Raw genomic sequence first — 113,754 nt, 5'->3', positions numbered from 1 at the left:
GGAGATCAGCAATATCCTGCTCGAATTTATGGGCCTGGACGGCGGAGAGGTGATCAAGTTCCTGGTTCGTGGTGACCGCAATGTGCAGTTGCGTTGCGCTGCTGCGGCTTTTGAAGTGAACAAAGGCCTGATGACCACCAAAACGATTGTGCTGGATACGGCAGATACGGTCATCAACGGCCGCGGCACGATCAACCTTGCCGATGAGACCTTGGACCTTGTCCTGGATCCGGCGCCCAAAGACCGCAGCATACTGAGCTTGCGGTCCCCCCTGAAGATTGGCGGTACCTTCGCCTCCCCATCGGCTGGCCCTGACAAGGGAGCCCTCGCGGGACGTGCAGCCGTTGCCATCGGACTGGGTGTGATCAATCCCTTGCTGGCATTGGCTGCTACCATTGAAACCGGACCGGGCCAGGATGAAAACTGTGCAGCGATTCTTGCGAAGGCCGCAGCGTCTGCTGCCGGTTCGCGGATGCCGGCATCGGCCACCAGATAAGTTTTCCCGCGGCCTTTCGGCCGGATTCTTTCAGGGAATTTTTTTGGCCCCACCGCCGCAGACTGCGCATGCCGCATGGGGCGCAATTTTCATTTCGCTCCATTCCATGTGTTTGCCGTCCAGCATCAACAGCCGTCCGGTCAACGACCCGCTGATGCCGCAGATCAGCTTCAGGGCTTCGGCCGCCTGCGTGCTGCCTATGATGCCAACCATCGGTGCGAAAACGCCCATCGTCGCGCAAAGGGCTTCCTCCAGCTGGTCTGATTCGGGAAACACGCAGGCATAGCACGGCGAATCTTCGCGCCTCGAATCGTAGACGGCGATCTGGCCGTCAAAGCGGATGGCTGCACCCGATACCAATGGTTTGCGGTGTTTGACGCAAGCGCGGTTGATGGCATGGCGCGTGGAGAAGTTGTCCGTACAGTCCAGCACAACATCGGCGTCCCGGACCAGCTGATCGAGCAGCGCGCCCTCTGCGCGCCGGGTAACCGGAGTGACCACGACGTCGGGGTTGATGGCCGCGATGGACTGGGCAACGGATTCTGCCTTGAACGTTCCGATGCGAGACAGGTTGTGGGCGATTTGCCGCTGCAGGTTGGTGGCGTCCACCCGGTCATGGTCAGCGATGGTGATGCGGCCGACACCGGCGCTGCCCAGATAAAGCGCGACGGGCGAGCCCAGCCCGCCCGCACCGACGATCAGCACATGCGACTGGAGGATTTTTTCCTGGCCTTCGATACCGATCTCGTCGAGCAGGATGTGCCGCGAGTAACGAAGCAGCTGTTCGTCGTTCATGAGGGGAAACCGTTCAGGCTGCAGGACTGGCTGGCCCGGAAGGGGCAGGGCGGGATCCGGCGCAAGCCGGCTCCGCTCCCCGTCTCGGCTTAGTTGTCTTTTTTCTCGTTTTTCGGTTCGACCACGGCGGTCTTGCTGACCAGCACGGGACGTCCCTTGAGCTTGTTGATCGCCTGAGCCAGCTGGAAGTCCTTGTCGCTGCCCAGTTCAGGCGGGCGACGCTGCTCAGGTGTCTTCTTGGCTTCTTCTTCAAGGCGCTTCAGGGCCTCCTCGCGAGCCTTCTCGCGGCCGGCGTCTTTCACTTCAGCGCCCTGGCCGCTGTTGAGGTGTTTCTCAAGATCGGCTTCGCGGGTGCGCAAAGCGGCAAAAGGACTGCCTTCAGCGGTTTCATCGACCATGACGTCGGGCACGATGCCGCGCGCCTGGATCGATTTCCCGCTGGGCGTGAAGTAGCGCGCCGTGGTGAGCTTCAGGCCCGTATCTGGCCCCAGGGGTCGGACGGTTTGCACTGATCCCTTGCCGAAAGTCTGGTTGCCCATGATGGTGGCACGCTTGTGGTCCTGCAGAGCACCCGCGACGATTTCGCTGGCAGAGGCTGAGCCTTCATTGACCAGCACCACCAGCGGTACGTTCTTGAGGGCAGCCGGCAGGCGCTTGAGCGGGTCGGCGCCGTTGCGTCGCTGGTAAAACTCCGGCGCAGCCTTGTAGGTGAATTTGCTTTCGGCCAGCTGGCCGTTGGTGGACACCACGGTGACGTTTTCAGGCAGGAAAGCCGACGAGACGGCGACTGCCGCATCCAGCAGGCCGCCCGGGTCATTGCGCAGGTCGAGCACCAGACCCTTGAGGTTGGGCTCCTGCTTGTAAATCTGCTCAAGCTTGGTCACGAAGTCGTCGACCGTGCGTTCCTGGAACTGGCTCAGGCGAATCCACGCGTAGCCGGGCTCCACCACTTTGCTGCGAACCGACTGGGTGCGGATTTCTTCGCGCGTGATGGTGACCGGGAAGGTGCGGTTTTCGTCCTTGCGGAAGATGGTCAGCAGCACCTTGGTCTTGGGTTCGCCGCGCATTTTCTTGACCGCATCGTTGAGGCTCAGGCCCTTGACCGCTGTGTCATCGATACGTGTGATCAGGTCGTTCGGCTTGAGGCCGGCACGGTCCGCAGGGGAGCCCTCGATGGGAGACACCACCTTGACAAGGCCGTCTTCCTGGCTGATTTCAATGCCGACACCGACAAAACGGCCTGTGGTGCCTTCCCGGAATTCCTTGAACGACTTTTTGTCGAAGTAAACCGAGTGAGGATCAAGACTGGCCACCATGCCGGAAATGGCGTCGGTGATGAGTTTTTTCTCGTCCACCGGTTCGACATAGTCGGTCTTGACCATGCCAAAGACGGCTGCGAGCTGCTGCAGTTCTTCCAGGGGAAGGGGTGCCAGACCGGCACGGGCCACGGCTTGCAGCTGCACGGTGGTGAGGGCTCCAGCCACGGCACCAATTGAAATCCACCCTGCTATCTTGAGCTTCTGACCCATAGAAAATACCTTCGTAAACCTGTTGAAGAGCCCCTGCTCCCCCTATGTGAAGCAATATACACCTTGGAGAAAGGCCGGTCGCCACAGTTCCGCCATTCATGCGGCCTGGCGCCGCAAAAGAGCCAAATCAGCCAGCTTTTACAGGACTTTTACAAGAATGGCTCCCGCAGGACTGCCGGGAGCCATTGAATTGCCCCTCAAGCCTTGCCTTGCGCACCCACGGCCGCCGCCGCCTTGGCCGCGGCCTCACTGTCGCCGAGGTAGTAATGGCGCAGGGGCCGCAGTTCGGCGTCCAGCTCATAGACCAGCGGGATGCCGTTGGGAATGTTGAGACCCACGATGTCGCTGTCGGAAATGTTGTCCAGGTACTTCACTAGGGCGCGGATGGAATTGCCGTGGGCGGCCACCACAATGCGCTTGCCCGCCCTGATGGCCGGCGCCATGGACTCATTCCAGAACGGCAGGACGCGGTCTACCGTGTCCTTGAGGCATTCGGTCAGCGGCACCTGGCCGGGCTGCAGCTTCGCGTAGCGCGGGTCGTTCCGTTCGCTGCGCTCGTCGGCGGCATCAAGCGCCGGGGGCGGCGTGTCATAGCTGCGGCGCCAGATCAGCACCTGCTCGTCGCCGAACTTTTTCGCTGTTTCGGCCTTGTTCAGTCCCTGCAGATCGCCGTAATGCCGCTCGTTGAGACGCCAGCTGTGCACCACGGGCAGCCAGGTGCGGTCCATTTCGTCCAGCGTGTGCCAGAGCGTGCGAGTCGCGCGCTTGAGCACGCTGGTGTAGGCCACGTCAAAGTCATAACCTTCGCTTTTGAGCAGTTTGCCGGCGTTTTTGGCCTGTTCGATGCCGGTTTCGGTGAGGTCAACGTCGGCCCAGCCGGTGAAGCGGTTTTCAAGGTTCCAGGTCGATTCGCCGTGGCGGATAAGCACGAGTTTGTACATGATGGGAAGGATAGGGAGTGGAAAAAGGGGAATAAGGAGGACGGCCGGCAGGGCGTTTTCTCCCTCCATTCTAAAATCATGGGTTCGCTGAAAAAGCGCTCCAAGACACACAAAGGGTACAACGTGAAATTTTTGATCGATAACTGGATGCTGATTTCGATAGCGGTCGCCTCGGGCGGCATGCTGGTTTGGCCCATGATTTCCGGCGCCATGAACGCCGGCGCGCTCACGGCCAGCGGCGCCGTACAGCTGATCAACCGCGAAAAAGCGGTGGTGGTGGACGTCAGCGAGGCCGAAGAATTCGCTGCCGGCCACGTCACGGGCGCCAAAAACGTGCCCTTCAGCGAGCTGGAAGGAAAACTCCCCGCCACCGTCAAAAACAAGGCTTTGCCGCTGATTTTGGTGTGCGCCAGCGGTGCACGCGCCGGCCGCGCTGTCGCCGTCGCCAAAAAGCTCGGCTACGAGCAGGCCCAATCACTGGGCGGCGGACTGAAAGCGTGGAAAGAAGCTAACCTGCCACTAGAGAAGGCCTGATCAGTTCAGTTCTGATCAGTTTCCTGATCCGGTTTTTGGCAGGCACGAAAGCTGCAACGCCATGGCTACCGGGCTTTGGCCCGGCTTTCACCCTGGCCATCCATTTTTCCTGCGCTGCGCGTAGACCAGCTCTTCCGGAGGAACCATGCAAACCGTCAAAATTTACACCACGGGTACCTGCCCTTATTGCATCCAGGCCAAGCAGATATTGAAGCAGCGGGGCGTCACCGAGCTTGACGAAATTCGTGTGGACATGGTGCCCGGTGAACGCCAGAAAATGATGGACATCACCGGCCGGCGCACCGTGCCGCAGATTTTTATCGGCGAAACCCACGTAGGCGGCTGCGACGACCTGATGGCCCTCGACAGCCGCGGCGGCCTGATGCCTCTATTGAATCCCGCCGCCTGATCTCTCTTCGCCAGCATGAGCCCCGGAACCGGCTTTGCCGGGCCGGAGGGCGGGCGGCCCCCTCGGGGGGCAGGGAGCTACACGAAGTGAGCGACCGTGGGGGCCATACCTACGGGTCCATATAATCATTCGCTGGTCGCCGGCTTGCCGCGCATCTGAACCTCAACTTTCCCCCGTACCCGAAAGAGCACCATGGCTGAAGCCAATCTTGACCCCGTATTCCAGATCCAGCGCGTTTACCTCAAGGACGTGTCGCTGGAGCAGCCCAACTCGCCCGAAATCCTGCTGAGCCCGGAGCAGCCTGCGGTGGACATCCAGCTGGGCGTGGGTGCCACCCCTGTGGCAGACGGCCTTTTTGAGGTTTCCGTGACGGCCACCGTGCAGACGAAAATCGGCGACAAAACCGTGTTTCTGGTGGAGGCCAAGCAGGCCGGCATCTTTGAAATCCGCAATGTGCCCGAAGACCAGATGGGCGCCATCCTGGGCATTGCCTGCCCGCAAATCGTCTATCCCTATCTGCGCGGCAATGTCGCTGACGTGATCCAGCGCGGCGGCTTCCCGCCTGTGCACATGGCTGAAATCAACTTCCAGGCCATGTACGAACAGCAGCAAGTCCAGGCCGCTGCCGAATCGGCCGCTCCCCAGATCATCGTTTGACGGCTTGCCGGGGCTTCCCGGCGGCTGTCTTCCTGCCCATCCACGCATGAAAATCCTGGTCATCGGTGCCGGCGCCTGGGGCACGGCTGTGGCCGTGAGCAGCGCCGCCAGGCACGACGTCACCCTGTGGGCGCGCGATGCTGCGCTGGCCAAAGACTTGCAGGCCAGCCGTACCAATGCCCGCTATTTGCCTGGCGTTCCCCTGCCTGCCGGCCTGCAGTTGCAAGGCGGCGATGTACCCCTGGCAGAGGCGATTCAAGGGCAGGACCTCATCATCCTGGCAACGCCTGTTTCAGCGGCGCGCGGCATGCTGCAGTCCCTGCAGCACGCCAGCGTTCCCGTGGCCTGGCTGAGCAAAGGTTTTGAGGCGCCTCTTGCCTCTGCCCCGCCTTCAGCATCATTTGGCCTGATGGTCCATGAAATACGGGCGCAAGCTGCTATCAATTTAAGAGCGGGCGTGCTCAGCGGGCCCAGCTTCGCCCTCGAAGTCGCCCGCGGCCAGCCGACCGCGCTGGTGGCCGCCAGTGAACATCCCGAAGTACGTGAAGCGCTGGTGGCCGCCTTTCACAGCACCACCCTGCGTGTTTACGCCAATGACGATGTCGTGGGTGTGGAAGTGGGCGGCGCCGTCAAAAACGTGCTGGCCATCGCCACGGGGCTTTGTGACGGGTTGCAGCTGGGGCTGAACGCCCGCGCTGCGCTGATCACCCGCGGCCTGGCCGAAATGACACGGCTGGGCGTGGCGCTGGGCGCACGGGCCGAAACCTTCACCGGCCTTTCCGGTCTGGGCGACCTGGTGCTGACAGCCACCGGCGACCTGAGCCGCAACCGCAAGGTGGGCCTGCTGCTGGCCGAGGGCAAGACGCTGGCGCAAGCGGTGGATTCGCTGGGGCATGTGGCCGAGGGCGTGTATTGCGCCCGCACCGTGGTGCAGCGCGCTGCCGGTTTGGGCATCGAGATGCCGATTGCACAAAGCGTGGTGGCCTTGCTGGACGGCAAGCTCAGGCCGGCCGAGGCCGTGGCGGCACTGATGGGCCGCGATCCGACAGCCGAACTGGCCTGACCGCACGGTTGATTTTTTCCGGCTCCCGTTTTTGCTATCGAATTAATAGCTGGTGGCGCACAGTCTTATTGGGCCTGAGCCCTGAAATACCATTAAACGGCTGCTCCATCGGCGGGTGGAGCCCTACTTTCGCAAATGCAGCGTCACCAGCAGCGATGCATCCTGCACCGCGGTCAGGCCGTGTTCCACGCCGCCCGCCAGCCACAGCAGCTGGCCTGCCTTCATGCGCTGGGTTTGCCCCTCTGCCGTGAAGGCCACTTCGCCCTCCAGGCATTGCACGGTGATTTCGCCCTTGACCCGGTGCGAGGGCACCAGCTTGCCGGCCGGCACGATGAGGCGCATGACTTCCAGCTCATCGCTTTTGAACAGCGCGACGGTGCGGGCCTCCAGGAGCTTGCCTGCCAGCGGCTGGACGTCGATGAGTTGCCCGGAGGCGGCGTGGGGAATGGCCATGGTGAAACTCCTGCAAAGGTGGCGGCATGTGCCTGAACCAGCTGAAAGCGTTATACCCCAAGGCCCGCCCGGGCCCTAGACCACCTTGTTGTACGCCAGGAAGATGTCGTCGCGAACCCAACCCAGGGACTCATACAGCGCCTGCGCGGTGTGGTTGGTCCTGGCGGTGGTCAGGTCCAGCCGCGCAAAGCCGTGCTGTTTTGCATGCGCGTGGGCGGCCTGCATCAGCGCGCGACCGGCGCCGCTCTTGCGTGAAGCGGGTGCCACGTACAGGTCATACAGCGTGTAGATGGGCTGGGCGATCACCGAGCAGAAGCCGGGATACAGCTGGCAGAAGCCGGCGAGGGGGCCGGCACCGGGCGCACCTTCCGGCTCGGCCACCAGGATGACCGATTCGCGGTTTCGCATCCGGTTGCCGATGAAGTCCAGCGCCAGCGCGGTATCGGCGGGCTGTTCGTAAAACTGGCGGTAGGCGTCAAACAGCGCGGCCACGGCAGGCTGGTCGTCCAAAGTGGCAAGGCGTACGGAAGGGGTGTTCATATTGAGCTGTAAAAAAAAGCCAAAAGATCCGCCATCAGGTGGCGAACCGGTTTGTTAGAGAAAAATGGCTGCAGCCCAGGCGGCGCGAGCGCAGGCAGCTATCAAAAATGGAGCAACGTGGCGGCCCGCCGGGTTGCCTCCGGCGGTGGCCGGGATTGGCCGGGGTTGGGCCCGTGCCTAGATTTCCAGGTTGTCAATCAGCCGGGTGCTGCCCAGCTTGGCTGCGCCCAGCACCACCAGCGGCACATCGGCCAGCGGGCCCTGCGGTGCCAGCAGGTCGGCGCGGCGGCGCACGGTCAGGTAGTCGGGCTTCCAGCCGCGGCGGGCCAGCGCCTGCATGGCCTGCGCTTCCAGGGCTGGCAGGTCGGGCGTGCCGCTGGCGCGGGCGGCTTCGCCCAGTGCGCGTATGGCCTTGGACAGTTCCACCGCTTCGGCGCGCTGGGTGGCGTTCAGGTAGCCGTTGCGTGACGACAGCGCCAGGCCGTCTTCGGCGCGCTGGGTTTCACCGGCCAGAATCTCGATCGGCAACGCGAACTGCTGCACCATGCGGCGCACCACCATCACCTGCTGGTAATCCTTCTTGCCGAAAGCCGCCACGCCCGTGGGCATGCCGGCAAACACGCAGGAAAAGAGCTTGAGCACCACGGTGCTCACACCGATGAAAAAACCGGGCCTGAAGTGGCCTTCAAGGATGTCGCTCAAGTCGGTGGCCGGATGCACCTTGTAGCTTTGCGGCTCGGGGTAAAGGTGTTTTTCCAGCGGGGCAAACAGCACGTTGCAGCCGGCCTCTTTCAGGCGCTCCGCGTCGGCGTCCAGCGTGCGCGGGTAGCTGTCGAAGTCTTCATGCGGCGCGAACTGCAGGCGGTTCACGAAGATGCTGGAGACGCTCACGTCGCCCAGCGGCTTGGCCTGCCTGACGAGGGCGATGTGGCCGTCGTGCAGGTTGCCCATGGTGGGCACGAAGGAAGGGCGCTTGAACGGGCTGAGGGCCTCGCGCAGCTCCGGGATGGTGTGGACGATCTGCATCTTGTCTCCTGAATGGGGCGGGTGGTGCTACCAGGCGTGGGTGGCGTTCACCGGAAAGCTGCCGTCTTTCACGGCGCGCACATAGGCTTCCATGGCGCCGCGCACACTGGCGGTCTTGTTGTCCGGGCCTTCCATGAAGTTGCGCACAAACTTCGGCATCTTGCCCAGGTTCATGCCCAGCATGTCGTGCAGCACCAGCACCTGGCCGGCAGTGCCGTTGCCCGCACCAATGCCGATGGTGGCGCAATGGGTGAGTTCTTGCGTGAGCGTGGCCGACAGGGCCGCAGGCACCATCTCCAGCACCATCATCGCAGCGCCTGCGTCCTGCAGCTCGCGAGCGTGGCGCGTCATCGTGGCAGCGGCTTCGTCGCCCTTGCCCTGCACGCGGTAGCCGCCCAGCGCATGCACGGTTTGCGGCGTCAGCCCCAGGTGGGCGCAGACCGGGATGCCGCGCTCGACCAGGAAGCGCGTCGTCTCGGCCGTCCAGCCGCCGCCTTCGAGCTTGACCATGTGGGCGCCGGCCTGCATCAGCACCGCGGCACTGCGCAGCGCCTGCTCTTTGGACTCGTGGTAACTGCCAAACGGCAAATCGCCGATCAGCCAGGCCGTGGCCTGCGAGCGGCGCAGGCCGTTGGCCACGCATTCGGTGTGGTGGCGCATGGTCTCCAGCGTCACGCCGACGGTGCTGGTCAGGCCCTGGCAGACCATGCCCAGCGAGTCGCCCACCAGGATGCATTCCACGCCGGCCGCATCGGCCACGGCGGCAAACGTCGCGTCATAGGCAGTCAGCATGGTGATTTTTTCGCCATGCGCCTGCATTTCGCGCAGGCGCGGCAGGCTGACCGGCTTGCGCGCGGGCGGCGTGGCAGGCGTAGACGAAGGCGGCAGCGTGCCGTAAGGCGTGACGGAAGTATTGGCAGGTGTCGTCATGGGGCAGGTCCGGAATTTAGCGAGAGTCTAACCAGCTTCTCCGTGCTTTTTTGCTTGCGTTTTAGAGAGTCCAGACAAGGGGTGCGGCTTAACGAGCCTCAGGCGCGGACCGGCTCATGCCCAGGCGCTCAAGCAGCTTCACATCGGCCTCGGTGTCGGGGTTACCGGTGGTCAGCAGCTTGTCGCCGTAAAAGATCGAATTGGCGCCGGCCAGGAAGCACAGCGCCTGCACGCCGTCGCCCATTTGCTGACGGCCGGCCGACAGGCGCACGCGCGCCGTCGGCATGGTGATGCGCGCCACGGCAATCGTGCGAACAAACTCAAACGGGTCCAGGTCGGCCTGATTGGCCAGTGGCGTGCCTTCAATTTTCACCAGATTGTTGATGGGCACCGATTCGGGGTAGGGCGTGAGGTTGGCGAGCTCGGCCACCAGGCCGGCGCGCTGGCGGCGCGTTTCACCCATGCCGACGATACCGCCGCAGCAGACCTTGACGCCGGCGCTGCGCACGCGCGCCAGTGTGTCCAGCCGGTCCTGGTAGTCGCGCGTGGTGATGATGTCGCCGTAAAAATCAGGCGCGCTGTCGAGGTTGTGGTTGTAGTAGTCCAGGCCCGCGCTTTGCAAAGTTTGCGCGTGGCCGTCTTCCAGCATGCCCAGCGTGGCGCAGGTTTCCAGGCCCAGCGCTTTCACGGTGCGTACCAGCTCGGCGACTTTTTCAATGTCGCGGTCTTTGGGTGAGCGCCACGCGGCGCCCATGCAAAACCGTGTGGCGCCCGCGGCCTGCGCGCGCTGGGCGGCGGCCAGTACTTCGGCCGGCTCCATCAGCTTGCTGGCTTCCACGCCGGTGTCGTAGCGCGCGGCCTGCGGGCAGTAACCGCAGTCTTCGGCGCAGCCGCCGGTCTTGACCGACAGCAGCGTGGCGAATTCGATGTGCGTAGGGTCGAAGTTTTCGCGGTGCACCGTTTGGGCGCGGTGCATCAATTCCGGAAAAGGCAGGTTGAACAGCGCTTCGATGGCGTCTACGCTCCAGCGCTCGGCGCCGGCCTTTTCAGCTGGCGATGGCTGAGGGCGCGGGCGGTGGAGCGTGATGGTTTGTTCTGCTACGTGGGACATGGTTCTCTTTCCTTTCGGGGACAGGGTTTTTGAGTCTATCTGATGCGTTTTTTAGTAGCCTGCTTCAGCCTGGCAGCGAATGCTTTGCCAGGGCCGTCAGGGCTTCGACCAGCAGGTCGATATCGGCTTCGGTGTGCGCGGCCGACAGCGCAATGCGAAGGCGTGCCGTGCCATCGGGCACGGTGGGCGGGCGAATCGCCGGCACCCAGATGCCGCGTGCGCGCAAGCCCTCCATCACGGCCAGGGCTTCGTCGTTGCGGCCGATCAGCAGCGGCTGGATGGCGGTCTGCGAGGGCGGCAACTGCCAGTGGCTGCCTTTCAGGCCCGCCAGCAAGCCGCTGCGCAAGCGCGCAATGAGTTGCTGCAAATGCGTGCGGCGCCATTCATCCTGTTCAATCAGTGCGAGGCTGGCACGCAGCGCGCTGGCCAGCAGCGCCGGCGCGGCAGTCGCAAAAATATAACTTCGGGTTTTTTGCAGCAGCCATTCAACCAGGGCCTCGTCGCCCGCCACAAACGCGCCCGCCACACCAGCCGCCTTGCCCAGCGTGGCCATGTAGAGCACGCGGCGCGAGGCCTTGGCGCCATACAACCCCGCTGCGGCCAGGCTGCCGCGCCCTTGCGGGCCCAGCACGCCAAAGCCATGTGCATCGTCCAGCAGCAGCAGGGCGTCATGGCGCTCACACAGCGCCAGCAGGGCGGGAATGTCGGCGCTATCGCCATCCATGCTGAACACCGCATCGCTGATGACCAGCTTGCGCGGTGCGTCGCTTTGCGCGAGCTCTCGCGCCAGCGCGTCCAGGTCGGTGTGTGCGTAGCGGTGGATTTTTGCGCGCGACAGCCTTGCGCCGTCGATCAGGCAGGCGTGATTCAGCGCATCCGAAAAAATCGCGTCACCGGCACCCACCAGCGCCGGCACGATGCCGATGTTGGTGGCGTAGCCCGCGTAAAAATACAACGCGCGCGGCAGGCCCACGAAGGCCGCGAGTTCGCGTTCCAGCGCCTCGTTGGCGGCGCTGTGGCCGCTGACCAGCGGCGATGCGCCCGACCCGACACCGTAGGCTTGTGCGCCGGTGCAAGCCGCCTGCACCAGGGCCGGGTGTGTGGCCAGGCCGAGGTAGTCGTTGCTGCAAAAGGCCAGCATGCTTTGCCCGTTAACCGAAAGGCGTGCGCCGCTTTCAGGCATGACCACGCGGCGCTGGCGGCGCAGGTGCGTGCGGTCCAGTTCGGCCACGCGTGCCGGAAATTCGTCGAGCCAGGAGGAGGTGATGTTCATTGCCATTCAGTGGGGAGGTTGATGGTGACGTGGCGCGCGTCTATGCCCGGCTGCCAGGCGATGCTGGCCAGCAGGGGCGCTTGCAGTCGTTGCTGCAGAAATTCGATGTTGTCCTCTTGCGCCAGCATGTTTGGGTCAATGTGGTTGGCCACCCAGCCGGCCAGCGTGAGGCCGCGCGTGCGGATGGCTTCTGCAGTGAGCAGCGCATGGTTCAGGCAACCCAGCCGCAGGCCCACCACCAGCACTACGGGCAGGCCCAGCGCCTGGGCCAGGTCGGCACCGGTCTCTGTGGGCGAGAGCGGCACATGAAAGCCGCCCGCGCCTTCCACCACCACGGCATCGGCCTGCAGCGCGAGCTGGCGGTGGCAGGCCACCAGGTGGGCAATGTCAATGCGCGCGCCGGCGCGGGCGGCTGCGATGTGGGGTGACACCGGGTCGGGCAGCAGCACCGGATTGTCGAGTTCGGGTGGTACGCGGCAACTGGAAGCTGCGCGCAGGGCGAGCACGTCTTCGTTGGCATCGACACCGTCAACCGGCACCGTGCCTGCCGCCACCGGCTTCATGCCCACCACACGAAGGTGCCGGCGGGCCAGCGCATGCAACAGCGCAGCGCTGACCAGCGTTTTGCCCACGCCGGTGTCGGTGCCGGTCACAAACAGCGAAACCGTTTTGTGCGCCGCTTCAGCCATGCGCACCGCCTTCTTCAGCCAGCGTGGCATTCAGTGCCGCCAGCGCGCCGCGTGCCAGGTGGTCCACCGCTTCTTCGTCCATCACATAGGGCGGCATGGCGTAGACCGTGTGGCCGATTGGGCGCAGCAGCACGCCGTGGGCCATGACGTGCTGCGTGTAGCGGCGTGCGAAGTGGGGCGCCGTCGTGGGCTCGATGTCCCAAGCCCAGATCATGCCCAGCTTGCGTGCGTTCCGTACCGCAGGGTGCTGAGTCAGCGGCGCGAAGGCCAGGTCCAGCGTGTTGGCCAGGACTGCGTTGTCTGCCAGCACATCGGTTTGCTCGAACAGCTCCAGCGTGGCCAGCGCGGCGCGGCAGGCCAGCGGGTTGCCGGTGTAGGAATGCGAATGTAAAAAGCCGCGCGCCACGTCGTCGTCGTAAAACGCTTCGTAGACGGTATCGGTGGTCAGCACGGCCGACAGCGGCAGCGTGCCGCCCGTGAGGCCTTTCGATAGACAGATGAAGTCAGGCCGTATGCCTGCCTGCTGATGCGCGAACATGGTGCCGGTGCGGCCAAATCCGGTGGCGATTTCATCGGCAATCAAATGCACTTCATAGCGGTCGCACAGTGCGCGCGCTTCGCGCAGGTAGGCTGCATCGTGCATGGCCATGCCGGCCGCGCACTGCACCATGGGCTCCAGGATGAGCGCGGCGGTTTGCGCATGGTGCTGCTCCAGCCAGCTTTGCAGATCTGCGGCCGCGTGACGTGCTACGTCCGCAGCGCTTTCACTGGGCTGCGCGCCGCGCGCATCGGGGCTGGGCACGGTGGCGGCCAGCCGCACCAGTGGTGCATAGGCTTCACGGAAAATGGCAATGTCCGTCACGGCCAGTGCGCCCACGGTCTCGCCGTGGTAACCGCCTGCCAGTCCGATGAAGCGGCACTTTTCAGGCTTTCCGGTGTTGCGCCAGTAATGCGCGCTCATCTTCAGCGCGATCTCTGTGGCGCTGGCGCCGTCGCTGCCGTAAAAAGCGTGGCCGAGTCCGGTTAGTGCGCCCAGCCGCTCAGACAGCTCCACCACCGGCTGGTGCGTGAAACCGGCCAGCATGACGTGATCAAGCCGATCCAGCTGGTCGCGCAGCGCCGCCTTGATGTGCGGATGGCCGTGGCCGAACAGGTTGACCCACCACGAGCTTATGCCGTCCAGGTAGCGCTTTCCTTCAAAGTCGTACAGCCACACGCCTTCGGCCCTGGCGATGGGTACCGGGGGATGCGCCTCGTGCAGCTTCATCTGCGTGCAGGGGTGCCACACATGGCGCAGGCTGCGCTGGATCATTGAGAGGTTGTCCATGAAGGCCCGTGGTGAGGAAAAGAGGGCGAAAGCTCAGGCGTGCGCTGCAAGCCGGGGCTAAAGCACGAGTCGGGCGCGGGTCAGGGCTTCTGCACCGGAATGGTCGAGCGCTCTTCCTTGATGCGGTTGTCCGGATTGACGAACACCAGCTTGGGGCTGAAGCCCGCGACATGCTCTTCATGCACCTGCGCAAACGCCGCAATGATGACCAGGTCGCCCACGGCGGCGCGGCGCGCGGCGGAACCGTTGACCGAAATGATGCGGCTGCCGCGCTCGGCACGAATGGCGTAGGTGATGAAGCGCTCACCGTTGTTGATGTTCCAGATGTGCACCTGCTCGTTCTCTGCCAGGTTGGCGGCATCCAGCAGGTCTTCGTCGATGGCGCAGGAGCCTTCGTAGTTGAGTTCGCAGTGGGTTACCGCAGCGCGGTGAATCTTGGACTTGAGCAGTGTTCTGAACATGGGGTGTGGAGGGTGTACTCAGGCAAAAGGAAAACGCCGGGGTGGGCGAAAGGGGGCCGGCGGCGGGCAGCGGCAGGTGGCGCTGTAACATTCGCGGCAGTTTTGAGGTCTACTCAATAGTTTAGTGCAGGGTACTGCGCGGTTTCTTTCTTAGATTACTTATGAAAAAGTCATTTGATTTCACGACTGAAGCGCTGGGCGCCCTGGCCCGGGCGGATGCGGCACGCGCGCTGGCCGAGGACATTGGCAGCGGCGACCTGACCGCCGCACTGATTGACCCGGCCCGCCAGGCACGGGCGCAGGTGGTGGCGCGTGAAAGCGCTGTGGTGTGTGGCAGCGCCTGGGTCGAGGCCACGATGCGGCAGCTGGATCCGGATGCCCAACTGGTCTGGCATGTGCTGGATGGCGAGCGTTGCGAAGCCGGCCAGGTGGTGTTTGAAGTGCGCGGGCTTGCCCGTGCCCTGCTGTCGGCTGAACGCACGGCCCTCAATTTTTTACAGCTGTTAAGCGCCGTTGCGAGTAAAACGGCCGTTTATGTCGACATCGTGAAAGGTACGCGGGCTGCTATTGTGGACACACGCAAGACCCTTCCCGGCCTGCGGCTGGCGCAGAAATACGCGGTTGCCGCGGGCGGCGGAACCAACCACCGGGTGGGTTTGTATGACGCCGTGCTCATCAAGGAAAACCACATCGCGGCCGCAGGGGGAATCGCGCAGGTGCTGGCACGCGCTGCGGACGTCGCCGCGCAGGCTGATTTTGTGGAAATCGAAGTCGAGAACCTGGACGAGCTGGCCCAGGCGCTGAACGCCGGTGCGCGCATGGTGCTGCTCGACAACATGAGCCTGCCCGACCTCAAAGAGGCTGTACGCATCAACAATGGGCGAGCCATCCTTGAAATTTCGGGCGGGGTCACCCTGGAGGGCCTGCGCACCCTGGCCGAAACCGGCGTGGACCGGATTTCCATCGGCACCCTGACCAAAGACGTGCGGGCGATTGATTTTTCCATGCGCTTCGACGCCGAGAGCACGGTGGCGGCATGAGCGTGGTTTTGCCCGTCATCCGTGTGGACTACGAGCAGCCCGAGGGCGCGGCTTGCAGCACGCATCAGGCTTGGGCCCGTGTGCCGGCCGAGCCCACGCAGGCCGAGCGCACCGTGCTGAAGGCCCGCATCCGCGAACTGCTCAAGGCCCGCAACGCCGTCATGGTGTCGCACTACTACGTGCATCCCGACCTGCAGGACCTGGCCGAAGAGACCGGCGGCCTGGTGTCGGACTCGCTGGAGATGGCGCGCTTTGGCCGCGACCATGCGGCACAGACGCTGGTGGTGTCGGGTGTGCGCTTTATGGGCGAGACGGCAAAGATTCTTTCGCCTGAAAAACGCGTGCTGATGCCTGACCCCGACGCGACCTGTTCGCTTGATTTGGGTTGCCCGGTGGATGAATTCAGCGCGTTCTGCGATGCCCACCCGGACCGCGCGGTGGTGGTGTATGCCAACACCAGCGCCGCCGTGAAGGCGCGGGCGGACTGGGTGGTGACCTCCAGCTGCGCGCTCGACATCGTGCGTGCGCTCAAAGACCAGGGCCAGAAAATCCTCTGGGCGCCCGACCGGCACCTGGGCAGTTACATCCAGCGCGAGACCGGTGCCGACATGGTCTTCTGGAATGGCGCCTGCATCGTGCACGACGAATTCAAGGCCTTTGAACTGCAGGCCCTGAAAAAAGAGCACCCTGGCGCCAAAGTGCTGGTGCACCCCGAGTCACCCGCCGACGTGGTGGCGCTGGCCGATGCCGTGGGCTCGACGTCAGGCATTTTGAAGGCGGCACGCGAGATGGACGCGCGCGAATTCATTGTGGCAACCGACAACGGCATGCTGCACAAGCTGCGCACGCTCAACCCCGGTAAAGTGTTTATTGAAGCCCCCACCGCCGGCAACAGCGCCACCTGCAAAAGCTGCGCGCACTGCCCATGGATGGCCATGAATGGCTTGGCCGGTTTGGCCCATGTGTTGGAAACCGGTGCGCATGAAGTGAAGATAGACCCCGCACTGGGCCTGCGTGCCCGGCTGCCGATAGACCGCATGCTGGCTTTCACCGCCGCGCTGAAAAACGGCCAGCCCACGGCGGGGCTGGTGCCGCATATCGGTGCGGCTTGAGTCCGGATCCGGGTACGGTAGATGCTCCTGTTTTGATAGCTGTTTGCGCTTGGTCTATATGAGCTGGAGGCCGATATGAGCCCTATAACGGCCTGTATTGACTTCTCGGACCCGCACGACAATACAGCGCCACGCCTGCGCCGTGCTTTCGGCACGCCGCGCGCGGTGCTGGTGGCGCGCACGCTCGACGAGGTGCGGCAGGTGCTGGATGCCGTGCAGGCGGCTTCCACGCAGGGCGCCTGGTGTGTGGGTTACCTGCGTTATGAAGCCGCACCGGCTTTTGATGCCGCCCTGAGGGTGCACGAAGCCGACGGGCCGCTCGCCTGGTTTGCGGTGCATGACGAAGCGTTGCCCTGGCCGAAAACCAGTCCGAAGATCGCGCCGCACGCAGGTGTAGAGGTGCAGTGGCAACCGGGGCTGGATCGCCCGGCTTTTGACGAGGCGCTCGACACGTTGCAACAGGCGATTGCCAACGGCGCGTACTACCAGGTCAATTTCACGGCCCAGATGACAGGCCGGTTGCTGCCGGGCCAGCATGCCGCGCCGGCCCATGCCTTGTTTGGCGCCCTGCAGCGCGCGCAGCCCGGCGGTTATGCGGCTTTCCTGGATACCGGTGATGAGCAGATCTTGTCGGTGTCGCCCGAGCTGTTTTTTGACTGGCGCGACGGTCAGCTCCTGACACGGCCGATGAAAGGCACAGCGCCGCGCGGTACGACCCCCGAGAGTGATGCAGCCCAGGCCGAAACGCTGCGCACGTCAGTCAAGGAGCGTGCCGAGAACGTGATGATCGTGGACCTGCTGCGCAATGATCTGTCGCGCATCGCCGAGCCCTTCAGCGTGCACGTGCCGCGTCTGTTTCACACCGAGGCGCTGCCCGCAGTCTGGCAAATGACTTCTGACGTCGAGGCGCGCACGCGGCCCGGCTGTAGGCTGGCCGATGTGTTTGCCGCGCTGTTCCCCTGCGGTTCGATCACCGGCGCACCCAAGGTGCACGCCATGCAGGCCATTCATTCACTGGAAGCCGGGCCGCGCGGTGTTTACTGTGGGGCGATTGGTGTGGTGCAACCCGGCGGCGCGGCGACTTTCAACGTGCCAATCCGCACTGTCAGCCTGCGTGGCGCCCAAGCCCGCTGTGGCATCGGCAGCGGCATTACCTCGGGCTCTGTGGCTGAAGGGGAATGGCAGGAGTGGCGCCACAAGCAGGCTTTTCTGGCGCGCGCCAGCATGCCCTTCGACATTCTGGAAACCCTGGCGCTGGAGGCGGGCCACTTGCGTCATAGGGACGACCACCTGACGCGTATGGCGGCTTCGGCTGCGCACTTTGGCCACCGATGGGATGCCGTGCAGGCCCATGCGTGTCTGCAGGCATTGGCGCAGGCGCACCCACAGGGCCTCTGGCGAGTGCGCCTGTTGCTCAGTGCCAGCGGAAAATTCACCGCTCAGGCTTATGCCATGGAACCGTCACCGCCCCAGGTGCGCCTGCAGCTGGCCGACAGGCCGCTGGACGCGACGCACGGCGAATTTGTGCGCTTCAAAACGACGCGACGCGCGCATTACGATGCTTTCACGCCGACCGCCCCCGGTGTGTTCGACAGCGTGCTGTGGAACGCGCAGGGTGAGATCACCGAATGCACACGCGGCAATATCGCCATGCGGGTGGACGGCCGCTGGGTTACGCCGCCGCTGGCCTGCGGGCTGTTGCCGGGCGTGGGCCGCGCGCTGGCGCTGCAGGCGGGCCGGCTGGCCGAACGCGTCGTGCGGGTGGAGGATTTGCCGCGCGTTGAGGCGCTGGCATTTGTGAACAGCCTGCGCGGCTGGATAGATGCGACCCTTGTCTGAGGCCGGTTCGCGTTAAAGCTTTTCCTTGACGTAGGACGCGCGGTCCATGTCCACCATCTCCACGCTCAGCTGCACCATCACGCCTGCGGGCCGCGGGGTCAGGCGGCGCAGCACGCTGGCGATGCGCTCACCCAGGTCCTTCTTGGCTTCCGGCGTGCGGCCCGACAGCAGGCGCAGCTGGGCATGCACAAAAGCGCGTGAGGCCGGCGCCGTGCCGATTTCAAAATCGTCCAGCGCGACCAGCCGGGTTTTCAGGTCGGACTCATCCTGTATTTCAGGGCTGGCGGCGACGGCCTGGTTCAACGCCTGAAGCGCTTCGGCCTTGGGAAAGCCGGCCAGATTGCTGGAGTATTCAACGGTCAGGTGGGGCATGTGGGTTCCGAATTAAAAGTGGCAAAATTTTTTCAGGGAAGATCAATTTTCGGGCGGTACCAGCACGGTAGGAACAGCCTGTCCAGCGGTGCCTGGGAAGTCGCGGCTGAAATGCAGGCCACGGCTTTCGTGCCGGCCATGTGCGGAGCGGACGATCAGGTCCGCCACCTGCACCAGGTTGCGCAGCTCCAGCAAGTCGCGCGTGACGCGAAAGTTGGCATAGAACTCCTGGATCTCCGCGTTGAGCAGAGCAATGCGGTGTGCTGCGCGTTCGAGGCGCTTGGTGGTGCGCACTATGCCCACGTAGTTCCACATGAAGCGGCGCAGCTCGTCCCAGTTGTGCGAGATCACCACGGCTTCGTCGGCATCGGTAACCTGGCTCTCGTCCCAGGCGGGCAGGGCGGGGACTGCGGCCGGCGCCAGGGCATCAATCGCCTGGGCCGTGGCGCGTGCGAGCACCACGCATTCGACCAGCGAGTTGCTGGCCAGGCGGTTGGCGCCGTGCAGGCCGGTGCAGGCGGTTTCGCCCACGGCATAAAGGCCCGCCACATCGGTGCGTCCGGCCAGGTCGGTTACCACGCCACCGCAGGTGTAGTGCGCGGCCGGCACCACCGGGATGGGCTGGCGCGTGATGTCGATACCGAGCTCGAGGCAGCGCTTGAGGATGTTGGGGAAGTGCTCCTGCAGAAAAGCCGGGCTCTGGTGCGAGATGTCCAGGTAGACACAGTCGAGGCCGTGCTTTTTCATCTCAAAGTCGATGGCGCGGGCCACCACGTCGCGCGGCGCGAGTTCGGCCCGCGCGTCGTGCGCCGGCATGAAGCGCCCGCCGCCGGCCGAGGGCGGCAGCAGCAGCTTGCCGCCTTCGCCGCGCACGGCTTCCGTGATCAAAAACGATTTCGCGTCCGGGTGGTAGAGGCAGGTCGGGTGGAACTGGATGAACTCCATGTTGCCCACGCGGCAGCCGGCCCGCCAGGCCGCGGCAATGCCGTCGCCGGTAGCGGTGTCGGGGTTGGTGGAATAGAGATACACCTTGCCCGCGCCGCCGGTGGCCAGGATCGTGTGGCCGGCGCTGAAGGTCAGCACCTCGCCGCTGGCGGTGTCGAGCACATAGGCACCATAGCAGCGGTTACCAGCTTGTTTGAGATGCCGGTCGGTGATGACGTCGATCAGCATGTGGTGCTCATAGAGCGTGATGCCGGGCGTCTGGCGGACCTGCTCCATCAGCGTGCGTTGCACGGCGGCGCCGGTGGCGTCGGCCGCGTGCACGATGCGGCGCTGGCTGTGGCCGCCCTCGCGGGTCAGGTGCAGCTCTCCCGGGTGGCCGGCGTCTTCGGAAAAGGCCACGCCCAGCGCACGCAGCCAGGCAATGGCTTCGGGCGCACCCTCGACCACAGCGCGCGTGGCAGGCAGGTCACAGAGACCCGCACCTGCGACCAGCGTGTCGCTCACATGCTGCTCCAGCGAGTCGCCCTCGGCCAGCACGGCCGCCATGCCGCCCTGCGCCCAGCCGCTGGCCCCATCGCCAAGCGCACGTTTGGTCACTACCGCCACACGCCGGCCCGGCGCCAGCAGCAGCGCGGCAGACAGGCCCGCCAGGCCGCTGCCGATGATGAGGACGTCGAAGTTGTGTGAACCCAGGCTGTCGGAGGTCATTGATAAGTCACTCACCGTTGAGATGGAAACCAGGTTTGTTCACGATGCGCAGAATGCTCTTATGCAAGCAGGGGCCGCGGGACTGGCTTCGCCAGACCGCAGGCGCAGCGGCCCCCTCGGGGGGCAGCGCATTACACGAAGTGAAAAGCGTGGGGGCAATATTTAAGCGGGCGTGTATGCCAGCCGCACATAGATAGGCGCAAAAGCCTCCGCCTGCGTCACTTCCAGCAGGCCTTCTTTAGAGAGCTCGAGCAGCGCGATGAAAGTCACCACCAGCACCGGCATGCCGCGCGTGGCGTCGAATAAATCTTCGAACTCGAGGAACTTGCGGCCCTGCAGCTTGCGCAGCACGATGCTCATGTGCTCGCGCACCGAGAGCTCTTCGCGGCTGATGACGTGGTGCTGGATCAGGCGCGCGCGCTTGACAATGTCGCGCCAGGCGTCCTGCAGGTCCACGATGTGCACATCCGGAAAGCGCGGCTGCAGCGATTGCTCGACATACACCTGCGCACGCAGGAAGTCGCGGCCGAATTGCGGCACTTCGTTGAGCTTGTGGGCGGCCAGCTTGATCTGCTCGTACTCGAGCAGGCGACGCACCAGCTCGGCGCGCGGGTCTTCGGGCTCCTGGCCCTCGGCGACCTTTTTGGGCGGCAGCAGCATGCGCGACTTGATCTCGATCAGCATGGCCGCCATCAGCAGGTATTCGGCCGCCAGTTCCAGGTTGGTGGAGCGGATCTCATCGACATAGGTGAGGTACTGGCGCGTCACAGCCGCCATCGGGATGTCGAGGATGTTGAAGTTCTGCTTGCGGATCAGGTACAGCAGCAAGTCCAGCGGTCCCTCAAACGCCTCCAGGAAGACCTGCAGCGCATCCGGCGGGATGTACAGGTCGTGCGGCATGGCAAACAGCGGCTCGCCATAGAGGCGCGCCAGCGCCACCTGGTCGATCACGGCGGGCATGTCCGGGCTCAGGGCTGCGGACAGCTCCTGCCCGGCGGCCGGCGGCAGCTCCTGGGGGGACGGTGAAAAAGGGATTTGGGACATGAAAGAGGCCGAAGCGGTGAATGCGCCAAAGATTTGCTATGAAAAATATAGCTGCTTGCGCTCGTCCTGCAAGGGCTTAAGGCCTGTTTGTCTTCTTATTTTCCGTTCGGGTGGCTGCTGGTGCCGTAGACGTAAGGCTGCTGGGGCACCTTGGCCTCGCCGTATTCCGCCTGCTCGGTGCGGTTCAGGTTTTTGTCCCACAACAGCGCGCGCCCGGCGCGTTGCTCGGCTTCCAGGGTGGGCTTGTTGGCCTTCAGCTGGTCGATGAACTGCGTCGTATCAGAGGTGTAGTCGGAGCGGCGGAAGAAGTTGAGGAGGGACATGGGTCTAAACTGCCTGAATCGTATAGTTGGCTGATTTTACCGGGGTCTGCCTTGCGCTCCTTGTTACCACCTTTCCCACCCTCCTTTGCACCGGCCCGAACGGGCTTTTCGGCACTTTTTTCCGTCAGGACGTTCATCTGTATGGGTCTGCTCTCATTTGTTCTGGGTCTGGTGGCGTGCGACGCGCAGCGCATTGCCGAACTGGAAGAAGGCGTGGCCACGGAAGCCGATGTACGCGCCCGCTTTGGCGAGCCCGAGAAGGTGTGGGAAGCGGCCGACATGGCCGAAACGCCGCAGCCCGGCTCTGCGGCGGCGCCGGGCGCCCGCACCTTCGAATACAACCGCCAGCCGGAGGGCAAGGTCAACTACATGATCACGATAGGCGCGGACGGCAAGATGAGCGCGCTGCGGCAGGTGCTGACGCCGCAAAATTTTGCCAAGGTGCAGCCCGGCATGCGCATGGAGCAGGTGCGCAAAATGCTGGGCAAGCCGATGAAGGTCACCACGTACGCGCTGAAGCAGGAAACCCATTACGACTGGCGTTATATGGAGCCCCCGTCGGCGGCACGCATCTTTACCGTGGTGTTTGACCGGGACCTGAAAGTGGTCAGCACGGGCTCGGTGGACGATGAAAGCGCGAGCTCCTCAGGCGGCAATCGCTGACGTGCCGGGTTTTATATACAAAAAGTGGCTGCAGCCCAATAGGTACGGGCGCAAGCAGCTCCTGTTTTTATAGCGTTTCAATTTTCTCCAGGAAGCCCGAGCGCAGCATCACGGCCCGCGGCTGGGCATTGAGCCCTGCCATGACCAACCGGCCGCCGCGCAGCACGATGGCCTTGTGCAGCTGCTCCAGCACATCGAGCCCGGAGGTGTCCAGCGACTGCAGCGACTGCACGTCCAGCCGCACCACCAGGCCTTTGGGCGAGCTTTCCACCACGTTCAGGATGGGGTCGAGCTTGGCGACCGCGCCAAAAAACAGCGAGCCGTACAGCTGGAAGCTGGCGCCGTCCGCACTGCGCGAGACCTCCACCACCTGAAACAGGGTGCTCATGCGCCGTACAAACAGCACACAGGCCAGGATCAAGCCGACCTGCAGGGCTACCGTCAGGTCAAAGACCACGGTCAGCAAAAACGTTCCCAGCATGATGAGCCGGTAATGGCTGCTGGCCTGGCGCAGGTGGGCGAATTCGCGCCACTCGCCCATGTTCCAGGCCACATACAGCAGGATGCCGGCCAGCACCGCCAGCGGCACATGCACGGCCAGCGGGGCGGCTACCAGCACCACGACCGCCAGCGTGAGGGCATGCACCACGCCGGAGACGGGGGATGTGGCGCCCGAGCGCACGTTGGTCACCGTGCGGGCGATGGTGCCGGTGGCGGGCATGCCGCCAAAAAAAGGCACCACAAAGTTGGCCACGCCCTGGGCCATCAGCTCCTGGTTGGGGTCGTGGCGCGGCAGGCCGGAAATCTGGTCGGACACGCGCGCGCAGAGCAGCGACTCCACCGCACCCAGCAGCGCAATGGTGATGGTGGGGGCCACCAGCAGCCGTACTGTTTCCCAGGAGAAATCGGGCAGGGCAAACACCGGCAGCGCCCGCGGGATGCCGCCAAACCGGGTACCGATGGTTTCCACGGGCAGGCTCAGCAGATAAGCAAAGGCGGTGAGTGTTACGAGCGCCACAATCGGCCCCGGCATGCGCGACGCCATGCGCGTGGCCCGCTTGAGCTGCACGCCTTCGACCGCCTGCATCAGCCTGATCAGGCGCGTGGTGAAACCGCCGGCGCTTCGCGTGTGTGCGGCAAACAGCTTGGGCCACACAAAGAGGCCAAGCAGGCAGGCCAGCCCCAGCCCCAGCGCGTAAGGGTTGAAGCTGTCCAGGTGTTCGCCGATCACACGCAGCTGCGAGAAAAAATCGGCCGGCATCTTGGGCACCACCAAGCCCAGCAGGTCCCTGACCTGCGACAGCACGATCAGCACTGCGATGCCGTTGGTAAAACCCACCACGATGCTCACCGGCACGTAACGCACCAGCGTGCCCATTTTGAAAAAGCCCAGCAGAAAGAGCAGCACACCGGCGCAAGCGGTGGAGATCAGCAGGTTGGCCAGGCCGTAGCGTTCAAGAATGCCGTAGACAATGACGATAAAGGCGCCGGCCGGGCCGCCTATCTGCACCGCCGAGCCGCCCAGCGCAGAGATCAATGCGCCTGCGATGATCGCCGTCCAGATGCCTGCCTCGGGCTTGAGGCCGGAAGCGATGGCAAAAGCCATGGCCAGGGGCAAAGCCACAATACCCACCGTGACGCCGGCCCCGGCATCCTTGAAAAACCGTTCGCGGGTGTAGCCGGCAAGCGCTGAAAACAGGCGAGGGCGAAATGGGGCGAGATAGGCCGGTAAATGCATCATGCGGCTGGCGTGTGGTGCGGGATTTGCGTGGCTGGTGGTGCGGATGATGGCCCGGACGACAGCGCAGATAACCGCGCAGGCGAGAATGCGGAGATTGCGCGTCCCGTATGACTTTTTTCCATTGTTCGAAGCCTCAACATTCGGTACATTAGAAGGTTTTGTTAGGTAGAAATAGTTACTTTTCGTGTGATTTCAGGGCCGAATCATCAGTGTCGTCCCGTTTTGATCATCTGCGTATGGTTTTTTGGGGAAGTGATTGTTTGGCCTTTTAAGTTTTTTGTCTGCAATGCCGCCGCGCCTTTCTGCCTGCCTGGCGGCCTTGCTGTTGGCCCACGCTGCGGCTGTTGCACAGGAAACGGCCGTCCCGCCTTCCCCCGTCGCGGCTGTTGTTGCACAAAGCGTGCCGTCCGCGGGCTACGACGTGGTTGGCCAGGGGCTGGTGCTGGTCGACAGTACCGGTTCGCTGACGTTTGAGCAGGTTCACAGCCGTTTTGAAGCCGGTGAAGGCGAGCCGGCCAGGCCGGAACAGATCATGCCGACCGGCGACGGGCGTGCCTTGTGGTACCGGTTGACGCTGCCTGAGGTGAGCCAGCCCACCCGGGTCATGCTCACGACACCGCATCCCAACATGGACAGTGTCTCGCTGTACCGCCCCTCGCAAGACCCCCTCACTGCGGAGCAATGGCAAATCAGGCGCTCAGGTGATTCCATCCCCGTAGCCGAGTGGCCGGTGCGCCACCTGACACCGGCGTTCGAGATGCTCCTGCGCCCCGGTGAGACGCGGCCCACTTACCTTCGGGTCACCCACAACTATCCGATCAGCATGCACTGGGTCCTGTCCGATCCGGGCAGTTTTCACGAGCAGTCCAAGCAATGGCACCTCCTGCTGGGGGTGTACATCGGCCTGGTGCTGCTGATGGCGCTGATGAGCGCTTTCCACGCGGTCTCGTGGCGTGATTCCATCCACCTGTTGTATGCCGGTTATGTGCTGGTCGTGGCGCTTGGCCAGTTGTCGCTGACTGGCCTGGCGGGAGAATTTTTCTGGCCTCGCAATGCCTGGTGGAACGACTGCGCGCCCGTGGGGCTGTCGCTGGCCACTGCCGCATTGCTGCATCTTGTGCTGCGCCAGATGGTGGTTGACCGCGATGTGCCCTGGCTTTCCCGCGGGCTGCTGGCCATGACCGTTCTGGGCTTTGCGATCGTGCTGGCCTTCCTGGCTCTGGGGAACAAGTCGTCTTTCAACCTGGCCACGCCTTACTACATCGGAAGCATCGCCGTTTACCTTTTTGTTTCCGCCTGGTACACCTGGCGCCGGCCGGCCGTGGGTATCTGGGTCATGGCCGCGATGGTGTGCCTTACGGTTGGCTCGATCTTCCCCATCCTGCGCACGCAGGGCATGATGTCTCTGGGCACGGCCACGCAATTCGGCGCGCAAATCGGTGCCGCCCTGGAAATCCTTTTCCTGATGATGGCCCTGTACCTGCGCAGCCGCGAAAAGCGCGACAACCAGGTGCGCGTCGGTGCGCTGACACGCGTCGACCCGTTGACCGGCCTGGGCAATCACCGTGTGCTGCTTCAGCGGCTCGATGCCCTGCTGATTCGCCAACAGCGCGACCCCGGCGCGGGCGCGGTGGTTCGCATCCGGCTGGGCAATTCCATTGATATCCGGCAGGACTACGGCATGGAAGCGGCGCAAAGCGCGGTAGTCCAGGCCGGCGCCTGCGTGACCAGCGTTGCGCAGGAAGGCGATACGGTTGCCCGCCACCGCGATGGAGACTTTGTGCTGATCCTGCAGGGGCACCTGACACGCGGGGCGCTCACCGACATCGGCCAGCGGTTGATTGCCCGCGGACTGGCCGACAGCCCCAGCCTGCCGCCCAACACCGTGCTGCAGTTCAAGGTCGCGGTGGCCGAAGCGCCCTTCAGGGAAGGCGATGCAACGCAATTGCTGCACTCGCTGGGCCTCGTGCTTGGCGAGCTTTCCAGCCGTTCGGGGACCGGCCTGCGCTTTGCGGCCGGGGCGGCGGATGCCAGGAATTCGGCACCGGCCTGACGCAGGCGGCGTTGCGCAGCAAACTCAGTGAATGCGCATGCCCGGTGTAGCGCCCGGCAAGGGTTCCAGCACATAGATGCCGGGTTGGGCTTTTTCGTCCGCGTGGCTGGCGGCCAGCACCATGCCTTCGCTGATGCCGAACTTCATTTTTCGCGGCGCCAGGTTGGCGACCAGCACCGTGAGTTTGCCGACCAGGTCTTCGGGCTTGTAGGCTGAAGCGATACCGCTGAACACGTTGCGCATGCGGCCTTCGCCGGCATCCAGCGTCAGGCGCAACAGCTTGGTCGAGCCTTCTACGGGTTCGCAGTTGACGATCTTTGCGATGCGCAAATCGACCTTGGCGAAATCGTCAATGGTGATGACAGGCGCGATGGCCTCGCCGCCGGGCACAGTGGCTTCTGCTATCAAATCAGTAGCTGCTTGCGCCGGTTCTGCCTGGGCTGGGGACTCAAACAGTGCTTCAAGTTGCTTGATGTCGACGCGTTGCATGAGGTGCTTGTAGTCGCCGATCAGGTGGTCGTTACCTAGGCTGGAGACGGCATCCGCAAACGTCAGCGGTTTGACTTTCAGGAACTCTTCCACCTGCGCCGCCAGGGCGGGCAGCACAGGCTTCAGGTAGACCGTGAGCAGGCGGAAGGCCTCGATACATACCGTGCAGACATCCTGCAGGCGCGTGTCCATGCCTTGCTGCTTGGCCAGCTCCCACGGCTTGTTCTGGTCCACATAGGCATTCACGCGGTCTGTCAGCAGCATGGTTTCGCGCAGGGCTTTGGCAAACTCGCGGCTTTCATACAGCGGCTCTATCGTTTCCTTTGCGGCGCGCAGGGCGTCCAGCAATGCCGTGCCATCGGCAGACACTTCGCCCAGCTTGCCGGCAAAGCGCTTGGCGACAAAGCCCGCAGCGCGGCTGGCGATGTTGATGTACTTGCCCACCAGATCGCTGTTGACCCGCGCCATGAAGTCGTCGGCATTGAAGTCGATGTCTTCGTTCTTCGCATTGAGCTTGGCAGCCAGGTAGTAACGCAGCCATTCGGGGTTCATGCCCAGGCTCAGGTACTTGAGCGGGTCCAGGCCGGTACCGCGGCTTTTGCTCATCTTCTCGCCGTTGTTCACCGTGAGGAAACCGTGCACAAACACGTTGTCGGGCGTCTTGCGGCCGCTGAAGTGCAGCATCGCCGGCCAGAACAGCGTGTGAAAGGTGACGATGTCCTTGCCGATGAAGTGGTACTGCTCCAGCCCCGGCGTCGCCATGTAGGCGTCGTAGTTTTCGCCGCGTTTTTCCAGCAGGTTTTTCAGTGAGGCGAGGTAGCCGACCGGCGCGTCCAGCCAGACATAAAAGTACTTGCCCGGCGCGTCCGGGATTTCAATGCCGAAGTAGGGCGCATCGCGGCTGATGTCCCAGTCGCCCAGGCCTTCGCTTTGAGTGCCGTCGGGGTTGGTGCGGACGCTGAACCACTCCTTGACCTTGTTGGCGACTTCAGGCTGGAGCTTGCCGTCCTGCGTCCACTTCTCCAGAAAGTCCACGCAGCGCTGGTCGGACAGCTTGAAGAAAAAATGCTCCGAGTTTTTGAGCACCGGCGTTGCGCCCGACAAGGCTGAATACGGGTTGATCAAGTCCGTGGGGGCGTACACCGCACCGCAGTTTTCGCAGTTGTCGCCGTATTGGTCTTTGGTCCCGCACTTGGGGCAGGTTCCCTTGATGTAGCGGTCCGGCAGGAACATGTTCTTTTCAGGGTCAAAGAACTGCTCGATCGTTTTGGTCTCAATCAGCCCGGCCTTTTTGAGGTCCAGGTAGATCTGCTGCGCCAGCTGGTGGTTTTCCGGCCCGTCGGTCGAATGCCAGTTGTCAAAGCTGATGTGAAAACCGTCCAGGTAGGGCTTGCGGCCCGCGGCGATGTCGGCCACAAACTGTTGCGGCGTTTTGCCGGCTTTTTCGGCGGCAATCATGATGGGTGCGCCGTGGGCGTCGTCGGCGCCCACAAAGTTCACCGCATGGCCCTGCATGCGCTGGAACCGCACCCAGATGTCGGCCTGGATGTATTCCATGATGTGGCCGATATGGAAATTGCCATTGGCATAGGGCAGGGCGGTGGTGACAAACAGGCGGCGCTGGGACATAAGGGGCTTTATGGCTAGGGGAGAGGTAACCCGCGATTTTAAGTCGCCCAGCCTCGAGCCTGCCCCGGCAAGCCCCCATGACCCCAGGGCTGGCGGCGCGGCGTTAGACTTCACGCCAACCCCTGCCGCCGGTTACCGTCCTCAAAGCGCCCGGCCCGCCAGTCAGATTCACTGAGTTTCAACGGAGTATTTCCCCATGTCCCTGGACCAACAGGCCGTCTTGAACGCCGTGCAAACCGTGCTGGACCCCAACACCGGCAAAGATTTCGTCACCACCAAGGCCCTGAAAAACCTGCAGCTCAGCGGCGACGACGTGTCGTTTGATGTTGAACTGGGCTACCCGGCCAAAAGCCAGATCGCCGGCCTGCGCAAAGGCCTGATCGCCGCCGTCAAGGGCGTGCCGGGTGTCGGCAATGTCTCCGTCAACGTCAGCTTCAAGATCGCCAGCCACAGCGTGCAGCGCGGCGTGCAGCTGCTGCCCAACGTCAAGAACATCATCGCCGTGGCTTCCGGCAAGGGCGGTGTCGGCAAAAGCACCACCGCCGTCAACCTGGCCCTGGCCCTGGCGGCTGAAGGCGCCAGCGTCGGCCTGCTCGACGCCGACATCTACGGCCCCAGCCAGCCCATGATGATGGGCATCGAAGGCCGGCCCGAGAGCGTGGACGGCAAGAACATGGAGCCGATGGAGAACTACGGCATCCAGGTCATGTCCATCGGTTTCCTGGTCGCGCAGGACGAAGCCATGATCTGGCGCGGCCCCATGGCCACCCAGGCGCTTGAGCAGTTGTTGCGCCAGACCAACTGGAAAGACCTGGACTATTTAATCGTCGACATGCCGCCTGGCACCGGCGACATCCAGCTCACGCTGTCGCAGCGCGTGCCCATGACAGGTGCCGTCATCGTCACCACGCCGCAGGACATCGCGCTGCTGGATGCCAAAAAAGGCATCAAGATGTTTGAGAAAGTCGGCGTGCCCATTCTGGGCATTGTCGAAAACATGGCGGTGCACATCTGCAGCAACTGCGGCCATGCCGAGCACATCTTTGGCGAAGGCGGCGGCAAGAAGATGGCGGCCGACTACAAGATGGACTACCTGGGCGCCTTGCCGCTGGACATCCAGATCCGTCTGCAGGCCGACAACGGCCGTCCCACCGTGGTGGCCGATCCCGACGGCGAAGTCGCCGGCATCTACAAGGCCGTGGCGCGCAAGATGGCCGTCACCGTGGCCGCGAAAGCCAAAGATTTCTCTGCCAAGTTTCCGACCATCACGATCTCCAAAAATACCTGAAGACACCTGAAAACCACCTGAGGTTGTCACGCCATGAACCTGCTGGCCTCCCTGCGTTACCTGGCCGCGCTTGACGAGCACAAGCACTTCGGCCGCGCGGCGCAGGCCTGCAACATCACGCAGCCCGCCTTGTCCAATGCCCTGCGCGCGTTGGAAGACGAGTTCGGCGCCGCTATCGTGGTTCGCGGGCGTGCATTCGTCGGGTTTACGGAAGAGGGCGAACGCGTGCTCGCCAGCGCCAGGCGCATGCTGCATGAGCGCGAGATCCTCAAGCAGCAACTCGACAGCTCGGTGGACAGCCCGCGTGGCCATTTGACGATTGGCGTGGTTCCCACGGCGGTTTCCATTGCCGCACGCTTTGCCGCCATGCTGCACGCCCGGCACCCAGGTATTACGCCCGTGGTGCTGTCGCTGAATTCGCATGACATCGAAACCCGGCTCGAAAACCTGTCGCTGGACATGGCGCTGGGCTACACCGAGCGCCTGAGCGCGCGCAACACACGGCTGACCACCTTGCCGCAATACACCGAGCGTTATTTCCTGGTGCGCCGCGCTGCCAAACCCAGCCCCGATGTGTTGCGTTTTGGCCCACCCATGACCTGGGCCGATGCCGCGAAGTTGCCGCTGTGCCTGCTGACCCCCGACATGCACAGCCGCACGCGGGTGGATGCCGCGTTTGCGGCCGCCGGCGTCACGGTCAAGCCCGTGATGGAAACCAACTCCATGCTGACGCTCGCCCTGACCGTCGTCGTCGGCGAGGTTTGCAGCGTGCTGGCAGGCGCGCTGGTATGCGCAGTGCAGGGTTACCGCGAACTCGAAGCCCTGCCCCTGACGCCGGATGTGGAGACGCCTGTCGGCTTCATGATGCAGGCCAGCGACCGGCCCTCGCGCACGCTGGAGGCGGCCATGGCGCTGGCTGCCGAGCCCGCCTGGCTGCGCCACGCGGCTGACTACAGCGCGCACCCAGAGAGCATGGGAAACAAGCCAACCTAGGCAAGCGTTTGCATACATTCAATCCGTGAATAGGGCAGTGTCCCGATTCAATTGGACGTAGCCCCTGTCCCTTGCACATACTTTGTGCATAGACAGAGATAGGGGTCCACACGATGAATGAAGTTGCAAGCCAGGCCGTCGAACGCGTCATTGCGTCGACCAGGCACATGCCCGGCGCCTTGATGCCGATACTGCACGGCATTCAGGACGCGCTCGGCTACATCCCGCCTGACGCTGTTCCACCCATCGCCGAAGCCCTGAACCTGTCCAGGGCTGAGGTTCATGGCGTGGTGACGTACTACCACTACTTCCGCTCCGAACCGCCCGGCCGCCATGTGGTGCAAATCTGCCGCGCCGAGAGCTGCAAAGCCATGGGCTCAGACGCCCTCTGGTCACATGCCTGCTCCCATCTGGGCAGCGACGGCCACGGCCCCACCAAAGACGGCGCTTTCACGGTCGAGCCGGTGTACTGCCTGGGACTGTGCGCACAGTCCCCCGCGATGACGCTGGACGACAAGGTCCATGCCCGCGTCGGGATCGAAAAATTCGACCGCCTGGTGGCGCAAGCCGGGAGCGCCGCATGAGCATCAAGATTTACGTGCCCCGTGACTCCGCTGCGCTGGCGGCGGGCGCTGACGAGGTCGCAGCAGCCATCACCGCCGAGGCTTCAAAGCGTGGTATCGGCATTGAGCTGGTGCGCAATGGCTCCCGTGGCCTGTTCTGGCTGGAGCCCATGGTCGAAGTGCAGACCGGCGCAGGCCGCATCGCCTACGGGCCGGTGGAAGTTGAAGACGTGGCCGGCCTTTTTGATGCCGGTTTTCAGGTGGGCGGTGTCCACGTGTTGCAACTGGGCCTCACCGAAGAGATTCCGTATCTGAAAAGGCAGGAGCGCCTGACCTTTGCCCGCATGGGCATAACGGACCCGCTGTCGCTGGCAGACTACGAAGCGCATGAAGGCTATGCCGGCTTGCGCCGTGCGCTGGAGATTCCCGCCACAGAGATCGTGCAGCAGGTGCTCGACGCCGGCCTGCGCGGGCGTGGCGGTGCGGCCTTTCCGGCAGGCATCAAATGGAAAACCGTGGCGGGCCTGAAAGCCACGCAAAAGTATGTGGTCTGCAACGCGGACGAGGGCGATTCAGGCACTTACTCCGACCGCATGACGATGGAGGGTGACCCCTTCATGCTGATTGAAGGCATGACGATTGCCGCTGTCGCCTCCGGCGCGACGCAAGGCTATGTTTACATCCGTTCCGAATACCCCCACGCCGTGGAAACCATGCGCGAAGCCATCAAGGTGGCCGAGGCTGGCGGTTTTCTGGGTGACAACATCCTCGGCTCGGGCCACAGCTTTCACCTGCACGTGCGCAAGGCAGCGGGCGCCTATGTCTGCGGCGAAGAAACCGCCATGCTGGAAAGCATCGAAGGCAAACGCGGCATCGTCCGCGCCAAGCCGCCCATCCCCGCCATCCAGGGCTTGTTTGGCAAGCCGAGCGTGATCAACAACGTGATCACCTTTGCTTCCGTGCCCATCATCCTGTCGCGGGGCGCAACCTTCTACAAGGACTACGGCGTGGGCCGCTCCAGGGGGACCTTGCCCATCCAGCTGGCGGGCAACATCAAGTTTGGCGGGTTGGTGGAAAAAGCCTTCGGCGTGACCTTGCGCGAGCTGATGTACGACTACGGCGGTGGCTCGGCCTCCGGCCGGCCCATCAAGGCCGTGCAGGTCGGCGGTCCGTTGGGCGCCTATGTGCCTGAATCGCAGTGGGACACGCCGCTGGACTACGAAGCCTATGCGGCCGTGGGCGCGGTGGTGGGCCACGGCGGCATCGTGGTGCATGACGACACGGCCGACATGGCCAGCCTGGCGCGCTACGCCATGGAGTTCTGCGCGATCGAGTCCTGCGGCAAATGCACACCGTGCCGCATCGGCTCCACACGCGGTGTGGAAGTGATTGACCGCATCGCCAACGGCCCGGGCGAGCAGCGCCCGCAGCAGATCAAGCTGCTGCGCGACCTCTGCGACACCATGGTTCACGGCTCGCTGTGCGCCATGGGCGGCATGACGCCTTTCCCGGTGCTCTCGGCACTGGACCATTTCCCGCAGGACTTTGGCATGACCGTGCCGGACCGCAAAGCAGCCTGAATCGACAGAAACGGCAGCACCCCCACAAGACGGACAGGAGACCCCATGCTCGAACACCTCAAAGAAATCGACTACGGCACCCCCAAACGCGAGTCCACGCAGGAAGTCACGCTGGAGATCGACGGCGAAAGCGTCACGGTTCCCGCGGGCACTTCGCTCATGCGTGCGGCGGTCGATGCAGGCATCCAGGTGCCCAAGCTCTGCGCCACCGACAGCCTGGAGCCTTTTGGTTCCTGCCGCCTGTGCATGGTGGAAATTGATGGCCGCAAGGGCTTCCCCGCATCCTGCACCACACCGGCCGAAGCCGGCATGAAGGTACGCACCCAGTCGCCCCGCCTGCAAGAGCTGCGCAAGGGCGTGATGGAGCTTTACATCTCCGACCACCCGCTGGACTGCCTGACCTGTTCGGCCAACGGCAACTGCGAACTGCAGGACATGGCCGGTGTGACCGGTCTGCGCGAAGTGCGCTACGGCATGGAGGGCGCCAACCATTTCCGCAATGAAAGCAAACCGGCGATCGATAACTCGAATCCGTATTTCAGCTACGACGCCTCCAAGTGCATCGTGTGCAACCGCTGCGTGCGTGCCTGCGAAGAGACCCAGGGCACGTTTGCGCTCACTATTCAAGGAAGAGGCTTTGAGTCGCGCGTGTCGCCGGGGCAAAACCAGCCCTTCATGGAATCCGAATGCGTGAGCTGCGGTGCCTGCGTCGAGGCCTGCCCCACTGCCACGCTGCAGGAGAAAACCGTGATTATGCTGGGCCAGCCCGAGCACAACAAGATCACCACCTGCGCCTATTGCGGCGTGGGCTGCGCCTTCAAGGCCGAGATGAAGGGCAATGAAGTGGTCCGCATGGTGCCGTGGAAAGACGGCAAGGCCAACGAAGGCCATGCCTGCGTGAAGGGCCGCTTTGCCTGGGGCTACGCCACTCACAAAGACCGCATCACCAAGCCCATGATCCGCAAGAACATCAGCGACCCCTGGCAGGAAGTGAGCTGGGACGAAGCCATCAACTACGCCGCCAGCGAGTTCCACCGCATCCAGGCCAAGCACGGCAAGGATTCGATTGGCGGCATCACCTCGTCGCGTTGCACGAATGAAGAAACCTACCTGGTGCAAAAGCTGGTGCGCGCCGCCTTTGGCAACAACAACGTTGACACGTGCGCCCGCGTCTGCCATTCGCCCACCGGTTACGGACTGAGCCAGACCTACGGTACATCCGCCGGTACGCAGACCTTCAAGTCGGTCGAAAAAGCCGATGTCATCCTCATCATCGGCGCCAACCCGACCGACGGCCACCCGGTGTTTGCCTCGCGCATGAAAAAGCGCCTGCGTGAAGGCGCCCGCCTGATCGTGGTCGACCCGCGCCAGATCGACATCGTGCGCTCCCCGCATGTGGAAGCTGAATTTCACCTGCAGCTGCGCCCCGGCACCAACGTGGCCATGATCTCATCGCTGGCCCACGTGGTGGTGACGGAAGGCCTGCTGGCCGACGACTACATCGCCGAGCGCTGCGACGAAAAATCCTTCCGCGAATGGCGCGAGTTCGTCGCCCGCCCCGACAATTCCCCTGAAGCCATGGAAGCCGTCACCGGCGTGCCGGCCGCAGACGTTCGCGCAGCCGCACGCCTCTACGCCACCGGCGGCAATGCCGCCATTTATTACGGCCTGGGCGTGACGGAGCATGCACAAGGCTCGACCATGGTCATGGGTATTGCCAACCTGGCCATGGCCACCGGCAATGTCGGCCGTGAAGGCGTGGGTGTGAACCCGCTGCGCGGCCAGAACAATGTGCAGGGCGCCTGCGACATGGGTTCCTTCCCGCATGAACTACCGGGCTACCGCCATGTGTCCGACAGCACGGTGCGCGCCGAATTCGAAACAGCCTGGGGCGTGACGCTGAACGAAGAGCCCGGCCTGCGCATCCCGAACATGTTTGACGCGGCCGTGGCGGGCAGCTTCCTGGGCCTGTACTGCCAGGGCGAAGACATTGTGCAGTCCGACCCGGACACCCAGCACGTGGCCAAGGCGCTTACGTCGATGGAATGCATCGTGGTGCAAGACATCTTCCTGAATGAAACCGCCAAGTACGCACACGTGTTCCTGCCTGGTTCTTCTTTCCTGGAGAAAGACGGCACCTTCACCAATGCCGAGCGGCGTATCTCGCGCGTGCGCAAGGTCATGCCACCCAAGGCAGGGCTGGCCGACTGGGAAGTCACCGTCAAGCTGTCCAATGCGCTGGGCTACCCCATGAGCTATGTGCATCCGCGCGACATCATGGCGGAGATCGCGGCGCTGACGCCGACCTTCCGGGGGGTAACTTTCGCCAAGATCGAAAAGCACGGCAGCGTGCAGTGGCCGTGCAATGAAGACACGGCAGAGCTCGGCACCGAGTTCATGCACAAGGATGGTTTTGTGCGCGGCAAGGGCCGCTTCATCATCACGCAGTACGTGGCCACCGACGAGAAGGTCACGCGCAAATTCCCGCTGTTGCTCACCACCGGCCGCATCCTGTCGCAATACAACGTGGGTGCCCAGACGCGCCGCACCGACAACAACCAGTGGCACAGCGAAGACCGGCTGGAGATCCATCCGCACGACGCGGAAGACCGGGGCATCAAGCCTGACGACTGGGTGGGCATTGAAAGCCGCGCCGGCCAGACCGTGCTGCGCGCGGTGGTCACCGAACGCATGCAGCCGGGCGTGGTCTACACCACCTTCCACTTCCCCGAATCGGGCGCCAACGTCATCACCACCGACAGCTCCGACTGGGCCACCAACTGCCCGGAATACAAGGTCACGGCGGTGCAGGTGATGCCGGTGGCGCAACCGTCCGAATGGCAAAAATCCTACTCGCGCTTCAACAAGCAGCAACTGCAGTTGCTGGATGCAGCGTCACAACCGGCGGGCAGCTCTGCAGCGGAGGCCGCTCATGCAGGTAGTTGAAGGTTGCCGTGAAGCCCCTGTGACGGGGGTGCGGGCGCATCGCGCGTTCGACCGCTCGGACTGGGTGGCTGAAGAGGTGCCTGTGGCGCTGGAGTACAACGGCATCTCGCATGCCGTGATGCTGGCCAGCCCCTCGGACCTGGAGGACTTTGCCTTCGGCTTTTCCGTCACCGAAGGTATCGTGGACGATTACACCCAGATTCACGACATTGAACAGTCCAGCAGCGAGCAGGGGGAGACACTGCACCTGACCATCGCGGCATCGTCCTTTGCACGGCTGAAAGACCGGCGCCGCAGCATGACGGGCCGCACCGGTTGCGGCCTGTGCGGTACGGAAAGCCTGGCGCATGCAGTGCGGCTGCCGCCGCGCCTGCAAGGCGGCGCTGAGTTTGAAGCGAGCGCCATCACCCGCGCCTTGGTCAACCTGCGCGAGCAGCAATTGCTGCTCAGCGCCACCGGCGCCACCCATGCGGCCGCGTGGTGCAATGCGGACGGCGACATCGTGGTGCTGCGTGAAGACGTCGGCAGGCACAACGCGCTGGACAAATTGATAGGCGCGCTGCAGCGCCGCCGTGTGAAAGCCAACGAAGGTTTTATCGTCGTCACCAGCCGCGCCAGCTATGAGATGGTGCACAAAACCGCCATGGCCGGCGTGACACTGCTGGCGGCTGTATCTGGCGTGACCGGCCTGGCGATTGATGTGGCGCAAACCGCCGGCGTGGCGCTTCTGGGCTTTGTGCGCGGGGAAGATCTTTCCGTGTACAGCCACAAAGAGCGCGTCAACCTGGAGTACATCCTGTGAACAACGACAACCTGATCCGCATGGTCAACCAGATCGGCGCATTCTTTGAAACCATGCCTGACCGCACGGAAGCCCTGCAGGAACTGGCCATGCACCTCAAGAAATTCTGGGACCCTCGCATGCGCAAGGCACTGCTGGAGTTGATAGAAGGTAACGGCGGCGACGGGATCAGCGACGTGGTGCGTCGTGCCGCCCTGGAACACCGGTCCTTGCTGGTCTAGAGGTTTATTGGGGACAGGGTTATTGCGAACGGTCCGCTTTTGCCCGCCGTACACTGCGGGCATGTCGGATTTCCTGCTGCAGTCCCCTGAAACAGATGCCACGCTGCACCGGGCGTGCACCGCCGTGGCCGTTGTCATGCGCCGCGAGCGCATCGACAACCGCTGGCAGCCCTGGCGCTGGTCGCTCGATGAAATCGTGCCGCACGAAGACGGTTTTGGCGCCGCGCCGCGCCTGCTGCTCAAAGACGAGCGCGAAGAGCGCTGGTTGCACCCCGGCTTCAAGGTCGAGCTGTTCACCGACGACGGTGAAGGCTACTACCTCAACGTCACCACCGCGCAGCCCTGCTTCTGGGTGGTCTGGCGCATGGAAGAAGAAGCCCTGCTGGCTGATGAACCTATCGCGATTCCGCAGATCGTCACCTTGAGTTACCACGACGCCGGCCGCTGGCTGGATGCGCAGGAAACGGTAGAGCAGGTGCCCGCGCCGCCGCAGGTCGTGCAGTGGCTCCAGCAGTTTGTGGAGCAGCATTACGTGCCCGAGGTCAAGCGCCGGCAACGCCCGCAAAGCTTCAAGACCTTGACGGACCGCTTTGGTAACCCGGCGCGGGTGAGCACCGAAAAGAAAACAGGCGGAGGCCAGCATGGCTGACGAGCCCACAGGTTTTCTGGGGCGGTGGTCCCGCCGCAAGGTTGACATCGCGCAGGGAAAACCGCTGGAAGAGCCGGTGGCGCACGCCCCGCCGCCAGCGGATGCCAAGGCACCCGCTGCACAAAGCCAGGCACAACAGGAACCCGTGGAGCCGCCACCGGAAAAGAAGGCGCTCACACTGGCAGACGCCAAACTGCTGACCAAGGATTCCGACTTCAAGCCTTTCATGGCCGGCGGTGTGACACCTGATGTGCGCAACGCGGCCATGAAGCAGCTCTTTACCGACCCGCATTTCAATGTGATGGACGGACTGGATATCTATATCGACGACTACTCCAAGTCCGACCCCATCCCCGAGTCCATGCTGCGGCAGATGACCAGTGCGAAGTTTCTCAACCTCTTTGATGACGACGAGGACAAAGGGAAAGAAAAAGACAACGACAAGCAGGCTGAAGGCTCAATCACCGGCCCGCAAGACGACCCCGCCTACCTGCCACGGGAAAGCGCCAATAACCCCACGGGCGAAACCGTGGCACAGTCCTATGAAAATACGGACATAGCCCCGTCGCAAGCGCCAGGCGCTTTATCAACCAGCCAATCCCAGCCCGACCCGGCCGGTGCCAGCCAAGAAGACCATGCCCACACTGATTTGCGACTGCAACCAGACCATGCCGCTCCAGCCCCAGGCGCTGGGCGCGGCACTTAACGAAACCCTGACGCTGCATTCGGCGCTGTGCCGCCGCGAGGTGGGCGCCTTCCAGAAGGCGGCGCAGTCCGGCGACGATGTCGTTGTGGCCTGCACCCAGGAAAAGCGGCTGTTTGGCGAAGTCGGCGAGCAGACCCAGGGCGTCACCTCCGTGGTGAAGTTCGTCAATATCCGCGAGACCGGCGGCTGGAGCAAAGACGCTGTCAGCGCCACGCCAAAAATCGCGGCTCTGCTGGCCGCGGCCCATTTACCAGACGCAGAGCCGGTGTCCACCGTCACCTACAAAAGTGCCGGGCGCCTGCTCATCGTGGGTGCGATCGACCAGGCCGAGCAGGTGGCGGCCCTTGTGGCCGACACGCTGGACGTGACCATCTTCGCCCAGGGCGTTTCGTCCCAGGCGCAGACCGGGTTTCCCTCGCAAGAACGCAAATATCCTGTGATCAGCGGTGAGCGGCTCGCGCTCAAAGGCTGGCTGGGTGCGTTTGAGGCGAGCTGGGACAAGACCAACGCTATCGACCTGGACCTTTGCACACGATGCAATGCCTGCGTCGCCGTGTGCCCCGAAGGCGCCATCGACCTGAGCTACCAGGTTGACGCGGCCAAATGCACATCCCACCGTGATTGTGTGGCCGTGTGCAAGGTGGCCGGTGCCATTGACTTCAACCGCTCGCCGCAAACACTCACGGAAGCATTTGACCTGGTGCTCGACCTCGGCGCCAAACCGCTGGTCGCGCTGCATGCGCCACCGCAAGGCTACTTCGCCCTGAATGCCTCCGCCGGCCTCGCCTCACCCGGCTTGCTGGCCACCGTGGTCAAGCTGCGCGACATGGTGGGCGAGTTTGAAAAGCCCAAATTTTTTGCCTATAAACAAAAACTCTGCGCCCACAGCCGCAACGAAACCGTGGGTTGCAACGCCTGCATCGACATCTGCTCGGCCGGCGCCGTCAGCAGCGAGAAAAAGCGCCAGCAGATCGTCGTCAATCCCAATCTCTGCGTAGGCTGTGGCGCCTGCACCACCGTCTGCCCGACGGGTGCGCTCACTTATGCCTACCCGCGCGCTAGCGAGCAGGGCGTACGCATCAAGACCCTGCTGTCGGCGTATGCCAAAGCCGGCGGCACCCAGCCGGTGCTGCTGTTTCACAGCCAGGACAGCGGCCAGCAAGCCGTCGAGGCCCTGGGCCGCGCCGCGCGGCTGCAGAAAACCGTGCGGGGCGTGCCGGCCAATGTGATCCCGCAGGCGCTGTGGCACACGGCCAGTATGGGCCTGGATTTGTGGCTCAGCGCCATCGCCTTCGGCGCGTCGCAAGTGGCGGTACTGGTAACGCGTGAAGAAGCGCCGGCATACCTTGAAGGCCTGGCTGAGCAGATGCGCGTGGCGCAAACCCTGCTCAATGGCCTGGGCTACGCGGGCGTTCACTTTCATCTGGTGCAGGCCGGGGAGGGCCCTGATGCCATCGCCGGGCTGGACGCCAGCCTGCAGTCACTGGCGCGCGGCCGTCCCACAGTGCCCGCCACTGCGGCGCGCTTTGCCGTGGCGCAAGAAAAGCGCAGCACGCTCGACATGGCGCTGGACCACCTCATGAGCCAGGCGCCCGCCGCCCTGCCCGAAGCGATTGCGCTGCCCGCCAAAGGCTCGCCCTTCGGCAGCCTGACCGTCAACGCAGACACCTGCACGCTGTGCCTGAGCTGTGTGAGCGCCTGCCCCGCCAGCGCGCTGCAAGACAACCCGGACCGCCCGCAGCTCAAGTTCATCGAGAAAAACTGTGTGCAGTGCGGCCTGTGCGCCACCACCTGCCCTGAGGACGCCATCACGCTGCAACCGCGCCTGTTGCTCACACCGCAGCGCAAAGAGGCGCGCGTGCTCAATGAAAGCCTGCCTTACCAGTGCATACGCTGCAGCAAACCCTTCGGCACGCTCAAGGCCATCGAGTCCATGCTGGGCAAGCTTGCGGGCCATGCGATGTTCCAGGGCGCGGCCGCTGACCGCCTGAAGATGTGCGGTGACTGCCGGGTCATCGACATCTACTCCGCTGAAAACGAACTCAAGATCACCGACATCCGGTAAGCCCATAAAACCAGACGCACCATGACGCAAGCCCAACTCACCGCCTCCACCCTGGACGAAGAAACCGCGCGGGCCGAAGTCTATGGCTTGCTGGCCGCGCTTTACTACGCCGCGCCTTCGGCGGAGCTGCATGAAAACCTTCGCATTGCAGTAACGGAGGCACCCGCCGCCGGCGGGCTGCTTGAAAGTTCGTGGAGCGAACTCGTGGCCGCCGCCCGCACGCAGAGCCTTGCAGATATCACGCGGGAGCACGACGCCCTGTTCGGCGGCGTTGGCAAACCTGAGGTGTACCTCTTTGGTTCGCACTACCTCAGCGGTTTCCTCAATGAGAAGCCTTTGGCGGCCTTGCGCACCGACATTGCCGCGCTGGGCCTGGCGCGTGACGAGGCCATGCCCGAAACCGAAGACCACGTGGCCTACCTGTGCGAAGTCATGCGCTACCTGATTGCCGGTGACGACATGGAGGTCGCCAATCTCACGCGGCAGCGCGAATTTTTCGCGCGCCATGTTCAGCCCTGGGTGCCGCTGATGTGCGAAGCCATTACCGCACACCCCAAGGCCCGGTTTTATGCGGCGCTGGCGGCCTTCACGCAGACCTTCGTCAGTGTTGAAGCGCAGGGCTTCGACATGCTGGCCTGAGAGGGGCGCATGAACTTTTTTTCTCAAAATGAGACAGCTTTTGAATGGCCAATCGGCCAGATCCGCCGGGCCGACAATAAGATCGCCTATCGTTTTCCCTAGACTTGAGTGTTGCGCGGCGCTAACCATTGTGGTGCCCAGCGCTCTGCCTTACAGTACTATGCAAACGGTTACATAGCCAGCAAGCCTTCCCCTGGAGATTACTCATGCAGGACAGCCAGCCAAAACCCTCACGCAGGGGATTCTTTTTCGGCGCAGCCGCCACCGGCGCGGCCGCTGCGGCCATCGTCGCTTTGCCCGGCGCACCGGCACTGCAGCAAGCCGAACTTCCAGAGCCCAAGCCGGCCCCTGAAAAAGGCGGCGGCTACAGCCTCTCGGAACACGTCAAGCGCTACTACAAGACCACCCGCATCTAGGTAGCCCTGGCTTCCAGTTCAGCCCGACCGGCCCCCGATTTCACCTTCTACGGAGAGCTTCATGCTGCTCACGAAAAAATCTTCTGATGTCCATCCCGTGCACCGCACGGGTTCCGCGCGCTTTGTACAAAGCCTGTCGCGGGGCCTGTCCAATGCCTTGCCCACCATGGACCGCCGCGCCTTCCTGCGGCGCTCCGGCCTGGGGGTCGGCGTCGGCCTGGCTGCCACGCAATTAACCCTGGTCAAAAAGGCCAAGGCCGCCACACCGGGCGCCGGCGACGGCACAGGAAAGATCGAAGTCAAGCGCACCGTCTGCACCCACTGCTCGGTGGGCTGCGCTGTCGATGCGGTCGTTGAAAACGGCGTCTGGGTCCGCCAGGAGCCGGTGTTTGACTCCCCCATTAACCTGGGTGCCCACTGCGCCAAGGGCGCCGCGCTGCGCGAACACGGCCATGGCGAGTACCGCCTGCGTTACCCGATGAAGCTGGTCAACGGCAAGTACGAGCGCATCAGCTGGGATACCGCGCTCAATGAAATCAGCGCCAGGCTGCTGGAGCTGCGCAAGGAAAGTGGCCCTGATTCGGTGTACTGGGTGGGTTCCTCCAAGCACAACAACGAGCAGGCCTACCTGATGCGCAAGTTCGTGAGCTTCTGGGGAAGCAACAACTGCGACCACCAGGCCCGCATCTGCCACTCGACCACGGTGGCCGGCGTTGCCAACACCTGGGGCTACGGCGCCATGACCAATTCGTACAACGACATGCAAAACAGCAAGTGCGCGTTGTACATCGGCTCCAACGCCGCTGAAGCCCACCCGGTCAGCCTGCTGCACATGCTGCACTCCAAGGAGGCCGGCTGCAAGATGATCGTGGTCGACCCGCGCTTTACCCGCACGGCGGCCAAGGCCGACGAGTACGTCCGCATCCGCTCCGGTTCCGACATCCCCTTTCTTTTCGGTGTGCTGTATCACATCTTCAAGAACGGCTGGGAAGACAAGAAATACATCAACGACCGTGTCTACGGCATGGACAAGGTCAAGGCCGACGTAATGGCCAAGTGGACGCCGGACAAGGTGCTGGAGGCTTGCGGCGTGGACGAGGCCACCACGCTCAAGGTGGCCACCATGATGAGCCAGAACCGTCCCAGCACCGTCGTCTGGTGCATGGGCCAGACGCAGCACACCACCGGCAATGCGGTCGTGCGCGCCTCCTGCATCCTGCAGCTGGCGCTGGGCAACATCGGCGTGTCCGGCGGTGGCGCCAATATTTTCCGCGGCCATGACAACGTGCAGGGCGCCACCGACGTCGGCCCCAACCCGGATTCGCTGCCCGGCTACTACGGCCTGGCAGAAGGTTCGTGGAAGCACTTTGCCAAGACCTGGGGTGTGGACTTCGACTGGATCAAGGGGCGCTACGCATCGGCCGCCATGATGGGCAAGCCCGGCATCACGGTCTCGCGCTGGATCGACGGCGTGATGGAGAAAAACGAACTCATCGACCAGGACTCCAACCTGCGCGGCGTCTTCTTCTGGGGCCATGCGCCAAACTCGCAAACGCGCGGCCTCGAGATGAAGCGGGCGATGGACATGCTGGACTTGCTGGTGGTGGTGGACCCGTACCCGTCGGCCACCGCCGCCATGGCGGCCATGCCCGGCAAGGCGGAAGACCTGAATCCAAAACGCGCGGTTTACCTCTTGCCTGCCGCCACCCAGTTTGAAACCAGCGGCTCGGTGACAGCTTCCAACCGGTCCCTCCAGTGGCGCGAAAAAGTGATCGAGCCGCTCTGGGAGAGCCGCACCGACCACATGATCATGCATCAGTTCGCCGAAAAACTCGGCTTCGCCAAGGAGCTGTCGAAGAACTACAAGATGCAAAAGGTCAAGGGCATGGACGAGCCCGTGCCGGACGACATCCTGCGCGAGATCAACAAGTGCGTATGGACCATCGGCTACACCGGCCAGAGCCCGGAGCGCCTGCAGGCCCACATGCGCAACATGCACCTGTTCGACGTCAAGACCCTCAAGTCCAAAGGCGGCAAGGACAAGGCCACCGGCTACGACACAACCGGTGACTACTTCGGTCTGCCCTGGCCTTGCTGGGGCAACCCCGAGCTCAAGCACCCCGGTTCACCCAACCTGTACGACACCTCCAAGCATGTGATGGACGGCGGCGGTAATTTCCGTGCCAACTTCGGCGTTGAAAAAGACGGCGTCAACCTGCTGGCCGAAGACGGCTCCTATTCGCAGGGCGCCGACATCACGACAGGCTATCCCGAGTTCGACCACCTGTTGCTCAAGAAGCTGGGCTGGTGGGCCGACCTGACCGACGCCGAAAAAACCGCGGCCGAAGGCAAGAACTGGAAGACCGATTCATCAGGCGGCATCATCCGCGTCACCATGAAGGTCCACGGCTGCCACGTGTTCGGCAATGCCAAGGCGCGTGCCGTGGTGTGGAACTTCCCTGATGCCATCCCGCAGCACCGCGAGCCGCTCTACGGCACCCGGGCCGACCTGATGGCCAAGTATCCGACACACGACGACAAGAAAGCGTTCTGGCGCCTGCCCACCCTCTACAAGACGATCCAGCAGAAGAACATCGCGGACAAGGTCGGCGAAAAGTACCCGCTCATCCTGACCTCAGGCCGGCTGGTCGAGTACGAAGGCGGCGGCGAAGAAACCCGCTCCAACCCCTGGCTGGCCGAGCTGCAGCAGGAAGCCTTCGTCGAAATCAATCCGAAGACCGCATCCGACCGGGGCATTCGCAACGGCGAGCGCGTCTGGCTGAACAGCCCCACCGGTGCACGCCTCAATGTCCAGGCGATGGTGACCGAGCGCGTCGGCCCCGACACGGTGTGGATGCCGTTCCACTTCTCGGGTCGCTGGCAAGGCGCCGACATGCTGGCCTACTACCCCAGCGGTGCGGCGCCAGTGGTGCGCGGCGAGGCGGTCAACACGGCAACAACGTACGGCTACGACAGCGTGACGATGATGCAAGAAACAAAAACGACGATCTGTAACGTCGAAAGGGCTTAACCATGGCACGCATGAAATTTGTTTGTGACGCGGAGCGCTGCATCGAATGCAACGGCTGCGTCACCGCCTGCAAAAACGAAAACGAAGTCCCGTGGGGTGTCAACCGCCGACGCGTGGTCACGCTCAACGACGGTGTGCCCGGCGAGAAATCCATCTCGGTGGCCTGCATGCATTGCAGCGACGCACCCTGCATGGCTGTCTGCCCCGTCAACTGCTTTTACCGCACGGAAGAGGGTGTAGTGCTGCATGACAAGGACGTCTGCATCGGCTGCGGCTACTGCTCATACGCTTGCCCCTTCGGCGCGCCGCAGTTCCCGGCTGCCGGCACCTTTGGCGTGCGCGGCAAGATGGACAAATGCACCTTCTGCGCCGGCGGCCCCGAAGTCAACGGCAGCCAGGCCGAGTTTGAGAAGTACGGCCGCAACCGCCTGGCCGAAGGCAAGCTGCCGGCCTGCGCCGAAATGTGTTCGACCAAGGCGCTGCTCGCCGGCGACGGTGATGTGGTCGCCGACATCTTCCGCAACCGTGTGGTGCAACGCGGCAAGGGCGCCGAAGTCTGGGGCTGGGGCACGGCCTACGGATCCAAACAGGCCGGCCAGCCGCCCGCAGGAGCCAAATCATGATGCGTGTTCTTGTCTTGACCCTCACCGTGACTGCCTTGTCGGCCTGCGGTGAAAAGCCGCAAACCCTGGGCAGCGGCGTGAAAAGCGACGGCGCCGCCTATCAGGGCGTGCAGAACCAGTTTGCGGCGCCGGGCTGGAAGGCCGGCGACAAGACCAGCTGGGAGCAAGGCCTCAAGGCCCGCGCGCAGAACAGCCAGAACGAGTACAACAAGATCGGTAGCTCGAAAAAGTGACCGGAGGCCTTATGTATCGTGCGCGAACAGCTATATTTTTCATAGCGGCCAGCCTGGCGGGACTTGCCTGTGCGCAAGCGCCTGCGGCCCAGCCGGCCACCGCCGCGCCGGCCACCGCTCCCGCCGCCACCGGTGGCATCCAGGGCCAGAACATCTTTGAGGTCAAGCCCGAGGCCAGCGCTGACCCCAACTACGCCAAGCAGACCAATGGCGAACGCGCCAAGGTGCAACCGGGCAACAACGCGCCCATGTGGCGCCAGGTGGGCGAGGGCGTCACCGGCTACAGCAGCCTGCCCAAGAGCGAAGCGCCCGAGGCCGGCAACCTGATCCAGCCCTTTGTGCAGTACCCCGGCTCGCGCCTGACCAACGCCGGCGAAGCCTGGCGACAGGTGCGCAACAACTGGATCATTCCTTATGGGGGCTCGCTGTTCCTGATCGTGCTGTTGGCCATCGCGATTTTTTACTTCAGCAAGGGTTCGATCAAAACCCACGGCGTCGACACCGGCCGCAAGATCGAACGATTCACGCCTTTCGAGCGTGCCGCGCATTGGTCCAACGCGATTGCGTTCTGCATCCTGGCCGTCTCAGGCTTGGTCATGGCATTCGGCAAATTCTTCCTGCTGCCCGTCATTGGTGGAGCGCTCTTCGGTTGGCTGACCTGGACTCTCAAGACCATGCACAACTTTGCCGGCCCGCTGTTCGCGGTGTCGCTGGTGATCGTGTTCCTGACCTTCCTGCGCGACAACTGGCCGCAAAAGGGCGATCTGCACTGGCTGGCCAAAGGCGGTGGCCTGATCACTGGCGGCGAAGAACCGCCTTCGAACCGTTTCAACGCCGGCGAAAAACTCATCTTCTGGGGCGGTGTGTTCTTCCTGGGCATCGTGGTGGTTTCTTCGGGCTTTGTGCTCGACAAGCTGCTACCCGGCCTGATCTATGAGCGCTCGACGATGCAGGTCGCACACATGGTGCACGCCGTGGCCACCGTGCTCATGATGTGTTTGTTCCTTGGCCACATTTACCTCGGCACCATCGGCATGCAGGGCGCCTACAAGGCGATGCGGACCGGCTATGTCGACGAGACCTGGGCTCGTGAGCACCACGAATACTGGTACGACGAAGTCAAGGCCGGCAACATCCCGGCCCAGCGCAGCAAACCTGTTGACCCGCCCGGCCAGACGGTGCAGGCATAAGCCACAAGAGTTGTAGTGAGGAATCCCATGAAAAAAATTCTGATCATGAGCTTGCTGGCCGCCGCATCGGCCGCGTCGCTGGCCAAGCTGCCCGCCCTGAGCGACGAAGCCAAGGCCAAGGCCGCTGAAGCCGCCGCCAAGACCGCCTGGAGCGGCAAGGTCGATGCTTACCAGTTGTGCAAGTCGCAGGACAAGGTCGCCGCCAGCTATTACAAAACGGCCAAGGCCGCCGGCAAAGAGACGAAGCCGCCTGCTGCAGCGCCCGCTTGTGCCGATCCCGGCGCTTTCGTCTACACCCCGCCTGAAGCCAAGCCGATCGAAGCGGCCGGCGCGCATTCACCCGCAGGCACGGCCACCAGCCCGCCCAGCACCAAACAGCCCGATGCGGTCGTTAATCCCGCCAAGAAGTCCTGACCCACTCCCGGACGTATTCGCTTTCCCAAAAGCCGACTCCGCAAGGGGCCGGCTTTTTTGTTGTAGTCTTCCCTCATGACCGCCTCGACACCGACCCTTCCCCGTCTCCCGCGCCTCACCATGGCCCAGGCGCCCCTGACGTGCGAGGTCGACGCCGTCAACGAATACGGTGAAGCGCAAAAAGTCGCCATCCCCGCCGAGCGCGCACTCACTGTGTATGTCGACAAGCGCGAGCTCGTCACGCTCATGACCCTGGGTGCCCATCCCGAGTTGCTGGTACTCGGCTACCTGCGCAACCAGCGGCTCGTCAAGGACGTCGCCGATATCGAATCCATCACCGTCGACTGGGATGTGGGCGCAGCCGCTGTCAAGACACACCGCGGTATTGAAGACATTGAGGAGAAGACTTCGCGCCGCGTGGTCACCACGGGTTGTGGGCAGGGCAGTGTGTTCGGCGGCCTGATGGACGAGGTCGATGGCATCGTGCTGCCCGCAGATGCGTACATCACCCAGGCCCAGCTGTATTCCCTCGTCAACACCATACGGCTCAAGGAAACGACGTACAAGTCCGCCGGCTCGGTGCATGCGTGTGCATTGTTTGCGATGACGGCGGGCGACCCTGAAATGCTTTTATTTGTTGAAGACGTTGGCCGCCACAACGCGATAGACACCATAGCGGGTTGGATGGCAATGCAAGACAGCCCATCTGTAAACGAAGCAAGCAAAGTCTTCTACACCACCGGCCGCCTCACCAGCGAAATGGTCATCAAATCTGCCCAGATGAGTGTGCCCATTGTGGTTTCGCGCAGCGGCATCACGCAGATGGGTCACCAGGTCGCGCAGACAGTGGGCCTGTGCGCCATCGGCCGCGCCACCAACAAGCGCTTTGTCTGCTATGCCAACCCACAGCGGCTCAAGCTGCAGCCCGAACTGGCTGGCCCCCACCCTCGCATGGTGGGCGCTGAGTCCTGAATCTGTCATGGCATGATGCCGCCATGCACGACGCCCACGTTCAACACACCTCGCCTGGCATCCCGGCACCCATGCTGAGCCAGGCGGACCGCGATCGTCCTGATACCTCCGGCTGGCTGAGCACATCACGCTGGATAGCAGAGGGGCTCCGTGCTGCGTTTTTCCTCCCCGTCCGCGTGGCGGGGAAAACGCCGACGCCCTTGCAAGTGTTGGGCATTGCGGTTCTGGTCTCAGCAACGGAAGTTGCATTGATGCGGCTGGAAGTTGCAGGTCCTGCGGTTTTTAACCTGCAGGCCTGGTTGTCGACATGGTGGACCATCGGGTTGGGGATTGGCCTGGCGTGGTGGGCTTTTCCTGCTTCGCCAGTTGTGCCTGCGCCTGACGCGGGGGAGCCGATTCCTGATGATCAACCGCCTCGCGGCGTGGCGGCCTTTATCGCGCTGTGGCTGGCGTCAGCGCTGCCCAACGTGTTCGTCGCCCAGGGCGTGGTTGCTGCGATTGCGCACGGCTGGATCAAAGCGGCGATGTTTTCCGCTCCCTGGTTTTACTGGGCGTTCTATTCGGCGGTGACGGCCTGGGCGCTTGGCGTGAGCCTTTTCCTCTTCGTGCGTTTCGCCGGATGGACCTGGCGGACTGCCGTATTTGCGCTGGTCTTCCTGGCAACCACAGGCGTGTCCGCCTGGCAATTCGAGGCGCGTACTTGGGGGGTGGACTACGCGAGCCAGGCCACCGAAGACAGCCGGCCCCGCCTGCAGCTGAGCCAGCAGGTTTTTGAAGAGCAGCAGGCGCTGATGGAAAAGACGATGGCCGCCATCGAGCCGCAGCGCCGCGGTATCACCGACGTCTACGGCCTGGTGTTTGCCCCTTATGCCGCGGAAGATGTGTTCCTGCGGGAAAGCACCATGGTCAGCCGCGTGCTTGCCGAGCGCTTCGATGCCGAAGGCCGCGTGATGCACCTGGTCAACCATGCCAGCACCTTGAAAACCCATCCCTGGGCCACCACGCTGAATTTGCAGCGCGCCATCGACGCGCTGGCCCAGCGCATGGATCGCGACAACGACGTGCTGGTGGTCTACATGACGTCGCACGGCGCCAGCGACTTCAAGCTGGCCGCCTCCCACTGGCCGCTGCAGGTACCGCCGCTCAGTCCCGGCGAGCTGCGCGAGGCGCTCGACAACGCCGGTATCCGCCACCGCGTTATCGCCATATCGGCCTGCTATTCAGGCGGCTGGATCGAGTCGCTGGCCGGTGACACCACCCTGGTCATGACGGCGGCCGACGCCACCCACACTTCTTTCGGTTGTGGGCGCCTGTCTGAGCTCACGTTCTTCGGCCGCGCCATGTTTGACGAGCAGTTGCGCAAGACACATTCTTTTGAGCAGGCTTTTTCCCGTGCCGTTCCGGTGATCAAGCAGCGCGAAATCGACGCCGGCAAGGACGACGGCTTTTCCAACCCGCAGATCCAGGCGGGTACCGGCATCGGGCCGGTGCTGCGCGCGCTGGAGCAGCGGCTGGATGCCTTGCCGGGCGCTCCGGTTTCGGCCCCAGCCCCGGTGGTGGTGGCGCCTGGCTTCAAAGCGTCCCCGTAACCCTTCGCTAAACCCCCTCACTAAACCCCTTGCAAAGTCCGGCCATGATGCCGGGATGCGGAGTTTGCGTTATGGTCTGCGCATGAACACCCTTTTCCTCAAGCTCGGCTGGAAAACCCTGTTGCGTGACCTGCGCGCCGGCGAGCTGCGCCTCCTGATCGTCGCGGTGACCCTGGCGGTTGCCGCGCTCACCGCGGTCGGTTTTTTTGCCGATCGCCTCAAGGGCGGCCTGCAACGCGATGCCCGTCAGCTGCTGGGCGGCGACGCCGTGATCCGCAGCGACGGCATCACGCCCGAAGCCTTCATTGCCAAGGCGCAGGCGCTGGGGCTGAAGGCGATTTCCACCGTCACCTTTCCCACCATGGGCCGCGCAACCGACGCTGACGGCGGCGCCAGCAAGCTGGTGGCTTTCAAGGGGGTGCCGGAAGGCTATCCGCTGCGCGGCAGCATGAAAATCGCCGACAGCCTGGACGGCCCCGGCGAGGACACGCGGGAGGTGCCGGCCCCCGGCACGGCCTGGGCCGACGCCTCGCTGCTCGACGCACTGGGCCTCAAGCTCGGTCAGGCCCTGTTGATGGGCGACGCCAGCTTCAAGGTCACCCGCGTCATCGTGCAGGAGCCCGACCGCGGCGCCGGGTTCATCAGCTTTTCTCCCCGCGTGATGATCAATCAGGCCGACGTGGCCGCCACCAACCTGATCCAGCCCGCCAGCCGCACCAACTACCGCTTTGCTGTGGCCGGCGACGACAAGGCCGTCAAGGCCTATGTGAAATGGGCCGCAGACGAGATCAAGAAACCCGGTGCAGAGTCCGGCATCCGCGGCGTGCGGCTGGAGTCGCTCGAATCGGGCAGCCCCGAGATGCGGCAGACGCTGGACCGCGCCGAGAAATTCCTCAACCTGGTGGCCTTGCTGGCGGCCCTGCTGAGCGCGGTGGCGGTGGCCATCGTCGCGCGCGGTTTCGCCACCAAGCACCTGGACGACTGCGCCATGCTGCGCGTGCTGGGCCAGCCCCAGCGTACCATTGCGCTGGCCTACACCTTTGAGTTTGTCGTGGCCGGCATGCTGGCCAGCGCGCTTGGCGTGGCGCTGGGTTTCGCCGTGCATTACGCCTTTGTGCTGCTGCTGGCCGGGCTGGTTGAAACCGCGTTGCCGGCGGCCACCTGGTGGCCCGTCGTGTTCGGCATGGGCATGGGCCTGACGCTGCTGCTGGCCTTTGGCCTGCCGCCCGTGTTGCAGCTGGCACAGGTGCCGCCGCTGCGCGTCATTCGCCGCGACGTCGGCAACCTCAAACCCGCGTCAATGGCGGTGTTGGGCGTGGGTGTGGCCGGCTTTGCGGCCCTGCTGGTCGCCGCCAGCAGTGATTTGAAACTGGGCCTGATCGCGGTCGGCGGTTTTGCCGGCGCGGTGCTGGTGTTTGCCGTGGCCAGTTTTGCCGCTGTCAAGCTGCTGCGCGCCAGCGTCAACGAAGTCACGGCCCCGCGCTGGCTGGTACTGGCCACGCGGCAGCTGTCTGCCAGGCCCATGTATGCCGTGGTGCAGACCAGCGCCCTTGCGGTCGGCTTGCTGGCCCTGATGCTGCTCGTGCTGCTGCGCACCGACCTCATCAGCAGCTGGCGCAAGGCGACGCCGCCCGATGCGCCCAACCGTTTTGTCATCAACGTGCAGCCGGAGCAGGGCGAGGCTTTCCAGAAAGCACTGCGCGACGGCGGTGTGAAGAAGTTCGACTGGTACCCCATGATCCGCGGCCGCCTGGTGGCGGTCAACGGCAAGGCCGTCACGCCCGACGACTTTGAAGACGACCGCGCCAAGCGCCTGGTGGACCGCGAGTTCAATCTTTCCAACAGTGCCGACATGCCCGGTCACAACCAGGTCACCGGCGGGCGCTGGACGGGCGGCGAAAAAGACGCCGTGAGCGTGGAAGACGGCCTGGCCAAAACGCTGGGTCTCAAGCTCGGCGACTCATTGCGCTTTGACATCGGCGGCCAGCTCAGTGAAGCGAAGATCACCAGCCTGCGCAAGGTCGACTGGGGTTCCATGCGCGTCAATTTCTTTGTGATGTACCCGGTGGCGCAATTGCCTGCCGATGTCCCGGTGTCCTTCATCAGCGCGTTCCGTGCCCCCGAAGCCCCCGCTGTGGCGCCAGGCCAGCCGCAGCCCCAGAGTTTTGACAACACGCTGGTCAGGGCGTTTCCCAACATTACCAATGTCGACATGAGCAGCACGCTGGCGCAGGTGCAGCGCGTGCTCGACCAGGTGATACGCGCGGTGGAATTTTTGTTCGGCTTTACCCTGGCCGCAGGTTTGGTCGTGCTCTTCGCCGCCATCACCGCCACGCGCGAAGAGCGCGCCCGCGAGTTCGCCATCATGCGGGCTGTGGGTGCGCGTGCTTCGCTGCTGCGGCAGGTGCAGCGGGCTGAACTGGCTGGGGTTGGTTTGCTTGCCGGGTTTTTGGCGTCTGTTGTTGCGCTTGCGGTGGGCTGGGGCTTGGCGAGGTTTGTGTTTGACTTCAACTGGACCGGGTCGTGGACGGTGCCTTTGGTGGGCAGCCTGGCGGGGGCTTTGCTGGCGCTGGCGGCGGGGTGGTGGGGGTTGAGGTCGGTTTTGAATACGCCAGTGGTGGAGACGCTGCGGAAGGCTCAGTAACGGCTCTTCCAATTCCCCTCTTTGCTGAGGCTGGGTTGGTTTTTATGGGCGTGGTCTTTGCCGAGGGGTGCTGGCCGGGGGTAGCCCGGCGGCTACTCACTTTTCTTTTGCTTCGCCAAAAGAAAAGTAAGCAAAAGAAAAGGCGACCCTGCTGTCTGCGACCCTACGCTTCGCTCCGGGCAACCTGCGGTGCTCGGTCCAGGCGGGGTCTCGCTCGAACTCGCTTCGCTCAGACAAWCGCGATCCCTGATCCGCCTGGACCTGCGCTCCTCGGCGCATACAGAAGGGGTGGGGAGAAGAAATACCCAACAGCCGAAGACAGAACCCGGAATACCAGAAGAAACCAGGACTCGCCGTGGCGAGTCCTGGTTGGTATTGGATTTGGTTTTTTGTATTTGTCCCCGCTCCCGATTGGCCCTTGTGGATGCGCCGAGGAGCGGAGGTCCAGACGGATCAGGGCAAAAACTTGTTTGAGCGAAGCGAGTTGTTTTTGACCCCGGCTGGACCGAGCACCACAGGTTGCCCCGGAGCGAAGCGCAGGGGACGCAGGAACCAGGGTCGCCTTTTCTTTGGTGACTTTCTTTTGGCGAAGCAAAAGAAAGTTACTTGCATGCCGGGCAACCCCCGGCCAGCCGCCCTCAGCAATGACCACGCCCATCGAATCACCAACAACCCAAAAAGCCCTTCTCAATCAAGCCCCAACCCCAACATTCGATAATCCAAAGATGCAGATAGAAGAAAAGCCCCCAGGAAACCCTCCCTTCGAAACCCCCTACGCCTGGATAGGTGGCGAGGAGCGCGTCAAGGCATTGGTGGAGCGCTTCTACGACCTGATGGACCTGGAGCCCGGTTACACAGCCCTGCGCGCCGCGCACGGCAGCACCCTGGACAACGCCCGCCAGCGCCTCTTCTGGTTTTTATGCGGCTGGCTGGGCGGGCCGCAGTACTACACCGACCGCTTCGGCCATCCGCGCCTGCGCATGCGCCACATGCCGCAGCAAACCGGCGGGGGCTCGATCGGCATTGCCGAGCGCGACCAGTGGCTGGCGTGCATGGACCAGGCCATGCGTGAAACCGGTGTCGATGAAGCGCTGCGTACACGGCTCAATGCGTCGTTCTTCCAGACGGCGGACTGGATGCGCAACAGGGGCGAGTGATGATGCAGCGCCCCGTTGCAATGCCGGGTCACCGAATGCTATGAAAAATATAGCTGCTCGCGCCCGGCTGAAAAGGGCTGTGGCCGGTATTGATACTCGCTAGAGGGCGTATCGGCGCCGGCCGTGAGGCAGCACGTTGTGAAGCCACATGCGCTCACGAATGTGCGCCCGTAGCGAGTTGGCCGACAAATCATCCGGATGATCCTCACCGCGATTGCGCGGGGCTTCAGCTGCCTTGGCGGGTTCGGGTTGCCTGTCTTTCTGGATGAAGTTGGTTTCCCTGAGTACATGGCCGCGCACAAAATCTCCCTGCCCGTCAATTTCGTCATACCAGTACACCGACGTCACGTGGGTTTCACTGGCTTCCACCTTGATGTCCCTCTGGACGATCCGATTGCCATCTTCAATGCCAAGTTTTTTCCTGTGCAGCGCGTTCATCCAGATAACTCCTCTTTGTTTTTAGTAGGGCGACTCTAACGGCATGTGACGCATTGCGCGGATGCCCCTGGCAACTAAAGAAGAGGTCGGCGCCATATTCCACGCGCCAGTGGTCTGAGGCCAACGGAAATGAGCATTCGTTCACATCCATGGCGGCTCGCTCCGGATCGCCAGGCTCGAGAATCGGGCGTTTGTGCAGACCCTCATCTCCCGATGTAGTCCGCCAACTCCTCCGGTGATCCGTTGGGAAAGGCTTCCTTCAGGCAGTCCAGGAAAGCGGATACGCGGGCGCTCAGCAGGCGGCGTGATGGATAGAGCGCCCAGAGGGCAATCTCAGGCCCCTTCACGTCACCCCAATGGACCAGGGTTCCGGCTGCGAGATCGTGGGAGATCAGCGAAAGGGGAATACGCGCCGCCCCGACATTTGCCCGGACTGCATCACGGACCATGAACAGCGATGACAGGCGCAGGACGGGGTCCACGGCAAACCGTTGGTCACCGCCTGGCCCTGTCATTTCCCAAGGCTCATTCGGGTTTCCTGCCCCGCCTGCCCGCATCACGACTGGAACAGGCGCCTTGCCTGTGGGTGGGCTGAGTTGGGGGCTTGCCACCACCACCAGGCGATCCCTCAGGAAGATCCGCCCCACCAGGTTTTCGTCCGGGTCGGGGTTGACGCGGATCACCAGGTCGTAGCCCTCTTCCACCATATCGACCGGGCGATCTTCAGGGATGACCTCGAGCCGGACCTCGCGATGCTTCAGCGCGAACCGGGCGGCGAGCTTGCCCATGGCGGCTTGCGAGAAGAGCAGGGGCGCACTCACCCTCAATGTGCCTCGCGGCGTCTCACCGCCAGAGGTAATCGTGGCAACCGTCTCGTCGAGTTCGGCCAGCAAAACGGAGGTCTTTTCGTACAGCGAGCGTCCCTCCTCGGTGAGCTTGAGGGCCCGCGCTCCCCGCTCGAAGAGACGCAGGTTGAGGCCGCTCTCCAGGTCGGCCACCCTGCGTGACAGGGTCGCCTTGGGGCGCCCTGATTCGCGGGCAGCCCGCCCAAACCCGCCATGCCGGGCCACGAGGTTGAAGTCTGCAAGGGCAAGCAAGTCCATATGTTCCACCAGTGAGACGAAGTGTCTAAATATAACGGCTATCGGATACTGGGTGGATCAATCAAGATTGAGGCTCCTTCAACACACAACGGAGTAATTTCATGACCATCCTCATTACTGGCGCAACTGGCAACGTCGGCCGCCAGGTTATCCAGCAGCTCGTCCAGCGTGGCGCCAAAGTGCGCGCACTGGTCCGCGATCCGGCAAAGGCGAACTTCCCGGCCGGCGTCGAAGTCATTCCAGGCGACCTGCTCGACGTCGCCGCCTTGCGGCGCGCCTTCGAAGGCGTGTCCACGCTGTTCCTGCTCAACGCCGTGGTCCCCGACGAGTTCACCCAGGCCCTGATCACGCTCAATCTGGCGCGTGAAGCCGGCGTCGAGCGCGTCGTCTATCTCTCCGTGATCCACAGCGACCGCTACCTGAACGTTCCCCACTTCGCGGGCAAATTCGGTGTCGAGCGGATGCTCGAAGAGATGGGCTTTGCCGCCACCATCCTGCGCCCCGCCTACTTCATGAACAACGACCTCACCGTCAAGGACGTGGTCACCGGTTACGGCGTCTATCCGATGCCGATTGGCAGCAAGGGCCTGGCCATGATCGACGCGCGCGACATCGGCGAGATCGCGGCCATCGAGCTGCTGCGCCGCGAGCAGGCTTCGAAGCCGCTTCCGCTGGAGCGCATCAACCTCGTCGGCCCCGACACGCTGACAGGCGAGGACGTTGCCGCCATCTGGTCAACTGTGCTGGACCGCCCCATCACCTATGGCGGCGACGACACCGCCGGCTTTGAGAAGAACCTGCTGAATTTCATGCCGCCCTGGATGGCGTACGACATGCGCCTCATGAGCGAGCGTTTCCTCACGGTGGGGATGGTTCCCGAATCGGGTGATGTCAAGCGGCTGACGACGCTGCTCGGGCGCCCGCTGCGGTCCTACCGCGAGTTCGCTACCGAAATCTCCGCATCCGCATCGGCATAAGAGCCAGCGGTATAGCAAGCCACACGAAAAGGAATACCACCATGATTTATTCAACCGCTACAGTGCCCGTCAATCCGCAAGGCGAAGTGAAGCTCACACGCGCCCAGGCATGGGCCGGCCTGGTTCTCAAGGCGCGTGACGCGCGCCGCTTCCTGCCGCCAGCGCTTTGCACGCGCTGCGAAGTCGTCGAGGAAAGCGCGACGCACATCGTCCGCGAAGCCACCATCGCCGGCGCCGACCTGCGCGAGATCATCGCGTTCGAGCCCGAAAGCAAGGTGACCTTCTTCCAGGCCACCGGCCCGCGCGAAGGCGCGATCGTCAACGAGTTGTTCGAAGACGAAGCCGGAGAGCTCCAGCTGCGCTTCTACGGTTATCTCGGCCTTCGCGGCAAGACGCCGGGCGGCCCCGAAGAGCAGGCCGAGCAAGCCTGGATGGACGGCGAGCAAGGCTACAAAACCGCGCTCGTCTCGACACTCAAGCGCACCCGTGAACTGCTCGCGCAGGGCGAACTTTAAAGGCCAGACCATGAACACACTGAACACTGCCGGCATCTCGCCGGCTCGCCCGAAGATTCTGGTTCTTGGCGCTACCGGCGGCACGGGCCGGCTGATCGTCAGGGAAGCGCTTGCACGGGGATTCGACGTTCGCGCGCTCGTGCGCTCCCCGCAGAAGGCGAGCGGCCTCAAGGGCGCTGAGATCATCATCGGAGATGCCCTTGACGAAAGTGCGCTGCGTGATGCCCTGCGAGGCCGCGACGCCGTCGTGAGTGCCCTGGGCACACCGGTCAGCCCGCTGCGCGAGGTGACCGTTCTCTCCTCGGCGACGCGGGCACTCGTGAGCGCCATGAAAGCGGAGCAGGTCTCGCGCCTTGTCTGCATCACGGGCATGGGCGCAGGCGACAGCGCCGGCCATGGCGGGTTCCTGTTCGACCGGCTGATCCATCCCGTTCTGTTGCGCAAGGTCTACGCCGACAAGAACCGGCAGGAGGCTGCCGTCCGCGCCAGCGGGCTGGACTGGGTTCTGGTGCGCCCTTCCGTGCTGAACGACAAGCCAGCGCGGCACGAGATGCGCACCCTGACAGACCTGTCCGGTTTTCACGGAGGAACCATTGCGAGGCAGGACGTTGCGGACTTTGTCCTGGACCAGGTGCAGGCGGATACCTGGCTGCACCGGTCGCCTCTGATATCTTGGTGACTCCGGCTCTGGGATAACGACTGCAAACGCTGGCGACAGCGGCCGCCCCGGACTCACCATAGGCATCGGGGTGGCAGGCATAGGAGAATCGGGCCTGCTATCCCTCCACGCCACAAAAAACATGCAACACGGCTTCCCCCTGGTGATCAATGCGCATCGCCCGCTTCCCCTATATGCGCGCTGCAAGGCCGCGGCATGAAGCCGGTCTACCTGGCCCTTTCGGGCGGCGGCACGCGCGCCATGGTGTTTCACTGCGGCGTGCTGAGCTTCCTGGCGGAACACCAGGCGCTGGAGCGGGTCAGCAAGGTATCTACTGTTTCGGGCGGCAGCCTGCTGGTGGGCCTCTTGCTGCAGCTCAATGGGATGCGCTGGCCCGGCAGCAATGAATGCCTGGAGGTGCTGCTGCCGCGCGTGAAAACACTGCTGACCACCACAGACCTGCAGAACGCCGCCATGCGCGCCATGCTGCACCCGCGCAACTGGCGCTTCGCGCTGTCCCGCGCCAACGTGCTGGCATCGGCCATCGGCAGCACATGGGGCATCAACGCATTGATGGAAGATATTCCTGCTTCGCCGACCTGGCTGGTCAATGCCACCACGGCCGAAACCGGCAAACGCGCCAGCATCGAAGGCGACGCGCTGCGCGACTGGATGCTGGGTTCCACGCGCCTGAAGCAACTGCCGCTGCGTGATGCGATGGCCGTGTCGGCGGCTTTTCCGGGCTTGATCGGCCCTTATGTACTGCCGACCGACAGCTTTGAATGGAACCTGCCGATGTTTGCCTCCGGCGAAGACGCCCGGCCGGCCGAAGACCGCTTTGCCCGCATCCACCTCTACGACGGCGGTGTGTACGACAACCTCGGGCTGGAGCCCTTTTTTGACGCCGGCTTTGGCCCCAAGCCGAAAATCGACGGCGTGATCATCGCGTCTGACGCGGGCGCGCCCTTGCCGGTGGGTTTTGCGATGGGTCCTCTCAGCATCTTTCGTCTCAAGCACGTGGCCGACATCATGTCCGACCAGGTCCGCGCGCTGCGCGCCAGGGGGCTCATGGCCTACGCTGCGCGCCAGCCCGGCCGCGCAGCCTACCTGCGCATAGGCGCCACCGCCCGGGAGGTCGCCGAACGCGCCGGCGCCGACTGCCCGGCCGGCGAATGGCTGGACGCGAACAGCGTCAGGGCGGCCGCTGCCTACCCGACCTCATTGAAGAAGGTGCCGCTGCCGATGTATGAGCTTGTGTTCAGGCACGGCTATGAATGCGCCGCTGCCGGGCGGGCGGGGTTCGGGCTTTAAATCGGAGGGCGGCGGGCTGGGAGCTGGTTGCAGTGTGGGTTGCTATCAAAAATATAGCTGCTCGCGCAGATTCTGATTGGGCTACAGGCACTTTCTGTTCGTAAAAAGAGCCTTTTTACGGCGTCAAACCAGGTTTTTGGTGCCCGCCGGACAAAAAGCAGCCCCTCGAGGCCTTTTTGGGTGGATTTCAGACATCAAATACGCCTCCCACCCAATCACATCATGCGCGAGCAGCTATTGAATTGATAGCAATGTGAGGAGTCAGCCAACCTTGCCCAAGTTCCAGCGGGCGCCGCGGGACCGGCTTTGCCGGACCGCAGGGCGCCGTCCCCTGCAAGGGGAAAAGACACTACACGTAGTGAGTGTCGATAGGGGTGTACCTATATCTAGCCTTCAAGCAACACCACCAGCGCCCCCGCCCCGCCCTCGGCCGGCCTGGCCTGCACAAAGGCCAGCACTTCCTGCTTCTGGATCAGCCAGCTTTGCACCTTGCCTTTGAGCACCGGCGTCTTGCCCGGCGATCCCAGGCCTTTGCCATGCACCACGCGCACGCAGCGCCAGCCGACCTTGTGCGCATCCCGGATGAAGTGAGCCAGCGCTTCACGCGCATCCTCGCGGCGCAGTCCATGCAGGTCAAGCTGGCCCTGGATGCTCCAGCCGCCGCGGCGCAGCTTGCGCACCACGTCAGGCCCCATGCCGGGCCGCCTGAAGCTCAGTGCTTCATCCGTGTCCAGCAACGTTTCCACATCGAACTCGTCCGAGATGGCTTCACGCATCACCGCGAGTTCATCGCGCTGCTGTTGTACAGCGATGGGTGCGGCTTGCGCCACCGGCAATGCCGCCTTGTGGCCCGGCAGGTGTTTGGCCGGCAGGGCCTTGACGGGGCCGACCGCGCGCGAAAAGAGTTCTTTCTCGGCTTTGGCTTTGGCGGCTGCTGCCACACGCGCGGCTTCCTGTTCTTTCTCAAGCTTCGCGCGGGCTTCAATGTCCCGCTTGACGGCCTTGAGGTCCTGCAGGCTTTTGAGTGCGGGCGCTTTCATGGTTGCACCTTACAGCAAGCCCAGCTCGGCCATCGACACCGCCTGGGAGCTCGTCACCACAAAATGGTCCAGCACGCGCACATCGACCAGCGCGAGGGCTGACTTGAGCGTTTGCGTCAGCGCCTCGTCGGCGCGTGAAGGTCTGGCGGTGCCGCTGGGGTGGTTGTGGGCCAGCACCACGCTGGCGGCGTTGAGCGCCAGGGCGCGCACTACCACCTCGCGCGGGTAGACGGACGTTTGCGTCAGCGTGCCGCGAAACAGCTCTTCAAGAACGATCAGCCGGTGCTGGCTGTCGAGAAACAGCACCGCAAAAATCTCGTGCGGCCGGCTGCCGAGCTGCAGCTGCAAATAGTCGCGTACCGCCTGCGGCGTGTCAAAGAGCGTTTTTTCACGTAGCTTTTCGGCAAGCGCCCGCCGGGCAAGCTCCAGCACCGCCACCAGTTCGGCGCGCTTGGCCGGGCCCAGGCCCTTGATGCTTTTGAGGGCTTCGTGGCCGGTGTGCAGCAGCCCGGCAACGCCGCCAAAGGTGTCGACCAGCTCCTGCCCCATCTGCAGCGCATTCTTGCCGGGCAGGCCGGTGCGCAGCAGCAGGGCCAGCAGTTCGGCATCACTGAGCGCGCCGGGGCCGCGGGCCAGCAGTTTTTCGCGGGGGCGGGCGTCCTCGGGGAGGTCTTTGAGAAGCATGGAAGAAAAAGCCGGTGAAAGGGGTGAGGGGAAAGAACCACCAAAAGCAGCGCCAGAGCAGGACGGGTTCCCTTGCTGTGGACGGGAACAGTTTACAAACAGTTGCCATCCCCCCACGAATGCCATGCCACGCGAGACGGTTCGCGAGATTTTGAAGCGATGCACCAAGGCAGTGATGCATGCACTGTGACAGAGCTCACCTTGCAAGCATCGGCGCTCAAACCATTGGCATATTCCTTGCGGGCATATCCATATTTACAGGAGTGCTCCATGAAAGTTATCGGGTCCCGTCTGTCTCTGGTCTGGCTGCGCGCGCCGGTGTCCATGGCCCTGCTTGCCGCCGCCTCGCTGGCTGCCACCGGCCTGCACGCACAGGAAAAAGTACTGCGCATCGCCATGACGGCGGCCGACATTCCGCGCACCCTGGGCCAGCCCGACCAGGGCTTTGAAGGCAACCGTTTTACCGGCATCCCGATTTACGACTCGCTGACCCAATGGGATCTCTCGAAGGCCGACGCGCCGAGCGTGCTGATTCCCGCGCTTGCAACCTCCTGGGCCGTTGATGCCAAGGACAAGACCAAGTGGGTCTTCAAGCTGCGCCCCGGCGTCAAGTTCCACGACGGTTCAGCCTTTAATGCCGATGCCGTGATCTGGAACGTGCAGAAGGTGCTCGACAAGGACGCCTCGCAGTTCGACCCCAGCCAGGTCGGTGTGACCGCCTCGCGCATGCCGACCCTGCGCACCGCCCGCAAGATCGACGACATGACGGTCGAGCTGACCACGAGCGAGGCCGACTCCTTCCTGCCGATCAACCTCACGAATCTGTTCATGGCCTCGCCGGCGCATTGGTCCGCCAAGCTCGCGGCCGTGCCGGCCAGCGTCACCGTACCCGCTGACCGGGCCAAGGCGGCCTGGACGGCTTTCGCCGCCGATCCGGCCGGCTCCGGCCCCTTCAAGGTCACGCGCTTCGTGGCGCGTGAGCGCCTTGAGCTGGCTGCCAACAAGGCCTACTGGGACGCCAAACGCGTGCCCAGGATCGACAAGGTCGTGATGCTGCCCATGCCCGAAGCCAATGCGCGCACCGCGGCGCTGCTGGGCGGGCAGGTCGACTGGATCGAGGCTCCCGCACCTGATGCGATGGCGCAGATCACGCAGCGCGGCTTCAAGATCTATTCCAACGCCCAGCCGCACGTGTGGCCGTGGCAGCTGTCATTCGCCGAAGGCTCGCCCTGGCTCGACAAGCGCGTGCGCCAGGCGGCCAACCTTTGCGTGGATCGCGGGGGCATCAAGCAACTGCTGGGCGGCATGATGGCCGAACCCAAGGGCACGGTGGCGCCCGGACACCCATGGTGGGGCAACCCCAAGTTCGACATCAAGTACGACGTGAAGGCTGCCCAGGCGCTGATGACGCAGGCGGGTTTTTCGGCCGCCAAGCCGCTCAAGGTCAAGGTGCAGATTTCCGCCTCAGGCTCGGGCCAGATGCAGCCGCTGCCGATGAACGAGTTTGCGCAGCAGTCGCTCAAGCAATGCTTTTTTGACGTGCAGTTCGACGTGATCGAGTGGAACACGCTGTTCACCAACTGGCGCAAGGGCGCGAAAGACCCGTCGGCCAATGGCGCCAATGCGGTCAACATCAGTTTCGCGGCGATGGACCCGTTCTTTGCCATGGTGCGTTTCGTGAGCACCAAGGCCTTCCCGCCGGTGTCCAACAACTGGGGCTACTACGGCAACGCCGATATCGACAAGCTGGTGGCCGATGCGCGTACCAGCTTCGACGAGAAGTCGCGCGACGCCGCGCTGGCCAAGCTGCACGCCCACATCGTGGACGACGCCCCCTTTGTCTGGATTGCGCACGACGTCGGTCCGCGTGCGCTGTCGGCCAGGATCAAGAACGTGGTGCAGCCCAAGAGCTGGTTCATCGACATTGCCACCATGACGATGGACTGATCACGGTGGAAAAGCCCTTTCTCCGCTGAGGAAGGGCTTCTTTTATCGCTCTCGCTTCCTCGTTTTTTCGCTTTCCCGTTCTCTCGTTCCTTATTCGAGCCAGCTTTCAACGCCAGCCCATGCTTGCCTACTTCCTGCGTCGTGTTATCTACGCCTTGCCGATCATGGTCGGCGTGGCACTCGTGTGTTTTCTTCTGGTGCATCTCGCGCCCGGCGATCCGCTGGTGTCCATCCTGCCGCCGGACGCGTCGGCCGACCTGCAGGCGCAACTGCGCGAGCTCTACGGCTTTAACCGCTCGCTGCCCGAGCAGTTCGCGATGTGGGTATGGCGCGCCATGCACGGCGACCTGGGCGTGTCGATCGCGAGCAACCGGGCGGTTGCCGGCGAGGTCATGACCGCGGTCGGCAATACGCTGCGCCTGGCGGTGGTGGCCACTTTCATTGGTTTTGTGCTGGGCTGCCTGTTTGGTTTTGTGGCCGGCTACTTCCGCAACTCCTGGGTCGACCGGCTGGCCTCGATGCTGTCGGTGCTGGGCGTGAGTGTGCCGCACTACTGGCTGGGCATGGTGATGGTGATCGTCTTCAGTTCACAGCTGATGCTGTTGCCGGCCACAGGCGCCGGCCCGGGTGGCTCGAGCGACTGGGCCTGGGACTGGGAGCACATCCAGTTCCTGGTCCTGCCGGCGATCACGATGTCGGTGATCCCGATGGGCATCATCGCGCGCACGGTGCGTGCGCTGGTGGCCGACATTCTTGACCAGGAATTCATCGTCGGCCTGCGCGCCAAGGGCCTCACGCACTTCGGCGTGTTCCGCCACATGGTGAAAAACGCCGCCCCCACGGCGCTGGCCGTGATGGGCCTGCAACTGGGTTACCTGCTGGGCGGCTCCATCCTGATCGAGACCGTGTTTTCCTGGCCGGGCACCGGCTTTCTTCTGAACTCCGCCATCTTCCAGCGCGACCTGCCGCTCCTGCAAGGGACGATTCTGGTGCTGGCGCTGTTCTTCGTGGTGCTGAACCTGCTGGTCGATGTGCTGCAAACGTTGCTGGACCCCCGCATCGCCAGGGCATGACCATGAGCACCGTGACCGCCACTTCCAGCGCATCCAGCGCCTCCACTGCTGCCGTCGATGTGAAGCCGCTGCCCATGCAGCGTTCTCGCGGCTACTGGACCTCGGCCATGCTGCGCTTCACGCGCGACCCGGTCGCAATGGCCGCTGCTTTTGTGGTGCTGCTGCTGATCGGCCTGGCGGTGTTCGGCCCATGGCTCGCGCCGGCAGATCCCTACGCCTCGTCAATGCTCAAGCGGCTCAAGCCGATCGGCACCGAAGGCCTGCCGCTGGGCAGTGACGAACTCGGCCGCGACATGCTGTCGCGCCTGATCGTGGGCGCACGGCTCTCGCTTTTCATCGGCATCACGCCCGTGGTCTGTGCCTTTGCCGTCGGCTCGACGATCGGCATCCTGGCCGGCTACGCAGGCGGATTCATCAACACCGCCATCATGCGCACCATCGATGTGTTTTATGCCTTTCCGTCAGTGTTGCTGGCCATTGCACTGTCCGGCGTGCTGGGCGCGGGCATCGTCAACTCCCTGATTTCGCTGACCATCGTGTTTATTCCGCAGATTGCGCGGGTGGCCGAAAGCGTGACCACGCAGGTGCGTAACCGCGACTATGTGGAGGCGGCCAGGGCCTCGGGTGCCGGCCCTTTCACCATCGTGCGGGTGCATGTTCTGGGTAATGTGCTGGGGCCGATTTTTGTTTACGCCACCAGCCTGATCGCGGTCTCCATGATCCTCGCCTCGGGCCTGTCTTTCCTTGGGCTCGGCGTGAAACCGCCTGAGCCGGAGTGGGGCCTGATGCTCAACACGCTGCGCACCGCGATCTACGTGCAGCCCTGGGTCGCGGCACTGCCCGGGGCGATGATCTTCATCACCTCCATCTCATTCAACATCCTGTCCGACGGCTTGCGCTCCGCCATGGACAACAAGGGCTGAAACCATGGACGCAATGAACGACGTCGGAGGCCCCGCGCAACCCTTGCTCACGATTTCCGGGCTGGTCAAGCACTTCCCGCTCAAGAAGGATCCGCTGGGCCGTGGCGGCGGTGTGGTGCGCGCCGTCGACGGTATTGATTTCGAAGTGTTCAAAGGTGAGACGCTGGGGGTTGTCGGCGAGTCAGGCTGCGGCAAGTCGACCACGGCGCGGTTGTTGATGCAGCTGATCGCGCCTACCGCCGGCGAGGTCGTCTTCGACGGGCGCACCGTCGGCGGCCGCGACCTGCCGCTCAAGGAGTTCCGGCGCCAGGTGCAGATGGTCTTCCAGGACAGCTACGCTTCGCTTAACCCGCGGCTCACGATCGAAGACTCGATTGCCTTCGGCCCGCAGGTGCACAACGTGCCCAGGCGCGAGGCGGTTGCGCGGGCGCGCGACCTGCTGGCGCGCGTGGGCCTGGAGCCGCAACGTTTTGCCGAGCGCTACCCGCACGAGTTGTCGGGCGGGCAGCGCCAGCGCGTCAATATTGCGCGTGCGCTGGCGCTGCAGCCGCGCATGGTGATTCTTGATGAAGCGGTGTCGGCGCTCGACAAGTCGGTCGAGGCGCAGGTCATCAACCTGTTGCTCGACCTGAAGGCCGAGTTCGGCCTGACCTATGTCTTTATCAGCCACGATCTCAATGTGGTGCGCTACGTGAGCGACCGCGTGATGGTGATGTACCTCGGCCAGGTTGCAGAAATCGGCCCGGCCGATGCACTGTACGACGCGCCGGCCCATCCCTACACACGCGCGCTGCTGTCGTCGATGCCCTCAATGGACCCGGACCACCGCACCGAAGAAGCGGCGCTGGCCGGTGACCCGCCGAATCCGATCAACCCGCCCTCGGGCTGCCGCTTTCACCCGCGCTGTGCGCTGGCCGCGCCGGTGTGCAGCCAGGTGGTGCCGGTGCGCATCGCCACCGGCGCACAGCACGCCGCGAGTTGCCTGATTCATGAACCCGGCAGTGGACATCCGGATGCTGCACCGCTGGCCAGGGCGGCGTGACCCCATGACTGCGAACGCCTCTTCTTCCTCTTCCCCTTTTCCTTCCTCTTGCGAGCCGATGGTCCGCCTGAAGGACCTCAGCGTGACATTCAGCGGCGGGCGCAAGCCCGTGCAGGCCGTGAGCGGCGTGAGCCTGGAGGTGCAGCGCGGCGAGGTGGTCGCGCTGATCGGCGAATCCGGTTCTGGCAAGAGCGTGACCATGCGCACCCTGCTGCGCCTGCACCCCGAGCGCCGCACCCGCATGGGCGGCCAGGTGCAGGTGGCCGGGCGTGATGTGCTCGCCATGTCAACCGGCGAGCTCGACGACTTCCGCGGCAAGGTCGTCTCGATGATCTTCCAGGAGCCGCTGCTGGCGCTGGACCCGGTCTATTCGGTGGGGGCCCAGATCATGGAGTCGATACGCCGGCATGAGCGTGTGGGCAAGGCCGAAGCGCACCAGCGCGCGCTGGCGCTGTTCGAGCGCGTGCGCATTCCCAGCCCCGAGCGGCGCCTTGCGGCCTATCCGCACGAGATGTCGGGCGGCATGCGCCAGCGCGCGATGATCGCGCTGGCGCTGGCCTGCAAGCCACAACTCCTGCTGGCCGACGAGCCGACCACCGCGCTCGACGCGACCGTGCAGATCCAGATTTTGCTGCTGCTGCGCGAATTGCAGCGTGACCTGGGCCTGTCGGTGATCTTCGTGACGCACGATATCGGCGCGGCCGTCGAGGTGGCCGACCGCATCGCCGTGATGTACGCGGGCCGCATTGTCGAAGAAGGCACGGCGCGCGAGCTGATCCGCTCACCGCGCCATCCCTACACGATCGCGCTGCTCAAGAGCCGTGTGCACGGCGCGCTGGCACGCGGCACCCGGCTGGAAACCATAGGCGGCGCGCCGCCCGATTTGTCGGCGCTGCCGCCCGGCTGTGCCTTTGCCGAGCGCTGCGCATTGGCCACTGAGGCCTGCCGCGCCGCGCAGCCGCCGGTGGTCGAGCTGGCGCCTAACCACCGTGCGCGCTGCATCCACACCGACGTCGCCGCGGCGATTGCGCCCACCCTGGTTGCCTGATCACGGCCCTTCACCCTATGCCCCTGCACGACCCCGCCCACGCCTTCGTTCCCTACCCCGACACGCCGGTGCCGCGTGCTGCCACCGGCCCGCTGTCGGATCTCAGCTTCGGCGTGAAGGACCTGTTCGATGTGGCGGGCTATCCCACAGGCGGCGGCAGCCCTTTCGTGCTGGCGATGTCCGGCATCAAGACGCATACCGCGCCCACCGTGCAGCGGCTGCTCGATGCAGGCGCGCGGTTTTCCGGCAAGACGGTCACGGATGAGCTGGCCTTTTCGATGAACGGCAATAACGCGCACTTCGGCGCCCCCCTCAACGGCGCCGCCAAAGACCGCATCACCGGCGGCAGTTCATCAGGCTCGGCCTCGGCGGTGTCTTCGGGCCTGTGCGATTTCGCGCTGGGCACGGACACCGGCGGCTCCGTGCGGGCGCCGGCCAATCACTGCGGGTTGTATGGGCTGCGCCCAACGCATGGCCGCATCAGCCTGGAGGGCGCGCTGGACCTGGCGCCCAGCCTGGACACCTGCGGCTGGTTCGCGCGCGATATTCACACCTTCGCACGGGTGGCCGACGTGTTGCTTGGCCCCGATGCCGCCGCGCTGCCAGGTCGCGTGCGGCTGTTGCATCCTGAAGACGTGTGGTCGCTGGCCGTGCCGGCGGCAGCCGCTGCGTTGCAGGGCGCTGCCGAACGGGTGCAGGGCGTGCTCGGCACTGCGCAGGGCACCACCGTGGCGCTGGAGTCTTTCGATGCGATGTACTGGAACTTCCGGTACGTACAGGCGCACGAGGCCTGGCTGACCGATGGGCCGCTGATTGAGCGCTACGCGCCGCCGCTGGGCCCGGGCGTGGCCGAGCGCTTTGCCTGGTCGCGTGATGTGACGGATGCGCAGGTCGGTGCGGGCCGTGCTTTTCGCGCGGCCTTTCGCAGTCACCTGGCCGCGCTGCTTGGCAGCGACGGCGTATTGCTGATGCCGACCATGCCCGACATTGCGCCGTTGCGCAGTGAAGGCGAGGCCGGGCTGGAGGACTACCGCAACCGCGCCATCCGGCTGCTGTGCATCGCCGGCTTGAGTGGTTTCCCGCAGCTGTCGATGCCTCTGGCCCAGCGTGAAGGCGCGCCGCTGGGCCTGTCGCTGCTGGGGCCGGCGGGCTCTGACCGCGCGCTGGTGGCACTGGCGCAGCGTATTGCGGCTTGATGCTGCAGAATCGGGTTTCGATTTTCTCAAGAGAAATCGGCCTCCAGGGCAGATAGGACGGGCGCAAGCAGCTATTGATTTAATAGCTAAAGGGCGCCTTCAGCCTGTCTCGACGGCCTGAATCTCTGCCTGAATCTTTTCTATGCGCGGGTTGATGGCAGGGCCGTCGATCTGGAGTTCGGCAAGGGTGATCGGGAGTTTGAAGCGGCGCGGACCGGCGCTGCCGGGATTCACGAACAACACGCCTTCGCGCTCCTCGATCAGGGGCTGGTGCGAATGGCCCGACACGACCACCTGCACACCCGCTGCGGCCGGGTCGGTGTCCAGCTCGGCAAGATCGTGGATCACATGGATCGTGACTTCGCCGATGTTCAGCCATGTCGAGACGGGCAGGGCGTCGGCCCAGGCGCCCCGGTCATTGTTGCCGCGCACCGCCGTCACCGGCGCCAGCGTTGCCAGCGCTTCGAGGACGCCCGGCTCGCAGATGTCCCCGGCATGGATGATGTGATCGCATCCGCGCAGGAACGCGAGGGCTTCCGGCCTCAGGAGGCCATGGGTGTCGGAGATCAATCCAATGCGAACCACAGGCCGGGTTCCTTCATGCAGTTGCTTAGTTCATGCAGCTTATGCAGTTCAAGCGGTTCATGCAAGCGCTGCAACCATCACGGGTTGCAGCAGCCGGCAGGTGCCGCAGTCGACGGCTGCCGCGGCGCGCTCAAGCACCACAAAATCGCCTGCGTCTACCGCCAGCAAGGCGTGGTGCCAGGTGCCGGGCGCAAGCGCCACGCCCTGGCAGCCGTCGGTGATGAAGGCGGCCAGCGTATCGGCAGAAGGCGCCGCGCCGGCCGGCGCCACCACGATGACAAAGCGGCGCTCGCCCAGCGGCACAAAAGTCTGGCTGCCCAGCGCATGGCGCTCCATTTCATCGACGGCATGGGGAAAGCGCCGCGCCTGTGCGCGAAATATCGCCAGCATCGGCCGCCCTCCGTCTGCATCAAGCTGCAGGTCGCTGATCAGGTCGAAGCGCTCGGATGTCCCGCCGTTGATGGCATGGCCTTCGGCGCCCGCCGGCACCTGCACCACGCTGCCGTAGGTCGCAAATGCGTCTGGCGTCAGCGGCTGCGGTACCAGTACCTTCATGCTGCGTCCACACCCGCCTGGTCGAGCATCGCGTGCAGCAGCACGTTCGCGCCGGCTGCCAGGTGTTCCGGCTTGGCATCTTCGATCTCGTTGTGCGAGATGCCGTCCTTGCAGGGGACAAAAATCATGGCGGCCGGCGCGGTGCGGGCGACGTACACGGCGTCGTGGCCGGCGCCGCTCACGATGTCCAGGTGCGCCAGGCCCATGCGCTTCGCGCCTTCGCGCACCGCGGCCACCAGCGGCTCGGCGAAGCGTGCCGGCGGGTAGTACACGGTCTGCTCAATCCCGACCGTGAGGCCGCCTGACTGGCTGAGCGCGGCGCAGGCAAGGCGCAGGCGCCCATCCATGCGGCTCAGGCCTTCGTCGTTGCCGTGGCGGAAATCCACAGTGAAGGTCACGCGGCCCGGGATCACGTTGCGCGAATTGGGGTGAACCTGCACATAGCCCACGGTGCCGCGGCCGTCGGGCTGTTCGTCCAACGCGATGCTGCGCACGGCCTGCATGAGGCCGGTGGCACCCTGCAGGGCATCGCGCCGCAATGTCATCGGCGTCGGGCCGGCATGCGCTTCCTGGCCGGTAACCACCACGTCATACCAGCGCTGGCCAAGCGCACCGGTGACCACACCCAGAGGAATGTCGGCATCTTCGAGCACCGGCCCCTGTTCGATGTGGGCCTCAAAATAGGCGCCGAAGCGCGGTGCACCGTCGTTCACCGCAGCGGGCGCCGTGCCGTCAAACCCGATGGCATGGAGTGCCTCGCCGACGCGGATACCGTCGCGGTCGGCGGCCTCAAGCGCTGACTGCAGGGTGAAAGCGCCGGCGTAGACGCCCGAGCCCATCATCACCGGCACGAAACGCGAGCCTTCCTCGTTGGTCCAGACGCAGACCTCCAGCGGCGCGACGGTGCGTATGCCCGCGTCGTTGAGCGTGCGCAGCACTTCCAGCCCGGCCAGTACGCCGTAGTTCCCGTCGAACTTGCCGCCGGTAGGCTGGGTGTCGATGTGGCTGCCGGTGGCAACGGCAGGAAGCGAAGGGTCCTGCCCCTCGCGGCGCGCGAACAGGTTGCCGATGGCATCCACACGCAGCGTGCAGCCTGCTTCGGTTGCCCAGCGCACGAAGAGCGCGCGCCCCTGGCGGTCAAGCTCGGTCAGGGCCAGCCTGCATACACCGCCTTTTTCTGTCGCCCCCACGGCAGCGAGATCCATGAGTGAGGCCCAGAGGCGCTGCGGGTCAATCCGCAGGTCGTGATCCGGGCCGGCCGGCGGGGCTGGCGTGTGTGGGGATGTGATGGCAGTGTCCATGGAAGTGAGTCAGCAGAAAGCATGCCAGTCATCCACGATGCGGCGCTGACGAAAAACCCACCACAAGCGGCGGACTGGCTGCTTGCCGTGAAATTTGGGAACAAACCTCCAAAAACTCCGAAAAGCCTCTCGAAAACCTCCGAAAAAACCGATGATCGGCCTGGTCACTCCCGGCTTTCTACAATAGGGGGGCTGATCCTCCCTTTACAAACCGTTGCCGGCTGTCTGCCTGGCCCCGAAAGCCCTATGCCCACCGTGGAAACCCCCGACGCAACCCTTGTCCAGCAAGGCTCGTTCCTGACCCTGCACTACCGCATGGCCGGGCCCTCCGTGGACGGCAAACCGGGCGCGGACATCATCAACACCTTTGACGGCAAGCCCGCCACCCTGAGCCTGGGTACGGGCGAGCTCTCTCCGGCCATTGAGCAGCGGCTGATTGGCCTGCCCGAAGGCACGCGCACAACGTTTGAGTTGCCCGCAGGCGTTGCGTTTGGCGACCGCAACCCGGAGCTGGTGCAGTGGGTGGCGCGCAAGCTGCTCAATGAGTTGGGCGACCCGGATGAGCATTACAAAGTGGGCGATGTGGTGCAGTTCCCCACGCCGGATGGCGCGGGGCAATACGCGGGCGCGGTTCAGCAGGTCAAAGAGGGCGGCGACGCGGTGCAGTTTGATTTCAACCACCCGCTGGCCGGCCAGCCGGTGGTGTTTGAAGTGCAAGTAATAGGCGTTCTATGACTGAATCCAGACTACTTCCCCAGGAAATCCTGCTCGCTGAGCCGCGCGGTTTTTGCGCAGGTGTGGACCGTGCCATCGAAATCGTCGAGCGGGCATTAACGAAATTTGGCGCGCCGATTTACGTGCGCCATGAGATCGTGCACAACACCTACGTCGTCAACGACCTCAAGGAAAAAGGCGCGATCTTTATTGAAGAGCTCGACGACGTGCCCCCGGGCGCTACGCTGGTGTTCAGCGCGCACGGCGTGAGCCAGGCCATCCAGAAAGAGGCCGAGCGCCGCGGCTTCCAGATTTTTGACGCCACCTGCCCGCTGGTGACCAAGGTGCATGTGGAAGTGGCCAAGCTGCACAAAGAGGGCTACGAGTTCATCATGATCGGCCACAAGGGCCACCCCGAGGTCGAAGGCACCATGGGCCAGCTCGACAGCGGCATCCACCTGGTGGAAGACGTGGCGGACGTGTGGCGCATCAGCCCTGCCCAGACCGAACGCCTGGCAGTCGTCACGCAGACCACGCTGAGCGTGGACGACGCGGCCGAGATCAGTGCGGCGGTAAAGGCGCGCTTTCCGCAAGTGCGCGAACCCAAACATCAGGACATCTGCTACGCCACGCAAAACCGGCAGGACGCCGTCAAGGTGCTGAGCCCGCAGGTGGACATCCTCATCGTGGTCGGCAGCCCGACCAGCTCCAACAGCAACCGCCTGCGCGAGCTGGCCGCCAAGCTGGGCACCGAGGCCTATATGGTGGACGACGCCAGCGAGCTGAAGGAATCGTGGTTTGAGGGCAAGGGCCGGGTCGGCCTGACGGCCGGTGCTTCGGCGCCGGAAATCCTCGTGAAGCAGGTGATAGACCGCATCAAGGCGCTGGGCGCCGTGTCGGTGCGCAAGATGGAAGGCATTGAGGAGACCATCAAGTTCCCGCTGCCCAAGGGCCTGAAGCTCGATGCGCAGGGCCAGATGCTGGAAGTCAATGACAGCCAGCTGCATCAGCTCTGACCTGATTTCTTCTTTTTTCCATATGACCAATCGCTATCAAATTGAGAGCTGCTTGCGCAAGTTCGAAGCGGGCTACAGCCACTTTATTCATAAAACACCGCTGTGGAAGCTGCCTGGCAAGGCGCTGGGCGTGGAATGCGCTGAGGTCTGGCTCAAGCTCGAACACCTGCAAACCGGCGGCAGCTTCAAGGCGCGCGGCATGCTCAACCGCCTGCTGTCCAATCCCATTCCGGCCAGCGGCGTGATCGTGGCTTCCGGCGGCAACGCGGGCATTGCCACAGCCGCCGCGGCCCGCGAGCTGGGCGTGCGCTGCGAAGTCTTTGTGCCTGAAGTTTCGACGCCCGCCAAGCGCGCCAAGCTGGCCGCGCTGGGTGCCGAGGTGGTGGTGACGGGCGCGGCGTACGCCGACGCGCTGAAAGCCTGCCTGGCGCGCCAGCAGGAAACCGGCGCGCTGCTGACACATGCCTATGACCAGCCCGAAGTGCTTGCCGGCGCTGGCACGATGGCCGCAGAGATCGAGCAGCAGGGCGGCGTGCCCGACTCCGTGCTGGTCAGCGTGGGCGGTGGCGGCCTGATAGGCGGCGTGGCCAGCTGGTTTGAGCAGCGTAGCCGTGTGGTGGCGCTGGAGCCTGAGCTGGCGCCCACCTTGTACAAAGCCCGCGAGGCCGGTGAGCCGGTGGACGTGGCCGTTGGCGGCATCGCCGCCGACTCGCTGGGTGCCAAACGCATCGGCAGCCTGGCCTGGGAGGCCACCCAGGCCCATGTGCGCGATGCATTGCTGTTGACTGACGAATCGATACGCGCCGCACAGCTGTGGCTCTGGAAAGAACTGAAACTGGCCGTCGAGCCCGCCGCGGCCCTGCCGCTGGCCGCGCTGAAAAGCGGCCGCTACACGCCCCGCGCCGACGAAAAAGTCTGTCTCATCATCTGCGGCGCCAACCTGGACCCGGCCAGCCTGAACTGAGCCCACAAATACAATCAAGCCATGCTAGATATCAACCTGCTTCGCAAAGACCTGCCTTCGGCTATCGCCCGGCTGGAGACCCGTAAAACCCCGCAAGCCTTCCTCAATGTGGAAGCCTTCCAGGCACTGGAGGCTGAACGCAAGGCCCTGCAGATCCGCACCGAAGAGCTGCAGAACCAGCGCAACACACTGTCCAAGCAGATCGGCCAGCTCAAATCCAAGGGCGAAGATGCCAGCGCCATCATGGCCCAGGTGAGCGCTTCCAAGGCCGAACTCGAATCATCCGCTGCCCGCCTGGACCAGATCCAGAGCGACATGCAAACCCTGCTGCTGGCTGTGCCCAACCTGCCGCATGAAAGCGTGCCGCAGGGCGCGGGCGAAGCCGGCAATGTCGAAGTACGCAAATGGGCCCCGATTGAAGGCCCGGGCGGCGAGCCGCCGGCTTTCGCTTTTGAAGTGAAAGACCACGTTGACGTGGGCCAGCCCCTGGGACTGGACTTTGAACTCGGCACCAAGCTGACCGGTTCGCGTTTTACCGTGATGAAGGGCCAGCTCGCACGCCTGCATCGCGCGCTTGCGCAGTTCATGCTCGACGTGCAGACGCAAGAGCACGGCTACACCGAGTGCTACACGCCCTACATCGTGAACGGCGATTCGCTGCGTGGCACCGGCCAGTTGCCCAAGTTTGAAGAAGATCTCTTTGCTGCCAAAAAAGGCGGGCAAGAGGGCGCAGCCGAGGCCGAAAGCACCGCGTTGTACCTGATCCCCACGTCGGAAGTGCCGCTGACCAACTTCGTGCGCGATGAAATCGTTGCTGAAGCGGATTTGCCGCTTCAGTACACCGCCCATACGCCCTGCTTCAGGTCCGAAGCCGGCAGCTACGGCCGTGACACCCGCGGCATGATCCGCCAGCACCAGTTCGACAAGGTCGAGATGGTGCAGATCACGCACCCCGACAAAAGCTACGAAGCGCTCGAAGCCATGACGGGCCACGCCGAAGCCATTCTGCAAAAGCTCGGCCTGCCGTACCGCGTCATGCTGCTGTGCACCGGGGACATGGGCTTTGGCGCCGCCAAGACTTACGACCTGGAAGTGTGGCTGCCCGCACAAAATACGTACCGAGAAATCAGCTCCGTCTCCAACTGCGAAGCCTTCCAGGCACGCCGCCTGCAGGCGCGCTTCAAGAACGCGCAAGGCAAGAACGAGTTTGTGCACACCCTCAATGGCTCCGGCCTGGCCGTAGGCCGCACCCTGGTGGCCGTGTTGGAGAACTACCAGCTAGCCGACGGCTCAGTCACCGTGCCGGAAGTGCTGCAGCCCTACATGGGCGGCATCAAGGTATTGGCCCCCACAGCGAAGTAAATGAGTCTTCGGTTTTAAACCCAGCAGGGGCCGCGGAACCGGCTTTGCCGGGCCGCAGGCGCAGCGCCCCCTCGGGGGGCAGCGAACCACACGAAGTGGGGAGCGTGGGGGCTATCAAATTGGGCTGATAGAATATCGGCTCCACACTGGAGAGGTGGCAGAGTGGCCGAATGTACCTGACTCGAAATCAGGCGTACCGCAAGGTACCGTGGGTTCGAATCCCACCCTCTCCGCCAAAATTGCATCCAGAGAAATCCAGATTGATCTGAGAAATGCCCTGAAAGCCCCGTAAATCGGGGCTTTTTTGTTTCAGATCATCTCATCTCGTCTTTGGACATCCGGGCATTTTTGGGGAATGGCGGCGGGAATTCCCCCGTATCGTCACACGTCCATCTTTTCGATCAATGGCAATGACTGAGCGCAGGCTGATTGGTCAGTTCCTGTATCTGTCCTTACCCATCATCACGTCGATCTGGTAGTCGCCGCGGACGTGATCTTTGTACCAAGCCCAGCAGGTCCAGGCGATTGATCCAATAACCACCGCAAATGCCACGAGATAACCCCAGGCTGGGATCAGTCCCGGGCATTCAACAGTGGCCGGCATCATTGAGCACTCGTCAAAACGGCTGATGACACCGGCCCCTCCGCCGGCCACCAGTCCTGGCAACAGGTTTACAAGCGATCTGAAGTATTTCGGTCTTCGGCGTCGTGGCATAGGTGCTCCCTTTCGTTTCATCGTAGCGCAGCGCATTGCTGCTAAACGCCAAATCCATTCTCCAATTAGAGGATGCCCCCACCCAGGCCACCTGTCATGTGCGGATTGGCCTCAAATTGCGCGCTGTTTCCGCGATTTTGTTATCTCGAGCTCCCCAAAATTGAAATCGGGAAACTTGCTGAAGTAGTCCGTCAGCATTTCTGTCAACACCCTGATCTTCCGCGCGGGATGCTGACCCGGTGGGCGCACAACGTACGCGCCTGCTGGTCTGGTGGGGTGTTGCGGCATGACGGTCACCAATGCACCGGAAGCCAGATAAGGACGTGTGAGTCCAAGAGGCAAGTAGCCGATGCCTAAACCCGCTACCGCCGCGGCGACGAGAGCAGTTCCGTTATCTGCTTTGAAGCGGCCCTGGGGTCGAACAGAGACGACTTTGCCTTCATTCATCAATTGCCAGGTTTCCGTACCCTGCATCAGCGCTTCGTGATCAAGGAGTTCGCCCAGGGTTTGAGGCGCGCCGTGCGCTTTGATGTAGGCAGGACTTGCGACCAGGCTCCCGTTCACAGGGCCCACACATTGAGCGACCAGGTTGGAGTTCGCGAGATGGCCAACGCGAATTGCGCAGTCGTAGCCTTCAGCGACCAGGTCGACGAACCGGTCGCTGTAGCAGGTCTGGATGTGAAGCTGTGGATGCCGGCTCGCCATCTCGGCGAGTACGGGCGCGAAGTGGGTAGGGCCGAAGGACAGCGGCGCCGCGACGCGTAAGCGGCCGCGAAGCTCGCCGGCGGGCAGGATCGTCTCTTTGGCAACTTCTATGTCTGCACACACCCTGGCCGCATAGTCACGAAATGTCGCACCAGCCTCCGTCAGAGATGCGCCCCGCGTGGTGCGGGCGAGCAACTGGACCCCCAGCTCCGACTCAAGCTTGATGAGCCGCCGGCTGACGATGGACTTGGCTATGCCGAGACGAACGGCGGCCGCTGTGATGCCTCCCGCGTCGGCAACTTCCACGAAGGTTCGCAGTTCTTCGATATCCATCCAGTGTTCCTGTTTTTGCGACACAGATACGCAAATTTTAGGTCTACCGTACCACAAAGAAAGATGCAAAGATGCGCCCAAGGCCATCAGTGAATCGTGCTGCCGCAAGCAAAAACGATCAATGACTGTGCCGGATCAAGCAGGTCATATCCACATTTAACGCACACCGCTGCGGAGTTCGGTTCGCTGATCGAGATCGGCGCAGGGTGGTGTTCTTTCAAATCCCTCAAATGGAGAGTAAGCAGTGAAGTTGATACTACTGATCGGATTCATGGTGGTAAATGGCTTGACCAACACCTATGCGCAAGCCAGGCAAGAGGCGCCAGGCGCGGACCTGATCGTGCACAACGCCAGGATCTTCACCGGCAATCCCGGACAACCCGCAGCGTCCGCCCTGGCCGTCAAAAACGGTCGCATCTACTCGGTCGGCACGGATGCCGAGGTGCTGGGTTTGAAGAACGCGAACACCCGGGTTATTGATTCCCGCGGCCGGCGGCTCATCCCGGGCATCATCGACGCGCACACCCATGTGCTCAACGAGGGCGGATACAACTACACCCTGCGATGGGAAGGCGTGCCGACGCTGCGCCAGGCCCTGGCGATGCTGAGTGAGCAAGCCAAACGAACACCGGAAGGCCACTGGGTGAAAGTGATTGGCGGCTGGTCTCCCTACCAGTTCGAGGAGAACCGCTTCCCCACCCTGGAAGAACTCCGCCGCGCCGTCCCCAATCGCCCGCTCATCGTGCAGTACGCCTACAACCGCGCCTTCATGAACCAGCAGGCGATGGACGCCCTCGGCGTGGGCACTGACAGATTTCCCAAGCTGCCGGGCACCGAGCTGGAGAAGGATGCGCAGGGCAAGTACACCGGTGTGGTTCATGGCTACACGTTCACGTTCATCGCCCTGGAGACCATGGTTCCCCAGCTCTCTTTCGATGAGGAGGTGAGCTCACTGGTCCAGACGGTGCACGGCCTCAACCGCTTTGGGGTCACGTCCATCGTCGATGCGGGCACGGGCTTTCGCGGGTATCCCAAGGCCCAGCGCACCGTGGACGTCGTCGCCCGCGACAACCGCCTCAACATCCGCATGCCTTTCGTGGACATCCAGTTTGGAGAAGGTGCCGCCTTCAACGTGGTGGACGCGCAGATCCAGGCGATCACCAAGACTGCGCCTATCAGTCCGGGGCACAACTTGCACCCGCAACTCGCGCACGGCCATGTCTACCGCGGTGCCGGCGAGTTGCTGTCAGTGGATGTCCACGATCACGAGAACTTCGACCGCCCGGCGGTCATCATCGAGCCGCAGAAGATGCGGGAACTGGTGGAGCGGGACATCTCCAGGCTGGTCCAGCGGCGAATTCCTTTTCGCGAGCACATCAGCTACGACGAGAACATCACGCCTTTCCTCGATGCGCTCGAGAAGCTGAACGAGAAGATGCCGCTCGACGGCCTGCGGTGGAGTCTTGAACACGCCGAGACCATCAGTCCCGCAAACATTGCGAGGGTGAAGGCTCTGGGCGGTGGCATCGCCCTGGACGCCAAGATGGCGATGCACGGCGACGGCTTCATCAAGACGCACGGTCGTGACAAGGCCTTGTTGACTCCCCGCCTGCGTCAGCTCGTTGACAGCGGCATCGCCCTGGCCATGACCACAGACGCCTTCCGGGCGTCCTCGTTCAATCCATGGGTCGGCATCAGCTGGATGGTGTCGGGGAAGTCGGTCTCCGGAACAGAAGTGCTGGCCAGGGACAACCGCCTGTCACGCGCCGAAGCGCTGAGGCTCTTCACCCGCAATGCGGCGTGGTTCATGAACGCCGAAACCGAGTTGGGCATGATCGCCCCTGGCCACCTCGCCGACTTCGTGCTGCTGGACAGGGACTACTTCGAGGTTGCGGAATCCCAGATCAAATCCATCGCCTCTGTCTTGACCGTCATGGATGGCCGGGTGGTGTACGGCGCGCAGGACTACCAGTCGCTTTCGCCGGCATTGCCCGAGATCCTGCCCGCCTGGTCACCGATCAAACACTTCGGGGGCTACCAGCAAACCCGCTAAGGAGACGCAGTTTGAAAGGAGAAAAACCATGAATTCAGTTAAAGACCTGCCGATTTCTGCCGACGAAAGCTTTCGCCGCGTCACCTTCAGGACGCGCGGCAATACCCACGGTCCAGTTACCCGCCTGATGAGCCCGTCGGACCTTGGCCACATGCTCAAGCCCTACGTGTTTCTCGACTTTTTTGACATTGACCTCCACGACCCGCGAGCAGGCTTCTCCATTCATCCGCATTCGGGGCTTGCGACGATCACCGTCATCACCGAAGGAGACTTGCGATTCGATGACCCCACAGACGGCACGGGCCACGTTGGTTTCGGCGGCTTCGAGTGGATGCGCGCGGGGAACGGCGTGTGGCACGGTAAAGAGCTGTCAGGCGGGACGACTCCGAGAGCAAAGGGATTTCAGCTCTGGATTGCGTTGCGTTCCGACCTTGAGCATGAAGCTGTAGACAGCCAGTACGTTGAAGCCAGGCACGTCCCGGCTGCCGGGCCCGCACACGTGATTCTCGGCAGCTACGAAGGTGCCCGCAGCCCGGCACGCGCCCCTGAGGGTGTGACTTACCTGCTGGTGAGGCTGGCCGCCGGCACCGAGTGGACGTTCACGCCACCGGAGGCAGAGCCGCTCGCCTGGATGGCGGTCTCCAGCGGTCTTTTGATCGGAGAGACTCCAGCCGACGCCGGCGAACTGGTCATTTTTGAGCAGGGAGTTCAGCCTGTCACATTGAAGGCTGGCTCAACTGGCGACGCCATCTTCGTGATTGGTTCTGCAACACCACATCCCCATGACTTGCATCTTGGGAGCTACTCCGTCCATACCTCTGCAGACTCACTGGCCAAGGGGGAGGCCAACATCGAGCGATTGCGACGGCTCCTGCTCGCCGCCGGCGACCGGCGAAACGCCAGCGGCTCGATCCCAGTCTTCAAGGAGTGAGCATCCTGATGCTTGGGGCGAGACAACTGCTTGTCTTCTCACATATGGATAGAGATCTAATGATTGCCCCAGTCTTGGCGCAAAAACCAACACTTGCGACTGATCCGAAGTAACAGTGCTTACATTCCCTCCCGGCGAAATTTAAAATAGCGAGCAGCACCAAGCACACGGCTTGGCGATAACAACAGCGAAATCAGGGAGAGCGTGATTGGCCAAGCCACACGATGACTTGGGTGTATCACTCGGGCGGGTGCCAGCGTGCACCAAAACATCAGTAAAACAAAAAACCGGCGCATTGCGCCTGTGTGTCGGCCTGGCTATTGCCGCCCTGGCCGGGCATGCCATGGCCCAACCGGCCCCATCTACCAGTGCCGAGCAGGAGCAGCGCCGTGCTGAAGAACGGGACCGCCTCTTGCGTGAGCAGCAGGAGCGCGCGCCGGATGTGCGATTGCCTTCGGCACCAGCGGCTGAGCCCACCAAGCTACTCACGGAGGAATCTCCGTGCTTTACGGTGCGCGAACTCAATCTCAAGGCGGCCGGTAGCGACCAAACCCATGCGGGCGAGTGGATCTGGGCCCTGGATGCCGCGTCCGGTCCTGATCGTAGCGATTCGCCACTCAATCGTTGCCTGGGTGCGGAGAGTATCAACCTCGTCCTCAAGCGGGTGCAGGATGCGGTCATTGCACGCGGCTATGTCACAACGCGCATCCTGGCCGAGCCGCAAGACCTCAAAAGCGGCACCCTTACATTGACCGTGTTGCCTGGGCGCATACGTGCCATACACTTTTCTGCCCAAAGCGACCGCCGCGGCAATGCCTTCAATGCCGTCCCTGCCAAACCTGGCGACCTGCTCAACCTGCGCGACATCGAGCAAGCCCTGGAAAACTTCAAGCGCGTGCCCACGGCAGAGGCCGACATCCAGATCGAACCGGCGACCGGCCCGGATGCGCAGCCCGGCCAGAGCGACCTGGTCATCAGCTACCGGCAGGCGTTCCCGTTCCGCGTGTCGCTGTCAGCCGACGACAGTGGCTCCAAAGCCACCGGAAAATATCAGGGCGGTGTCACTTTGTCATATGACAACTGGTTGACGCTCAATGACCTGTTCTATGTCTCGCTCAACCGCGACCTGGGCGGTGGCATGGCCGGTGAGCGTGGCACGCGCGGTGACACGATGCACTACTCCGTGCCTTTCGGCTATTGGCTGCTGGGTGTTACGGCCAGCAATAGTAATTACCGGCAGGCTGTCGCCGGTATCAACCAAACCTACGTCTACAGCGGCACCAGTAGCAATATGGAAGTAAAGCTGTCCCGCCTGGTCTACCGCGATGCTGCGCGAAAAACCACTTTGGCGGCTCGTGCCTTCCAGCGTACATCCAGCAATTTCATTGACGATACCGAAATTGAGGTGCAGCGCCGGATTGTCGGCGGCTATGAGCTCAGCGCCAATCACCGCGAATTTATCGGTAGCGCCACGCTGGACCTGAACCTGGCTTACAAGCGCGGTACCGGCGCTTTCGGCTCCCTGCCTGCACCAGAAGAGGCCTTTGGTGAAGGCACTTCGCGTATGCAATTGACCACGCTGGACGCCAACGTCAGTGCACCCTTTAAAGCGGCAGGGCAGAGCTTTCGTTATACCGGAGTCCTCCGCAGCCAGACCAACCACACCCCGCTAACACCGCAAGACCGTTTCGCCATTGGCGGGCGCTACACCGTGCGCGGCTTTGACGGTGAATCGTCCCTCTCCTCTGAGCGCGGCTGGCTGTGGCGCAATGAACTGGCTGTCGCACTGGGCGGTAGTGGACAGGAAGCCTATGTGGGCCTGGACTATGGCCGTGTCGAAGGGCCTTCGAGCGAATTCCTCATTGGCAAAAGTCTGATGGGCATGGTGATCGGCCTGCGAGGCAACATCAAAAGCCTGCAATACGACGTCTTTGTCGGTCAGCCCGTTCAAAAGCCCACCGGCTTCCAGACTGCCAACACCACAGCAGGCGTCAGCCTGAATTACAGCTTCTAGTCACCGAACTTAGAGATCGAGCACTTTTTATGAACAAGCACCTGCACCGCATCATCTTCAACGCAGCACGTGGCCAACGCATGGTCGTGCAGGAAACAGCGGCCAGCGCCGGCAAGGCCAACGGCGCGACGAACGGCCCCGCGGGCGCAACGGATGCGGCGGTGCTCGCCCCCGCCTTTGCCAGGCTCAAGCTCCTGAGTTTTGCGGCGCTGCTCACCGTAGGCGCCACTTTGCAATGGCTTCCCGCAGCGCAGGCGCAAATCGTGGTCGACCCCAACGCCCCCAGAAGCCAGCAAGCCACGATACTGAACACCGCCAACGGCCTGCCGCAAGTCAACATCCAGACGCCCAGCGCCGCTGGCGTGTCGCGCAACACCTTCACGCAGTTCGACATCCAGTCGCAGGGCGCGATCCTCAACAACTCGCGCAGCAATGTGCAGACGCAACTGGGCGGTTTCATCCAGGGCAACCCGTCTCTGGCGGGCGGAAGCGCGCGCATCATCCTCAACGAAATCAATTCATCCAACCCGACGCAGCTGCGCGGCTTTATCGAGGTGGCCGGCCAGCGCGCTGAAGTGATCATTGCCAATCCTGCCGGGGTCAACGTGGATGGTGGCGGTTTCATCAACGCCAGCCGCGCCACGCTCACCACCGGCACGCCGGTCATCAACGGGGGCAACCTTGAAGGCTTTGTCGTCCAGAAGGGCCTGATCACCATCAGCGGCGCAGGCCTGGACAGCAGCCAGACTGACTTCACCGGCCTGATGGCCCGGGCCATTCAGGTCAATGCCGGCATTTGGGCCAAAGAGCTCAAACTGACCGCAGGCGCCAACCAGGTCAATGCCGACCAGAGCGTGGCCACGGCCGCGCCCGGCGCCGCGGTGGGCGCAGCGCCCGCCTTCGGCATAGACACCTCGCAACTGGGCGGCATGTATGCCGGCAAGATCACGCTCGTCGGCACTGAAGCCGGACTGGGTGTGCGCAATGCCGGCACGCTGGCGGCCACTGCCGGCAACATTGCCATCAGCGCAGACGGCCTGCTGACAAACACCGCCACCGCACGCGTGACCAGTAGCGGCGACACCAGCATCGCTGCCAGGTCGCTGAACAACGATGGGCAGATCAGCGCCGGCGGGCGCACCGGCATTACGCTGGCCGACACCCTCACCAACAGCGGCACCATCGCCGGGCAGCAAACCAGCCTGCAAGCCGCTGTCATCAACAACCTCGCCACCGGCCGCCTGGAGGGGGGCAGCCTTGATGCATCGGCCAGCCAGAGCCTGAGCAACGACGGGCGCATCGTGGCCACCGGCCAGCTCAATGTGTCCAGCACCGGCACGCTCACCAACCAGGGCAAGCTGGCCGGCCAGCAGGCCAATGTGCAAGCCGCAACGCTTAACAACCAGGGCAGCGGCCGCATCGAAGCCGACACGCTCGACGTCACCGCGCAAACTGTCAATAACAGCGCCGGCATTGCCGGCAACACCGTCACCGTCAACGCCGGCACACTCAACAACCAGGGCGCAGCCGCGCTGGTGGCCGGCACGGCCGAGGTCAATCTCTACGTGCGTGACGCCCTCAACAACACCGGCGGCGCCACCGTCTACAGTCTGGACGCCCTGAACATCGCCGCCAACAGCACCCGCGATGCCGACGGCACCCTGCTCAACCGAACCACGCTGGTCAACAACAACACCTCGCTCCTGCAAGCCGACGGCGACATGCAGATTGCGGCTGAAACGCTGAACAACACCCGCGCAGCACCGCAGATCACCAGCACCAGCAGCAGCACCAGCAAGACCCTGCTCAAACGTAGTGGCTACTGGATGTGCGAGTACGGCAACTACGTCGACAGCTTTGCCGGCTATTGCGCGGGCGGTTATGCCGACCTGAGCTGGTACAACCCGGCCATCCACATCGACCCGCTGGCTGAAAAGCCGGGAGTGTGGATTGGGGGCCATGCGGTAGAGACCGAACGCTACATCACCACCACCGTGACCGACGAGCAATTGCAGGGCGCGCTGCAGGCAGAGCCAAAAATTCTTGCCAGCAAAAACCTCATCCTGAAAAACGTCGGCAACCTGCGCAATGAATACGGCAACATCGCCGCCGGGCAAAACGTCACCATCGGCAACGCCGACCCGCTGGGCAGCTACCAGACCGCCAGCGTGACCAATATCGGCGCCGTGCTGAACCGTAATACGGTGGTCGACGAATACTCCATCTTCCGCTGGAACCGCAGCTACGGCACCTCCACCTCGCAAAGCCTGGCGCCGCAGGCCAGCACCGCGGTGCTAAGCCGCGTGGGCGGCACCATGAGCGCGGGCCCGGGCTCCACTTTCTCCATCAATGCCACCACCGTCACCAATACCAATGCGCTGCCCGGGCAGTCCGGCGTCAGCGGCCCTGCCTCCCCCGGCCCGGCCGGCGCTGCCTTCAGCTTGCCGGCGCTGGGTGCGCTGGTCATCCCCCCGCTCACCAACCCCGGCCAGCGCTACCTGATCGAAAGCGACCCGCGCTTTACCAGCTACCGGCAGTGGCTGTCGAGCGACTACATGCTCTCGGCGCTGAACACCGACCCAGCGCTCATCCAGAAGCGGCTGGGCGACGGGTTTTATGAGCAGAAGCTGATCCGCGACCAGGTCGGCCAGCTCACAGGCCGCCGCTTTCTGGACGGCTACACCAGCGAAGAAGCGCAGTACCAGGCCCTGATGGCCAGCGGCGTGACGGTAGCCCAGCAGTGGAACCTGCGCCCCGGCATCGCGCTGACGGCCGCGCAAATCTCCCAGCTCACCAGCGACATCGTCTGGCTGGTCGAGCAGACCGTGACCCTCTCAGACGGCAGCAAAACCCAGGCCTGGGTGCCCGTGGTCTACCTGAGCCAGACCCACACGGCAGACCTGCACCCGACCGGCGCGCTTATCTCCGGCAAGAGCGTAAGCATCATCGCCAAGGGTGATTTGACCAACCGCGGCGCCCTGCAAGCGCAAGACAGCATCCTGCTGGCCGCCAACAAGGTCACCAACGAGCTGGGCCTGATCGACGCGAGCCATGGCAGCACGACCATCGTGTCAGACACCGACATCATCAACCGCTCCGGCATGATCAGCGGCAACAGCGTGCAGCTTGATGCCGCCCGCGACATCCAGATTGATGCGGTAACACGCCAGTTCAGTATCAACCGCCAGACCATCGCCGGCAACCTCAACGGCAGCAACACCGAAGTCGGGCCGCAAGGCAGCGTGGTCTCACGAGGTGATTTGCTCATCAGCGCCGGGCGCGACATCAAGCTCGCCGGCGCGCTGGTGTCCGCGCAGGGCAACGCCAGCCTCAGCGCCGGCGCCAACCTGGTGGTCGACACCATCCAGACCCAGCAGAGCACGCAAGACGTGAGCGGCGTGGGCGTGCGACGCACACAGGGCACCACCAACCTGGGCAGCACTTTGCAAACCGGCGGCAACCTGGCGTTGTCATCCGGTGCAGACATTACCCTCAGGGCAGCCCAAATCGGCGTGGGCCAGAACCTCAGTGTCATCGCCAATGGCAATCTCAACATCCTGGCCGCCACCGACACCACCCAGCTTGACGAAAACATACGCGCCAAAGGCTATGTGCGCAACGACCACACCGCCCAAGAGCGCGTAGTCGGCAGCAATCTGCTGGCCGGCGGCAACGTCACCCTGGCAGCCCTGCAGACCGCACCGGATGGCAGCAAGGGCAACATCACCGTGCAGGGCTCCAGCGTTAACGCCGTCACCGGCCAGCTCAACGTGGTGGCCGCCAACAACGTCAACATCATTGAGGCGAGGGAGAAGGGCGAGTACGACCTTTTCAACCAGACCAAGAGCAGCGGCTTTCTCAGCAGCAAGAGCCAGACGGGGCACGACACCGGCAGTTCCAACGTGGCAATTGGCAGCAGTCTGAGCGGCAACGCCGTCAGCATCAGCGCTGGCAATAACCTCACGGTGCGCGGCAGCTCGGTGGTCGGTAATGGGCAGACCACACTGGCGGCCGTCAACGACGTAACAATTGAAGCGGCAACCAGCACCGCCACCCGCAACAGCTTCCGTGAAGAAAAGAAGAGCGGCTTCTCGGGAAGCCTGATGGGCGGCATCAGCTACGGCAAGAGCGCGCAAGACCAGAACCAGAACCAGCAAATCGTCAGCCAGTCCGGCAGTACCGTCAGCGGCAGCAATGTCACCGTAGTAGCCGGCCGTGACGCCAGCATCAATGCCAGTGCTGTCTTGGCTGATCGCGATGTCGCGGTCACCGCCGGCCGCAACATCAACGTGCTGGCCGCCACCAACATTGAGAACACACAGAACGATTCGCACAGCAGCTCAACGAGCATCGGCATCGCGCCAGGCCTTGGCCCGCGGTTCACGATGTTCGGCAAGACCAGCGCTGTGCAGGACGGAAGCGGCAGCAGCACGACCTCTGCGACCAGCCTGCTGAGCGCCAATACCGGCAACCTCACGCTGACAGCCGGCACCGACGCCCAATACAAGAACACCGGCCAAGGCAATCTCACGACGCAAGGCGCCGACCTGCTGGCCGGCGACACAATCAAGCTGAGCGCCAATAAGATCGACCTGCAGGCGGCTGCTAACACCAGTAGCAGCAAGTTCCACGCCGAAAGCAAAAGCCTGACCATAGGCAGCCAGCTCACAGGCGTGATCGGCAGCAAGATCACGCAAATTGCCGACCTGGCGCAGCAGGCCCGGCAGGGCGACAACAGCCGGCTACAAGGCGCGGCCGCGCTCAAGGCCGGCTACGACGCGTACAAGCTCGCATCGGACTCATCGGCCCAGAACGCTGGAGCGATCAACGCCAACGCCAAAGCGAGTGCCGACAAGATCCAGCCCGGCGGTGCCAGCGACCCCGCGAACAGCGCCTTCGGAGTCAGCGTAACCCTGGGCACCAGCAGCAGCAGCCAGGACAGCCGCCAGAGCAGTACCGAACAGCGCGGTACGAACCTTCAGGCCCAGAACATAGATATCAAGGCCACCGAGAGCGATATCAATATGGTCGGCGCCAAGTTGCAGGCGCAAAACATTGCGCTTGAAGCTGCGAAAAATGTCAACCTGACCGCTGCGCAGAACACCGCAGAGATCCAGAGCAGGAACAACTCCAGCTCGGCCGGCATTGGCGTGACATTCGGGTTTGGTGAACAAACCGGCATCAGCTTCCAGATTGGCGCCAACAACGCCAAGGGCCGCGCTGACGGCAGCGAAACCACCTATGACAACACTCAGATCACGGCGACCAACAACCTCAGCGTCAAGAGCGGCAGCGACACCAACCTGATCGGCGCACAGCTTGCCGGCAAGACTGTGGAGATGGACGTCGGCGGCAAGCTCAACATCGAGACACTGCAAGACAGCAGCCGCTACGAAAGCAAGCAGACCACCGGAGGCTTCGGCCTGAGCCTGTGCATTCCGCCGTTCTGTTATGGCACGACGGTCAGCGGAAACCTGAGCGCCAGCAAGGAGCAAGTCGACCACAACTACCTGAGCGCAGTCGGCCAGAGTGGCATTGCCGCCGGCACCGGCGGCTTCGACATCAAGGTGGCTGGCGCCACCGACCTCAAAGGCGCAGCCATCACCAGCGAAGCCGACAAAAGCAAGAACACCTTGAGCACCTCGGCGCTGACCTACAGCGACCTGCAGAACCGGCAGGACACCAGCGCCAGCAGCGAAAGCGCCAGCCTGAGCTTCAGCAGCGGTGCCAGCATGGCCACCAATCTGGCAAGCAACCTCACCAACAACCTGCTCGCCAACGCCATGGGTAACACCGGCCTGCCCGAAAGCGGCAGCCAGAGCGGCGTAACACAAAGCGTGATCAGCCCGGCACAGGTGACCATCACAGGTGCAGACAAGCAAAGTGAAGAAAACGTCGCCACCCTGACAAGCCGAGACGCGTCAACGGCCAACGGCGCGTTGAAGAACACCCTGACCCTGCAGCAAGCGCAGGAACTGCAGGTCCAGCAGCAAAAGGCCAAAGAGAACGCCCAGGCTGCGCAATACATCGGTGCGGTGATCACGAACGCGATTGGCGATCTGGCGCATAAGAACGAATGGCTGGAAGGCAGCTGGCAAAAGACCGTGCTGCATGGAATGGCTGGGGTGATTCAGGCCAAGGTGGCGGGAACCAGCGCGCTGAGCGGGGCGGTTGTCGGCGCTCTGAACGAGCAACTGTTGCCAGAGCTCGAAAAATATCTTGTAGATCAAGGCTATCCCAAAGGCAGTGCGGAGTTCAATGCGCTGATCACTGCGGGATCGACGTTGGCTGGTGCAGCCTTGGGTGCGGTCACAGGGGGCGCAACTGGCGCGGGAGCCGGGATAGGCATTGCCTATTCAGGGACAGTGAATAACTATTTGAAACATAACCCTGTTGATGCTCGGCAAAGCCAGCTTCGTGGGTTCGCGGAACAACTTGCGCGTTGCAAAGCGACGAGCGGCTGCAACGTGGAAGGGGTTTACTCTTACTGGAGTGGAGTCAGCGCATCGCAGCAATCTGACGCAAAAAACGCAATCGCCGAATGGGCCGCTAGCGGTGATGCAACCAACTTAGGGAAGTTCATTGCTGGTGCGGCAGGTGCCTTGGGTGCCAATCCTGCAGATTTCTGCTCCTCTGGTGATTCAAAGTGCTATCAGTTCATTCAGAGCCAGAATACACAGGCATATTCCGCCTATCGAGATGCGACGATTTTTCTTGCATCAATGGAGCATGTAAGCGGAATACCGCGCACCAACGGCAACATGGCCCGATCGACGCCGGAAGGTTATCAACCGTTCGAAGTGACAGGAATGCCACCCAAAACGAGAGCTATAGTGGATATATCAACTGGAGAGGTGAGGGCGCTCACCGATGCCGGAAAAATTATTGACCTTCCCGCCAGCCCACTGCCTACTTGGACTACCGCAGCAGATAATTCCGCAATAAAAGTTGTTTGGGGAAAAGGTATCCAGGGTCAGGGTATGCCATGGGAAGATTATCTTGCGGCACAGATGCCGTCGAGTTCCAGGCTTCCACCCAACTTTGAAACGTTTGACTTTTTTAACCGAGCCACTGGCGTTGCAACTAGCGCTAAGACGCTGGATACGATGACTGCAGCCAGGCTCACAGATCCTACGCAACTCTATACGTCTCTCAAAGGTAATATTGATGTTGTCTTTCAATTTGAAAAAGCACAGCTGGGAAATACGGTGGTTGATGCTGCAAGCATCTCCGCACGGCAATTGCAAGTTGCCGTACCAGCTGGCACTACACCGGCGCAGTGGCAACAGATAGAAAAAGCAATTCAGTATGGAAAAAATATGGGTGTTAAGGTTGTCATAACTGCAGTGAACTAGCATGAACGACGTTACAGAAAAAAAATGGGCTTCGGCCTTATTCAACGGCGATTTCTATCTCATCGAAACATATTCGGGGTATCGAGGGAGTAGTCGCGATGAAAACGGTAAGCAACACACACTTGATCCGAATGCAGATGCAAACTCATTGGGTTCGGCTCTACTGGATGCGTTGTTGCACAGCCGATTCTTGACTTTGGCAGAGCTGGACGATTTCTTCGACTATAGAAAAAACCAGCAGTCTTATGAGGCTTGGGTTCAAGCGCTCATAACCAAGCATGGCTATAAGTCCAAGAACGCACTCTTTAAGAAAATGGCGTGTTGCAACATCACGGTGAACGTAGCTGACGGCACGATGGAGATATGTCCAATGCGTCACGAGAAGCTGGAAGGATGGGGGCGCGAAAAAGACGATGGCATTGAGAATGTAATCATCCCGGCAAATAGTTCCGAAGCTGTTGTCGGGGACGCTTTACGCTTGGCCTTCAGTCGTTGTATTTAGCAAGACAGCAAAACACCCGAACCAGTGCGTCGGGTGTTTTCGGCTTCGGCCTGAGCCTGTGCATTCCGCCGTTCTGCTACGGCACGACGGTCAGCGGCAACCTGAGCGCCAGCAAGCAGGAGATCGACCACAACTACCTGAGCGCAGTCGTGTTGAATTTCGCCGAAATGTGATCAGGGTGGAGCTAAATTTCCATTCAAAGCTGAGCCATTTATGCTCTATCGACCGGTCTAAAGGAAGAGCAGTGGGAACCTAAGAGTCATATCACCATCGTGAGCGGAGAAGCGGGTCAAGAGTTTATGGAAAGACTGGGTCAGGCTGCAGCGCAATTCAACAGTGAGTACATGTTCGAGCCATTGGTGCTCGACGTGCGCGCGCCAAGAATGACGCTTTAATAGCGACGATTAAACCAAGTAGGCAACACCAGAATGAAAAAGGAAACTAACGCCAACCTCAGAATTTTGGTGGTTTTTGCAGGGGTTGCGCTGCTCTCCGCCTGTACCACCTACCCCAAACCAAGCTATAAATATGTAGCCGCGTCGCCGACCGATCCGGAGTTTGAATTTCAGTCGGAGTTCGGCGTCAACACCGGCTTCATCGCGAAGTACCGCAACCCTGACAGCAACCGCTGCACTGACTACGACACGGTGCCCTACCTTCAGCAGCCAGACTCCTATCTGCGCAGCGAAGACAGCAAGACGATCTGGAAGGTCTCGGCGCCGCCCGATCAGCAGTTTGTGATTTTTGGCGGATGGCATATCCGCCCGCAGACGATGCCTACCGGTGTCGGGGCGATGGCAACGTCTGTGTATTACCCAGGCTCACGCTGCGAAGTTGCCGCGCAAGCCGTCATTCCGAAAGCCGGTGAAAAATATCTTGTGAAGTTGTTTGCCGACGGCCCGAAGTCTTGCAAGCTAGTCATCACCTTCAGGGACGGAGGGCCGGCGCCGGTGACCAAGGTGCAGGAGTGCAGCAGGGACTGAGAATCACCTGTGGCGCAGCCCAGCGGCTACCGACACCACCCAGTTTGGCGAAAATTTTGGCGCCAAAGTCTATTTCCGCAACGATCACGCCGCGCAAGAGTTCGTGATGGACTGCAAGGTAGTGGTGGAAAGGAAACCCGGAAAGGCTTCCGACACTGACGGCTATGCCTCAGCTCGTAATCATTGCTGGCAGGTGTCTCTGCTGCGATGAAAATAACTGCGGATCTCATCGGGTTCGCTGCCTACCGCATAGACCGCCACGCGCAATTCATACTCTGTGCATTTCAACTCGGAGCACCACGCCTCCACGACGCGCGGATTAGTCAGGCTGATGCGGTTGGTCGTGCTGTCTGCGTCAGGAAATTTTTGTGACATGACGTACCCTCTTCAAATGGGACATTTCATGGAGGCCCACTGAAGCGCAGCAGTGCGGACCTGTAGTAAGTAATTGGTGCAAAAAATCACGCCATATTGCACCGACCACGCTTTACCTGTGCACTTTCCTATATTTCGATGAATATCACATCCTTCAATTAGAGGAGATGTTTGCAGAGGCACATGTCACGATATGTGACAAGGCTGGCGCCATGAAACCGTTCCATGCGCTCATGCTGCTGTGGTTTTTTGGGTTTGCTGCTGCTCACGCTGACGGCACGGATGCGCGGTGCTGGTGACTGTCACTGCCGCTGCGCCTGGCAGGGGCGGCGGCTGCCGCAACGGCGTCGGTGGCCCCCTCAGGACAGTACCGGCGAAGGATGGAAGGCCTTCCAGGCTACGGTTACGCTTTCAGGCGGTCGCCGCTGTTTAATGGGCTGGTCATCGCCTGCACAAATTCAACGCACATCATCCTGATGGGATGAACTTCGGCTTCGGTCACGCTGGCTTTGGCCATTGCCGCTTTCTCGATGTCTTCGTTTTCCAGTTCTACAAAGACGTTTTCACCGTCGTGGGTACGTAGATGAACGCGTAACTTGATTCCGGTGCTGGATAGCAGCATGTGATTCCTTTGTGATCGGGTTGACTGGATGTCGTGTCGGTGTGGATGAGGTGGCCGCCGTAGCGCGGCGCCGGCCAATCGTCTTTCGATGAATTCATTTCTGGCTGCCTGCCAGTCAACCCATCGGCGGATGGGCCAATCGGACCATTTAGTCACCGTCTGGGTGGCGGGTTCCTGGTCCGGCTCAAGGCCGGGCAGAGTTTGGCAATCGGGGGTGACGCTGTAGCTCAGCCGGCTGGTCTGGTGGCGGCTTTCCACAAAGCCGCCCGCTTCCAGCATGTCCATGGCTTGCTGGACATCGTTGGGTTCGTACGTGGGTTTCCAGTGAGGGAGAAGCGAGGCCAGCGTCCACCAACCGCCGGTGGCGCGCAACCGCAGCCACAGGGCGCGTACATCGTGGGTGATAAGGTCGCCCATGATTGATCGCGATCTCGCTCAGGCGCTCTGATGACGTTTTACGGTTGGGAGCACGGAGGCCCATCCGTGAGGGCGTTGTTGGCGGTCAGCTCATGTGCCAGTTTGCGCTGAGCCTGATTGCGCTGGTGCGGCATGGTGACCGTGATCTTGCGCGTTTGCTGAAAGGCCAGCGCCCGGCTGGCGGGATTGAGGTAGCGCGACGGCCAGAGATCCTCGGGTCTTTTGTCGAGGGCGCGAGCCACGAGCTGCTCGGCTGCCAGCCAGGGGCTGGTCAGCACGCGTTGTATGTGGCTGTAACCGTTTTCCATGGCAATTTTTCGAAGACTGGTACCGCGTTTGCGGAGGGCAGCAATGACATCGGCGGGGTGCATATCTTCCTGTGCGGGTGTCGATTTAATTGTGCTCATATCTAATATTTTGAGTACAAAACAAGCCAAGTCAAACATTTTTTTCTGCTTGTTTCAATTTGTGCTACTTTTATTGTATTTTTTACCAATTAAATGAGTGTTATGTTTGCTCATTTTGTGCTTGGGGGAACAAAATAGTGTTCATGAACACAAAAGAAGCAGCATCGGGGGAGGGCGGTTCTGGCTCATCTGGCAAGCTCCAGCACTATTCCTTTACCGCAGTAACGCCGGTCAAGGCAGAAGAGCCTGTTGCGTGGTACCTGCATGAGGCCGCAGCAGCCGTCGACAAGGCGAGTGCCAGGTCAGTGCGAACCGAAGCCAGGTCGGTTTTCATGCGCCAGTTTGGCCAGCGCTGCCGCATGGCCCGGGGCACAAGGGAAATCAATGAGGTTGCGGCTACGGTCGGGGTTCACCGCAACACCATCTGGAACATAGAGCGTGGCGACAGCCTGCCGGATGCGTTCGAGCTGGAAGTACTCGCCAGGGAATACCGGTTGACGCCCGGGCAGCTACTGGGCCGGGAAGCTCCAGACGAAACCCGGGCTGCTGCGGCAGTGGCGCGCGACGTGCGCGCGGTCGAGACCGGCACGTTTGTCTATGCGCCCCTGTTTGACCTCCGCGCTTCGCCGGGCCGGGACGTATTCAACGACCTTGGGTCGGTCGTGGCGATGCGTCCCTTTGATGTGCAGTTCATCCGGTATGACCTGGGCATTGACCATAACGACATTGTCATGTCCACGGTGGCGGGCGCCTCCATGGAGCCGTGGCTGCATTCCAGGGACGCAGTGCTGACTGACTTGCGGGATCGCGATGCCCTGATCGAGGGCATGCACATGGTACGGCTTGACGGCGCCTTGCTGGTCAAAAAACTGCAGCGCCTGCCCGGCAAGATATTGCGCGTCAGCAGCTACAACCCGGCGTATGAACCGTTTGACATCCAGGGCTACGAAAGTACGGACCGGGATTTTGCCGTGCTTGGCCGCGTGCGTTGGGCCGGCGTGACTTTTAACTGAGCGTAAGTCCCTAGACCGCAACGCAACAGGCGTGCGCCGCTGATGGCATTGCGCCCCCGGATGCGACGTAAACTCGCATTCCATGGACCACCCCACAGCGATCCGGCCTATCCAGGGCGCGCCAGATATCTCGCGCGAGGATTGGGTGGAAATGCGGCTGATCCATATCTTCATGCGGTATGCCCGCCCGGCCCTGCATTCCGCGCTGGTCCTGATCGTGTCCATGGTGGCGATTCTTTACCGCCATGTAGACCTGCTCAGTCTGGGCATCTGGGCAACGGCGGCGACGCTGGTGACCCTGGTGCGGTACCGTGTCATCGGCATCTACCAACGTTCCCTGGTGGGCGTCAGCGGCCCTGCGTTGCGCGCATTCATGGCGCGCTACACGTGGACGTGGCCCATGAGTGCCATGGTCTGGGGTGCATCGATGTTTGTGTACTTCCTCAAAGCGCCCGTCTATGACCAGTTCCTCGGCATGATCGTCCTGGTCGGAATGGCCGGGTTTGCGGTGGGCACCTTTTCCTCCTGGCTCCCCTGCTTCAAAGGCTATGTGAACGGCCTGGGCATTTCCACCCTGACGGTATTTTTCTACCAGCTGATGCTGGAAAGAGGAATTTCTTCCACATTCAATACCTGGGGCATGGTGGTGCTGATCGTGATTTACTGGGTGGTCATTCGCGTGTCCGGCCAGCGCTTTCACCAGGTGCAGCGTGCCAATCTCGAACTGCAGTACGACAACTCCGAACTGATCAAATCGTTGACTGAAAAAAGCCGTGCTGCCCTTGAGGCCATCGAGATCAAGAACCGCTTTATCGCCAGCGCCGCGCATGACCTGCGCCAGCCGGTGCATGCCCTGGACCTGTACGCCGGCTGGCTGGCCGCCGAGCCAGAATTCGTGGCGCAGATAGCACCCAAGATCGTCCGGTCCACCAAGGCGGTCAACGACCTGTTCAACTCCCTCTTCGATCTGGCGGGGCTGGAGTCCAGCCCACTGCGGGTTAACCTGCAGACCGTAGACCTGGCGGGGCTGGTGCAGGATCTGGAGGCGCAATACGCACCCTTCGCGCGGGAGCGCAACCTGCGCCTCAGGATCCGCCCTGCGGTGGGACAGGTAAGGTCCGACCCTGTACTGCTTCAGCGGCTGGTCGGCAACCTGTTGTCGAACGCGCTGCGCAACACGCATCGAGGCGGTGTGCTGCTGGCTGTGCGCCGGCGGCGCGGAGTCCCATGCATCGAGATATGGGACACCGGTGTGGGCATCGCGAAAGAACACCAGAAGGCGATCTTTCAGGAGTTCTACCGGATTCCCCTGCAGGGTACCGAAGAAGGTTTTGGGTTGGGCCTGGCCATCGTTTCGCGCCTGAGCGAGGCGCTGGGGCATCCTGTGAGGCTTGCTTCCAGGAGCGGGCGTGGCAGTGTCTTCTGGGTAGAGTTGCGCACGCCGGGCCAGTGACCCGGCCCGGTGTTGCCCGACGTTGTTAGAGCAAGCCCTGGGTGCGCGCCAGGTGGCTGGCCTGCGAGCGGCTCTTGACATTCAGGCGCCGGAACAGCCGCCACAAATGCACTTTCACCGTGTGCTCGCTGATCTGCAGCTCTTCGGCGATGTCGCGGTTGCTCATGCCCTTGTCGAGCATGACCAGCAACTGCTTTTGCCGCTTTGACAGTTTTTCCGTCGGGGTGGATGGCTCCGGGTCGAGTTCTTCGCTCAGGAAGACGCGCAGGACGTTCGATATCTCGGTGGCCCCCGCAGACTTCTGGATGTAGGCATCGGCACCTGCCTCGATGGACAAGTCCTCGTAGTCCTGGGCCGGCGCGGCCGACAGCACTACCAAGGGCACGTTGGGGAATTGGTGTTTGAGCTCACGCACGCCCGAAACACCATTGGTGTCAGGCAACCTCAAGTCGAGGCAGATGAGTTCGGGGACACCGTGTTGCTGCACGGCAGGCATTACCGCGGCGAGCCGGTCCAGCTCGGTCACAGTGGCCTTGCTGCTAAGGCGGCGAATCAACATGACAACCGCTTCGCGCATCAGCGGATGGTCATCTATTACAAAAATACTCATTAGTTCACGTCTGAAGTATCGTTCCTGTCAGCTATCGAGCATAACTGGTGAATGTCAACTTTGGGGCACTAATAAACTTGAAATTGCGGTATTTTTTCAGGGTGGTAATACCCCAAAACAACAATGAATAAGTCTTTCGTACCAATGTGATTCTGTTGAGAGCCGCCGCGTACGGCTAAAGCCCCTGGCCCAAATTGCTTAATCCCGCAACTCAGGGGGTTACAGGTGCAAAGAAACGTAGCGCCGTTTCCACCTCGGCCGCCTCGATACCGGGCAGGATTTGAAGCTTATCTTGCAGTGCAGCAAGCGCGCCGGCCCCTTCGTTCTGCAGGGTGGAAATCAGCAGCGCGGCATCACGGGGAGATTCAAAGCCCTGGCTCTGCAGAAGCACCTTGGCATCAGCATCCTGCAGCTTGAAATAGAACTGGCCGTCCTTCTCGCGGTATTGTTTGAAGGCCGGAGCAACACTTTTGACTGACTTCCCTTTCGACGCGCCTGCCGGTTTTGTCGCGAGGTTGCGCAAGCCAACGGCGCGACGCAACTCGCCCATGAAAGGCGTGGCCTCCGCGCGCGCCTTCTGCGCACCCGCTTGCAAGGTCGCCTCGATCTTTGCCGGGTCGCTGATGAGGTCGTGGTATCGCTCACGCATGGGTGCGACTTCACGGTCAATGCGCTCGAACAGCAGCTGTTTGGCATCGCCCCAGGCAATGCCTTCGGCATAGGCCTTGCGCAGAGCCTGCGTTTCGTCGGCGCTCGCAAAGGCCTGGTAAATCTGGAACAGCGCCGAGCCCTCGACTTCCTTGGGCTCGCCCGGTGCGCGTGAATCGGTGAGGATGCCGGCGATCAGCTTTCGCATCTGTTCGCGTGGGGTGAACAGCGGAATCGTGTTGTCGTAGCTCTTGCTCATCTTTCGTCCGTCCAGCCCGGGGAGTAGCGCGACCGATTCCTCCACCACCGCTTCGGGCAGCACCAGGTGCTCGCCGTAAAGGTGGTTGTAGCGCTGGGCCATGTCGCGCGCCATTTCGATGTGCTGGATCTGGTCGCGCCCCACCGGCACCTTGTGCGTCTTGAACATCAAAATGTCCGCGCCCATCAGCACCGGGTACATGAAGAGGCCGGCAGTGACGTCGGCATCAGGGTCGTTGCCGGCCGCCTCGTTCTTGTCGACAGAGGCCTTGTAGGCATGGGCACGGTTGAGCACGCCCTTGCCCGTCACGCAGGTTAGCAGCCAGGTGAGTTCGGGGATTTCGGGGATGTCGGACTGGCGATAGAACGTCACGCGCTCCGGGTCCAGCCCGGCGGCCAGCCAGCTGGCCGCGATCTCGAGTGTGGATTGCTGGATGCGCGCGGGCTCGTCGCATTTGATCAGCGCGTGATAGTCGGCCAGGAAATAAAAGCTGCGGACATCATCGCGAAAGCTGGCCTGGACCGACGGCCGGATCGAGCCGACATAGTTACCCAGGTGGGGCGTGCCGGTGGTGGTGATACCGGTGAGGAAACGGGTAGTGGAAGCGCCGGCGCCGGCTTGTTTATTTGTCATCATTTCACCAGCATCGCCAACGGCGTCAAAACGGTTTGGATCACGGTAAAGGTTACGTCCATCAAGGGGCGCATCCAGAGGTTGCTGATGACGCCCGAAATCACCAGCCCCATCACGATAAAAAAGCCCCAGGGTTCGATGCGCGACACCAGCATGGCCTGCTTGTAGGGCAGAAGGCCGACCAGCACGCGGCCGCCGTCCAGCGGAGGGAGCGGAAACAGGTTGAAGACGAACATCACAACGTTGACCAGGATGCCTGCCTGGCACATCTTGATGAAAAACGGCTCTGTGATGTCGGCGCCTGCAAGGAAGTAAAACAGGACGCCCCAAAGCAATGCCTGCAGCAGGTTCACGCCGGGCCCGGCCAGCGCCACCCAGATCATGTCGCGCTTGGGGTTGCGCAAATTTCCGAATTGCACAGGCACCGGCTTGGCATAGCCGAACAGGAAAGTGCCCGATGTGGCGATATACAGCAGCAGTGGCATCAGGATGGTGCCGACCGGGTCGATGTGTTTGACGGGGTTGAGCGTGACGCGGCCCAACATCCAGGCGGTGTTGTCGCCGAAGTAGCGGGCGACATAGCCGTGCGCGGCTTCGTGCACGGTGATGGCGAACAACACGGGCAGCGCGTAAATCGCGACTGTTTGAATCAGATCGGAAAAGTCCATGCCTGATTATCGCCCCCACGGTCGCTCACTTCGTGTAGCTCCCTGCCCCCCGAGGGGGCCGCCCGCCTGCGGTCTGGCAAAGCCAGTCCCGCGGCTCATGCTTGAAGGGGAGTGTGTGTTGACCGCGTTCCATTCGGCACGTTATAGGCCTAATCTGGCCACGTCACCCCGGCCCTGCCGCACCACGACAGGCTCGCCGCCGTCGCCCATGGCCGTCAGGTCGATCACGGTGGTCGGCTCCTGGTGGCAGGCGCCTGCGTCGATCACGGCGGCCAGTTCATGCTCCAGCAGCTCGCGGATCTCGTGCGCATCATTCAGCGGCTCGGTGCCGCCCCGCGGAATCAGCGTGGTGGCCAGCAGCGGCGCGCCATGCAGCTCCAGCAGCGCCTGCAGCACCTTGTGTTCGGGCACGCGCAGGCCTATGGTCTTGCGCGACGGATGGCTCACGCGGCGCGGCACTTCCTTGCTGGCTTCGAGGATGAAGGTGTAGGGGCCGGGCGTGGCGGCCTTGAGCAGCCGGAACTGCTTGTTGTCGACCCGCGCGTAGTTGGCCAGCTCGCTCAGGTCGCGGCAGAGCAGGGTGAGGTGATGCTTGTCGTCAACGCCGCGGATACGGCGCAGGCTGTCGGCCGCGGCCTTGTCGTCGAGGTGGCATACCAGGGCATAGCTGGAGTCGGTCGGCACGGCCGCAATGCCGCCGCGCTCCAGCAGCGCCACGGCCTGCTTGAGCAGGCGCGTGTGCGGGTTCTCGGGGTGAACTTCAAAAAACTGGGACATGGTGACTCAGGTGGCTTGGATGTTGTCCGGGTATGCCGAATTCAAGACTCAACCGGCTCAATGGCGACCCGGCTGTCGCGCACGGCGAGCCACGCGCCGGTTGCCCCGCAAACGGCGATCATGGCCATGCCCACCATGGACCAAAGATCAGGCACATGCGAAAACGCCAGCCAGCCGCCAATCATGGCAAAGCCGATCTGCGCATACAGAAAGGGCGTGAGGGTCGACGCCGGCGCGCGGCCGTACGCCAGGATCATCATGAAATGGCCCACCGTTCCCAGGAAGCCCATCAGGCAAAGGCCGGCCCACAGCGTCCAGGCGTCCAGCCAGGTCCAGACAAAGGGCAGGGCCAGCGAAGCCACCAGCGTGCCGACCCAGCCGGTATAAAAGTGCATGGTGAAGGGGTCTTCGGTGCGCGCCAGGCGGCTGGTCAGGATCTGGAACCAGGCGTTGGTAATCACAAGCCCCAGCGGCAGCAGCATGGCCCAGGTGAAGTCGTCGCCGTCGGGCCGGATGATGATCAGCGTGCCGGCAAACCCGCCAATGACCAGCGCCCAGCGCAACCACGACACCCGCTCTCCCAGGGTGAGGGATGCCAGCAGCGTGATGACCAGCGGCGTGATCATGACGATGGCCGTGAACTCGCCGACCGGCATGTGCTTCAGGCTGAAAAACGCCAGCATGCTGCTGCACAGCAACAGTACACCGCGCAGGCACTGGAATTTCGGGTGTGCAGTGCGCAGCACAGACCAGCCGCGCGACGGTAGTACAGCCACGGTGGTAGCAACGGCCTGGAAGGCGTAGCGAAACCACAGGGCCATCAACAGCGGCACACCGGCGGAAATGAATTTGGTGGTGGTGTCCAGAATCGCGAAGCAGGCCACTGCGGCTACCAAAAGCGCAATGCCGGTCGGAACGTGCGAGGTGTTGTTCGCGGGGCCGGCCATCACTGGATGCGGTCCGCCAGCAGCTCCCACACCGGTGTCAGTTCGCCCGGCAGAAAGGGCAGGGTGCCCAGGTCGGTGTGGCTTTCGTCGGGGCTGTGGAAGTCGCTGCCGCGCGAGGCGGCCAGGCCGAACTCTTTGGCCGTTTCGGCGTACCTGAGGTATTCCTGCGGCGTGTGGCTGCCAGTGACAACCTCCACGCCACGCCCGCCATGGGACTTGAACTCGGTGAACAAGGCGTATTCCTCGTTGGGGGTGAACTTGTAGCGGCCCGGGTGCGCAATCACGGCAATGCCCTTGGCTTCGGTGATCCAGGTGACGGCGTCGCGCAGGTTGGCCCAGCGGTGCGGCACATAGCCGGGCTTGCCTTCGGTCAGGTATTTGCGAAAGACCTCAGGCGTTTCGCGGCACACGCCGGATTCCACCAGGAAACGGGCAAAGTGCGTGCGTGAAATGAGCTCGGGGTTGCCGACAAACTTCAGCGCGCCTTCGTAAGCGCCCATGATGCCGACCTTGGCCAGCGAGTCCGACATCTCCATGGCGCGCTGTTCACGGCCACCGCGGGTATTGCGCAGGCCTTGTTGCATCGCAGGGTCGTTGGCGTCGAAACCCAGTCCGACGATGTGGACTGTTTGCCCCGCGAAGGTAACGGACACCTCGGTGCCGGTGAGGTAGTGCATGCCCTGCGCTTTGGCAGCGGCGGCGGCGCGGTGCTGGCCGCCTATTTCGTCGTGGTCTGTCAGGGCCCAGAGTTCGACCCCGTTGGCCTTGGCCCGCTCGGCCAGTGCCTCCGGTGTCAGCGTGCCGTCTGACACCACAGAGTGGCAGTGCAGGTCGGCATTCAGGATGTTTTTGGGAGTCACTGAGCCATTTTAGGCTTTGCGGGGTAATGGTGCAGGCCGGGCGCAATCTCCCTGGCCCCAGGAGGCTCGCTTTGCGCGTGCGCGCGATGCCTTTGCACTGAAGGCGGTTTTGAGATGTTTCAGGCCGCTAGCCCAATAAAAACGGGCGCAAGCAGCTATATATTTCATAGCAACCAATCGTTTCAAGATTAGTGGCGTGAATCAGCCCAGGCTGAAAACGCTATTAAATTCATAGCTGCTTGCGCCCGTTTTTATTGGGCTACAGCCTTAAAGCCCCAAAGCAGTGAGCTCCGGCGAGAGTTTCTCCCATGGCACGTCGAAGCCCGGCTGGCTGCGCTGCGGTGGCGGCGCATGGCTGCGCAGGGCCCAGTGGGCGCCGGCCAGCACGCTGTCGATCAACGGCACGCTCACCCCGGGTTGCAGGGCCGCGGCCATGCCTGCCAGGCCTGCACCCCCCAGAATGACGGCCTGCGCGCCCAGCTGGCGCACCGCGTCGCGGCAGGCCTGGGCGAGCAGGGTGCGCGCGGCGGCGGGGTCCGCCGCAAGCTGTGCCCCGGTCGGCGCGACGGTGTGGATGCCGGCCAGCGAAGGCGCATGGCCCAGCGCCTGGGCCAGCCGCTGAAGCATCGGGCCCCAGCGTTCGCCCCCGGTGACGATGGCAAAGCGTCCGTGGCGCGCCGCCTCGATAAACGCTGCTTCGGCCAGGCCGGTGACCGGCACCGGGCTGCTTTCGCGCAACGCCAGCAGGCCGGGGTCGCCAAAGCAGCCGATCAGCACCGCATCAGGTGTTTCTGGTGCGCCACCCGTTTCACCTGTGCCGGCCAGCGCAGCAGCCCAGGCGTCCAGCGTGGCGTGCGAGGCGACCGCGTAACTGGCTTCATCCGAGATATAGGGCGCGCCGAAGCGCGCGGTGACGGTACGCACCTGCACGTGCAGCCCGGCGGCGGCTTGCACGTGGGTTTGCAGCAAGGCGCTGACCGAAGTCGACGTGTTTGGATTAATGACCAATAGCTTACGCATGGTTAAGAATTCACCCCTGTCCAGGCTCACTGCGTGTAGCCTGTTCCCCCCTCAAGGGGGCGGTGAAATAGGTACACCCCTGTCCAAGCTCACTTCGTGTAGCTTGTTCCCCCCTCAAGGGGGCGGCGCCTGCGGTCTGGCGAAGCCAGTCCCGCGGCCCCTGCTGGTAGTCCCCGCTGAACCGGCTTTGCCGGGCCGCAAGCGGGCGGCCCCAATACGAGAGGAAAGGGGCAGCGCGCCGCAGGCTCGAAGTGAAAAGCGTGGGGGCCATCAACTAAACAGCGTGGACAGGTCAGGCGCATCATCCGCCGGCGGCGTGAACTGCAGCTGCGACTCCAGCCGCGTCAGGTGTTCGCGCATGTGGCGCGCTGCTTCCTGGACGTCGCGCAGGCGAATCGCGTCAAGCAGCTTGCGGTGCTCGCGGCAGCCGCAGGCGGCGGCTTCGTCGCGGCTGTCCTTGTGGGATGTGCTGTAGGTCATCAAAATCAGCGACGTGCGCGAGGTGAGCTCGCGCAGGATGCGGCCCAGCGTCTGGTGGCCCGCGCGTTCGGCGATCTGCAGGTGAAAGTCGCCCGACAGGCGGATCGCGCGGTGCATGTCGCCGGCCAGGCGCGCGGCTTCCTCGTCGTCGATGCAGCGTTTGAGCTGTTGCATGTCGGCCTCGCTCGCCTTGGCAATGAACAGCTCCACCAGCGTGGGTTCAATCAGCCGGCGCACCTCAAAGACTTCGCGCGCCTCCTGCTCGGTGGGCTGGGCCACGGTGGCGCCGCGGTTGGGAATGAGCGTGACGACCTGCTCATTGGCCAGTCGCACCAGCACCGGCCGTATGCGCGTGCGCGACACGCCGAAGGCGCCGGCCAGCTTGTCTTCGACCAGTTTGGTGCCCGGCGGCAGGCGGTGGTCCAGGATGGCCGAGATCACGCGCTCATACATCTCGCTGTCGGTCAGGGGGGTTACCTGGGTTACGGGCGGTGCCTCGCTCATCGGGTGCCTTTCTTTTGCCGGCGGCCCAGCCACCAGGCCAGGCCCAGTGCCAGCGCCATGACCAGCAACGACACCACAGTGGTGACGGTACCCAGAGCATAAATGGACGGCGTGGTGACGGTGGTGGTCAGCCCCTGCAGTTCCAGCGGCAGGGTGTTCACGTCGCCGATGGCCTGCGAGGTGCGGGCGATTTCGTCCCAGCTCAGGGTAAAGCCAAACATGCCGATGCCCACCACCGACGGCGCAATCAGCGGCAGCACCACATGCCGGAAGCCCTGCCACGGCGTGGCGCCCAGGTCGCGCGCCGCTTCTTCATAAGCCGGGTTGAAGCGGTTGAAAATCGCAAACATGATCAAGAGGCCAAAGGGCAGCGTCCAGGTCAGGTGCGCGCCCAGCGCCGACGTGAAGAGCCCCAGCGAGGTGCCGTAACCTTCCAGCGCATCGGTCATGCCGAAAGCCTCCAGCGCTTTCTTGACGCCGGTGTCGAGCAGGCGAAACTCCAGGCCAATGCCCAGCGACACGATGATCGACGGCATGATCAGGCTGGCCACCACCACAAAAAACAGCGTGTTGCCGCCCGCGAGTTTCTTGCGAAAAGCCAGGCCGGCCAGCACCGAGAGCACCACCGTGAAAGCCATCACGGCCAGGCCCAGGCCCAATGAGCGTTTGAGCGCCGCGCCGATGTCGACCACGCCCAGCCCTTCGGCCAGCTTGTAAAACCAGTGCAGCGACACACCGCGCAGCGGAAACGTCAGCCCGCCTTCAGGCCCCTGAAAACTCAGCACCACGATGACAAACATCGGGCCATAGAGAAACAGTACAAACAGCGCAAAGAATGCGGCGAGAAACCAGAAGCCGGCGGGGCGTTTTTCGGACATAGCTTAGAACCTTCCCAGAAGGGGCCGCAGCGCCGGGCCGCCCCAAGCAAGGCCAGCCCCCTCGGGGGGCAGCGCAGTACACGAAGTGACAAGCGTGGGGGTCATAGCTCTTTTCGAATGTCGACTAGCCGCGTTAAAGCCCAGATGATCATCAGCACGATGGCCAGAAGGATCACCGCATTGGCCGCCGCCAGCGGAAACTGCAGGTAAGACGTCTGCACCTGGATGATCTTGCCGATGGAAGCGATCTGCTGGCCGCCCATGACGCCGATGGTCACGAAGTCACCCATCACGATGGTGATGACAAAAATCGAGCCGATGATGATGCCCGTGCGCGACAGCGGCACGATGACGTTCCACAGCGTTTGCCAGGCCGAGGCGCCGCTGTCATTCGCCGCTTCGATCAGGCTGCGGTCTATGCGCATCATCGAATTGAAAATCGGCACGATCATGAACATGGTGTAGAGGTGCACAAACGCCAGCACCACCGAAAAATCCGAAAACAGCAACCACTCGACAGGCTGGTTCACGATGCCCAGGCCCGTCAGGCTCTGGTTCACCAGGCCATTGCGGCCCAAGAGTGGCACCCACGAGATCATGCGGATCACGTTGGACGTCCAGAACGGGATCGTGCACAGCACAAACAGCAGCGTCTGCACGCTTTGCGAGCGCACATAAAAAGCCAGAAAGTACGACACCGTGAAACCAGTCACCAGCGTGATCAGCCAGACCAGGAAACTGAATTTGAACGTCGACAAATAAGTCTTGAAGGTGACGCACAGCTCAGACGTATTGCCGCAACCTTCAAAGATGGCGAAGTAGTTCTTCAGCGTAAAACCGGGCAGCAACTCATATTCATTGAAATCCCAAAAGCTGACCATCAACACCAGCGCCAACGGAACCAGAAAGAACACCACAAACACCGCCGTCAACGGCGTAGCCTGCCACCAGGCCGCAAGGCTGCGCCCCGGCACCTTGGCCGGAGCGGAATGCGCAGCAACTGCAGGAGCACTCATAAATATCCAAAAGTAAAAAAATGAGCTACCAAGGGCAAGCGAAGCGAAGCCTGTTCCAGGACACCGCGGAACCGGCTTTGCCGGGCCGCAAGTGTCGTCCCCTGCAAGGGGAGAGGACGCTACACGAAGTGAGCGTCAACAGGGGTGTGCCGATTTTTAGGCAGCTACGAACTCATTCCATTTCTGGACCATGTAATTGTTCTCATCCATCACCGCATTCCAGCAAGCGATGCCGCCCATGCGCGCTTCATAACTGCCGCCGTCGCGCACCGCGCCGGTTTTGGCCAGTACATCGCCATTCGGGCTCTTGATGTCCTGCGAGGCGGGCTTGCCTTCCATCCAGTAAGCCCACTCATACGCTTCCATCTTGGCCTTGGCGGTTTCCAGCACGGCGCTGTAATAACCCTGGCGGTTCAGATACGCGCCGGCCCAGCCGTCGAGGAACCAGTTGATGAACTCATAGGCACCGTCCAGCTTCTTGCCCGACAGCGTGGCGGGCAGGCCGAAGCCCGCTGCCCAGGCGCGGTAGCCTTCTTTCAGCGGCTGGAAATTGCAGGCGATGCCCTTGGTGCGCACGGCCGTTACGGCGGGGCTCCACATCGACTGGATCACCACTTCGCCCGAGGCCATCAGGTTGACCGACTCATTGAAGTCTTTCCACAACGCGCGGAACTGGCCGGCTTTCTTGGCTTCGATCAAGGTGGCGATCGTCAGGTCGATCTCCTTCTTGGTCATGTTGCCCTTGTCCGGGTACTTGTAGATGCCCTTGGCTTCCACCACCATGGCGGCGTCCATGATGCCGATCGACGGAATGTTCAGGATGGCCGCCTTGCCCTTGAACTCGGGGTTCAGCAGCTCGGCCCACGAGCTGATGGGGCGCTTGATCAAATCGGGGCGAATGCCCAGCGTGTCGGCGTTGTACACCGTAGGAATGAGCGACATGAACTGCGTCGGGCTCTTGGCGAAGACCTTGCTTTTTTCGCCTTCGAGGTAAATCACCTTCTTGGGCGCGGTGCCCTGGTCGCCCACGGCCTTGCCGGCCACGGTGCCGGTGGTAAAGAGCGAGGTGATCTTGTCGGCGTTCTTGATGCGCTTGGTGTCAATGCCCTTCAAGTTGCCGGTGGGCACGATTTTCTTCAGCGAAAAGTACTCGGTGTCGATCAGGTCAAAGCTGTTGGGCGCGGTCACGGCGCGCTTGGTCACGTCGTCAGTGGTCACGGCCACGTACTGAATCGTGATGCCGGTGTCGGCCTTGAACTTCTCGGCAATCGCCTTGTCCTGGTTGACCGCGGTGCCCAGGTAGCGCAGCACGATTTTTTCCTGCGCGTGCACGGCCGGGAACAGGCCTGTGGCCAGAATGCCGGCCGTGCCCTTGAGCAAAGCGCGGCGCGGCACGCCGCCCACGGTGGTGTCGGTGGCGGTGTCTTTTTGATCAGGAAGAGCGTCGGACATGGTGAAAACTCCTGGTGGCTGGGGTGGAAATCTTCTTGCGAAGGGAGAGGTGAAAAACTCGGTAATCTGGACGTCAGGCAGGAACGGCGGCCTGCAGCGTGTGCGCCGCCTCGGGCGCCCATGACAGTTGCACGCTGTCACCCGGCGCATAGGGTCTCGCCGCAAACGTCGCCTCGGGCACCATCACCGACAACTCGGCGGTGCTGTGGGCTGTGGGCGATACGCCCGGGTTTTGCAGGCCCAGCAATACATAGGGCCCCTGGTATTCGACGTCGGTCACCACGGCGCGCCGGTTGTGTGCTGCATCGGGCGCGGCCTGGCCGGCCGGGGTGATCTGCATGTGGTCGGTGCGCACGCCGATCTTGCCGGCGGGGGTGTCCAGCACGTTGTGCCCGCCCATAAAACGCGCCACAAATTCACTCGCAGGGCGGTTGTAGATTTCATGCGGCGAGCCGACCTGCTCGATCAGCCCGTGGTTCATCACCACCATGGTGTCGGCCAGTGCCATGGCCTCTTCCTGCGAGTGCGTGACGTGGATGAAAGTCAGCCCCAGCTCTTTTTGCCAGCGCCGCAGCTCGGCGCGCATCTGGATGCGCAGGAAAGGGTCCAGCGCCGACAGCGGCTCATCGAGCAACAGTACGCGCGGCTGCGTGATCAGCGCGCGCGCCAGCGCCACGCGCTGCTGCTGCCCGCCCGAAAGCTCGGCCGGCTTGCGTTCCGCCAGGTGGCCCATCGCGACCCGCTCCAGCAAGTCTTTGGCCTGCTGGCGGCGCGCGGTCTTGTCCACGCCTTTCATCTTCAAACTGAAGGCCACGTTGTCGAGTGCTGAAAGATGCGGAAACAGCGCAAAGCTCTGGAACATCATGGCCGTGCCGCGGCCGGCGGCCGGCAGGTCGGTGATGTTGCGGTTTTCCAGCAGGATGTCGCCACTGGTGACGGACTCGTGGCCCGCCATCATGCGCAGCGTCGTGCTTTTGCCGCAGCCCGAAGGCCCGAGCAGGCAGCAGTAGCTGCCGCTGGCAATGCGCAGGTTGATGCCGTCAACCGCTGGCTTGTCTTGCTGCGCGTACCGTTTGGTCAGCGCAATGGCTTCAATGGCGGCAGGGGGCGGGCTGGCAAGAGCGTTCATGCCAACCTTCTGTGCAAGGCTTGTGCCAGCTTTGTATGCGATTTATCTCAAGATTGTGTACAAAATGCATGGTTCTGGTGCCGAGGAAGTCGTGCCTGCCTGCCATGCTGGTGCATGCTGTAACCAGAAGTTCCTGAAACTTCTGGCTTGTCAGGTTTGGGTGTGCCCCGTGTCCTCTTTTCAGGTTTTCTTCCTGTCGCCGCCGGAGCTTGAAGCCGGCAGTCCATGGCCTACCATCAGCGCTGTGTCTTATGGAGCCGCCCTTGATCACCTTGCACCACCTCAACAATTCCCGCTCGCAACGCATCCTCTGGCTGATGGAAGAGATGGGCCTGCCCTATGAAATCCAGCGCTACCAGCGCGACCCCAAAACCATGCTGGCGCCGCCTTCACTGCGCGCGGTGCATCCGCTGGGAAAATCGCCGGTGATCACCGACGGTGAGTTCACGCTCGCCGAGTCGGGCGCCATCATTGAATACCTGGTGGCGCGCTACGGCGCCGGCCGCCTGGCGCCCGAGGCCGGCACGCCGGCGCACCTGCGCTACACCTACTGGCTGCATTACGCCGAAGGCTCGGCCATGCCGCCGCTGCTCCTCAAGCTGGTCTTCGACAAGGTAGAGAACTCGCCCATGCCGCTTTTTGTCAAGCCGATTGCCCGCGCCATCGCCGGCAAGGTCAAGAAGACCTTTATCGAGCCGCAACTGCGGCAGCACCTGGATTACCTGGAAATGTCGCTGGGCCAAAGCGACTGGTTTGCCGGTGAGAGCTTCAGCGGCGCAGACATCCAGATGAGCTTTCCGCTCGAAGCCGCCGCCGCGCGCGGTGGGCTCAATGAGAGCCGGCCCAAGCTGATGGATTTCCTGGTACGCATCCATGCCCGGCCTGCTTACCAGCGTGCGATTGAGCGTGGCGGTGAATTTGCGCTGCAGTGATATCGGCAGAACCTGCTGAGGTCGCTATTAAATCAATAGCTGCTCGCGCCCGTCCTTAAAGGGATCGAGCCGTTTTTGGCTTGCAATCTTCGGCTTCTGGCGTGATTGACAGGCCGCGCGCCTGCCTGCTGCGCACGAACTGCATGGCCTGCGGCTGGCCCACCAGCACACACTGCTTGCCGGTGCGCCGGCAATGGTCCTGCACGCGCCAGTAGGCGTCGTGGCTCACGCAGCCGGTCTGGCAGATCACCAGGTCGGCGGCGACCAGGCTGGCCTCCAGTGCGGCTGCGTCCTGCAGGTCGTCACCCGCATGGTGCAAAAAATGTCCGCCGGCCATTTCAACAACGCGCCGGGCTGCGGTGGTGCCAGCGCCTTGCTCGCCCACGCACAGCACCGATTTTTCATGCAGGGCGGCTGTGGCTTCTGACGCTGATAAAGCCGCGGCCAGCGTTGCTGTGGCCTGCGGGGCCACCGCGTTCTTTTGCCGGCCCAGGCGCTCCCGCACCAGGCCCTGCAAATCATGGACACGGCCCATCAACCACTCCACCCGGCGCGCAAGCGTCAGCCGTTTGGGCAGGCCGGGGATGGCATCTTCCACGGCTTGGCGGTCTTCACGCTCCCACGCCAGCGCCGTCTCCCGCACCATCGCCGCCGCACGCAGGCGTACCACCTGGGATTGCAGGCGCGAGATTTCCGCAGCTTGCGTGGCAATCACCGTGCTGCAGCGTTTCTGGATCTCGCCGTACTGGGCCAGCAGGGCGCGGTGCTCACGGTCAAGGCCGGGCAGAGAGGTACAGGGTCCTTGCATGTCGGGGCTCCATAGATGAAGGTGCCCCATCAGCCAGCCGGCATTACGTAACCAAGAGGCAACCGAAGCACCAGCCGATAAAGGGCAAAACCCATCTTAAATGAGAATTACTCTCAATTGGAATAAAGACGTATGCCTTTTTGGGTAACAAATGAAACCCGTGAAGCGTCCTATTTGCTATCAATTCAGGAGCTGCTTGCGCACGTCCTTATTGGTTAAAAACCCAGGGCTTGGGGGCGGTGGGCGTCAGAGCTCAGCGGCTTCCACCAGAAACCGCACCCGTTTCACGCCCTGCCACTCATCCGCATCCAGCCGGAAGGCCAGCTTGACCCGTGCGGGCAGCGATTCGGTGTGCCCAAACCAGATGCCATCGACCGGCTGGCCCTGGTGTTTGAGCTTGAGCGCCAGGTGTTTTTCACCCACCAGCCGCTGCGACACCACTTCCACCACTTCGCTGAAGGTGGGGGCTGCAAACCCCTGGCCCCAGACTTCCTTGTGCAGCGTGTCGACCACGTCGGTGCGGCGGTATTCGGCCGGCAGCGGGCCGTCGGTGTCCATGCGGCGCGTCAGCGTGGCGGCATCCAGCCATTCGTGCGCCACCTGCTGCAGCGCACTTTCAAACACTTCAAAGTGCTCTTCGGCAATGGTGCAGCCGGCTGCCATGGCGTGGCCGCCAAAGCGCAGCAGCACGCCGGGGTGGCGCTTGGCCACAAGGTCCAGCGCATCGCGCAAATGAAAGCCGGGAATCGAGCGGCCCGAGCCTTTGAGCTCGTGCTCTTTGCCGTCGGCCTGGCTGGCGGCAAACACGAACGTCGGGCGGTGCAGCTTGTCTTTGACGCGTGAGGCCACGATGCCGACCACGCCTTCGTGGAACTCCGGGTCGAAGATGGCAATCGCCGGCGGCGGCTCCTCATCTTCGTCAATCATTGCGTCGGCCGCCAGTTGCGCCTGCTCGCGCATGCCGGCCTCAATGTCGCGGCGTTCGCGGTTGATGCCGTCCAGCATTTGCGCCAGCTCGTCGCCGCGCGCCGGGTCGTCGGTCAGCAGGCATTCAATGCCCAGTGTCATGTCGCTGAGCCGCCCTGCCGCATTGATGCGCGGGCCCAGCGCAAAGGCAAAGTCAAACGTGGTGGCTACCGGCGCCTGCCGGCCCGCTGCCTTGAACAAGCTGGCCAGGCCCGCGGGCAAATGGCCCGTGCGTATGCGCTTGAGGCCCTGCGCCACCAGCCGGCGGTTGTTGGCGTCCAGCTTCACCACGTCGGCTACGGTGCCGAGGGCCACCAGCGGCAGCAGTGCGTCGAGCTTCGGTTGTGTGGCGGCGTCAAACACACCACGCGCACGCAACTCGGCACGCAGCGCCAGCAGCACATAAAACATCACGCCCACACCGGCAATCGATTTGCTTTCAAACGTGCAGCCAGGCTGGTTCGGGTTGACGATCACGTCGGCCTCGGGCAGCACCACCTGGCCGTCTTTCAGTGCGGGCAGGTGGTGGTCTGTCACCAGCACCTGCATGCCCAGCTGGCGGGCGCGCGCCACACCTTCGATGCTGGCGATGCCGTTATCCACCGTCACCAGCACGTCAGCGCCCGCAGCTTTCACGCGCTCGGCAATGGGCGGTGTGAGGCCATAGCCATCGGTGACGCGGTCGGGTACCAGGTAGCTGACATGCTGTGCACCCAGCAGCTTGAGGCCACGCAGCGCCACAGCGCAGGCGGTGGCGCCGTCACAGTCGTAGTCGGCCACCACGCAAATCTTTTTGCCGGCCGCCATCGCGTCGGCCAGCAGGCGCGCCGCCTCAGCGGCGCCGTGCAGCGAAGCGGGCGGTAGCAGCCGGGCCAGGCCGTCGTCCAGCTCGTCGGCCGCGTTCACGCCGCGCGCGGCATACAGCTGCGCCAGCAGTGGGTGAATGCCGGCTTGCTGCAACGCCCAGACGCTGCGCGGGGGCACATCGCGTACCTGTATTTTCATGTGTGTTTACTATCTTTTTTATAGCTGCTCGCGCCCGTACCATAAGGGCTGCGGCATCAAAAGGCTTGAAATTTTGGCCAAAAAACCGGTTTTTTGTGTCTCAAACGTCTGCCAGCCGCGCTCGCCGCACAGCGTCAGCCGCACGGCCTCGCCCGCGCGCTGGCGGGCCAGCAGCTGCGCCATCTCGCCGGCATCCAGTGCGGCCCAGGCCTGGGCATAGGCCTGCCAGTCATCAGCAAAAACGGCTTGCGCCAGGCTGCGCGGCACGGTCGGCGTTTGGCTGGTGGGTGCATACCCGGCGGGCAGGGCGCCGCTGCCGCTCAGCCAGAAAGAGTTGACCGGCAATTGGCGGCGCTCGGCGCGTTCATCGTTCAGCGCATGCGTGTAGAGCAGCATCTGCATTTCGTTTTGCAGCAGCTTCATCTTGCGGGATATGGCCCCCACGCTTCTCACTTCGTGTAGTGCGCTGCCCCCCGAGGGGGCTGAACTTGCTTGGGGCGGCCCGGCGCTGCGTTCCGCGCCGCGCGGACTGTGCGGACTGTGCGCGCTGGGCAGCCAGGGGTCTACATTGCGGCCCATGACCCGGTCGAGCGATGCGGTGGGCAGGTTCCGAAACACCTCGCCCTCAGCCAGCCAGCGCGACGGCCCCAGCGCCGGCACGTAGTGCATCGTGATGCCGTCGCCATCAAAGTAAGGTTGCATGGCCGCCAGCAGCGCGCGGGATTCGGCTTCAGTCAGTCCCAATGCAGCCGGGTCCGTCAGCGTGGCATGCTCGCGGCCCATGGCCCAGTGGCAGGGCGTTACCCAGGCCCAGGCCTTGCCGGTGCCGGCTTGCAGGTGCTGCGCCGCATCCTGCGCCGCCCACGGAATCAGCCCGTCAGGCGTATCCGCAGTGGCAAGGCCCAGTGCCTGGCCCAAAGCGCGCTCGTGCGGCGGCGACAGCGTGTGTGCATCTGCCGTATCAGTGTGTACTGACTTCATGCACTTGAGCAATTGGCTCAGGTTGCGCGTGCCTTGCACCGGCAGTGCCTTCATGGTCGGCAGCCAGGCTTCCGCACTGCAGGCCGCAAAGGGAAGCAGCAGCTGCGGCCCTGTGAAAGGAGTGGGGGAATTGGCTGACATGGGGCTATTGTCCGGGATGCCACAATTGGCCTTCAAATTTGGGCGCTCAAATCGCACCCTATAAGAATCCGTTCGAGTTGGCCACCCGTGGCCCGCAACGACTACCAGGTTGAGTATGCAAATTCCTTATGAGCTGATAGTGGGCTGGCGTTACACCCGCGCCGGCCGTGCCACCCGGCGCAACGGCTTTATTTCTTTTATCTCAGGCGTGTCCATGCTGGGCATTGCACTCGGCGTGGCCGCGCTCATCATCGTGCTCAGCGTGATGAACGGCTTCCAGAAGGAAGTGCGTGACCGCATGCTGGGCGTCATCTCGCACATCGAGGTGTTCGCCCCCAACGGCGCTGCCCTGCTAAACCCGCAAAAAACGCTGGCTGAAATCAAGGCCAACCCGCAAGTCACCGGCGCCGCCACCTTCATCGCCGCGCAGGCTTTGCTGGCGCGCGGCGAAGACATGAAGGGCACCGTCGTGCGCGGCATTGACCCGGCGCTGGAAGGCCAGGTCACCGACCTTGCCGTGACATCCGGCCCCACGCTGGCCAAGCTGATCCCCGGCGAATTCGGCGTGGTGCTGGGCGGCGAGCTGGCTCGCGCCATGGGCGTGCGTGAGGGCGACAGCGTCACCCTGATCGCGCCCAGCGGCCAGGTCACCCCGGCGGGCGTGGTGCCGCGCCTCAAACAAATGACAGTGGTCGGCACTTTTGACTCCGGCCATTTTGAATACGACTCGGCCCTGGTCATGATGCACCAGGACGACGCGGCGCGGATCTTCCGCCTCGAAGGCCCCACCGGCATCCGCATCAAGCTGAAAGATCTGCATCAGGCGCGCGAAGTGGCATTTGAGCTGTCACGAAGCCTGAGCGGTGACTTGCTGATTCGCGACTGGACGCGCCAGAACAAAACCTGGTTTGCCGCCGTGCAACTTGAAAAACGCATGATGTTCATCATCCTCACGCTCATCGTCGCGGTCGCGGCCTTCAACCTTGTCAGCACGCTGGTGATGACGGTGACCGACAAGCGCGCCGACATCGCCATCTTGCGCACGCTGGGCTCCAGCCCCAAAAGCATCATGAAAATCTTCATGGTGCAGGGCGCGCTGGTCGGCGTGATCGGCACGCTCTCGGGCCTGATTCTGGGCCTGGGCATCGCCTTCAACATCGACGTCATCGTGCCGGCCATTGAACGCGCGCTCAACGCCAGCTTCCTGCCCAAAGACATTTACCTCATCAGCCGCATGCCCAGTGAACCGCAATACGCCGACATCATGCCCATCGTTGTCATCTCTTTGGTGCTGTCTTTCCTGGCCACCATCTACCCCAGCTGGCGCGCCAGCCGCGTCAACCCCGCGGAGGCCCTGCGCTATGAGTGAACTGAAAAACGATATGACCGCAACGCTGCAAAGCGCCAACGCAAACGGCGAAGTAGTGCTCAAGGCCAAGGGCCTCACCAAACGCTTCCACGAAGGCCTCATCGATTTGACCGTACTGCACGGCGTTGACCTGCAGGTGCACGCCGGTGAAACCCTCGCCATCGTCGGCGCCTCAGGTTCCGGCAAAAGCACCTTGCTGCATTTGATGGGTGGGCTGGACGCGCCCACCAGCGGACAGGTCGAACTCAAAGGCAAAACGCTGTCAGCCCTGTCACCCCAACAGCAAGGCGACCTGCGTAACAAGCACCTGGGCTTCGTCTACCAGTTCCACCACTTGCTGCCCGAATTCAGTGCACTGGACAACGTCGCGATGCCGCTGTGGATACGCCGCGAGTCCCCGGCCGAATGTGCACGCATCGCCACCAAGATGCTGGCGGCTGTGGGCCTGCAAGATCGTATCCACCACCGCCCTGCAGAACTCTCGGGCGGTGAACGCCAGCGCGTCGCGATTGCGCGTGCACTCGTTACGCAGCCCGCGTGCGTACTGGCCGATGAGCCAACCGGTAACCTGGATCGCAGCACGGCAGACGGCGTGTTTGAACTCATGCTGCAACTCGCACGCGATTTCGGCACCGCCTTTGTGCTGGTCACGCATGATGAAACGCTGGCGTCACGGTGCAGGCGACGGTTTAGGTTGGTGTCGGGGCGGTTGTCGGAGTGGGGTTGATCGGCTGAGCCGAGATGTTGGATAAAAACAGGTGGGGTTAAAGTGACCGAGGCCCGCTCAACGTGGCCGCGCAGCGACCGGATACCGTTGGCCGTCCGCGTTGATCGACACGACAGGTTAGGGTGACCGTTTTTAATAGACGCTCCCTTTCGTATCACATTCAAGAAGTGCTACGCGTTCCTTTTTGCGCGCTTCGTAAATGAGGCGTAGCCGCCGACTTATGCCGGCACATTCCCTTCATCTGGCCTTCCAATTTAGTGGCTGACTGAAACGGGCCGCTGTAGGCGGGTTCGCTTGAAGAAAAGATCAGGCGCGCGTATTGGATACCTCATCGCAGGCATCCTTGAACTCTGGCACGATAAGCAGTTCGTCGATGACCACTTGAATATTTGCGTCGGTCTTGGCGTGGCTAAGTAGTGGGCCGGCCGCGTAGAGCAACGCCTCATGGCGGAAACCGGGCATGGCGTTCTTTAATCCTGCCAGGATTTGTTCGCGTTCAATGCCGTGTGCGGCAAAGCGGCAAAGTATTTCGATTGCGTTACCTTGTGTCCAATCATATTCACCAAAAGCAACCCTTCGAAGTACAGGTAGCGATGCCGGCCCGAGGCAGAACAAGACCTCGAATATCGAGAACTGCCGCGCGGCAATCCATTGGCCCAGGCCCGGAAACTTGTTCGCAATTTCCTCGGGAGGGCTGGATTCAGTGTGAAACTCCGCAGCGAGAAGTTCAATCGCGCCTGCTCCGACCACTTTCGCCGTTTCGTGTGCTCGGCGTGAGAACTCTGGCGGATCTCCGATTGCCTCAGCAATCCGACGAATCTCGATCGAGATCATCGATTGCTTTTGCTGCCTCGGCTGCGCAAAGCGGCCAATTAGTTGACGGAGACGAACGGACATGAATTTGAGTGCCTGACGTAATGCATCCCGCAAGGGCCGCGGTAAAACAATTCTAGGGCGGGCAGTATGGTCTCGGCCGCTAGCGCGTCGCGATCACTCGCCTCTCCCAAAGCGCTCATTTTTTCGGTGAAATAATCTTTCGGTCAATGATTTTCCAGTTGCCCTTGGCATCCACTTTCACGGTAGCCCTGACATCGGTTGAGGGACAGCAATTCCCATCATTCGGTCCATACGCCTTGCCCTCGACAGTCAGGGAGTCTGCTGTGGTTCCCACGAGGCGTTCAACATATCGGACCGGAATCTCATGCTTGATGGAAGGCGATGATCGGAGGGGGTCGACAAAAAACCTGTTTCCTGCGCCAATGTTCACCGTGGAAATGGCCGGATTGACGGAGCCCGTACCGCCCTCGCATCCGATATCTCCCGACCAAACGACAAGGTATCGGGCATCATCGCGTGCATCCGCTTTGTAGGGGACCAGGGCCGCAATGTTTTTTGCACTGATCTTTGGGTGCCCGCATGAAATGGCGTCGGCATAGGCTGTGGCTACCTTCACAACGCCCCGCGTAATTTCCTGAGCACTCAGGATGGGTTGTGCCGACGCTTCGCCGATACCGGTCCCAGTCAGAACAAGCAGAGCCAAAAGCTTCGCCGCGCACCTACCAATGCTTGCCAATCTCATACTCATACGCTCTCCCGCGATGTGTTTGAACTGCCGGCCATTGTAGGTTTGCTGAGGTGCAATGCCGAAGCCCTCGGCGGGCACACACAGCGTGGCATCCGGCGCAAAGCGCGCGATTTCGG

Annotated in this window: 104 protein-coding genes and 1 tRNA gene (2 of these 105 running past the window's edge); 58 read left to right on the top strand and 47 right to left on the bottom strand. The window is 62.8% G+C overall.

The features are described 5' to 3' along the window. A protein-coding gene (locus AC1DYQ_RS06035) for an AsmA family protein (protein WP_477686024.1) crosses the window boundary here: on the top strand, positions 1–496 show its end. The gene continues 1,520 nt to the left of window position 1, outside the view; the window shows 496 of its 2,016 coding nt (coding positions 1,521–2,016); its start codon lies beyond the left edge, outside the window; its stop codon occupies positions 494–496. A gap of 30 nt (positions 497–526) precedes the next feature. On the opposite strand, the gene AC1DYQ_RS06030 is transcribed toward AC1DYQ_RS06035, so the two are convergent. The 3 genes from AC1DYQ_RS06030 to gpmA all read right to left on the bottom strand — a co-directional run bounded on the left by AC1DYQ_RS06030 (position 527) and on the right by gpmA (position 3,761). Continuing rightward, positions 527–1,291: a HesA/MoeB/ThiF family protein gene (locus tag AC1DYQ_RS06030; RefSeq protein ID WP_477686023.1), complete on the bottom strand. Its 765-nt coding sequence runs from the start codon at positions 1,289–1,291 to the stop codon at positions 527–529. 89 nt (positions 1,292–1,380) lie between these two features. Further along, entirely contained in the window at positions 1,381–2,820 is a 1,440-nt protein-coding gene (locus AC1DYQ_RS06025; RefSeq protein ID WP_457279634.1) for a S41 family peptidase, read from the bottom strand. Between the two features lie 197 nt (positions 2,821–3,017). After that, complete coding sequence (gene gpmA, locus AC1DYQ_RS06020) at positions 3,018–3,761, bottom strand: 2,3-diphosphoglycerate-dependent phosphoglycerate mutase (RefSeq protein ID WP_477686022.1); 744 nt, start codon at positions 3,759–3,761, stop codon at positions 3,018–3,020. Between the two features lie 123 nt (positions 3,762–3,884). Here gpmA and AC1DYQ_RS06015 point away from each other — a divergent pair, with 123 nt between their 5' ends. The 4 genes from AC1DYQ_RS06015 (at position 3,885) to AC1DYQ_RS06000 (ending at position 6,424) form a co-directional block, all read left to right on the top strand. Next, positions 3,885–4,295 carry a rhodanese-like domain-containing protein gene (locus AC1DYQ_RS06015; RefSeq protein WP_477686021.1) on the top strand — a complete coding sequence of 137 codons (411 nt, stop codon included), beginning with the start codon at positions 3,885–3,887 and terminating at the stop codon, positions 4,293–4,295. Between the two features lie 145 nt (positions 4,296–4,440). Further along, positions 4,441–4,704, top strand: coding sequence for a glutaredoxin 3 (grxC, locus tag AC1DYQ_RS06010; RefSeq protein ID WP_477686020.1), 264 nt, complete (start codon positions 4,441–4,443; stop codon positions 4,702–4,704). 192 nt (positions 4,705–4,896) lie between these two features. Further along, complete coding sequence (gene secB / locus AC1DYQ_RS06005; RefSeq protein WP_477669801.1) at positions 4,897–5,361, top strand: protein-export chaperone SecB; 465 nt, start codon at positions 4,897–4,899, stop codon at positions 5,359–5,361. A 46-nt stretch (positions 5,362–5,407) separates the two neighbouring features. Continuing rightward, a complete protein-coding gene (locus AC1DYQ_RS06000; RefSeq protein WP_477686019.1) occupies positions 5,408–6,424 on the top strand; it encodes an NAD(P)H-dependent glycerol-3-phosphate dehydrogenase in 1,017 nt (338 codons plus the stop codon). Positions 6,425–6,547: 123 nt separating this feature from the next. Here the strand turns inward: AC1DYQ_RS06000 and AC1DYQ_RS05995 are convergent, their stop codons facing one another. The 9 genes from AC1DYQ_RS05995 to panD form a co-directional block, all read right to left on the bottom strand. Next, the gene (locus AC1DYQ_RS05995) at positions 6,548–6,877 is read right to left on the bottom strand and encodes a cupin domain-containing protein (RefSeq protein ID WP_457279628.1); all 330 of its coding nucleotides are present in this window, start codon (positions 6,875–6,877) and stop codon (positions 6,548–6,550) included. A 75-nt stretch (positions 6,878–6,952) separates the two neighbouring features. Beyond that, positions 6,953–7,417, bottom strand: a complete 465-nt coding sequence (locus AC1DYQ_RS05990) for an N-acetyltransferase family protein (protein WP_477686018.1) — start codon at positions 7,415–7,417, stop codon at positions 6,953–6,955. A 177-nt stretch (positions 7,418–7,594) separates the two neighbouring features. After that, positions 7,595–8,443, bottom strand: a complete 849-nt coding sequence (gene panC, locus AC1DYQ_RS05985) for a pantoate--beta-alanine ligase (protein ID WP_457279626.1) — start codon at positions 8,441–8,443, stop codon at positions 7,595–7,597. 27 nt (positions 8,444–8,470) lie between these two features. Then, a complete protein-coding gene (gene panB, locus AC1DYQ_RS05980) occupies positions 8,471–9,373 on the bottom strand; it encodes a 3-methyl-2-oxobutanoate hydroxymethyltransferase (protein ID WP_477686017.1) in 903 nt (300 codons plus the stop codon). An 88-nt stretch (positions 9,374–9,461) separates the two neighbouring features. Next, positions 9,462–10,484, bottom strand: a complete 1,023-nt coding sequence (gene bioB, locus AC1DYQ_RS05975; protein WP_477648481.1) for a biotin synthase BioB — start codon at positions 10,482–10,484, stop codon at positions 9,462–9,464. Positions 10,485–10,548: 64 nt separating this feature from the next. After that, positions 10,549–11,757, bottom strand: coding sequence for an 8-amino-7-oxononanoate synthase (gene bioF, locus AC1DYQ_RS05970; protein WP_477686016.1), 1,209 nt, complete (start codon positions 11,755–11,757; stop codon positions 10,549–10,551). Continuing rightward, positions 11,754–12,446 carry a dethiobiotin synthase gene (gene bioD, locus AC1DYQ_RS05965; protein WP_477686278.1) on the bottom strand — a complete coding sequence of 231 codons (693 nt, stop codon included), beginning with the start codon at positions 12,444–12,446 and terminating at the stop codon, positions 11,754–11,756. The genes bioF and bioD overlap by 4 nt, the downstream gene beginning before the upstream one ends. Then, the gene (locus tag AC1DYQ_RS05960; RefSeq protein WP_477686015.1) at positions 12,439–13,773 is read right to left on the bottom strand and encodes an adenosylmethionine--8-amino-7-oxononanoate transaminase; all 1,335 of its coding nucleotides are present in this window, start codon (positions 13,771–13,773) and stop codon (positions 12,439–12,441) included. The genes bioD and AC1DYQ_RS05960 overlap by 8 nt, the downstream gene beginning before the upstream one ends. 80 nt (positions 13,774–13,853) lie before the next feature. Next, positions 13,854–14,234, bottom strand: coding sequence for an aspartate 1-decarboxylase (gene panD, locus AC1DYQ_RS05955; RefSeq protein ID WP_431095265.1), 381 nt, complete (start codon positions 14,232–14,234; stop codon positions 13,854–13,856). A 161-nt stretch (positions 14,235–14,395) separates the two neighbouring features. On the opposite strand from panD, the gene nadC reads away from it, so the two are divergent. From nadC to pabB, 3 genes are all read left to right on the top strand, one after another. Continuing rightward, entirely contained in the window at positions 14,396–15,274 is an 879-nt protein-coding gene (nadC, locus tag AC1DYQ_RS05950) for a carboxylating nicotinate-nucleotide diphosphorylase (RefSeq protein WP_457279620.1), read from the top strand. After that, entirely contained in the window at positions 15,271–16,386 is a 1,116-nt protein-coding gene (gene nadA / locus AC1DYQ_RS05945; RefSeq protein WP_477686014.1) for a quinolinate synthase NadA, read from the top strand. Before nadC ends, nadA begins: the two co-directional genes overlap by 4 nt. 75 nt (positions 16,387–16,461) lie before the next feature. Then, positions 16,462–18,225: an aminodeoxychorismate synthase component I gene (gene pabB, locus AC1DYQ_RS05940; protein ID WP_477686013.1), complete on the top strand. Its 1,764-nt coding sequence runs from the start codon at positions 16,462–16,464 to the stop codon at positions 18,223–18,225. A 12-nt stretch (positions 18,226–18,237) separates the two neighbouring features. Here the strand turns inward: pabB and AC1DYQ_RS05935 are convergent, their stop codons facing one another. The 4 genes from AC1DYQ_RS05935 to AC1DYQ_RS05920 form a co-directional block, all read right to left on the bottom strand. Further along, positions 18,238–18,597, bottom strand: a complete 360-nt coding sequence (locus tag AC1DYQ_RS05935) for a 5-carboxymethyl-2-hydroxymuconate Delta-isomerase (RefSeq protein ID WP_477686012.1) — start codon at positions 18,595–18,597, stop codon at positions 18,238–18,240. A gap of 42 nt (positions 18,598–18,639) precedes the next feature. Further along, positions 18,640–20,250, bottom strand: a complete 1,611-nt coding sequence (gene nadB, locus AC1DYQ_RS05930; protein WP_477686011.1) for an L-aspartate oxidase — start codon at positions 20,248–20,250, stop codon at positions 18,640–18,642. Positions 20,251–20,412: 162 nt separating this feature from the next. After that, positions 20,413–21,294, bottom strand: a complete 882-nt coding sequence (locus AC1DYQ_RS05925) for a segregation and condensation protein A (RefSeq protein ID WP_477686010.1) — start codon at positions 21,292–21,294, stop codon at positions 20,413–20,415. Between the two features lie 95 nt (positions 21,295–21,389). Next, positions 21,390–21,617 (bottom strand): DUF3460 family protein, encoded by a 228-nt coding sequence (locus tag AC1DYQ_RS05920; protein WP_457279614.1) that lies wholly within the window; start codon positions 21,615–21,617, stop codon positions 21,390–21,392. A 141-nt stretch (positions 21,618–21,758) separates the two neighbouring features. On the opposite strand from AC1DYQ_RS05920, the gene bamE reads away from it, so the two are divergent. Next, positions 21,759–22,280 (top strand): outer membrane protein assembly factor BamE domain-containing protein, encoded by a 522-nt coding sequence (gene bamE, locus AC1DYQ_RS05915; protein WP_477686009.1) that lies wholly within the window; start codon positions 21,759–21,761, stop codon positions 22,278–22,280. Positions 22,281–22,347: 67 nt separating this feature from the next. Here bamE and AC1DYQ_RS05910 read toward each other — a convergent pair whose 3' ends face one another. Next, the gene (locus AC1DYQ_RS05910; protein WP_477686277.1) at positions 22,348–24,018 is read right to left on the bottom strand and encodes a SulP family inorganic anion transporter; all 1,671 of its coding nucleotides are present in this window, start codon (positions 24,016–24,018) and stop codon (positions 22,348–22,350) included. Positions 24,019–24,307: 289 nt separating this feature from the next. Here AC1DYQ_RS05910 and AC1DYQ_RS05905 point away from each other — a divergent pair, with 289 nt between their 5' ends. Beyond that, positions 24,308–26,074 (top strand): sensor domain-containing diguanylate cyclase, encoded by a 1,767-nt coding sequence (locus tag AC1DYQ_RS05905; RefSeq protein ID WP_477686008.1) that lies wholly within the window; start codon positions 24,308–24,310, stop codon positions 26,072–26,074. Positions 26,075–26,098: 24 nt separating this feature from the next. Here the strand turns inward: AC1DYQ_RS05905 and metG are convergent, their stop codons facing one another. After that, positions 26,099–28,192, bottom strand: a complete 2,094-nt coding sequence (gene metG / locus AC1DYQ_RS05900) for a methionine--tRNA ligase (protein ID WP_477686007.1) — start codon at positions 28,190–28,192, stop codon at positions 26,099–26,101. A 196-nt stretch (positions 28,193–28,388) separates the two neighbouring features. Here metG and apbC point away from each other — a divergent pair, with 196 nt between their 5' ends. From apbC to AC1DYQ_RS05795, 21 genes are all read left to right on the top strand, one after another. Continuing rightward, complete coding sequence (apbC, locus tag AC1DYQ_RS05895; protein ID WP_477686006.1) at positions 28,389–29,480, top strand: iron-sulfur cluster carrier protein ApbC; 1,092 nt, start codon at positions 28,389–28,391, stop codon at positions 29,478–29,480. A gap of 33 nt (positions 29,481–29,513) precedes the next feature. Then, on the top strand, positions 29,514–30,473 hold the full coding sequence (locus tag AC1DYQ_RS05890) for a LysR substrate-binding domain-containing protein (RefSeq protein ID WP_477686005.1): 960 nt from the start codon (positions 29,514–29,516) through the stop codon (positions 30,471–30,473). A 113-nt stretch (positions 30,474–30,586) separates the two neighbouring features. Further along, a complete protein-coding gene (locus tag AC1DYQ_RS05885; RefSeq protein ID WP_477686004.1) occupies positions 30,587–31,057 on the top strand; it encodes a formate dehydrogenase subunit gamma in 471 nt (156 codons plus the stop codon). Continuing rightward, entirely contained in the window at positions 31,054–32,616 is a 1,563-nt protein-coding gene (locus AC1DYQ_RS05880) for a formate dehydrogenase beta subunit (RefSeq protein WP_477686003.1), read from the top strand. Before AC1DYQ_RS05885 ends, AC1DYQ_RS05880 begins: the two co-directional genes overlap by 4 nt. Before the next feature lie 45 nt (positions 32,617–32,661). Next, positions 32,662–35,562 (top strand): formate dehydrogenase subunit alpha, encoded by a 2,901-nt coding sequence (gene fdhF / locus AC1DYQ_RS05875; protein WP_477686002.1) that lies wholly within the window; start codon positions 32,662–32,664, stop codon positions 35,560–35,562. Continuing rightward, on the top strand, positions 35,549–36,364 hold the full coding sequence (gene fdhD, locus AC1DYQ_RS05870; protein WP_477686001.1) for a formate dehydrogenase accessory sulfurtransferase FdhD: 816 nt from the start codon (positions 35,549–35,551) through the stop codon (positions 36,362–36,364). The genes fdhF and fdhD overlap by 14 nt, the downstream gene beginning before the upstream one ends. Further along, positions 36,361–36,585 carry a formate dehydrogenase subunit delta gene (locus tag AC1DYQ_RS05865; RefSeq protein WP_477648462.1) on the top strand — a complete coding sequence of 75 codons (225 nt, stop codon included), beginning with the start codon at positions 36,361–36,363 and terminating at the stop codon, positions 36,583–36,585. The genes fdhD and AC1DYQ_RS05865 overlap by 4 nt, the downstream gene beginning before the upstream one ends. 61 nt (positions 36,586–36,646) lie before the next feature. Continuing rightward, complete coding sequence (locus AC1DYQ_RS05860; protein ID WP_477686000.1) at positions 36,647–37,234, top strand: DUF3305 domain-containing protein; 588 nt, start codon at positions 36,647–36,649, stop codon at positions 37,232–37,234. After that, positions 37,227–37,940 (top strand): DUF3306 domain-containing protein, encoded by a 714-nt coding sequence (locus AC1DYQ_RS05855; RefSeq protein WP_477685999.1) that lies wholly within the window; start codon positions 37,227–37,229, stop codon positions 37,938–37,940. The genes AC1DYQ_RS05860 and AC1DYQ_RS05855 overlap by 8 nt, the downstream gene beginning before the upstream one ends. Next, positions 37,870–40,005 carry a 4Fe-4S dicluster domain-containing protein gene (locus AC1DYQ_RS05850; protein ID WP_477685998.1) on the top strand — a complete coding sequence of 712 codons (2,136 nt, stop codon included), beginning with the start codon at positions 37,870–37,872 and terminating at the stop codon, positions 40,003–40,005. The genes AC1DYQ_RS05855 and AC1DYQ_RS05850 overlap by 71 nt, the downstream gene beginning before the upstream one ends. A gap of 21 nt (positions 40,006–40,026) precedes the next feature. Further along, entirely contained in the window at positions 40,027–40,644 is a 618-nt protein-coding gene (locus AC1DYQ_RS05845; protein ID WP_477685997.1) for a TorD/DmsD family molecular chaperone, read from the top strand. Positions 40,645–40,850: 206 nt separating this feature from the next. After that, a complete protein-coding gene (locus AC1DYQ_RS05840) occupies positions 40,851–41,060 on the top strand; it encodes a formate dehydrogenase (protein ID WP_477659077.1) in 210 nt (69 codons plus the stop codon). A 61-nt stretch (positions 41,061–41,121) separates the two neighbouring features. After that, on the top strand, positions 41,122–44,091 hold the full coding sequence (locus AC1DYQ_RS05835) for a formate dehydrogenase subunit alpha (RefSeq protein WP_477685996.1): 2,970 nt from the start codon (positions 41,122–41,124) through the stop codon (positions 44,089–44,091). Positions 44,092–44,093: 2 nt separating this feature from the next. Then, entirely contained in the window at positions 44,094–44,714 is a 621-nt protein-coding gene (gene fdh3B, locus AC1DYQ_RS05830; protein WP_457279598.1) for a formate dehydrogenase FDH3 subunit beta, read from the top strand. After that, positions 44,711–44,947, top strand: coding sequence for a hypothetical protein (locus AC1DYQ_RS05825; RefSeq protein ID WP_477685995.1), 237 nt, complete (start codon positions 44,711–44,713; stop codon positions 44,945–44,947). The genes fdh3B and AC1DYQ_RS05825 overlap by 4 nt, the downstream gene beginning before the upstream one ends. An 11-nt stretch (positions 44,948–44,958) precedes the next feature. Next, positions 44,959–46,137 carry a formate dehydrogenase subunit gamma gene (locus AC1DYQ_RS05820; protein WP_477685994.1) on the top strand — a complete coding sequence of 393 codons (1,179 nt, stop codon included), beginning with the start codon at positions 44,959–44,961 and terminating at the stop codon, positions 46,135–46,137. A 27-nt stretch (positions 46,138–46,164) separates the two neighbouring features. Then, the gene (locus AC1DYQ_RS05815; protein WP_477685993.1) at positions 46,165–46,551 is read left to right on the top strand and encodes a hypothetical protein; all 387 of its coding nucleotides are present in this window, start codon (positions 46,165–46,167) and stop codon (positions 46,549–46,551) included. Between the two features lie 75 nt (positions 46,552–46,626). Continuing rightward, complete coding sequence (locus tag AC1DYQ_RS05810) at positions 46,627–47,523, top strand: formate dehydrogenase accessory sulfurtransferase FdhD (protein WP_477685992.1); 897 nt, start codon at positions 46,627–46,629, stop codon at positions 47,521–47,523. 23 nt (positions 47,524–47,546) lie between these two features. Further along, positions 47,547–49,112, top strand: coding sequence for a C13 family peptidase (locus AC1DYQ_RS05805; RefSeq protein WP_477685991.1), 1,566 nt, complete (start codon positions 47,547–47,549; stop codon positions 49,110–49,112). Between the two features lie 82 nt (positions 49,113–49,194). Then, positions 49,195–51,756 (top strand): ABC transporter permease, encoded by a 2,562-nt coding sequence (locus AC1DYQ_RS05800; protein ID WP_477685990.1) that lies wholly within the window; start codon positions 49,195–49,197, stop codon positions 51,754–51,756. A 725-nt stretch (positions 51,757–52,481) separates the two neighbouring features. Next, positions 52,482–52,913 carry a group II truncated hemoglobin gene (locus tag AC1DYQ_RS05795; RefSeq protein WP_477666112.1) on the top strand — a complete coding sequence of 144 codons (432 nt, stop codon included), beginning with the start codon at positions 52,482–52,484 and terminating at the stop codon, positions 52,911–52,913. Between the two features lie 99 nt (positions 52,914–53,012). On the opposite strand, the gene AC1DYQ_RS05790 is transcribed toward AC1DYQ_RS05795, so the two are convergent. Continuing rightward, complete coding sequence (locus AC1DYQ_RS05790; protein WP_477648447.1) at positions 53,013–53,351, bottom strand: hypothetical protein; 339 nt, start codon at positions 53,349–53,351, stop codon at positions 53,013–53,015. Between the two features lie 203 nt (positions 53,352–53,554). Then, complete coding sequence (locus AC1DYQ_RS05785; protein ID WP_477685989.1) at positions 53,555–54,454, bottom strand: LysR family transcriptional regulator; 900 nt, start codon at positions 54,452–54,454, stop codon at positions 53,555–53,557. A gap of 101 nt (positions 54,455–54,555) precedes the next feature. On the opposite strand from AC1DYQ_RS05785, the gene AC1DYQ_RS05780 reads away from it, so the two are divergent. The 4 genes from AC1DYQ_RS05780 (at position 54,556) to AC1DYQ_RS05765 (ending at position 57,915) form a co-directional block, all read left to right on the top strand. Beyond that, entirely contained in the window at positions 54,556–55,431 is an 876-nt protein-coding gene (locus tag AC1DYQ_RS05780; protein WP_477685988.1) for an SDR family oxidoreductase, read from the top strand. A 41-nt stretch (positions 55,432–55,472) separates the two neighbouring features. Further along, the gene (locus tag AC1DYQ_RS05775) at positions 55,473–55,946 is read left to right on the top strand and encodes an AtaL-like protein (protein ID WP_477685987.1); all 474 of its coding nucleotides are present in this window, start codon (positions 55,473–55,475) and stop codon (positions 55,944–55,946) included. 10 nt (positions 55,947–55,956) lie between these two features. After that, entirely contained in the window at positions 55,957–56,625 is a 669-nt protein-coding gene (locus AC1DYQ_RS05770) for an NAD(P)-dependent oxidoreductase (protein ID WP_477685986.1), read from the top strand. 195 nt (positions 56,626–56,820) lie between these two features. Next, entirely contained in the window at positions 56,821–57,915 is a 1,095-nt protein-coding gene (locus AC1DYQ_RS05765; RefSeq protein WP_477685985.1) for a patatin-like phospholipase family protein, read from the top strand. Between the two features lie 386 nt (positions 57,916–58,301). Here AC1DYQ_RS05765 and AC1DYQ_RS05760 read toward each other — a convergent pair whose 3' ends face one another. Both AC1DYQ_RS05760 and radC read right to left on the bottom strand, forming a co-directional pair. Further along, positions 58,302–58,955, bottom strand: a complete 654-nt coding sequence (locus AC1DYQ_RS05760) for a Smr/MutS family protein (protein WP_477685984.1) — start codon at positions 58,953–58,955, stop codon at positions 58,302–58,304. 9 nt (positions 58,956–58,964) lie between these two features. Next, positions 58,965–59,639, bottom strand: coding sequence for a RadC family protein (gene radC / locus AC1DYQ_RS05755; RefSeq protein ID WP_477685983.1), 675 nt, complete (start codon positions 59,637–59,639; stop codon positions 58,965–58,967). 324 nt (positions 59,640–59,963) lie between these two features. Between radC and AC1DYQ_RS05750 the strand changes: the two genes are divergently transcribed. The 6 genes from AC1DYQ_RS05750 to AC1DYQ_RS05725 all read left to right on the top strand — a co-directional run bounded on the left by AC1DYQ_RS05750 (position 59,964) and on the right by AC1DYQ_RS05725 (position 66,868). Then, positions 59,964–61,586, top strand: coding sequence for an ABC transporter substrate-binding protein (locus AC1DYQ_RS05750; protein ID WP_477686276.1), 1,623 nt, complete (start codon positions 59,964–59,966; stop codon positions 61,584–61,586). A 119-nt stretch (positions 61,587–61,705) separates the two neighbouring features. Beyond that, positions 61,706–62,659, top strand: coding sequence for an ABC transporter permease (locus AC1DYQ_RS05745; RefSeq protein WP_457279581.1), 954 nt, complete (start codon positions 61,706–61,708; stop codon positions 62,657–62,659). 2 nt (positions 62,660–62,661) lie between these two features. After that, positions 62,662–63,582: an ABC transporter permease gene (locus AC1DYQ_RS05740; protein ID WP_477685982.1), complete on the top strand. Its 921-nt coding sequence runs from the start codon at positions 62,662–62,664 to the stop codon at positions 63,580–63,582. 4 nt (positions 63,583–63,586) lie between these two features. Continuing rightward, positions 63,587–64,624: an ABC transporter ATP-binding protein gene (locus AC1DYQ_RS05735; RefSeq protein WP_477685981.1), complete on the top strand. Its 1,038-nt coding sequence runs from the start codon at positions 63,587–63,589 to the stop codon at positions 64,622–64,624. Positions 64,625–64,682: 58 nt separating this feature from the next. Continuing rightward, positions 64,683–65,672 carry an ABC transporter ATP-binding protein gene (locus tag AC1DYQ_RS05730; RefSeq protein WP_477686275.1) on the top strand — a complete coding sequence of 330 codons (990 nt, stop codon included), beginning with the start codon at positions 64,683–64,685 and terminating at the stop codon, positions 65,670–65,672. A 17-nt stretch (positions 65,673–65,689) separates the two neighbouring features. Next, a complete protein-coding gene (locus AC1DYQ_RS05725; protein WP_477685980.1) occupies positions 65,690–66,868 on the top strand; it encodes an amidase in 1,179 nt (392 codons plus the stop codon). 99 nt (positions 66,869–66,967) lie between these two features. Here the strand turns inward: AC1DYQ_RS05725 and AC1DYQ_RS05720 are convergent, their stop codons facing one another. The 3 genes from AC1DYQ_RS05720 to AC1DYQ_RS05710 are packed head-to-tail and all read right to left on the bottom strand — an operon-like array spanning position 66,968 to position 69,309. After that, positions 66,968–67,453 (bottom strand): metallophosphoesterase family protein, encoded by a 486-nt coding sequence (locus AC1DYQ_RS05720; protein WP_477685979.1) that lies wholly within the window; start codon positions 67,451–67,453, stop codon positions 66,968–66,970. 57 nt (positions 67,454–67,510) lie between these two features. Further along, complete coding sequence (locus AC1DYQ_RS05715) at positions 67,511–68,008, bottom strand: ureidoglycolate lyase (RefSeq protein ID WP_477685978.1); 498 nt, start codon at positions 68,006–68,008, stop codon at positions 67,511–67,513. Further along, on the bottom strand, positions 68,005–69,309 hold the full coding sequence (locus AC1DYQ_RS05710; RefSeq protein WP_477685977.1) for a Zn-dependent hydrolase: 1,305 nt from the start codon (positions 69,307–69,309) through the stop codon (positions 68,005–68,007). The genes AC1DYQ_RS05715 and AC1DYQ_RS05710 overlap by 4 nt, the downstream gene beginning before the upstream one ends. Before the next feature lie 246 nt (positions 69,310–69,555). On the opposite strand from AC1DYQ_RS05710, the gene AC1DYQ_RS05705 reads away from it, so the two are divergent. The 5 genes from AC1DYQ_RS05705 (at position 69,556) to AC1DYQ_RS05685 (ending at position 73,601) form a co-directional block, all read left to right on the top strand. Continuing rightward, positions 69,556–70,044 carry an FKBP-type peptidyl-prolyl cis-trans isomerase gene (locus AC1DYQ_RS05705; protein ID WP_477685976.1) on the top strand — a complete coding sequence of 163 codons (489 nt, stop codon included), beginning with the start codon at positions 69,556–69,558 and terminating at the stop codon, positions 70,042–70,044. Then, positions 70,041–71,039, top strand: a complete 999-nt coding sequence (ispH, locus tag AC1DYQ_RS05700) for a 4-hydroxy-3-methylbut-2-enyl diphosphate reductase (RefSeq protein WP_477685975.1) — start codon at positions 70,041–70,043, stop codon at positions 71,037–71,039. The genes AC1DYQ_RS05705 and ispH overlap by 4 nt, the downstream gene beginning before the upstream one ends. Before the next feature lie 22 nt (positions 71,040–71,061). Next, positions 71,062–72,003: a threonine/serine dehydratase gene (locus AC1DYQ_RS05695; RefSeq protein WP_477685974.1), complete on the top strand. Its 942-nt coding sequence runs from the start codon at positions 71,062–71,064 to the stop codon at positions 72,001–72,003. A 21-nt stretch (positions 72,004–72,024) separates the two neighbouring features. Continuing rightward, positions 72,025–73,365, top strand: coding sequence for a serine--tRNA ligase (gene serS, locus AC1DYQ_RS05690; protein WP_477685973.1), 1,341 nt, complete (start codon positions 72,025–72,027; stop codon positions 73,363–73,365). A gap of 148 nt (positions 73,366–73,513) precedes the next feature. Then, positions 73,514–73,601, top strand: a tRNA-Ser gene (locus tag AC1DYQ_RS05685). A gap of 197 nt (positions 73,602–73,798) precedes the next feature. On the opposite strand, the gene AC1DYQ_RS05680 is transcribed toward AC1DYQ_RS05685, so the two are convergent. Next, on the bottom strand, positions 73,799–74,080 hold the full coding sequence (locus tag AC1DYQ_RS05680) for a hypothetical protein (protein WP_477685972.1): 282 nt from the start codon (positions 74,078–74,080) through the stop codon (positions 73,799–73,801). A gap of 111 nt (positions 74,081–74,191) precedes the next feature. Then, entirely contained in the window at positions 74,192–75,118 is a 927-nt protein-coding gene (locus AC1DYQ_RS05675) for a LysR family transcriptional regulator (RefSeq protein WP_477685971.1), read from the bottom strand. A 244-nt stretch (positions 75,119–75,362) separates the two neighbouring features. On the opposite strand from AC1DYQ_RS05675, the gene AC1DYQ_RS05670 reads away from it, so the two are divergent. The 7 genes from AC1DYQ_RS05670 to AC1DYQ_RS05640 all read left to right on the top strand — a co-directional run bounded on the left by AC1DYQ_RS05670 (position 75,363) and on the right by AC1DYQ_RS05640 (position 88,956). Beyond that, positions 75,363–77,171, top strand: coding sequence for an amidohydrolase (locus tag AC1DYQ_RS05670; protein WP_477685970.1), 1,809 nt, complete (start codon positions 75,363–75,365; stop codon positions 77,169–77,171). Positions 77,172–77,199: 28 nt separating this feature from the next. After that, positions 77,200–78,102, top strand: coding sequence for a pirin family protein (locus AC1DYQ_RS05665; protein WP_477685969.1), 903 nt, complete (start codon positions 77,200–77,202; stop codon positions 78,100–78,102). A 343-nt stretch (positions 78,103–78,445) separates the two neighbouring features. Continuing rightward, complete coding sequence (locus AC1DYQ_RS05660) at positions 78,446–80,116, top strand: ShlB/FhaC/HecB family hemolysin secretion/activation protein (RefSeq protein WP_477685968.1); 1,671 nt, start codon at positions 78,446–78,448, stop codon at positions 80,114–80,116. Between the two features lie 29 nt (positions 80,117–80,145). Beyond that, positions 80,146–87,471 (top strand): hemagglutinin repeat-containing protein, encoded by a 7,326-nt coding sequence (locus AC1DYQ_RS05655; protein WP_477685967.1) that lies wholly within the window; start codon positions 80,146–80,148, stop codon positions 87,469–87,471. A gap of 1 nt (position 87,472) precedes the next feature. Next, positions 87,473–87,973: a contact-dependent growth inhibition system immunity protein gene (locus tag AC1DYQ_RS05650; RefSeq protein WP_477685966.1), complete on the top strand. Its 501-nt coding sequence runs from the start codon at positions 87,473–87,475 to the stop codon at positions 87,971–87,973. Beyond that, complete coding sequence (locus tag AC1DYQ_RS05645) at positions 87,964–88,146, top strand: hypothetical protein (RefSeq protein ID WP_477685965.1); 183 nt, start codon at positions 87,964–87,966, stop codon at positions 88,144–88,146. Before AC1DYQ_RS05650 ends, AC1DYQ_RS05645 begins: the two co-directional genes overlap by 10 nt. Before the next feature lie 255 nt (positions 88,147–88,401). Then, positions 88,402–88,956, top strand: coding sequence for a hypothetical protein (locus AC1DYQ_RS05640; RefSeq protein ID WP_477685964.1), 555 nt, complete (start codon positions 88,402–88,404; stop codon positions 88,954–88,956). Between the two features lie 180 nt (positions 88,957–89,136). Here AC1DYQ_RS05640 and AC1DYQ_RS05635 read toward each other — a convergent pair whose 3' ends face one another. The 3 genes from AC1DYQ_RS05635 to AC1DYQ_RS05625 form a co-directional block, all read right to left on the bottom strand. Then, positions 89,137–89,331 (bottom strand): DUF3606 domain-containing protein, encoded by a 195-nt coding sequence (locus AC1DYQ_RS05635; protein ID WP_477685963.1) that lies wholly within the window; start codon positions 89,329–89,331, stop codon positions 89,137–89,139. 403 nt (positions 89,332–89,734) lie between these two features. Beyond that, entirely contained in the window at positions 89,735–90,238 is a 504-nt protein-coding gene (locus tag AC1DYQ_RS05630) for a hypothetical protein (RefSeq protein ID WP_477685962.1), read from the bottom strand. A gap of 170 nt (positions 90,239–90,408) precedes the next feature. Then, the gene (locus tag AC1DYQ_RS05625; protein ID WP_477685961.1) at positions 90,409–90,777 is read right to left on the bottom strand and encodes a helix-turn-helix domain-containing protein; all 369 of its coding nucleotides are present in this window, start codon (positions 90,775–90,777) and stop codon (positions 90,409–90,411) included. A 143-nt stretch (positions 90,778–90,920) separates the two neighbouring features. On the opposite strand from AC1DYQ_RS05625, the gene AC1DYQ_RS05620 reads away from it, so the two are divergent. Further along, positions 90,921–91,790 carry an XRE family transcriptional regulator gene (locus tag AC1DYQ_RS05620; RefSeq protein WP_477685960.1) on the top strand — a complete coding sequence of 290 codons (870 nt, stop codon included), beginning with the start codon at positions 90,921–90,923 and terminating at the stop codon, positions 91,788–91,790. An 82-nt stretch (positions 91,791–91,872) separates the two neighbouring features. Continuing rightward, positions 91,873–93,243: a sensor histidine kinase gene (locus tag AC1DYQ_RS05615; RefSeq protein WP_477685959.1), complete on the top strand. Its 1,371-nt coding sequence runs from the start codon at positions 91,873–91,875 to the stop codon at positions 93,241–93,243. Between the two features lie 25 nt (positions 93,244–93,268). Here AC1DYQ_RS05615 and AC1DYQ_RS05610 read toward each other — a convergent pair whose 3' ends face one another. The 12 genes from AC1DYQ_RS05610 to AC1DYQ_RS05555 all read right to left on the bottom strand — a co-directional run bounded on the left by AC1DYQ_RS05610 (position 93,269) and on the right by AC1DYQ_RS05555 (position 105,124). After that, complete coding sequence (locus tag AC1DYQ_RS05610) at positions 93,269–93,853, bottom strand: response regulator transcription factor (RefSeq protein ID WP_457279564.1); 585 nt, start codon at positions 93,851–93,853, stop codon at positions 93,269–93,271. Between the two features lie 211 nt (positions 93,854–94,064). Beyond that, positions 94,065–95,396, bottom strand: coding sequence for a tryptophan--tRNA ligase (locus tag AC1DYQ_RS05605; protein ID WP_477685958.1), 1,332 nt, complete (start codon positions 95,394–95,396; stop codon positions 94,065–94,067). Continuing rightward, positions 95,393–96,061, bottom strand: a complete 669-nt coding sequence (locus tag AC1DYQ_RS05600) for a site-2 protease family protein (RefSeq protein WP_477685957.1) — start codon at positions 96,059–96,061, stop codon at positions 95,393–95,395. The genes AC1DYQ_RS05605 and AC1DYQ_RS05600 overlap by 4 nt, the downstream gene beginning before the upstream one ends. A gap of 141 nt (positions 96,062–96,202) precedes the next feature. Beyond that, a complete protein-coding gene (locus AC1DYQ_RS05595; protein WP_477685956.1) occupies positions 96,203–96,838 on the bottom strand; it encodes an L-threonylcarbamoyladenylate synthase in 636 nt (211 codons plus the stop codon). A gap of 41 nt (positions 96,839–96,879) precedes the next feature. Further along, positions 96,880–97,785: a DMT family transporter gene (locus AC1DYQ_RS05590; RefSeq protein ID WP_477685955.1), complete on the bottom strand. Its 906-nt coding sequence runs from the start codon at positions 97,783–97,785 to the stop codon at positions 96,880–96,882. Beyond that, complete coding sequence (locus AC1DYQ_RS05585) at positions 97,785–98,645, bottom strand: 3',5'-nucleoside bisphosphate phosphatase (protein ID WP_477648054.1); 861 nt, start codon at positions 98,643–98,645, stop codon at positions 97,785–97,787. The genes AC1DYQ_RS05590 and AC1DYQ_RS05585 overlap by 1 nt, the downstream gene beginning before the upstream one ends. A 267-nt stretch (positions 98,646–98,912) precedes the next feature. Continuing rightward, positions 98,913–99,665 carry an aspartate/glutamate racemase family protein gene (locus AC1DYQ_RS05580; protein WP_477685954.1) on the bottom strand — a complete coding sequence of 251 codons (753 nt, stop codon included), beginning with the start codon at positions 99,663–99,665 and terminating at the stop codon, positions 98,913–98,915. A 270-nt stretch (positions 99,666–99,935) separates the two neighbouring features. Further along, positions 99,936–100,649 (bottom strand): GntR family transcriptional regulator, encoded by a 714-nt coding sequence (locus AC1DYQ_RS05575; protein ID WP_477685953.1) that lies wholly within the window; start codon positions 100,647–100,649, stop codon positions 99,936–99,938. Continuing rightward, positions 100,646–101,527 (bottom strand): ABC transporter permease, encoded by an 882-nt coding sequence (locus AC1DYQ_RS05570; protein ID WP_477685952.1) that lies wholly within the window; start codon positions 101,525–101,527, stop codon positions 100,646–100,648. The genes AC1DYQ_RS05575 and AC1DYQ_RS05570 overlap by 4 nt, the downstream gene beginning before the upstream one ends. 101 nt (positions 101,528–101,628) lie before the next feature. Continuing rightward, positions 101,629–102,543 carry an ABC transporter permease gene (locus AC1DYQ_RS05565; protein ID WP_477685951.1) on the bottom strand — a complete coding sequence of 305 codons (915 nt, stop codon included), beginning with the start codon at positions 102,541–102,543 and terminating at the stop codon, positions 101,629–101,631. 156 nt (positions 102,544–102,699) lie between these two features. Next, entirely contained in the window at positions 102,700–103,995 is a 1,296-nt protein-coding gene (locus tag AC1DYQ_RS05560) for an ABC transporter substrate-binding protein (protein WP_477685950.1), read from the bottom strand. A 73-nt stretch (positions 103,996–104,068) separates the two neighbouring features. Then, positions 104,069–105,124, bottom strand: a complete 1,056-nt coding sequence (locus AC1DYQ_RS05555) for an ABC transporter ATP-binding protein (protein ID WP_477685949.1) — start codon at positions 105,122–105,124, stop codon at positions 104,069–104,071. Between the two features lie 263 nt (positions 105,125–105,387). Here AC1DYQ_RS05555 and AC1DYQ_RS05550 point away from each other — a divergent pair, with 263 nt between their 5' ends. Then, complete coding sequence (locus AC1DYQ_RS05550) at positions 105,388–106,056, top strand: glutathione S-transferase (RefSeq protein ID WP_477685948.1); 669 nt, start codon at positions 105,388–105,390, stop codon at positions 106,054–106,056. A 55-nt stretch (positions 106,057–106,111) separates the two neighbouring features. Here AC1DYQ_RS05550 and AC1DYQ_RS05545 read toward each other — a convergent pair whose 3' ends face one another. The 3 genes from AC1DYQ_RS05545 to AC1DYQ_RS05535 form a co-directional block, all read right to left on the bottom strand. Continuing rightward, complete coding sequence (locus AC1DYQ_RS05545; RefSeq protein ID WP_477686274.1) at positions 106,112–106,702, bottom strand: DUF2325 domain-containing protein; 591 nt, start codon at positions 106,700–106,702, stop codon at positions 106,112–106,114. 408 nt (positions 106,703–107,110) lie between these two features. Then, positions 107,111–108,835 carry a single-stranded-DNA-specific exonuclease RecJ gene (gene recJ, locus AC1DYQ_RS05540; protein ID WP_477685947.1) on the bottom strand — a complete coding sequence of 575 codons (1,725 nt, stop codon included), beginning with the start codon at positions 108,833–108,835 and terminating at the stop codon, positions 107,111–107,113. An 18-nt stretch (positions 108,836–108,853) separates the two neighbouring features. Then, complete coding sequence (locus tag AC1DYQ_RS05535; RefSeq protein WP_477685946.1) at positions 108,854–109,957, bottom strand: hypothetical protein; 1,104 nt, start codon at positions 109,955–109,957, stop codon at positions 108,854–108,856. Between the two features lie 115 nt (positions 109,958–110,072). Here AC1DYQ_RS05535 and AC1DYQ_RS05530 point away from each other — a divergent pair, with 115 nt between their 5' ends. Both AC1DYQ_RS05530 and lolD read left to right on the top strand, forming a co-directional pair. After that, positions 110,073–111,326, top strand: a complete 1,254-nt coding sequence (locus tag AC1DYQ_RS05530; RefSeq protein WP_477685945.1) for a lipoprotein-releasing ABC transporter permease subunit — start codon at positions 110,073–110,075, stop codon at positions 111,324–111,326. After that, positions 111,319–112,053 carry a lipoprotein-releasing ABC transporter ATP-binding protein LolD gene (gene lolD / locus AC1DYQ_RS05525; RefSeq protein WP_477685944.1) on the top strand — a complete coding sequence of 245 codons (735 nt, stop codon included), beginning with the start codon at positions 111,319–111,321 and terminating at the stop codon, positions 112,051–112,053. The genes AC1DYQ_RS05530 and lolD overlap by 8 nt, the downstream gene beginning before the upstream one ends. Before the next feature lie 306 nt (positions 112,054–112,359). Here the strand turns inward: lolD and AC1DYQ_RS05520 are convergent, their stop codons facing one another. Both AC1DYQ_RS05520 and AC1DYQ_RS05515 read right to left on the bottom strand, forming a co-directional pair. Next, entirely contained in the window at positions 112,360–112,950 is a 591-nt protein-coding gene (locus AC1DYQ_RS05520; RefSeq protein ID WP_477685943.1) for a hypothetical protein, read from the bottom strand. 115 nt (positions 112,951–113,065) lie between these two features. Next, positions 113,066–113,754 carry the 3' portion of a hypothetical protein gene (locus AC1DYQ_RS05515; protein WP_477685942.1) on the bottom strand. 25 nt of this gene lie beyond the right edge of the window, so 689 of the gene's 714 nt are visible here — the last part of the coding sequence; its start codon lies off the right edge, out of view — the gene reads right to left on this strand; its stop codon occupies positions 113,066–113,068.

The organism is Polaromonas sp. P1_F4 (genome assembly GCF_056405675.1).
Note: the sequence above shows the minus strand (reverse complement) of the source record. Positions and strands in the feature narration are given on the sequence as shown.

Bases quoted from the DNA above. Each gene is read 5' to 3' on its own strand.
- AC1DYQ_RS06030 (WP_477686023.1), bottom strand. From the start codon at position 1,291: ATGAACGACGAACAGCTGCTTCGTTACTCGCGGCACATCCTGCTCGAC.
- AC1DYQ_RS06025 (WP_457279634.1), bottom strand. From the start codon at position 2,820: ATGGGTCAGAAGCTCAAGATAGCAGGGTGGATTTCAATTGGTGCCGTG.
- gpmA (WP_477686022.1), bottom strand. From the start codon at position 3,761: ATGTACAAACTCGTGCTTATCCGCCACGGCGAATCGACCTGGAACCTT.
- grxC (WP_477686020.1), top strand. From the start codon at position 4,441: ATGCAAACCGTCAAAATTTACACCACGGGTACCTGCCCTTATTGCATC.
- secB (WP_477669801.1), top strand. From the start codon at position 4,897: ATGGCTGAAGCCAATCTTGACCCCGTATTCCAGATCCAGCGCGTTTAC.
- AC1DYQ_RS06000 (WP_477686019.1), top strand. From the start codon at position 5,408: ATGAAAATCCTGGTCATCGGTGCCGGCGCCTGGGGCACGGCTGTGGCC.
- AC1DYQ_RS05995 (WP_457279628.1), bottom strand. From the start codon at position 6,877: ATGGCCATTCCCCACGCCGCCTCCGGGCAACTCATCGACGTCCAGCCG.
- AC1DYQ_RS05990 (WP_477686018.1), bottom strand. From the start codon at position 7,417: ATGAACACCCCTTCCGTACGCCTTGCCACTTTGGACGACCAGCCTGCC.
- panC (WP_457279626.1), bottom strand. From the start codon at position 8,443: ATGCAGATCGTCCACACCATCCCGGAGCTGCGCGAGGCCCTCAGCCCG.
- panB (WP_477686017.1), bottom strand. From the start codon at position 9,373: ATGACGACACCTGCCAATACTTCCGTCACGCCTTACGGCACGCTGCCG.
- bioB (WP_477648481.1), bottom strand. From the start codon at position 10,484: ATGTCCCACGTAGCAGAACAAACCATCACGCTCCACCGCCCGCGCCCT.
- bioF (WP_477686016.1), bottom strand. From the start codon at position 11,757: ATGAACATCACCTCCTCCTGGCTCGACGAATTTCCGGCACGCGTGGCC.
- bioD (WP_477686278.1), bottom strand. From the start codon at position 12,446: ATGGCTGAAGCGGCGCACAAAACGGTTTCGCTGTTTGTGACCGGCACC.
- AC1DYQ_RS05960 (WP_477686015.1), bottom strand. From the start codon at position 13,773: ATGGACAACCTCTCAATGATCCAGCGCAGCCTGCGCCATGTGTGGCAC.
- panD (WP_431095265.1), bottom strand. From the start codon at position 14,234: ATGTTCAGAACACTGCTCAAGTCCAAGATTCACCGCGCTGCGGTAACC.
- nadC (WP_457279620.1), top strand. From the start codon at position 14,396: ATGAAAAAGTCATTTGATTTCACGACTGAAGCGCTGGGCGCCCTGGCC.
- nadA (WP_477686014.1), top strand. From the start codon at position 15,271: ATGAGCGTGGTTTTGCCCGTCATCCGTGTGGACTACGAGCAGCCCGAG.
- pabB (WP_477686013.1), top strand. From the start codon at position 16,462: ATGAGCCCTATAACGGCCTGTATTGACTTCTCGGACCCGCACGACAAT.
- AC1DYQ_RS05935 (WP_477686012.1), bottom strand. From the start codon at position 18,597: ATGCCCCACCTGACCGTTGAATACTCCAGCAATCTGGCCGGCTTTCCC.
- nadB (WP_477686011.1), bottom strand. From the start codon at position 20,250: ATGACCTCCGACAGCCTGGGTTCACACAACTTCGACGTCCTCATCATC.
- AC1DYQ_RS05925 (WP_477686010.1), bottom strand. From the start codon at position 21,294: ATGTCCCAAATCCCTTTTTCACCGTCCCCCCAGGAGCTGCCGCCGGCC.
- AC1DYQ_RS05920 (WP_457279614.1), bottom strand. From the start codon at position 21,617: ATGTCCCTCCTCAACTTCTTCCGCCGCTCCGACTACACCTCTGATACG.
- bamE (WP_477686009.1), top strand. From the start codon at position 21,759: ATGGGTCTGCTCTCATTTGTTCTGGGTCTGGTGGCGTGCGACGCGCAG.
- AC1DYQ_RS05910 (WP_477686277.1), bottom strand. From the start codon at position 24,018: ATGCATTTACCGGCCTATCTCGCCCCATTTCGCCCTCGCCTGTTTTCA.
- AC1DYQ_RS05905 (WP_477686008.1), top strand. From the start codon at position 24,308: ATGCCGCCGCGCCTTTCTGCCTGCCTGGCGGCCTTGCTGTTGGCCCAC.
- metG (WP_477686007.1), bottom strand. From the start codon at position 28,192: ATGTCCCAGCGCCGCCTGTTTGTCACCACCGCCCTGCCCTATGCCAAT.
- apbC (WP_477686006.1), top strand. From the start codon at position 28,389: ATGTCCCTGGACCAACAGGCCGTCTTGAACGCCGTGCAAACCGTGCTG.
- AC1DYQ_RS05890 (WP_477686005.1), top strand. From the start codon at position 29,514: ATGAACCTGCTGGCCTCCCTGCGTTACCTGGCCGCGCTTGACGAGCAC.
- AC1DYQ_RS05885 (WP_477686004.1), top strand. From the start codon at position 30,587: ATGAATGAAGTTGCAAGCCAGGCCGTCGAACGCGTCATTGCGTCGACC.
- AC1DYQ_RS05880 (WP_477686003.1), top strand. From the start codon at position 31,054: ATGAGCATCAAGATTTACGTGCCCCGTGACTCCGCTGCGCTGGCGGCG.
- fdhF (WP_477686002.1), top strand. From the start codon at position 32,662: ATGCTCGAACACCTCAAAGAAATCGACTACGGCACCCCCAAACGCGAG.
- fdhD (WP_477686001.1), top strand. From the start codon at position 35,549: ATGCAGGTAGTTGAAGGTTGCCGTGAAGCCCCTGTGACGGGGGTGCGG.
- AC1DYQ_RS05860 (WP_477686000.1), top strand. From the start codon at position 36,647: ATGTCGGATTTCCTGCTGCAGTCCCCTGAAACAGATGCCACGCTGCAC.
- AC1DYQ_RS05855 (WP_477685999.1), top strand. From the start codon at position 37,227: ATGGCTGACGAGCCCACAGGTTTTCTGGGGCGGTGGTCCCGCCGCAAG.
- AC1DYQ_RS05850 (WP_477685998.1), top strand. From the start codon at position 37,870: ATGCCCACACTGATTTGCGACTGCAACCAGACCATGCCGCTCCAGCCC.
- AC1DYQ_RS05845 (WP_477685997.1), top strand. From the start codon at position 40,027: ATGACGCAAGCCCAACTCACCGCCTCCACCCTGGACGAAGAAACCGCG.
- AC1DYQ_RS05840 (WP_477659077.1), top strand. From the start codon at position 40,851: ATGCAGGACAGCCAGCCAAAACCCTCACGCAGGGGATTCTTTTTCGGC.
- AC1DYQ_RS05835 (WP_477685996.1), top strand. From the start codon at position 41,122: ATGCTGCTCACGAAAAAATCTTCTGATGTCCATCCCGTGCACCGCACG.
- fdh3B (WP_457279598.1), top strand. From the start codon at position 44,094: ATGGCACGCATGAAATTTGTTTGTGACGCGGAGCGCTGCATCGAATGC.
- AC1DYQ_RS05825 (WP_477685995.1), top strand. From the start codon at position 44,711: ATGATGCGTGTTCTTGTCTTGACCCTCACCGTGACTGCCTTGTCGGCC.
- AC1DYQ_RS05820 (WP_477685994.1), top strand. From the start codon at position 44,959: ATGTATCGTGCGCGAACAGCTATATTTTTCATAGCGGCCAGCCTGGCG.
- AC1DYQ_RS05815 (WP_477685993.1), top strand. From the start codon at position 46,165: ATGAAAAAAATTCTGATCATGAGCTTGCTGGCCGCCGCATCGGCCGCG.
- AC1DYQ_RS05810 (WP_477685992.1), top strand. From the start codon at position 46,627: ATGACCGCCTCGACACCGACCCTTCCCCGTCTCCCGCGCCTCACCATG.
- AC1DYQ_RS05805 (WP_477685991.1), top strand. From the start codon at position 47,547: ATGCACGACGCCCACGTTCAACACACCTCGCCTGGCATCCCGGCACCC.
- AC1DYQ_RS05800 (WP_477685990.1), top strand. From the start codon at position 49,195: ATGAACACCCTTTTCCTCAAGCTCGGCTGGAAAACCCTGTTGCGTGAC.
- AC1DYQ_RS05795 (WP_477666112.1), top strand. From the start codon at position 52,482: ATGCAGATAGAAGAAAAGCCCCCAGGAAACCCTCCCTTCGAAACCCCC.
- AC1DYQ_RS05790 (WP_477648447.1), bottom strand. From the start codon at position 53,351: ATGAACGCGCTGCACAGGAAAAAACTTGGCATTGAAGATGGCAATCGG.
- AC1DYQ_RS05785 (WP_477685989.1), bottom strand. From the start codon at position 54,454: ATGGACTTGCTTGCCCTTGCAGACTTCAACCTCGTGGCCCGGCATGGC.
- AC1DYQ_RS05780 (WP_477685988.1), top strand. From the start codon at position 54,556: ATGACCATCCTCATTACTGGCGCAACTGGCAACGTCGGCCGCCAGGTT.
- AC1DYQ_RS05775 (WP_477685987.1), top strand. From the start codon at position 55,473: ATGATTTATTCAACCGCTACAGTGCCCGTCAATCCGCAAGGCGAAGTG.
- AC1DYQ_RS05770 (WP_477685986.1), top strand. From the start codon at position 55,957: ATGAACACACTGAACACTGCCGGCATCTCGCCGGCTCGCCCGAAGATT.
- AC1DYQ_RS05765 (WP_477685985.1), top strand. From the start codon at position 56,821: ATGAAGCCGGTCTACCTGGCCCTTTCGGGCGGCGGCACGCGCGCCATG.
- AC1DYQ_RS05760 (WP_477685984.1), bottom strand. From the start codon at position 58,955: ATGAAAGCGCCCGCACTCAAAAGCCTGCAGGACCTCAAGGCCGTCAAG.
- radC (WP_477685983.1), bottom strand. From the start codon at position 59,639: ATGCTTCTCAAAGACCTCCCCGAGGACGCCCGCCCCCGCGAAAAACTG.
- AC1DYQ_RS05750 (WP_477686276.1), top strand. From the start codon at position 59,964: ATGGCCCTGCTTGCCGCCGCCTCGCTGGCTGCCACCGGCCTGCACGCA.
- AC1DYQ_RS05745 (WP_457279581.1), top strand. From the start codon at position 61,706: ATGCTTGCCTACTTCCTGCGTCGTGTTATCTACGCCTTGCCGATCATG.
- AC1DYQ_RS05740 (WP_477685982.1), top strand. From the start codon at position 62,662: ATGAGCACCGTGACCGCCACTTCCAGCGCATCCAGCGCCTCCACTGCT.
- AC1DYQ_RS05735 (WP_477685981.1), top strand. From the start codon at position 63,587: ATGGACGCAATGAACGACGTCGGAGGCCCCGCGCAACCCTTGCTCACG.
- AC1DYQ_RS05730 (WP_477686275.1), top strand. From the start codon at position 64,683: ATGGTCCGCCTGAAGGACCTCAGCGTGACATTCAGCGGCGGGCGCAAG.
- AC1DYQ_RS05725 (WP_477685980.1), top strand. From the start codon at position 65,690: ATGCCCCTGCACGACCCCGCCCACGCCTTCGTTCCCTACCCCGACACG.
- AC1DYQ_RS05715 (WP_477685978.1), bottom strand. From the start codon at position 68,008: ATGAAGGTACTGGTACCGCAGCCGCTGACGCCAGACGCATTTGCGACC.
- AC1DYQ_RS05710 (WP_477685977.1), bottom strand. From the start codon at position 69,309: ATGGACACTGCCATCACATCCCCACACACGCCAGCCCCGCCGGCCGGC.
- AC1DYQ_RS05705 (WP_477685976.1), top strand. From the start codon at position 69,556: ATGCCCACCGTGGAAACCCCCGACGCAACCCTTGTCCAGCAAGGCTCG.
- ispH (WP_477685975.1), top strand. From the start codon at position 70,041: ATGACTGAATCCAGACTACTTCCCCAGGAAATCCTGCTCGCTGAGCCG.
- AC1DYQ_RS05695 (WP_477685974.1), top strand. From the start codon at position 71,062: ATGACCAATCGCTATCAAATTGAGAGCTGCTTGCGCAAGTTCGAAGCG.
- serS (WP_477685973.1), top strand. From the start codon at position 72,025: ATGCTAGATATCAACCTGCTTCGCAAAGACCTGCCTTCGGCTATCGCC.
- AC1DYQ_RS05680 (WP_477685972.1), bottom strand. From the start codon at position 74,080: ATGCCACGACGCCGAAGACCGAAATACTTCAGATCGCTTGTAAACCTG.
- AC1DYQ_RS05675 (WP_477685971.1), bottom strand. From the start codon at position 75,118: ATGGATATCGAAGAACTGCGAACCTTCGTGGAAGTTGCCGACGCGGGA.
- AC1DYQ_RS05665 (WP_477685969.1), top strand. From the start codon at position 77,200: ATGAATTCAGTTAAAGACCTGCCGATTTCTGCCGACGAAAGCTTTCGC.
- AC1DYQ_RS05660 (WP_477685968.1), top strand. From the start codon at position 78,446: ATGGCCCAACCGGCCCCATCTACCAGTGCCGAGCAGGAGCAGCGCCGT.
- AC1DYQ_RS05655 (WP_477685967.1), top strand. From the start codon at position 80,146: ATGAACAAGCACCTGCACCGCATCATCTTCAACGCAGCACGTGGCCAA.
- AC1DYQ_RS05650 (WP_477685966.1), top strand. From the start codon at position 87,473: ATGAACGACGTTACAGAAAAAAAATGGGCTTCGGCCTTATTCAACGGC.
- AC1DYQ_RS05640 (WP_477685964.1), top strand. From the start codon at position 88,402: ATGAAAAAGGAAACTAACGCCAACCTCAGAATTTTGGTGGTTTTTGCA.
- AC1DYQ_RS05635 (WP_477685963.1), bottom strand. From the start codon at position 89,331: ATGTCACAAAAATTTCCTGACGCAGACAGCACGACCAACCGCATCAGC.
- AC1DYQ_RS05630 (WP_477685962.1), bottom strand. From the start codon at position 90,238: ATGGACATGCTGGAAGCGGGCGGCTTTGTGGAAAGCCGCCACCAGACC.
- AC1DYQ_RS05625 (WP_477685961.1), bottom strand. From the start codon at position 90,777: ATGAGCACAATTAAATCGACACCCGCACAGGAAGATATGCACCCCGCC.
- AC1DYQ_RS05620 (WP_477685960.1), top strand. From the start codon at position 90,921: ATGAACACAAAAGAAGCAGCATCGGGGGAGGGCGGTTCTGGCTCATCT.
- AC1DYQ_RS05615 (WP_477685959.1), top strand. From the start codon at position 91,873: ATGGACCACCCCACAGCGATCCGGCCTATCCAGGGCGCGCCAGATATC.
- AC1DYQ_RS05610 (WP_457279564.1), bottom strand. From the start codon at position 93,853: ATGAGTATTTTTGTAATAGATGACCATCCGCTGATGCGCGAAGCGGTT.
- AC1DYQ_RS05605 (WP_477685958.1), bottom strand. From the start codon at position 95,396: ATGATGACAAATAAACAAGCCGGCGCCGGCGCTTCCACTACCCGTTTC.
- AC1DYQ_RS05600 (WP_477685957.1), bottom strand. From the start codon at position 96,061: ATGGACTTTTCCGATCTGATTCAAACAGTCGCGATTTACGCGCTGCCC.
- AC1DYQ_RS05595 (WP_477685956.1), bottom strand. From the start codon at position 96,838: ATGTCCCAGTTTTTTGAAGTTCACCCCGAGAACCCGCACACGCGCCTG.
- AC1DYQ_RS05590 (WP_477685955.1), bottom strand. From the start codon at position 97,785: ATGGCCGGCCCCGCGAACAACACCTCGCACGTTCCGACCGGCATTGCG.
- AC1DYQ_RS05580 (WP_477685954.1), bottom strand. From the start codon at position 99,665: ATGCGTAAGCTATTGGTCATTAATCCAAACACGTCGACTTCGGTCAGC.
- AC1DYQ_RS05575 (WP_477685953.1), bottom strand. From the start codon at position 100,649: ATGAGCGAGGCACCGCCCGTAACCCAGGTAACCCCCCTGACCGACAGC.
- AC1DYQ_RS05570 (WP_477685952.1), bottom strand. From the start codon at position 101,527: ATGTCCGAAAAACGCCCCGCCGGCTTCTGGTTTCTCGCCGCATTCTTT.
- AC1DYQ_RS05565 (WP_477685951.1), bottom strand. From the start codon at position 102,543: ATGAGTGCTCCTGCAGTTGCTGCGCATTCCGCTCCGGCCAAGGTGCCG.
- AC1DYQ_RS05560 (WP_477685950.1), bottom strand. From the start codon at position 103,995: ATGTCCGACGCTCTTCCTGATCAAAAAGACACCGCCACCGACACCACC.
- AC1DYQ_RS05555 (WP_477685949.1), bottom strand. From the start codon at position 105,124: ATGAACGCTCTTGCCAGCCCGCCCCCTGCCGCCATTGAAGCCATTGCG.
- AC1DYQ_RS05545 (WP_477686274.1), bottom strand. From the start codon at position 106,702: ATGGTGCGGGAGACGGCGCTGGCGTGGGAGCGTGAAGACCGCCAAGCC.
- recJ (WP_477685947.1), bottom strand. From the start codon at position 108,835: ATGAAAATACAGGTACGCGATGTGCCCCCGCGCAGCGTCTGGGCGTTG.
- AC1DYQ_RS05535 (WP_477685946.1), bottom strand. From the start codon at position 109,957: ATGTCAGCCAATTCCCCCACTCCTTTCACAGGGCCGCAGCTGCTGCTT.
- AC1DYQ_RS05530 (WP_477685945.1), top strand. From the start codon at position 110,073: ATGCAAATTCCTTATGAGCTGATAGTGGGCTGGCGTTACACCCGCGCC.
- lolD (WP_477685944.1), top strand. From the start codon at position 111,319: ATGAGTGAACTGAAAAACGATATGACCGCAACGCTGCAAAGCGCCAAC.
- AC1DYQ_RS05520 (WP_477685943.1), bottom strand. From the start codon at position 112,950: ATGTCCGTTCGTCTCCGTCAACTAATTGGCCGCTTTGCGCAGCCGAGG.